The organism is Sphingosinicella soli (genome assembly GCF_014199685.1).
Taxonomy (GTDB): Bacteria; Pseudomonadota; Alphaproteobacteria; order Sphingomonadales; family Sphingomonadaceae; genus Sphingosinicella; species Sphingosinicella soli.
Map to the genome: position 1 here is coordinate 1 of NZ_JACHNZ010000006.1, position 101,555 is coordinate 101,555.

General features: G+C 65.7%; 87 protein-coding genes. 39 read left to right on the plus strand and 48 right to left on the minus strand.

Features of this window, described 5'->3' with window-relative positions; all coding sequences use genetic code 11:
- Positions 1-128 precede the first annotated feature (128 nt).
- Positions 129-782, minus strand: a complete 654-nt coding sequence (locus tag GGQ98_RS03635) for a UTRA domain-containing protein (RefSeq protein ID WP_184065264.1) — start codon at positions 780-782, stop codon at positions 129-131.
- Positions 779-2,128 (minus strand): formimidoylglutamate deiminase, encoded by a 1,350-nt coding sequence (locus GGQ98_RS03640; RefSeq protein WP_184065477.1) that lies wholly within the window; start codon positions 2,126-2,128, stop codon positions 779-781. The genes GGQ98_RS03635 and GGQ98_RS03640 overlap by 4 nt, the downstream gene beginning before the upstream one ends.
- Positions 2,129-2,184: 56 nt before the next feature.
- On the opposite strand from GGQ98_RS03640, the gene hutI reads away from it, so the two are divergent.
- From hutI to GGQ98_RS03665, 5 genes are read left to right on the plus strand one after another with little or no spacing between them, the layout of a single operon-like run.
- Complete coding sequence (hutI, locus tag GGQ98_RS03645; RefSeq protein ID WP_424141344.1) at positions 2,185-3,366, plus strand: imidazolonepropionase; 1,182 nt, start codon at positions 2,185-2,187, stop codon at positions 3,364-3,366.
- Positions 3,363-4,868 carry a histidine ammonia-lyase gene (gene hutH / locus GGQ98_RS03650; RefSeq protein WP_184065270.1) on the plus strand — a complete coding sequence of 502 codons (1,506 nt, stop codon included), beginning with the start codon at positions 3,363-3,365 and terminating at the stop codon, positions 4,866-4,868. The genes hutI and hutH overlap by 4 nt, the downstream gene beginning before the upstream one ends.
- An 8-nt stretch (positions 4,869-4,876) precedes the next feature.
- Complete coding sequence (hutG, locus tag GGQ98_RS03655) at positions 4,877-5,680, plus strand: N-formylglutamate deformylase (RefSeq protein ID WP_184065480.1); 804 nt, start codon at positions 4,877-4,879, stop codon at positions 5,678-5,680.
- On the plus strand, positions 5,677-7,332 hold the full coding sequence (gene hutU, locus GGQ98_RS03660) for a urocanate hydratase (protein ID WP_184065273.1): 1,656 nt from the start codon (positions 5,677-5,679) through the stop codon (positions 7,330-7,332). The genes hutG and hutU overlap by 4 nt, the downstream gene beginning before the upstream one ends.
- A gap of 53 nt (positions 7,333-7,385) precedes the next feature.
- Positions 7,386-7,874, plus strand: coding sequence for a flavin reductase family protein (locus tag GGQ98_RS03665; RefSeq protein ID WP_184065277.1), 489 nt, complete (start codon positions 7,386-7,388; stop codon positions 7,872-7,874).
- Position 7,875: 1 nt separating this feature from the next.
- On the opposite strand, the gene fghA is transcribed toward GGQ98_RS03665, so the two are convergent.
- Positions 7,876-8,715, minus strand: a complete 840-nt coding sequence (fghA, locus tag GGQ98_RS03670) for an S-formylglutathione hydrolase (RefSeq protein WP_184065280.1) — start codon at positions 8,713-8,715, stop codon at positions 7,876-7,878.
- Positions 8,712-9,218 (minus strand): prolyl-tRNA synthetase associated domain-containing protein, encoded by a 507-nt coding sequence (locus GGQ98_RS03675; RefSeq protein ID WP_341534124.1) that lies wholly within the window; start codon positions 9,216-9,218, stop codon positions 8,712-8,714. The genes fghA and GGQ98_RS03675 overlap by 4 nt, the downstream gene beginning before the upstream one ends.
- Before the next feature lie 84 nt (positions 9,219-9,302).
- Here GGQ98_RS03675 and GGQ98_RS03680 point away from each other — a divergent pair, with 84 nt between their 5' ends.
- The 4 genes from GGQ98_RS03680 to GGQ98_RS03695 all read left to right on the plus strand — a co-directional run bounded on the left by GGQ98_RS03680 (position 9,303) and on the right by GGQ98_RS03695 (position 14,691).
- On the plus strand, positions 9,303-9,845 hold the full coding sequence (locus tag GGQ98_RS03680) for a PAS domain-containing protein (protein ID WP_184065283.1): 543 nt from the start codon (positions 9,303-9,305) through the stop codon (positions 9,843-9,845).
- 179 nt (positions 9,846-10,024) lie between these two features.
- On the plus strand, positions 10,025-10,237 hold the full coding sequence (locus GGQ98_RS03685; RefSeq protein WP_184065286.1) for a hypothetical protein: 213 nt from the start codon (positions 10,025-10,027) through the stop codon (positions 10,235-10,237).
- A 122-nt stretch (positions 10,238-10,359) separates the two neighbouring features.
- On the plus strand, positions 10,360-11,709 hold the full coding sequence (locus GGQ98_RS03690; RefSeq protein WP_184065289.1) for a serine hydrolase domain-containing protein: 1,350 nt from the start codon (positions 10,360-10,362) through the stop codon (positions 11,707-11,709).
- Between the two features lie 276 nt (positions 11,710-11,985).
- Positions 11,986-14,691, plus strand: a complete 2,706-nt coding sequence (locus GGQ98_RS03695; RefSeq protein WP_184065291.1) for a TonB-dependent receptor domain-containing protein — start codon at positions 11,986-11,988, stop codon at positions 14,689-14,691.
- A gap of 80 nt (positions 14,692-14,771) precedes the next feature.
- On the opposite strand, the gene typA is transcribed toward GGQ98_RS03695, so the two are convergent.
- Entirely contained in the window at positions 14,772-16,598 is a 1,827-nt protein-coding gene (gene typA, locus GGQ98_RS03700; RefSeq protein ID WP_184065293.1) for a translational GTPase TypA, read from the minus strand.
- Positions 16,599-16,735: 137 nt separating this feature from the next.
- On the opposite strand from typA, the gene GGQ98_RS03705 reads away from it, so the two are divergent.
- Complete coding sequence (locus GGQ98_RS03705; RefSeq protein WP_184065295.1) at positions 16,736-18,031, plus strand: PLP-dependent transferase; 1,296 nt, start codon at positions 16,736-16,738, stop codon at positions 18,029-18,031.
- A gap of 54 nt (positions 18,032-18,085) precedes the next feature.
- Here the strand turns inward: GGQ98_RS03705 and pgi are convergent, their stop codons facing one another.
- Entirely contained in the window at positions 18,086-19,618 is a 1,533-nt protein-coding gene (pgi, locus tag GGQ98_RS03710) for a glucose-6-phosphate isomerase (protein WP_184065297.1), read from the minus strand.
- 137 nt (positions 19,619-19,755) lie between these two features.
- On the opposite strand from pgi, the gene lepB reads away from it, so the two are divergent.
- From lepB to GGQ98_RS03730, 4 genes are all read left to right on the plus strand, one after another.
- A complete protein-coding gene (lepB, locus tag GGQ98_RS03715; protein WP_243451684.1) occupies positions 19,756-20,523 on the plus strand; it encodes a signal peptidase I in 768 nt (255 codons plus the stop codon).
- Complete coding sequence (rnc, locus tag GGQ98_RS03720; protein ID WP_184065299.1) at positions 20,523-21,185, plus strand: ribonuclease III; 663 nt, start codon at positions 20,523-20,525, stop codon at positions 21,183-21,185. The genes lepB and rnc overlap by 1 nt, the downstream gene beginning before the upstream one ends.
- Positions 21,182-22,081, plus strand: a complete 900-nt coding sequence (era, locus tag GGQ98_RS03725) for a GTPase Era (RefSeq protein ID WP_184065301.1) — start codon at positions 21,182-21,184, stop codon at positions 22,079-22,081. The genes rnc and era overlap by 4 nt, the downstream gene beginning before the upstream one ends.
- 106 nt (positions 22,082-22,187) lie before the next feature.
- Positions 22,188-23,393, plus strand: coding sequence for an alpha/beta hydrolase (locus GGQ98_RS03730; RefSeq protein ID WP_184065304.1), 1,206 nt, complete (start codon positions 22,188-22,190; stop codon positions 23,391-23,393).
- A 15-nt stretch (positions 23,394-23,408) separates the two neighbouring features.
- Here the strand turns inward: GGQ98_RS03730 and GGQ98_RS03735 are convergent, their stop codons facing one another.
- Positions 23,409-24,230: an arylamine N-acetyltransferase gene (locus tag GGQ98_RS03735; RefSeq protein WP_207791239.1), complete on the minus strand. Its 822-nt coding sequence runs from the start codon at positions 24,228-24,230 to the stop codon at positions 23,409-23,411.
- A gap of 59 nt (positions 24,231-24,289) precedes the next feature.
- Here GGQ98_RS03735 and recO point away from each other — a divergent pair, with 59 nt between their 5' ends.
- From recO to GGQ98_RS03750, 3 genes are all read left to right on the plus strand, one after another.
- Positions 24,290-25,015: a DNA repair protein RecO gene (gene recO / locus GGQ98_RS03740; protein WP_184065307.1), complete on the plus strand. Its 726-nt coding sequence runs from the start codon at positions 24,290-24,292 to the stop codon at positions 25,013-25,015.
- A 39-nt stretch (positions 25,016-25,054) separates the two neighbouring features.
- Entirely contained in the window at positions 25,055-27,340 is a 2,286-nt protein-coding gene (gene parC / locus GGQ98_RS03745; RefSeq protein ID WP_184065309.1) for a DNA topoisomerase IV subunit A, read from the plus strand.
- Positions 27,341-27,493: 153 nt separating this feature from the next.
- The gene (locus GGQ98_RS03750) at positions 27,494-29,323 is read left to right on the plus strand and encodes a putative bifunctional diguanylate cyclase/phosphodiesterase (protein ID WP_184065312.1); all 1,830 of its coding nucleotides are present in this window, start codon (positions 27,494-27,496) and stop codon (positions 29,321-29,323) included.
- On the opposite strand, the gene GGQ98_RS03755 is transcribed toward GGQ98_RS03750, so the two are convergent.
- The 3 genes from GGQ98_RS03755 to GGQ98_RS03765 are packed head-to-tail and all read right to left on the minus strand — an operon-like array spanning position 29,264 to position 31,607.
- Complete coding sequence (locus GGQ98_RS03755; protein ID WP_184065315.1) at positions 29,264-30,460, minus strand: CCA tRNA nucleotidyltransferase; 1,197 nt, start codon at positions 30,458-30,460, stop codon at positions 29,264-29,266. The two genes, GGQ98_RS03750 and GGQ98_RS03755, sit on opposite strands and share 60 nt — an antisense overlap.
- Positions 30,457-31,059 (minus strand): CoA pyrophosphatase, encoded by a 603-nt coding sequence (locus GGQ98_RS03760; RefSeq protein WP_184065317.1) that lies wholly within the window; start codon positions 31,057-31,059, stop codon positions 30,457-30,459. Before GGQ98_RS03760 ends, GGQ98_RS03755 begins: the two co-directional genes overlap by 4 nt.
- On the minus strand, positions 31,056-31,607 hold the full coding sequence (locus GGQ98_RS03765) for a DUF1285 domain-containing protein (protein ID WP_184065321.1): 552 nt from the start codon (positions 31,605-31,607) through the stop codon (positions 31,056-31,058). Before GGQ98_RS03765 ends, GGQ98_RS03760 begins: the two co-directional genes overlap by 4 nt.
- 65 nt (positions 31,608-31,672) lie before the next feature.
- Here GGQ98_RS03765 and GGQ98_RS18765 point away from each other — a divergent pair, with 65 nt between their 5' ends.
- Genes GGQ98_RS18765 through GGQ98_RS03785 form a run of 4 tightly spaced genes read left to right on the plus strand, consistent with a single transcriptional unit; the run spans position 31,673 to position 38,041 of the window.
- Complete coding sequence (locus GGQ98_RS18765) at positions 31,673-32,665, plus strand: AAA family ATPase (protein WP_341534126.1); 993 nt, start codon at positions 31,673-31,675, stop codon at positions 32,663-32,665.
- Positions 32,662-33,489 carry a DUF58 domain-containing protein gene (locus tag GGQ98_RS03775; protein WP_184065324.1) on the plus strand — a complete coding sequence of 276 codons (828 nt, stop codon included), beginning with the start codon at positions 32,662-32,664 and terminating at the stop codon, positions 33,487-33,489. The genes GGQ98_RS18765 and GGQ98_RS03775 overlap by 4 nt, the downstream gene beginning before the upstream one ends.
- Positions 33,489-36,017, plus strand: a complete 2,529-nt coding sequence (locus tag GGQ98_RS03780; RefSeq protein WP_184065327.1) for a DUF4159 domain-containing protein — start codon at positions 33,489-33,491, stop codon at positions 36,015-36,017. The genes GGQ98_RS03775 and GGQ98_RS03780 overlap by 1 nt, the downstream gene beginning before the upstream one ends.
- On the plus strand, positions 36,014-38,041 hold the full coding sequence (locus tag GGQ98_RS03785) for a hypothetical protein (RefSeq protein ID WP_184065330.1): 2,028 nt from the start codon (positions 36,014-36,016) through the stop codon (positions 38,039-38,041). Before GGQ98_RS03780 ends, GGQ98_RS03785 begins: the two co-directional genes overlap by 4 nt.
- On the opposite strand, the gene GGQ98_RS03790 is transcribed toward GGQ98_RS03785, so the two are convergent.
- On the minus strand, positions 37,971-38,540 hold the full coding sequence (locus tag GGQ98_RS03790) for a GNAT family N-acetyltransferase (RefSeq protein ID WP_184065333.1): 570 nt from the start codon (positions 38,538-38,540) through the stop codon (positions 37,971-37,973). The genes GGQ98_RS03785 and GGQ98_RS03790 overlap by 71 nt on opposite strands.
- Before the next feature lie 213 nt (positions 38,541-38,753).
- Here GGQ98_RS03790 and GGQ98_RS03795 point away from each other — a divergent pair, with 213 nt between their 5' ends.
- Positions 38,754-39,386: a glutathione S-transferase family protein gene (locus tag GGQ98_RS03795; RefSeq protein WP_184065336.1), complete on the plus strand. Its 633-nt coding sequence runs from the start codon at positions 38,754-38,756 to the stop codon at positions 39,384-39,386.
- On the opposite strand, the gene GGQ98_RS03800 is transcribed toward GGQ98_RS03795, so the two are convergent.
- The 5 genes from GGQ98_RS03800 to hisI form a co-directional block, all read right to left on the minus strand.
- Entirely contained in the window at positions 39,374-41,557 is a 2,184-nt protein-coding gene (locus GGQ98_RS03800; RefSeq protein ID WP_184065497.1) for a 3-hydroxyacyl-CoA dehydrogenase NAD-binding domain-containing protein, read from the minus strand. The two genes, GGQ98_RS03795 and GGQ98_RS03800, sit on opposite strands and share 13 nt — an antisense overlap.
- A 178-nt stretch (positions 41,558-41,735) precedes the next feature.
- Positions 41,736-42,947: an acetyl-CoA C-acetyltransferase gene (locus GGQ98_RS03805; protein WP_184065339.1), complete on the minus strand. Its 1,212-nt coding sequence runs from the start codon at positions 42,945-42,947 to the stop codon at positions 41,736-41,738.
- 116 nt (positions 42,948-43,063) lie between these two features.
- Positions 43,064-44,866: an acyl-CoA dehydrogenase C-terminal domain-containing protein gene (locus GGQ98_RS03810; protein WP_184065342.1), complete on the minus strand. Its 1,803-nt coding sequence runs from the start codon at positions 44,864-44,866 to the stop codon at positions 43,064-43,066.
- A gap of 1 nt (position 44,867) precedes the next feature.
- The gene (locus GGQ98_RS03815) at positions 44,868-45,290 is read right to left on the minus strand and encodes a MerR family transcriptional regulator (RefSeq protein ID WP_184065345.1); all 423 of its coding nucleotides are present in this window, start codon (positions 45,288-45,290) and stop codon (positions 44,868-44,870) included.
- A gap of 32 nt (positions 45,291-45,322) precedes the next feature.
- The gene (gene hisI / locus GGQ98_RS03820; RefSeq protein ID WP_184065348.1) at positions 45,323-45,631 is read right to left on the minus strand and encodes a phosphoribosyl-AMP cyclohydrolase; all 309 of its coding nucleotides are present in this window, start codon (positions 45,629-45,631) and stop codon (positions 45,323-45,325) included.
- 81 nt (positions 45,632-45,712) lie between these two features.
- On the opposite strand from hisI, the gene GGQ98_RS03825 reads away from it, so the two are divergent.
- The 4 genes from GGQ98_RS03825 (at position 45,713) to GGQ98_RS03840 (ending at position 51,202) form a co-directional block, all read left to right on the plus strand.
- On the plus strand, positions 45,713-46,936 hold the full coding sequence (locus tag GGQ98_RS03825; protein ID WP_184065351.1) for a mechanosensitive ion channel family protein: 1,224 nt from the start codon (positions 45,713-45,715) through the stop codon (positions 46,934-46,936).
- Positions 46,937-47,037: 101 nt separating this feature from the next.
- Entirely contained in the window at positions 47,038-48,501 is a 1,464-nt protein-coding gene (purF, locus tag GGQ98_RS03830; protein ID WP_424141345.1) for an amidophosphoribosyltransferase, read from the plus strand.
- Position 48,502: 1 nt separating this feature from the next.
- Entirely contained in the window at positions 48,503-49,174 is a 672-nt protein-coding gene (locus GGQ98_RS03835; RefSeq protein WP_184065354.1) for an SDR family NAD(P)-dependent oxidoreductase, read from the plus strand.
- Between the two features lie 105 nt (positions 49,175-49,279).
- Entirely contained in the window at positions 49,280-51,202 is a 1,923-nt protein-coding gene (locus tag GGQ98_RS03840; protein WP_184065357.1) for a CocE/NonD family hydrolase, read from the plus strand.
- A 16-nt stretch (positions 51,203-51,218) separates the two neighbouring features.
- Here the strand turns inward: GGQ98_RS03840 and GGQ98_RS03845 are convergent, their stop codons facing one another.
- The 15 genes from GGQ98_RS03845 to GGQ98_RS03915 form a co-directional block, all read right to left on the minus strand.
- Positions 51,219-53,423 carry a putative bifunctional diguanylate cyclase/phosphodiesterase gene (locus GGQ98_RS03845; protein ID WP_184065360.1) on the minus strand — a complete coding sequence of 735 codons (2,205 nt, stop codon included), beginning with the start codon at positions 53,421-53,423 and terminating at the stop codon, positions 51,219-51,221.
- Between the two features lie 110 nt (positions 53,424-53,533).
- Positions 53,534-55,240, minus strand: a complete 1,707-nt coding sequence (locus GGQ98_RS18275) for a HupA family protein (RefSeq protein WP_279380212.1) — start codon at positions 55,238-55,240, stop codon at positions 53,534-53,536.
- A gap of 105 nt (positions 55,241-55,345) precedes the next feature.
- Positions 55,346-56,686 (minus strand): surface lipoprotein assembly modifier, encoded by a 1,341-nt coding sequence (locus GGQ98_RS03855; protein WP_184065363.1) that lies wholly within the window; start codon positions 56,684-56,686, stop codon positions 55,346-55,348.
- A gap of 159 nt (positions 56,687-56,845) precedes the next feature.
- Positions 56,846-57,241: a DUF983 domain-containing protein gene (locus GGQ98_RS03860; RefSeq protein ID WP_184065366.1), complete on the minus strand. Its 396-nt coding sequence runs from the start codon at positions 57,239-57,241 to the stop codon at positions 56,846-56,848.
- Complete coding sequence (def, locus tag GGQ98_RS03865) at positions 57,241-57,786, minus strand: peptide deformylase (RefSeq protein ID WP_184065369.1); 546 nt, start codon at positions 57,784-57,786, stop codon at positions 57,241-57,243. Before def ends, GGQ98_RS03860 begins: the two co-directional genes overlap by 1 nt.
- 120 nt (positions 57,787-57,906) lie before the next feature.
- A complete protein-coding gene (locus GGQ98_RS03870; RefSeq protein WP_184065372.1) occupies positions 57,907-58,893 on the minus strand; it encodes a patatin-like phospholipase family protein in 987 nt (328 codons plus the stop codon).
- A 43-nt stretch (positions 58,894-58,936) separates the two neighbouring features.
- On the minus strand, positions 58,937-60,151 hold the full coding sequence (gene hemA / locus GGQ98_RS03875) for a 5-aminolevulinate synthase (protein ID WP_184065375.1): 1,215 nt from the start codon (positions 60,149-60,151) through the stop codon (positions 58,937-58,939).
- Positions 60,152-60,277: 126 nt separating this feature from the next.
- Positions 60,278-61,420 (minus strand): prenyltransferase/squalene oxidase repeat-containing protein, encoded by a 1,143-nt coding sequence (locus GGQ98_RS03880; protein WP_184065378.1) that lies wholly within the window; start codon positions 61,418-61,420, stop codon positions 60,278-60,280.
- Between the two features lie 31 nt (positions 61,421-61,451).
- Positions 61,452-62,579, minus strand: coding sequence for a carboxylate--amine ligase (locus tag GGQ98_RS03885; protein ID WP_184065381.1), 1,128 nt, complete (start codon positions 62,577-62,579; stop codon positions 61,452-61,454).
- Positions 62,576-63,604 (minus strand): enoyl-CoA hydratase/isomerase family protein, encoded by a 1,029-nt coding sequence (locus GGQ98_RS03890; RefSeq protein WP_184065384.1) that lies wholly within the window; start codon positions 63,602-63,604, stop codon positions 62,576-62,578. The genes GGQ98_RS03885 and GGQ98_RS03890 overlap by 4 nt, the downstream gene beginning before the upstream one ends.
- Before the next feature lie 19 nt (positions 63,605-63,623).
- Positions 63,624-64,046 (minus strand): PaaI family thioesterase, encoded by a 423-nt coding sequence (locus GGQ98_RS03895; protein WP_243451681.1) that lies wholly within the window; start codon positions 64,044-64,046, stop codon positions 63,624-63,626.
- Positions 64,047-64,376 carry an endoribonuclease MazF gene (gene mazF, locus GGQ98_RS03900; RefSeq protein ID WP_341534127.1) on the minus strand — a complete coding sequence of 110 codons (330 nt, stop codon included), beginning with the start codon at positions 64,374-64,376 and terminating at the stop codon, positions 64,047-64,049.
- A gap of 2 nt (positions 64,377-64,378) precedes the next feature.
- Positions 64,379-64,660: an AbrB/MazE/SpoVT family DNA-binding domain-containing protein gene (locus GGQ98_RS03905; RefSeq protein ID WP_243451682.1), complete on the minus strand. Its 282-nt coding sequence runs from the start codon at positions 64,658-64,660 to the stop codon at positions 64,379-64,381.
- Positions 64,661-64,697: 37 nt separating this feature from the next.
- Entirely contained in the window at positions 64,698-65,489 is a 792-nt protein-coding gene (gene murI, locus GGQ98_RS03910) for a glutamate racemase (RefSeq protein ID WP_184065390.1), read from the minus strand.
- A complete protein-coding gene (locus GGQ98_RS03915; protein ID WP_184065393.1) occupies positions 65,486-66,133 on the minus strand; it encodes an MOSC domain-containing protein in 648 nt (215 codons plus the stop codon). Before GGQ98_RS03915 ends, murI begins: the two co-directional genes overlap by 4 nt.
- Positions 66,134-66,213: 80 nt before the next feature.
- On the opposite strand from GGQ98_RS03915, the gene hemB reads away from it, so the two are divergent.
- On the plus strand, positions 66,214-67,221 hold the full coding sequence (gene hemB, locus GGQ98_RS03920; RefSeq protein ID WP_184065396.1) for a porphobilinogen synthase: 1,008 nt from the start codon (positions 66,214-66,216) through the stop codon (positions 67,219-67,221).
- Positions 67,218-69,455 (plus strand): spermidine synthase, encoded by a 2,238-nt coding sequence (locus GGQ98_RS03925; RefSeq protein ID WP_184065401.1) that lies wholly within the window; start codon positions 67,218-67,220, stop codon positions 69,453-69,455. Before hemB ends, GGQ98_RS03925 begins: the two co-directional genes overlap by 4 nt.
- A 6-nt stretch (positions 69,456-69,461) precedes the next feature.
- Here GGQ98_RS03925 and GGQ98_RS03930 read toward each other — a convergent pair whose 3' ends face one another.
- Together GGQ98_RS03930 and GGQ98_RS03935 are read right to left on the minus strand one after the other, a co-directional pair.
- Positions 69,462-71,096, minus strand: coding sequence for an amidohydrolase (locus GGQ98_RS03930; protein ID WP_184065404.1), 1,635 nt, complete (start codon positions 71,094-71,096; stop codon positions 69,462-69,464).
- 4 nt (positions 71,097-71,100) lie between these two features.
- A complete protein-coding gene (locus tag GGQ98_RS03935; protein WP_184065406.1) occupies positions 71,101-71,967 on the minus strand; it encodes an NAD(P)-dependent oxidoreductase in 867 nt (288 codons plus the stop codon).
- Positions 71,968-72,074: 107 nt separating this feature from the next.
- Here GGQ98_RS03935 and GGQ98_RS03940 point away from each other — a divergent pair, with 107 nt between their 5' ends.
- The 5 genes from GGQ98_RS03940 (at position 72,075) to GGQ98_RS18135 (ending at position 76,160) form a co-directional block, all read left to right on the plus strand.
- Positions 72,075-73,313: a threonine ammonia-lyase gene (locus GGQ98_RS03940; RefSeq protein WP_184065408.1), complete on the plus strand. Its 1,239-nt coding sequence runs from the start codon at positions 72,075-72,077 to the stop codon at positions 73,311-73,313.
- A 5-nt stretch (positions 73,314-73,318) separates the two neighbouring features.
- Positions 73,319-74,164, plus strand: a complete 846-nt coding sequence (locus GGQ98_RS03945) for an ATP-grasp domain-containing protein (RefSeq protein ID WP_207791240.1) — start codon at positions 73,319-73,321, stop codon at positions 74,162-74,164.
- Between the two features lie 67 nt (positions 74,165-74,231).
- Positions 74,232-75,011: a flagellar motor protein MotB gene (locus tag GGQ98_RS03950; RefSeq protein ID WP_184065411.1), complete on the plus strand. Its 780-nt coding sequence runs from the start codon at positions 74,232-74,234 to the stop codon at positions 75,009-75,011.
- A gap of 9 nt (positions 75,012-75,020) precedes the next feature.
- Complete coding sequence (locus tag GGQ98_RS03955; protein ID WP_184065414.1) at positions 75,021-75,773, plus strand: arginyltransferase; 753 nt, start codon at positions 75,021-75,023, stop codon at positions 75,771-75,773.
- Between the two features lie 150 nt (positions 75,774-75,923).
- The gene (locus GGQ98_RS18135) at positions 75,924-76,160 is read left to right on the plus strand and encodes a hypothetical protein (RefSeq protein WP_207791246.1); all 237 of its coding nucleotides are present in this window, start codon (positions 75,924-75,926) and stop codon (positions 76,158-76,160) included.
- Positions 76,161-76,244: 84 nt separating this feature from the next.
- On the opposite strand, the gene metH is transcribed toward GGQ98_RS18135, so the two are convergent.
- From metH to GGQ98_RS03980, 4 genes are read right to left on the minus strand one after another with little or no spacing between them, the layout of a single operon-like run.
- Positions 76,245-78,854, minus strand: a complete 2,610-nt coding sequence (gene metH / locus GGQ98_RS03965; protein ID WP_184065417.1) for a methionine synthase — start codon at positions 78,852-78,854, stop codon at positions 76,245-76,247.
- Positions 78,855-78,864: 10 nt separating this feature from the next.
- The gene (locus GGQ98_RS03970) at positions 78,865-79,911 is read right to left on the minus strand and encodes a homocysteine S-methyltransferase family protein (RefSeq protein WP_184065420.1); all 1,047 of its coding nucleotides are present in this window, start codon (positions 79,909-79,911) and stop codon (positions 78,865-78,867) included.
- Positions 79,908-80,837: a methylenetetrahydrofolate reductase gene (metF, locus tag GGQ98_RS03975; protein WP_184065423.1), complete on the minus strand. Its 930-nt coding sequence runs from the start codon at positions 80,835-80,837 to the stop codon at positions 79,908-79,910. The genes GGQ98_RS03970 and metF overlap by 4 nt, the downstream gene beginning before the upstream one ends.
- Positions 80,834-81,781 carry an ArsR/SmtB family transcription factor gene (locus GGQ98_RS03980; RefSeq protein WP_184065426.1) on the minus strand — a complete coding sequence of 316 codons (948 nt, stop codon included), beginning with the start codon at positions 81,779-81,781 and terminating at the stop codon, positions 80,834-80,836. The genes metF and GGQ98_RS03980 overlap by 4 nt, the downstream gene beginning before the upstream one ends.
- A 117-nt stretch (positions 81,782-81,898) precedes the next feature.
- On the opposite strand from GGQ98_RS03980, the gene GGQ98_RS03985 reads away from it, so the two are divergent.
- Together GGQ98_RS03985 and GGQ98_RS03990 are read left to right on the plus strand one after the other, a co-directional pair.
- Positions 81,899-82,750 carry an MlaA family lipoprotein gene (locus GGQ98_RS03985; protein WP_184065429.1) on the plus strand — a complete coding sequence of 284 codons (852 nt, stop codon included), beginning with the start codon at positions 81,899-81,901 and terminating at the stop codon, positions 82,748-82,750.
- Positions 82,751-83,078: 328 nt separating this feature from the next.
- Complete coding sequence (locus tag GGQ98_RS03990; protein WP_184065432.1) at positions 83,079-83,384, plus strand: hypothetical protein; 306 nt, start codon at positions 83,079-83,081, stop codon at positions 83,382-83,384.
- A 161-nt stretch (positions 83,385-83,545) separates the two neighbouring features.
- On the opposite strand, the gene groL is transcribed toward GGQ98_RS03990, so the two are convergent.
- The gene (gene groL / locus GGQ98_RS03995) at positions 83,546-85,189 is read right to left on the minus strand and encodes a chaperonin GroEL (RefSeq protein ID WP_184065435.1); all 1,644 of its coding nucleotides are present in this window, start codon (positions 85,187-85,189) and stop codon (positions 83,546-83,548) included.
- Between the two features lie 46 nt (positions 85,190-85,235).
- Positions 85,236-85,523 (minus strand): co-chaperone GroES, encoded by a 288-nt coding sequence (gene groES / locus GGQ98_RS04000; protein ID WP_184065438.1) that lies wholly within the window; start codon positions 85,521-85,523, stop codon positions 85,236-85,238.
- A 192-nt stretch (positions 85,524-85,715) separates the two neighbouring features.
- Between groES and sppA the strand changes: the two genes are divergently transcribed.
- Together sppA and GGQ98_RS04010 are read left to right on the plus strand one after the other, a co-directional pair.
- Positions 85,716-87,593 carry a signal peptide peptidase SppA gene (gene sppA / locus GGQ98_RS04005; RefSeq protein ID WP_184065441.1) on the plus strand — a complete coding sequence of 626 codons (1,878 nt, stop codon included), beginning with the start codon at positions 85,716-85,718 and terminating at the stop codon, positions 87,591-87,593.
- A gap of 192 nt (positions 87,594-87,785) precedes the next feature.
- Complete coding sequence (locus GGQ98_RS04010) at positions 87,786-88,076, plus strand: hypothetical protein (RefSeq protein ID WP_184065444.1); 291 nt, start codon at positions 87,786-87,788, stop codon at positions 88,074-88,076.
- 37 nt (positions 88,077-88,113) lie between these two features.
- Here GGQ98_RS04010 and lpdA read toward each other — a convergent pair whose 3' ends face one another.
- The gene (gene lpdA / locus GGQ98_RS04015; RefSeq protein WP_184065447.1) at positions 88,114-89,508 is read right to left on the minus strand and encodes a dihydrolipoyl dehydrogenase; all 1,395 of its coding nucleotides are present in this window, start codon (positions 89,506-89,508) and stop codon (positions 88,114-88,116) included.
- A gap of 141 nt (positions 89,509-89,649) precedes the next feature.
- Here lpdA and GGQ98_RS18770 point away from each other — a divergent pair, with 141 nt between their 5' ends.
- Positions 89,650-90,447 (plus strand): putative 2OG-Fe(II) oxygenase, encoded by a 798-nt coding sequence (locus tag GGQ98_RS18770; RefSeq protein ID WP_184065450.1) that lies wholly within the window; start codon positions 89,650-89,652, stop codon positions 90,445-90,447.
- Here GGQ98_RS18770 and odhB read toward each other — a convergent pair.
- From odhB to GGQ98_RS04060, 8 genes are all read right to left on the minus strand, one after another.
- Entirely contained in the window at positions 90,444-91,619 is a 1,176-nt protein-coding gene (gene odhB, locus GGQ98_RS04025; protein ID WP_184065451.1) for a 2-oxoglutarate dehydrogenase complex dihydrolipoyllysine-residue succinyltransferase, read from the minus strand. The two genes, GGQ98_RS18770 and odhB, sit on opposite strands and share 4 nt — an antisense overlap.
- 9 nt (positions 91,620-91,628) lie before the next feature.
- Positions 91,629-94,517: a 2-oxoglutarate dehydrogenase E1 component gene (locus GGQ98_RS04030; protein ID WP_184065454.1), complete on the minus strand. Its 2,889-nt coding sequence runs from the start codon at positions 94,515-94,517 to the stop codon at positions 91,629-91,631.
- Positions 94,518-94,613: 96 nt separating this feature from the next.
- The gene (gene sucD, locus GGQ98_RS04035) at positions 94,614-95,489 is read right to left on the minus strand and encodes a succinate--CoA ligase subunit alpha (RefSeq protein ID WP_184065457.1); all 876 of its coding nucleotides are present in this window, start codon (positions 95,487-95,489) and stop codon (positions 94,614-94,616) included.
- 4 nt (positions 95,490-95,493) lie between these two features.
- Positions 95,494-96,693: an ADP-forming succinate--CoA ligase subunit beta gene (gene sucC / locus GGQ98_RS04040; protein WP_184065460.1), complete on the minus strand. Its 1,200-nt coding sequence runs from the start codon at positions 96,691-96,693 to the stop codon at positions 95,494-95,496.
- A gap of 9 nt (positions 96,694-96,702) precedes the next feature.
- A complete protein-coding gene (gene mdh, locus GGQ98_RS04045) occupies positions 96,703-97,665 on the minus strand; it encodes a malate dehydrogenase (protein ID WP_184065463.1) in 963 nt (320 codons plus the stop codon).
- Between the two features lie 153 nt (positions 97,666-97,818).
- A complete protein-coding gene (gene zapE / locus GGQ98_RS04050) occupies positions 97,819-98,937 on the minus strand; it encodes a cell division protein ZapE (protein WP_184065466.1) in 1,119 nt (372 codons plus the stop codon).
- Positions 98,934-99,365 (minus strand): PaaI family thioesterase, encoded by a 432-nt coding sequence (locus tag GGQ98_RS04055; RefSeq protein WP_184065469.1) that lies wholly within the window; start codon positions 99,363-99,365, stop codon positions 98,934-98,936. Before GGQ98_RS04055 ends, zapE begins: the two co-directional genes overlap by 4 nt.
- 10 nt (positions 99,366-99,375) lie before the next feature.
- The gene (locus GGQ98_RS04060; RefSeq protein ID WP_184065472.1) at positions 99,376-100,125 is read right to left on the minus strand and encodes a ParA family protein; all 750 of its coding nucleotides are present in this window, start codon (positions 100,123-100,125) and stop codon (positions 99,376-99,378) included.
- An 84-nt stretch (positions 100,126-100,209) separates the two neighbouring features.
- On the opposite strand from GGQ98_RS04060, the gene GGQ98_RS04065 reads away from it, so the two are divergent.
- The gene (locus GGQ98_RS04065; protein WP_184065474.1) at positions 100,210-101,472 is read left to right on the plus strand and encodes a serine hydrolase domain-containing protein; all 1,263 of its coding nucleotides are present in this window, start codon (positions 100,210-100,212) and stop codon (positions 101,470-101,472) included.
- The last annotated feature ends 83 nt before the right edge of the window (positions 101,473-101,555 follow it).

Consider the following 101,555-nt stretch of genomic DNA (forward strand, 5'->3'; position numbering starts at 1 on the left):
TCACCCCATATGAATATGTCTGCAAAATATGGTCCGAGCAGCCAAAACGGTTTATCAGAGAACCGCACCATCAAAACGAGGGACTAAACACCTAGTGCATCCACCATTCTCCTCTCCCGAACCTGAATTCAAACGCTCGGCGCGAAATCCGCGATGAGGTCGTGGCGGTCGCCGGGGAAGAGTTGTGATACGCTCGTCACGGGGTCTCCGCCGCGCCATGTCCAGCGTTCGATGCGCAGGCAGGCGGTGCGCGGGATGCCGAGCAGGCGGGCTTCGGCGGCGGTGGGCATCACTGCGCTGATGCGGTGCCGCGCCTCGCTCCACGGCACCCGCTTCAACAGCCATGTGCCGGGCGCTTCTTCCGCGAACGTCTGGGTTTCGGCCTCGGGCACGGCGGCGAGCGAGATTTCGCGTTGCTCGATGCAATAGGGCTCATCACCCGCGTGGTGGAGCCCGGTGATGACGACGCTGCCGTCCTGCAACTCGCATTTCAGCCGCTGCCAGCGATAGGCAAGGCCGCGCTCGGCGACGACTTTCGCGAGGTCCGGCACTTCCAGAACCGCCGAATGCACGCGCGGGTGCGCGACGAACGATCCGGCCTTGCGCCGCCGCTCGATCAGCCCTGCCCGCGCCAGCATCTCCAGCGCCTTGCTCACCGTGGCGCGCGAGCAGCCGTGGGCGCGGACGAGTTCGTGCTCGAAGGGAATGCGGTGCCCCGGTTGCCATTCGCCCGAACGGATGCGTCCCTCGATCTCCGCGCGGATACGCTCGCCCGGTTTCACGCGATCAGACGCTCCAGCGCCGCAGCATAGCGCACCTCGGCCGCGTCCCGCGCGATATGGCGACCGTTTTGGACCTGCCGCACGCCGCCCGCCCACACCGTGTCGACACAGCCCGCCCCGCCCGCGAAAATCCAGCTGTCGAGAATCATGTCGCTTTTTCTTGCGGCGAGCGACGGATGGCAAGCGCTGAGCGCAACAATATCGGCGGGCATACCCGCAGTAAGTCCGCACTTCACGCCCAGCGCCTGCGCCCCGCCTGCAAGTGCGCCGCCGAACAGCCGCTCGCCGACCGACGCCTCGGCCTCGCTGCCGAGGATGTTGCGGCGGCGGCAGTGAAGCCGCTGACTGTATTCGATCATGCGCAGCTCGCCCGCCGCATCGACGAGAATGTTGGAGTCCGTGCCGGTGCCGATGCGTCCGTCGAGGCGGAGATAGGCCTCCGCCGGAAACACGCCGTCGCCCAGATTCGCTTCCGTCACCGGGCAAAGACCGGCGACGGCGCCCGACGCCGCGAGCCCCATCACTTCGGCGTCGTCAATGTGTGTCGCGTGGATCAGGCACCAGCGCTCATCCACGCCCGCATTGTCGAGCAGCCACTCGACAGGCCGCGCGCCGGACCATGCAAGGCAGGCGTCCACCTCTTTCGTCTGTTCGGCGGCATGGATATGGACAGGCCCGCCCGCCGCCAGCGGCAGGATCGCGGCGAGTTCTTCGGGTGTCACCGCCCGCAGCGAATGCGGCGCGATGCCGATCACGTCGCCGTCGCGCAGCTTCGCGCGGCTCGCCTCCATCAGCCGGGCAAAACCATCGATGTCGCTGATGAACCGTCGCTGCCCCGGCGCGGACGGCGCCCCGCCGAAATCGGCGTGCGCGTAGAACACGGGAAGCAGCGTCAGCCCGATGCCGGTTTCCGCCGCTGCCGAGACGATGCTGCCCGCGGTTTCCGCAGGGTCCGCGTAGCGATCGCCGCTCACATCGTTGTGCAGGTAGTGAAACTCGCCGACGCGCGTGTAGCCGCTTTCCAGCATCTCGGTATAGGCAAGCGCCGTGATCGCGGCGATGTCATCGGGCGTCATGCGGTCGAGGAAGCGGTACATCACCTCGCGCCATGACCAGAAATCGTCGTCCGGCCTGCCGCGCCGTTCCGAAAGTCCCGCCATGCCGCGCTGGAAACCGTGGCTGTGGACGTTGCAGAGCCCCGGGATCGCAATGTCGTGGCGTTCGTCCCCGGCCGCCGCCGCAACCCCCGTCTCGACGCCTTGGATCATCCCGCGCGACAGTGTGATCCGCACGTCCTTTGCCCAGCCGCCGTCCAGTCTTGCCTGCGTGAACCAGAGCCTTTGCATCGTCACCTCGATATTATGTCTAGACATAATAACCGATCGCGCGGAGAATGGCACGCATGAATCGCCTCTGGCACAACGCAAGACTCATGACGCTCGAAGGGCCTGATCTCGGCATCGTCGAGGACGGCGTCGTGGCGTGCGAAAACGGTGTCATCACGTATGCAGGTCCGCGCGCAGGCGCGCCGGAAGCGGCAGAGACGATCGATTGCGAAGGCCGTTGGATCTCGCCGGGCCTCGTCGATTGCCACACGCACCTCGTCTACGCCGGAAACCGGGCGCGCGAGTTCGAGCTTCGTCTGCAGGGCGCATCCTATGAAGAGATTGCCCGCGCGGGCGGCGGCATCGTGTCGACGATGAAGGCGACGCGCGCGGCGAGCGAGGACGACCTTGTTGCAGCCTCCCTGCCCCGCCTCGATGCACTCCTCGCCGAGGGCGTGACGACGATCGAAATCAAGTCCGGCTACGGCCTGTCGCTTGAGAGCGAGCGCAAGCAGCTCCGCGCCGCACGCCGCCTCGGCGAAGAACGCCGCGTGGCTGTCACCACCACCTTCCTTGGTGCGCACGCACTGCCGCCTGAATTCGCGGGCCAGGACGCCTATATCGCGCACGTCTGCGACGTGATGCTGCTCGCACTCGCCGCAGAAGGGCTCGTCGATGCGGTCGATGCGTTCTGCGAGGGCATCGGCTTCTCGCCCGATCAGGTCGCGCGTGTGTTCGAAGCTGCCCGCGCGCTCTGCCTTCCCGTGAAACTCCACGCCGAGCAGCTTTCCGATCTCGGCGGCGCGGCCCTTGCCGCCCGCCACGGCGCGCTCTCCGCCGATCACCTTGAATATCTGGACACGGCGGGCGTCGCCGCGATGGCGGCATCGGGCACCGTCGCCGTGCTGCTTCCCGGTGCTTTCTATTTCACGCGCGAGGAAAAGCGCCCGCCCGTCGCCGCGCTGCGCGCGAACGGCGTGCCGATCGCCCTCGCGACGGACTGCAACCCCGGCACCTCGCCGCTCACCTCGCCGCTGCTTGCGATGAACATGGCGGCGACACTGTTCCGCCTCACGGTCGAGGAATGCATCGCCGGCTTCACGCGCGAGGCGGCGCGCGCGCTCGGCCGCAGCGATATCGGCACGCTTGCGCCCGGAAAGGCTTGCGACCTCGCGATCTGGGACATCGGGCAGCCTGCCGAGCTTGTTTACCGCATGGGATTGAACCCTCTCCATGCGCGCATCTGGAGAGGACAGTGACGATCACGCTCATCCCCGGCGCAATCCGCTACACGGAGCTTCGCGCCATCTATCGCGGCGAAACAGCAGCGCTCGACGACGCCGCCTTCCCGGCGATCGAAGCAAGCGTAGAGTCTGTCGCGCGTATCGTCGCGCGCGGCAATCCCGTCTACGGCATCAACACCGGCTTCGGAAAACTCGCCTCGGTGCGCATCGGCGATGACGATCTCGCCACGCTCCAGCGCAACATCGTACTCAGCCATGCCGCCGGTGTCGGTGCACCGATGCCGCGCGCGGTCGTGCGCCTGATGATGACGCTGAAGCTGGCCAGCTTCGGCCACGGCGCCTCGGGCGTCTCCACCGCGACCGTGCGCCTGATCGAAGCCATGCTGGCGAAAGACCTGATGCCCACGATCCCGTCGCAGGGCTCCGTCGGCGCAAGCGGCGATCTTGCCCCGCTGGCGCACATGGCCGCCACGATGATCGGCGTCGGCGAAATTGATGAAGTTCCCGCCGCGACAGCGCTCGCCGAGGCGGGGCTTTCCCCGCTCACGCTCGGCGCCAAGGAAGGCCTCGCCCTCCTCAACGGCACGCAATTCTCCACTGCCTATGCGCTCGCGGGCCTGTTCGAAGCCGAAACCCTGCTGCGCACCGCGCTCGTCACCGGCGCGCTCTCCACGGAGGCCGCGAAAGGCTCCGATACGCCGTTCGATCCGCGTATCCACACGCTGCGCCGTCATCGCGGCCAGATCGATGTGGCGGACGCGCTGCGCACGCTCATGCAGGGCTCGGCGATCCGCGCCTCGCACCTAGAAGGCGACGCGCGCGTGCAGGATCCCTATTGCCTGCGCTGCCAGCCGCAGGTGATGGGCGCGGCGCTCGGCATTCTGCGACAGGCGGCCGAAACATTGGTCGACGAGGCAAACGGCGTCTCCGACAATCCGCTGATATTCGCGGATACCGACGAAGCGCTTTCAGGCGGCAACTTCCACGCCGAGCCGGTCGCCTTCGCGGCGGACATCATCGCGCTGGCGCTCTGCGAGATCGGCTCCATCGCCGAACGCCGCGTCGCCATGCTGGTCGATCCGGCGCTCTCCGGCCTCCCCGCCTTCCTCACGCCGCACCCCGGCATCAATTCGGGCTTCATGATCCCGCAGGTGACAGCCGCCGCGCTGGTCTCGGAAAACAAGCAGCGCGCCTATCCGGCCAGCGTCGACTCGATCCCCACGTCCGCCAATCAGGAAGACCACGTCTCGATGGCCGCGCACGGCGCGCGCCGCTTGCTGCCGATGGCGGAGAACCTCGCTTCGGTGCTCGCCATCGAATATCTCGCCGCCGCGCAGGGATGCGACTTCCACGCGCCGCTCGCCTCCAGTCCCGTGCTCGAACAGGCCCGCGCCGCGCTCAGGCGCGACGTGCCCACGCTGGAGGACGACCGCCATTTCCACCCGGACATCGTCGCGGCGACCCGCATCGTGAACGCCGGCACGCTGGCCGCCCTCACGGAGCTTGCCGTCCTGTGACCTGGCTGATGGTCCACCAGGGCGACGCGCCGCTCGTGATCGCCTTCCCGCACACGGGCACGACGATCCCGCTCGAAATCGAACAGACGCTGCGCTCGCCCTGGCTCGCGCTCAAGGACACCGACTGGTGGGTAGATGCGCTCTATGCCTTCGCGCGCGATCTCGGCGCCACGACGATCCGCACCGGCATGTCGCGCACCGTCATCGACGTGAACCGCGACCCGGCGGGCGTCTCACTTTATCCGGGCCAGATCACCACCAGCCTTTGTCCCACCGAAACCTTCGACGGCGAGCCCTTCTACCGTCCCGGCCAGGAGCCGGACGCCACCGAGACCGCGCGCCGACGCACCGCATGGTTCGATCCCTATCATGGCGCACTCGCCGGGGAGATCGCGCGCCTACGAAGCCGTCATGCCCGCGTCATCGTCTACGACGCCCACGCCATTCGCGGCCACGTCCCCCGCCTGTTCCCCGGCGACCTCCCCGATCTCAATGTCGGCACCAACGGCGGCACGACCTGCGCGCCCGCGCTCGCCGAAGCGGTGATGGCCGCCTGCCAGCGCTCGCCCTGCACGCATGTCCTCGACGGGCGCTTCAAGGGCGGCTGGACGACGCGCCACTACGGCGATCCCGGCGCGGGCATCCATGCGATCCAGATGGAACTCGCGATGCGCACCTATCTCGCGGAGCCGCCCGTCACCGCATGGGGAAACTGGCCCGCCGACTACGACCCCGCGCGCGCCGCGCCGCTTCAATCCACGCTTCGCGAGGTGCTGGAAGCCGCCCTCGCTTTCGCCAAAGGCCACTCATGACCCGCACCGACCCCACCCGCGTCATCCGCCCCGCCACCGGCACCGTGCTCAGCGCCAAGAGCTGGCTCACCGAGGCCCCCTTGCGCATGCTGATGAACAACCTGCACCCGGACGTCGCCGAGCGCCCCGAGGAGCTGGTCGTCTACGGCGGCATCGGCCGCGCTGCGCGCGACTGGGAAAGCTACGACAAGATCGTCGAGACTCTGCGCCGCCTTGAAGGCGACGAAACGCTGCTCGTCCAGTCCGGCAAGCCCGTCGGCGTGTTCCGCACGCACGCCGATGCGCCGCGCGTGCTCATCGCCAACTCGAACCTCGTGCCGCACTGGGCGACGTGGGAGCATTTCAACGAACTCGACCGCAAGGGTCTCGCCATGTACGGCCAGATGACGGCGGGCTCGTGGATCTACATCGGCACGCAGGGCATCGTGCAGGGCACCTACGAGACGTTCGTGGAGATGGGCCGCCAGCATTATGGCGGCGATCTTTCGGGCCGCTGGCTGCTCACGGCGGGGCTCGGCGGCATGGGCGGCGCGCAGCCGCTCGCCGCCACGATGGCGGGCGCCTCCTGCCTGGCCATCGAATGCCAGCCGAGCCGCATCGAGATGCGCCTGCGCACCGGCTACCTCGATCACAGCACCGAAAGCCTCGACGAAGCCCTCAAGATCGTCACCACCGCCACCAAGCCCGTGTCGGTCGGCCTGCTCGGCAACGCCGCAGAGCTGCTGCCTGAACTCTACCGGCGCGGCGTGCGCCCCGACCTCCTCACCGATCAGACCTCCGCGCACGATCCGGTGAACGGATACCTGCCCGCAGGCTGGAGCCTCGAACGCTGGCTGGGCATGCGCGAACAGAACCCCGAAATCGTCGCCGAGGCCGCGAAGGCCTCGATGGCCGAACACGTCCGCGCCATGCTCGATTTCCAGAAAGCGGGCGTTCCCACGGTCGATTACGGCAACAACATCCGGCAGGTCGCCAAGGACGCGGGCGTCGAGGATGCCTTCGCCTTGCCCGGCTTCGTCCCCGCCTACATCCGCCCCCTGTTCTGCCGCGGCATCGGCCCGTTCCGCTGGGTCGCGCTCTCGGGCGACCCGGAGGATATCTACAAGACCGACGCGAAGGTGAAGGAACTCATCCCCGACAACCCGCACCTCCACAACTGGTTGGACATGGCGCGCGCGCGCATCCGTTTTCAGGGCCTGCCCGCGCGCATCTGCTGGGTCGGGCTCGGCGATCGCCACCGCCTCGGCCTCGCCTTCAACGAAATGGTCGCCTCGGGTGAACTCAAGGCCCCCGTCGTCATCGGCCGCGATCATCTAGATTCCGGTTCGGTCGCCAGCCCCAACCGCGAGACCGAAGCCATGCGCGACGGCTCCGATGCGGTCTCCGATTGGCCGCTGCTCAACGCCCTCCTCAATACCGCATCGGGTGCCACCTGGGTGTCGCTCCACCACGGCGGCGGCGTCGGCATGGGCTATTCGCAGCATTCGGGCATGGTCATCGTTTGCGACGGCACCGAAGACGCCGCGCGCCGCATCGAGCGCGTGCTCTGGAACGATCCCGCCACCGGCGTCATGCGCCACGCCGACGCGGGCTACGACATCGCGCTGGATTGCGCGCGCGAACACGGCCTCGATCTTCCCGCCATCGGCTAGACGCAGCGTTTCTTCCTGTGCCATAGGCACCCGGCAAAAGCGGGAGAAGCGCATTGGGTGAAATCGATCTGGTCGGCGCGACCAAGCAGGCGCTGCGCCGCCTCGCCACCACGGTCTGCGTCATCAGCAGCCGCCACGAGGGCGAGCGCTTCCTGATGGCCGCGACAGCGGTGGAGGCGATGTCGATGGACCCGCCCTCGATGCTCGTCTGCGTCAACCGTTCCGCCTCGATCCACGCCCCGCTCGCGGCGGGTGCGGACTTCGCGATCAATGTGCTTTCCGCCGATCAGGAAGACATCTCGCGCCTCTGCGGCGGCGGCGCCAAGGGCGAGGAACGCTTCGCCTGCGGCGACTGGCAGGACGGACCCGGCGGCATCCCGCTCCTCGGCGGCGCGCAGGCGAACGTCGTCTGCAAGCAGGACGGCCTGTTCGCTTATGGCACGCACACCATCGTCATCGGCCGCGTGGAGTCCGCGATCGTCGGCGATGTCGTCGATCCGCTGGTTTACGTGGACGGCCGCTACACGCGCGTTCCGGCCTGACCTATCGCGTCAGCCGTTCATGGTGCCAGCGCAGGTGCGGCTCCATGAAGGTCGAGATGAAATAATAGCTGTGGTCATAGCCCTCGCGCATCCCCAGCGTCAGCGGGATGCCGGCTTTCGCGCAGGCAGCCTCAAGCAGTTCGGGCTTCAACTGGTCCTTCAGGAAATTGTCCGCCCCGCCCTGATCCACCAGCAGGTCCGGCACGCGCGCGCCGTCCTCGATCAGCGCGCAGGCATCGTACTGCCGCCACGCCGAGCGGTCCGCGCCCAGATAACCGCCGAGCGCCTTCTCGCCCCACGGGCAATTGAGCGGGCTGACGATCGGCGCAAACGCTGACGTCGCGCGGAACCGGCCGGGATTGCGAAGGCTGATGGTCAGCGCGCCGTGCCCGCCCATCGAATGGCCCATGATGCCCTGCCGCGCCATGTCCGCCGGGAAATTCGCCGCCACGATCTCCGGCAGTTCGGTTTCGATGTAGCTGCGCATCCGGAAGTTCGCCGCCCACGGCGCCTCGGTCGCATCGACATAGAAGCCCGCGCCCTTGCCGAAGTCATACGCCTCATCGTCGGGCACCTCGTCGCCGCGCGGGCTCGTGTCCGGCGCTACGAAGATCAGGCCGAGTTCCGCGCACGCGCGCCGGAATTCGCCCTTCTCGGTCACATTGGCGTGCGTGCAGGTCAGGCCCGAGAGATACCACACCACCGGCAGCTTCGCGCCCGGCGCATGGTCGGGCACGAACACGCTGAACACCATCGGCGTGCCGGTTTGCGCGGATGCGTGCCGGTAAACGCCCTGCGTGCCGCCGAAGCTGCGGTTCGTCGAAACGGTCTCGATGGTCATTTGTCCTCCAGAACGGGAATGCGGGCGATGATCGGCGCGTGGCCCCACGCGATGAGCGCACGCACCAGGTCGGGACCGGACATGCCGACCGTGGCGGTGTTGCGCAAGGGGTGGACGTTCACCGCCTCCGCCCCCGCCAGCCCCGCGTCGAGCGCCACCGTCACCGCGCGCGCCGTATCGTTGAAAGCCGCGAGAGGCGTCACCGATCCGGGCGTGATGCCGAGCAGGCGCTCCATGTCGTCCGCCTTGCCGAAGCTGAGCCGCCGCGAACCGAGCACGGCGGGCAGCGCCTTCAGGTTCGCCCGCGCTTCGGCCGGAATGGTGACGAGGAAGAACACCCCCGCTTCGTCCTTCAGGAACAGGTTCTTCGTGTGCGCCCCCGCGATCCGGCGGTGCAGGTCGTCGCTCTCGGCGACGGTGAACACCGCTTCGTGCTCATGCACCGTGAAGGATATGCCCAGCCCGGCGAGCGCCCCGTGCAGATCCAGTTCCCTTGATGCCACACCAATCCCCTTTCGTCTGGCGCATACAACGCATTAACCCTCTCGTGCCAGAATGTTCGCGCAGAATGATGCGAGGACAGGCACGTGGACCGCGAAACCGATTTCTCCAGGAACACGTCGTCCGGCGTCGAGGAGCCGGACTTCGCGCTCAGCGCGCTGGACCACATTCGCGTCCGCTCCGAAGCCGCGCTTGCGCGCAAGGATATCGAACTGCGCCGCCTGCGCGCCGAAATCGAATGCCTGCAGATCATCAAGCAGCGCTTCGAATCGATCGTCGATACGGTTCCCTGCGTTATCTTCGCGTGCAATGCGAAGGGGGAAGTCACCTATATCAACGGCAGTTTCACGCGCCTTACCGGCTGTCCGCCTGAAGATGCGCTCGAAGGCGGATGGCAGACATTCACGCACCCGGACGATGTCGCGCAGGTGAAAGACGCCCTTGCATTGGCGGTTCAGACCGGCGTGGCACGCGGCGCCACGATGCGGATCCGCGCGCCGGGCAAGGCATATGTGACCTTCGGCGCAACAGGCGCGGCCGTGCGAGACAGCCAGGGCAAGTTTCTGGAATGGTACGGCGTGCTTATCCCGCAGCCGGACGACATCCACCTTCTGACCGTGGAACCTTGACGGGTAATCGGTGTCCGCGCCTGTCTCGTTACGGCACAGCCGGGTCGAAAATCCGGGCCATGTAGCGGCTTTGAATCCACGCAACGGCTAATTTCCGCGATAGAGGGAACTGGCATTCTGCTTGCGTGTTGCTTCGGCGAGGCGCCCTTGTTCGGCGCCGGGCTGAAAGGACGAGAACCATGCTCGACACGCGCGCCTATGACGGCACGAAGCAGGGCTACCGGCTTGTGTATCGCCCGTCGAAGGTCAATTGCTGCCCCGGCTGCGGGCACACCAACTGGTATGTCGGCCGCAGCTCCGCCGAATGCGCCTTCTGCGCGACCGCCCTGCCGCTTCAGCAGACCGGCGGCGCCGATTATCTCACGGATTTCACCGCGCGCGCTGCCGCGTAAGCGTCGGCATAACCGCAGGTTATAGCGCACAGTGCAGATTTTCTATTGTGAACACAGCCTGATCGGCCTTCCCTAGCAAGGTCTGTCGCCCCGCCGCGACAGCGCTCTGGAGGGGGCCGCCCATGAAACTGCCGATTGCCATTCTCAGCCTTGCCATTGTTTCATCGCCTGCTCAGGCGGTCGACGTTGAAGCCGTTCGAAAGCTGATCGCCGATCCGCGCGCGGCGAGCGCGCCGGGCTGCGTTGCGGGCGCATTCAAAGCGGGGAAAACCCTCTTCGTCACCGCCGCCGGCATGGCGGATGTCGAAAACGCGCGGCCGCTCGACGGCGACACGCTCATCTATGCGGCTTCGGTTTCCAAGCAGTTCACCGTGCTCGCCGCCGCCACGCTTGCCGTGCAAGGCAAGATGGGCCTTCAGGACGATATCCGGAAATATCTGCCCGAACTGCCGCAATATGAAGTGCCCGTCACCGCGGAGATGCTGATCCACCACACGTCAGGCATCCGGGATTGGCTCGCGCTTTCAAGCTGGGCAGGCGCTTCGGATTTCTCGCAGGCCAAAAAGGCCGATGTCCTCAGTCTGTTGTTTCGTCAACAGGGCACCAATTTCACGCCGGGCACCGATTTCACGTACTCGAACGGCGGTTATCTGCTGCTCGCGGAGATCATCGAACGCGTATCGGGGATGCCGTTCAGCACATATGTCACGAAAACCGTGCTCGAACCGCTCGGCATGAAGAACAGCATGTTCATGAACGGCGCAGGTCCGACGAAGGGCAAGATCGCGCATGGATACAAGCCGAAGGGCGATACCTTCGAAATTCGCGATACCTATCCCACGATCAGCGGATCGGGCGGGTTGATGGTCACGATCAACGATCTTGCGAAGTTCGATCACGATCTGGAGGTCGGCCACAAGGTCTGGACCCCGCAGGTCAAGGCCATCATGCTGGCGCCCGGCACGTTCACCAACGGTGAGCCCGCGCTTCGCAAGCCGAGCAAGCAGGCCTACGCGGGCGGTCTCATGGTCGGAGAGCGGCGCGGGCAATATTTCGTGCAGCACGGCGGCGGCGCAGAAGCGTTCAGGAACCAGTACGCCCGATTGCCGGAGCGCCGACTCGGCGTCGCCGTCTTCTGCAACCGCAGCGACTGGGATCCCTCCGAACGCGCCGACGCCGTTATAGAACTCGTCGAGGGCGCCATACTGACGGATGAAAACAAGCCTCTCAACGGCCGTTATTATTCCGATGAGCTTCAGGCCACCTATGACGTGTCGATCGACGGGAAGGAACTGACCGCAGCAGTCACCTCCCCCTACGCAAAAGCCGGAAAATCCGAGACGTTCGAGCGTTCGTCCGACGGCACGTTCCGCGCGAACGGCACCATTCTCACGTTCTTGCCCGACGGCGGGTTCACGCTCGGCACAGAACGGGTCCGTGCCATTCCCTTCAAGAAAGTCACCGGCAACTAAAACCTGCCTGTTGCCGGGAATAGATAGGCCGGCGCCTTCGAACACTTCGTTCGGGGGCGTCGTCGTGCCCGCGCGCATCAAGCATAAATGCAGGAAAGCATAACTACGGGTTATGACCATGCCACGTCTTGATACATGGCAGGCTTCATTTTCACTGCAATTATACTGCAACGCAAAATTCAAAAAGGGGCAATCATGTTTACCAATTCACTTGAACACCGCCATAATTTGAAAAGCGCGCGCCGCCACAAGGCTGTTTGTTTCGCAGGCGCAGCAATGACTTTGTGCGCAATCTCGCCTGCGTTTGCCCAGTCTTCCGGCACGCCTCCCGCCAGAACGATCGACGAGGAGATCGTCGTCACCGGCTCGCTCCTTGCACGCAGCGGATTTGATGCCCCTACGCCGGTCACGGCCATCGGCACGGAAGATTTGCTGCGCGTCAACGCGCCGGACATCTCCAACGTCGTCAACCAGATGCCCGCCGTCCGCGCCTCGCTGACCCCCGCGAGCACCGGCAATCTCAGCAGTCTCGCCGCAGGCAACTACATCGATCTGCGCGGCCTCGGCTATCTCCGCACGCAGGTTCTGATCGACGGCCGCCGCTATTCACCCAACACGCCGAGCGGCGGTGTCAACGTAAGCTCCATTCCCCAGACGCTGGTGCGCGGCATCGACATCGTGACCGGCGGCGCGTCGGCGGCTTACGGCTCCGACGCCGTGGCCGGCGTCGTCAATTTCCTCATCGACGACGAATTTCAGGGCCTGAAGGGCAAGGTGCAGGGCGGCATCACCGATCATAACGACTACCGCAACTATCTCGCCTCGGTCGCCTACGGCACGAACTTCGCCGACAACCGTATCCGGCTTACCGTTGCCGTCGAGGCCGCGCAGAACAGCGGCATCGATTTCATCGGAGACCGCGATTGGGGGAACAACCCGTCCCGCATCGCAAACCCGGCATGGACCGCAACGAATGATGAGCCGCGCAATCTGGTCGTCATGGGCGCCAAGGCCGCAAACGTCGCCTACGGCGGCGTCATCAACTCGCCGGGCGCACTGCGCGGGCTGCAGTTCGCACCGGACGGGTCGGCGATTCCGTTCAACTACGGGTCGCTCGTGACGACGTCCTCGATGGTCGGCGGCGACGGCGTCAACGCCACAGCCGACAATGTCGGTTCCGTCCCTTCCGAGCGTTATGCGGCATTCGGACGCCTCACCTTCGACGCAACCGACTCGCTGAAAATCTTCGCGGAAATCAATTATTCGAAGATCCAGTCGCGCTTCCCCACGCTGTCTCGCACCGAACAGCTCACGATCCGCGCCGACAACCCCTTCATTCCCGAGTCCGTCCGTGATGTGATGATTTCGGAGGGGATCCCGAGCTTCGTCATGGGCCGCAGTCTCAACGACTATGCCCGCGGCGACATCGATATGGATATCGACACGCTGCAAGCCGTGTTCGGCGCGGAAGGCAGCTTCGGCGATTCGTGGAAGTGGGACGCCTATTACAGCCACGGACGCACCAAGAACGTCCTCCATCTGGAACAGCGCGTCACATCGCGGTTCGCCCTTGCGCTCGATGCCGTCACCGATCCGAACACCGGAGCGGCCGCGTGTCGGTCCACGCTCACGAATCCCGGCAACGGCTGCGTTCCGATCAACCTGATCGGTGAAGGCAACGTCACGGATGCGGCGCTCAACTACATCAACGGCATGTCGCGCCGCGAATGGGACATCAAGCAGAACATCGTCGCCGGCACCGTTCGCGGCGAGCCCTTCTCCACATGGGCAGGTCCGGTCGGCGTCGCCGTCGGTGCGGAATACCGGAGCTGGAAGGTCGATACGACGTCCGATCCGATTTCCCAGGTCCAGGGCTATCTCGGCGGCGGCACCATTCCCTACTCCGGCAAGATCGAGGTCAAGGAAGTCTTCGGCGAGATTCTCGTGCCGCTGGCAAGCGGGGAAAGCTGGGCACGCGATCTCAGCCTCAACCTCGCGGGCCGCATCACGGATTACAGCACGTCGGGCACGGTCGAAACCTGGAAGGCGGGCGTCAATTATGCGATCAACGACTCCATCCGGCTGCGCGCAACCCGCTCACGCGACATCCGCGCGCCGGGATTGGAGGAATTGTTCGCTGCAGGCTCGACCAGCACGCTCAGCGTGCAGGATCCGGAATTCGGCGGCGAGAGCTATTCGGTCCAGGCCGCCAACACCGGCAACCCGACGCTGACCCCCGAAAAGGCCGATACGCTCACGGCAGGTATCGTGCTGACGCCGGACTTCCTTCCGGGCTTCAAGTTCTCGGTCGATTACTATGATATCAAAATGAAGAACGCGATCATCGCGCTTACCCCGGCCACGATTGTCGATCAGTGCTACACGACCGCGCCGCAGCTTTGCTCGCTCATCACGCGCGGCGGCGACGGCAGGATCACCCGCGTTCTGAACGGGCCGGTGAACCTTCAGCGCGTCCAGGTCCGCGGCATCGATTTCGAATCCTCGTACCGCTTCCCGCTCGGCGCAGGGGACATCAATCTCCGCGCGCTCGCGACCTACATCGACAAGGCGGTCATCGACGACGGCATCACGGCGAGCGAACTTCATGACGCGGTCAACCAGCCGACCATTGCGGCGCTCGGCGGAAACCCGCGCTGGCGCTTCAACACAAGCGCGAGCTACATCACCGATCAGGCGCGCCTAAGCGTCACCGGGCGGTATGTCGGCGGCGGCAGGATCGACCCGAGCTTCACGTCGAAGGATCTCGATGTTCTCCGCGTGAAGGGGCGTCTGTATTTCGACATCTCCGGCGAATACGCGATCATCGAGCGCGGCGAGAGCACGGTCGCCCTGTTCGGCAGTATCCAGAACCTGCTCGATCAGAATCCGCCGATCACGGGCGTAGGCGGCTACGGCACGACGCGCTCGCTCTACGACACGATCGGCCGCATCTATAACGTCGGCGTCAGGTTCCAGTTCTGAGCTGACCAGTTCTGAGCTGAATCGAAAAGGGCAGGCGAATTGATCGCCTGCCCTTTTTCTTTGCGTTTGCCGGGAAACCCTCAGGCGGCGGCTTTGCGCGACTCGCGCTTGCGCTCGTGCGGGTCGAGGTAGCGCTTGCGGATGCGGATGGACTTCGGCGTCACTTCCACCAGTTCGTCGTCGTCGATGTAGGCGATGGCCTGTTCCAGCGTCATGCGCTTGGGCGGCGTCAGGCGGATGGCGTCGTCTTTGCCCGAAGCGCGGAAGTTGGTCAGCTGCTTGGATTTCAGCGGGTTGACCTCCAGATCCTGCGGCTTGGCGTTCTCGCCGATCACCATGCCCTGATACAGCGGCTCGCCCGGCGAGATGAACAGGATGCCCCGGTCTTCCAGCGCGTTCAGCGCGTAGGCGACCGCTTCGCCCTGCTCCATCGAGATCAGCACGCCGTTCTGGCGGCCGGTGATCTGGCCCTTGTGCGGCCCGTAGCTGTCGAACAGGCGGTTCATGATGCCGGTGCCGCGCGTGTCGGACAGGAACTCGCCGTGATAGCCGATGAGCCCGCGCGACGGCGCGATGAAAGTCAGCCGCGTCTTGCCGCCGCCCGACGGGCGCATGTCGGTCATCTCGCCCTTGCGCAGCGCCATCTTCTCGACGACCGTACCCGAATGCTCGCCGTCGACGTCGATAACGACGGTTTCGTACGGCTCCTCACGCCCCTTCGCGCCTTCCTTGAAGAGAACGCGCGGACGGGAGATGCCGAGTTCGAAACCTTCGCGGCGCATCGTTTCGATGAGCACGCCAAGCTGAAGCTCGCCGCGTCCGGCGACTTCGAAACTGTCCTTGTCGGCGCTTTCGGTGACGCGGATGGCGACATTGCCTTCCGATTCGCGAAACAACCGCTCGCGGATCATACGGCTCGTCACCTTGCTGCCCTCGCGGCCCGCGAACGGGCTGTCGTTGACGGCGAAGGTCATGGCGAGCGTCGGCGGATCGATCGGCTGCGCGGGAAGCGCCGTCGTCACCGAAGGCTCGGCGATGGTGTTGGCCACGGTCGCGGTCGAAAGTCCCGCGATGGCGACGATGTCGCCCGCCTCGGCGCTTTCCACCGGCACGCGCTCAAGGCCGCGGAACGCGAACACCTTGCTGGCGCGGCCTTCCTCGACGACCTTGCCTTCGGGGTCGAGCGCGCGGATCGGCATGTTGGCGGAAAGTTTGCCGCTGGTGATGCGGCCGGTGAGGATACGGCCGAGGAAGTTGTCGCGGTCGAGCAGCGTCGCCAGCATGGCGAACGGCCCCGCCGGATCGGCGTCCGGCGACGGCACATGCTCGACGATCTTCTCGAACAGCGGCGTCAGGTCGCCCGAGCGTACATCCGCCGAAAGTCCCGCATAGCCGCCGCGTCCGCTGGCGAACAGCGCCGGAAAATCGAGCTGCTCGTCGGAGGCGTCAAGCGCCATGAACAGCTCGAACACTTCATCGAGCACCTCGTCGGCGCGCGCGTCCGAACGGTCGACCTTGTTCACCACGACGATGGGACGCAGGCCGAGCGCCAGCGCCTTGCCGGTCACGAACTTGGTCTGCGGCATCGGCCCCTCGGCGGCGTCGACGAGCAGGATGACGCCGTCGACCATCGAGAGGATTCGCTCCACCTCGCCGCCGAAGTCGGCGTGGCCCGGCGTATCGACGATGTTGATGCGTGTCGTCTCGCCGCCGTGAATCCATTCGACAGAGGTGCACTTCGCGAGAATCGTGATGCCGCGCTCTTTTTCGAGGTCGTTCGAGTCCATCGCGCGCTCTTCGACGCGCTGGTTGTCGCGGAACGTGCCGGACTGGCGGAACAGCTGATCCACAAGCGTTGTCTTGCCGTGGTCGACGTGGGCGATGATTGCCACGTTGCGAAGGCCCATGGGGGTCTCTTTCAGATTCGAGGAAACGGATTTGGCGCGCGCATACATCACCTGCTGCATCGCAGCAAGGCGTGTCACCTCTTGGCGAAGGCCCCGTCACCCGATTAGAGCTTCAAAACCAACAAGGAGGATAAGCCGTGACCAACAGCCTGCACCCCGAAACGCTGGCGCTTCACGCCGGCTGGCGCGCGGACCCGACGACGGGCGTGGTCGCTCCTCCGATCTACCAGACGACCTCGTACCAGTTCAAAAATACCGAGCACGCCGCGAACCTGTTCGCGCTGTCCGAGCTGGGCAACATCTACACGCGCATCATGAACCCCACGACCGACATCCTCGAACAGCGCATCGCCGCGATCGAGGGCGGCGTGGCGGCGCTCGCGGTCGCGTCGGGTCAGGCGGCCTCGGCGCTGGCGATCCAGAACCTCGCCCGCGCCGGCGAGAATATCGTCAGTTCTACAGACCTTTACGGCGGAACCTGGAACCTGTTCGCGAACACCCTGAAGGATCAGGGCATCGAGGTCCGCTTCGTCGATCCCGCCGATCCGCAGGCCTTCGTGCGTGCCAGCGACGATCGCACCCGCGCCTGGTACGCCGAGACGCTACCAAACCCGAAGCTGCGCGTGTTTCCGATCGGCGAGGTCGCCGCGCTCGGCCGCGCGCTCGGCATCCCGCTCATCGTGGACAACACCGCCGCGCCGCTGCTCGCGCGCCCGTTCGATCACGGTGCCACCATCGTCGTCTATTCGGCGACCAAGTACATCGGCGGCCACGGCACCTCGATCGGCGGCCTGATCGTCGACGGCGGCAATTTCGACTGGGAAGCAAAGCCGGAACGCAGCCCGACGCTCAACACGGCGGACCCGAGCTACCACGGCGCTGTCTGGACGCAGGCGGTGAAGCCGCTCGGCCCCATCGCCTACATCCTGCGCGCCCGCACCGTGCTGCTGCGCGATCTCGGCGCGGCGCTATCGCCGATGAACGCCTTCCAGCTGCTGCAGGGCCTCGAAACCCTGCCGCTCCGGATGCCCCGGCACTGCAGCAACGCGCAGGCGGTCGCGGATTATCTGAAGAACCGCAAGGGGATCACCAAGGTCGTTCACCCGTCCGCGCAGGATAGCGAAGCCCGCGCCCGCGCCGACAAGTATCTCTCGGGCGGGTACGGCGGTCTGCTCGGCTTCGAGCTTGAAGGCGGCCGCGAGGCAGGCCGCGCCTTCATCGACAACCTGAAATTGCTTTACCACGTCGCCAACATCGGCGACGCGCGCAGCCTCGCGATCCACCCGGCCTCGACGACGCACTCGCAGCTCTCCGAAGCCGACCAGATCGCCACCGGCGTCTCCCCCGGCTACGTCCGCCTGTCGATCGGCCTCGAACACATCGACGACATCATCGCCGACATCGAACAGGCGCTCGCCGCCGCAGGCGCCTGACCCACCCTATCCTCTCCCGCTCGCGGGAGAGGATACGAAGCCTTGGCCAAAGGCCTAGGCGAAGTTGGTGAGGGCCCGCGCCAGAAGCGCCCGGCTCGACGCATCGAACCCCGCCCCCGCGCCGTCACCCAGCGCCGCGTGCGCCATCTCCTTGCCCAGTTCCACCCCCCACTGGTCGAACGGATTGATGCCGAGCATCACCGCCGCCGTGAACGTGCGGTGCTCATAGAAGGCGACAAGCGCACCAAGCGTATGCGGATCGAGCCGTTCCAGCACGATCGCGCTCGAAGGCCGGTTCCCCGGAAACGTCTTCGCCGCTGCGAGCGCTGCGTCACCGCCGGAGAGCGCCAGCGCCTCCTCCATCGTCCGCCCGCGCATAAGCGCCGCACCCTGCGCGATCGCATTCACCAGAAGCTGGCGATGATGCGCCGCGCCGAGCCCGTGCCCCGGCGTCTTCACCATCACGAACTCGGCCGGCACCAGATGCGTGCCCTGATGCAGCAGCTGGAACACCGCGTGCTGCGCGTCCGTACCGGTGCCGCCCCAGGTGATCGCCGCGCTGGGATGCGTGAGCGCTCCGCCCTCGCGGTCCACGCGCTTGCCGTTGCTCTCCATTTCAAGCTGCTGGAGGAACGACGGCAGCAGCCTAAGCCGTTCGTCATAAGCAAATACCGCGCGCGTTTCAGCGCCGAGGAACGCCGCGTAGAGCACATCCACCATCGCCGCCAGCACCGGCGCATTCGCCTCCATGGGCGCGGTCTCGAAGTGCCGGTCCATGGCGCGCGCGCCCGCCAGCAGCGCCTCGAACGCCGGCCAGCCGAGCGTCAGCGCCGCCGTCACGCCGACCGCCGACCAGAGCGAATACCGCCCGCCGACGCTTTCGGCGAAACCGAGCACGTTTTCCTTGAGGATGCCCCACGCCACCGCTTTCTCCGGCGCCGCCGTCACCGCCACGAATCGCGCCGTGCCGCCGATCCAGTCGCGCGCGCTCTCGGCGTTCGTCATCGTCTCGATCGTCGTGAATGTCTTCGATACGACCACCACCAGCGTCCGCGCAGGGTCGCAGGCGCGCATCGCGCGCTCCAGCGCGACGCCGTCGATGTTGGAGATGATGTGCGTATCGTATCGCCCCTCGCCGAGCGCATCGACGAGCAGCGCGGGCCCGAGCGCGGATCCGCCGATGCCGATGTGGAGGATGTGCCGGATCTCGCCGAACGCTCCGGCCGCGACGCGCTCCACCAGCCGCTGCGTCATCGCGCGCGCGGTGTCAGCCCCCGCAACCGCCTGCCCGCTCCCCGAGCCCCGCTCCGCCGCATGTGTCGCCGCACGCCCTTCGCTGGGGTTCACGGCCGCGCCCGAAAACAGCGCGGCGCGAACCGATTCGAAGCCCGATGCGCCCAGCAGTCCCGCAAGTCCGGCCTCCGCGCCCGGAGAGAGATGCGTCTTCGAAACGTCGAGATGCAGTCCCGCAACGTCCACCGACAGCCGCCCCGCCCGTCCCGTGTCCGCACCGAACAGGCCCGCCAGCGTGGGAACCTCGCGCGCTGCCTCTGCAACCGCCGCCCAGGCCGTGCTTCGCTCGTCCATCCGCACTCCGCTCCTTGCTTGACACCCCGGACCGGGGCCAATAGTGCCGCCCTGTGACCGATCCCGAAACCGCAGACCCTTCTAACGATGCCTCCCGCGCAGTCCATCAGGCGCGCGGTGAGCAGATGCTCGGCTCGATGAAGGAAGGCCTCAGAACCATCGTCGGGGCGGTGCTGATCGCGCTGTTCCTGCGCTCGTTCGGCTACGAACCGTTCAACATTCCGTCCGAATCGATGCTCCCGCGTCTGTACGTCGGCGATTATCTGTTCGTCGCGAAATGGCCGTATGGCTACAGCCGCTACTCTTTCCCGATGGGCCCGCCGATCTTCGAAGGCCGTATCGCGGGCAGCGCGCCGGAGCGCGGCGACGTCGCGGTCTTCAAGACGCCGAGCGACAACCGCACGGATTTCATCAAGCGCGTGATCGGCCTTCCCGGCGACATCGTTCAGATGCGCGGCGGCGCGCTTTACCTCAACGGCGATGCCGTGCCGAAGCGCCGCGTTGCCGATTTCGTCGTGCCGCAGAGCCCGAACATGGCCTGCCTGAAGGGTGAAGTGTTCGTCGATGAAAGTGGCGAACGCATGTGCCGCTACCTGCGCTATGAAGAGACGCTGCCCGGCGGCCGCACCTATTTCGTGCTCGACAGCGACCCCGCGAGCCCCGGCGACGATACGGCGCCGTTCGTCGTGCCCGAGGGCCACTACTTCATGATGGGCGACAATCGCGACAACAGCTCCGACAGCCGCTTCAGCATCGCCGAGGGCGGCGTCAGCTTCGTGCCTGCGGAAAACTTCGTCGGCCGCGCCGAGATCATGTTCTTCTCGACCGACGGTTCGGCCAGCTGGCTGTTGCCTTGGACCTGGGTATCGGCCGCGCGTTGGGAGCGTATCGGGCGCCTCTTCTGATGGAGAGCGCCGCATGGGCACTGAAGGCGCTCGGCCACGAATTCGCCGATCCGAAGCTGCTTGAAAGCGCGCTCACGCACGGCGGCGGGCGCAAGCGCAACTACGAACGTCTGGAATTTCTCGGCGACCGCGTGCTCGGCTGCGTCGTCGCGGCCTGGCTCTATCATCGCTTCGACGAGACGGAGGGCGAACTTGCCCGCCGTTTTGCCGCGCTTGTCGACAAGGGCACCTGCGCAGAGGTCGCGCGCGCCATCGGCGTACCCGCGATCATCCGCATGGAGCCCGCCGCGCGCCAGGCGGGCGTTCACCGGTCCGACAACGTCCTCGGCGATATCTGCGAGGCGCTGATCGGCGCGCTCTATGTCGATGGCGGGCTTCCCGTCGCCGAAGCCTTTATCCGCGCCCAGTGGGCAGCGCACGTCGATCGGCGCAGCACCGCGCCGCGCGATCCCAAGTCCGCGCTGCAGGAATGGGCGCAGGGTCAGCGCCTGCCGATCCCCGTTTACGAGGTCGTCGAGCGCTCCGGCCCGGATCATGCGCCGAGCTTCCGCGTTCGTGTCACGGTGCGCGGCTATGCGCCGGCAGATGCGGACGGTTCGAGCAAACAGGAAGCGGAGAAACAGGCGGCAATCGCACTGCTCGCGCGGGAGACGGGTGAATGAGCGAAAAAACCTTTTGCGGCGTGGTTGCCGTTGTCGGCGCGCCCAATGCAGGCAAGTCGAGCCTCGTCAACGCGCTCGTCGGCCAGAAGGTCGCGATCGTCAGCCCCAAGGTGCAGACGACGCGCACGCGCCTGATGGGCCTTGCGATCGAAGGCCAGACGCAGATCCTCCTCGTCGACACGCCGGGCATCTTTCAGCCCAAACGCCGCCTTGACCGCGCGATGGTGCATGCCGCGTGGGAAGGGACGGCGGGCGCGGATATCGTGCTCCTCGTCATCGACGGCAAGCGCGCGATTTCGGATGAGGCGGACGCGATCCTCGAAGTGCTCGCGAACCGGCCCGAACCCAAGATGCTCGCCATCACCAAGATCGACATCGCCGCGAAGGAGCGCCTGCTGCCCATCGCGGCGGAATCGAACCGCCGCGTCGACTTCGCCGAAACGCTGATGGTCTCCGCCGTCACCAACGATGGTATCGACGACCTTCGCCGCACGCTCTCCGCCGCGCTTCCCGAAGGCCCCTGGCACTTCCCGGAGGACCAGGTCTCCAACATCACGACGCGGCTTCTCGCCGCCGAAATCACGCGCGAACAGCTCTATCGCCAGCTCCACGAGGAACTTCCCTACGCCTCCACCGTGGAGACCGAGCTGTGGGAGGAGCAGAAAAACGGCTCCGTGAAAATCCACCAGCAGATCCTCGTCCAGCGCGATACGCAGAAAGCCATCGTGCTCGGCAAGGGCGGCACCCGCATCCGCGCCATCGGCTCCGCCTCCCGCGCCGAACTGGAAACGGTTCTCGATCGTCGCGTGCACCTGTTCCTGAACGTGAAGGTGAAACCGGACTGGGCGGACGACCGGGAGACATACCGTGACATGGGGCTGGGCTGGGTAGATTGACGCCGCGACACGCGCCATTACCCGTTTAGACGAAGAATTGCCCGCATCGAGCGTTGCTCCCCGGCGTGCGCCTGCCACGATCGGCAGGCTTACAAGGGAGGCCAAGTTGTTCCGCAAACACCTGTGCACCATTTCAGTTTTCGCCCTCGCGGTTTCGGCATGCGACGGGCATACGCCTTCGCCCGACCCGGCAAGTGCGCCGCACCCTGAAGATCAGGAAATCGCCGATCTTGCCGCCAAGCCCGACAGCTGGGTGCTGGAACAGGTCGGCGGCAAGCGCATCGTGCTCGACGGCCAGACACTCGATCTTCGAATGCAGTATCTTTTCCATCAAGGGCAGATCGCAGCCGAAAAAGAGGCCGAAGCCGCAAAAACGCTGCCCGAAAAGCCGGAGTCGGACCCGTTCGATGCGCCGCAAAGTGCTCTCGAAACCCGGGAGGACGCAAACCAGCGCTGGATCCGCCGCACCAAACCGGGGCCCGAACTCGCGACAACGGACGAAACGGTCACGGCAAGGGACGGCAAGCCCATTCCTGTCCGCATCTACCGACCGAAAGCGGAAGGGCCGCTTCCGGTTCTGGTCTATTACCACGGCGGCGGCTGGCTGTTCGGCAATATCGAGGCGGTCGACCGCGCCATGCGGCGGCTGGCGGACGAAGCAAAGGTCATGATCATCTCGACCGACTATCGCCTTGCGCCGGAAAGCCCCTACCCCGGATCGTGGAACGACGCCGAGGACGCCTATTACTGGGCACTGGAGAACGCGGCCCGGCTGAACGCCGATGCGTCCCGCATTTGCGTCGGCGGAGACAGCGCGGGCGGCAATATGTCGGTCGTTGTCACCGCCCGCGTTCACAAGGCCGGAAAACCGAAGCCCGCGTGTCAGTTGCTCTACTACGCAGCCGTGGACAATCGCAGCGTGCCCGTCATGCGCGAGCATTATGACTCCGCACGCTTGTTCTGGAACGGTTTCGGCCTCGACGAACCTTTCACGAACTACGTCCACCAGCGCGTGTTTCCGGGCATGGATCTGGCGCAGCCCGAAATTTCGCCGATTCTGGCCGACAATTTCACGATCATGCCGCCTACGCTCGTGGCTGCGGCCGGTTTCGACCCGCTGAGGGATTCAGACCGCGCGTACGCAGAGGCCTTGAAAAAGGCGGGCGTCCACACCGTCTATCTCGAATATTCGGCCCTCCCGCACGGCTTCCTCCAGCAAACCGCCGTCACGCAGGAGGCCGACCGCGCCGCCGGAGAATCGGCACGGGAATTCGGGAAACTCGTTGCCGGTCTTCAAGCGAAAAAGCCCTGACCTTGTCGTGGGCGGTTACTCGAACTCGCCCTTCGGCAGCGTCTCCACCTTCGCCCAAACCGCCGCCACGTCCGGTATTTCCAGCCCGAACACGCCGCCGAGCGCGGCGGCGAGGTCGTCCGCGTTCTTCATCGCCTCCGTCGTCATGCCGTCTGCCGTCACCGTGCGGCGCGTGCGGTTGACGATGGATTCGATGCGTCCGTCGAAGTGACGCATCACCACGAGGTTGTTTCGAAACGGCGATCCGTCGTCCGCCATCAGCCAGGCCTGCTGGGCAGCGAGCCGGGGCTCGTCGGTGTAATCAGCCTTGAAATCGAAATTCGGCGCCGCGCCGAAGCGGTGATTGCGGAAACGCAGCCAGTCGGCATCCGCCGCTTCGATGCCGAAATCGTGGAATTCGTGGCGATGGTCGCCGACGGCGAGCGGGATCGGCCGCGCGGGTGCATCGCCAAGGCCGCCGTCCACCAGCCACGGCTGTTCAAGATCCACGCGCAGCGTCAGGTGGTTCCCCACCACGCCGTCGCCCAGATCGGCCCGGCGCACGCCGCCGCACAGGCGCGTGACCTGAAATCCCGCCGCAGACAGCGCCGCGCCCAGCAGCCCGTTCATTTCATAACACCAGCCGCCGCGCGCGCCGCCGATCATCTTGTCGAACGCCGCCGCCGGGTCGATCGCGTTCGGCCAGCCCATGAAGGCGTCGAGCACTTCCCATGTGAAGGCGCGCACATGCCCGCGCTGGAACGCGGCGAGACGGTCAAGATCGGGGGCGCCCGCGCGCGGCACGCCGATACGCGCGCAGTAGCGGTCCATGTGTGCCGGAGTCAGTTCGGTCAGCACGGTTCACCTCCCCCGTATATCGTTTGACGCGCCTCTAGCGCCTCGGCGATGATCCGCCAATGCATCTGGATGCCGAAGCCCTCGTCTGCGCTGCCATTGCCCACGGCGAGAACGGCGCGGTCGTGCGTTTCCTCACGGCGGAGTCCGGCCTCGTGGCGGCCTATGTGCCCGGCGGGCGTTCGCAGCGCCTGCGTCCCGCGCTTGCGCCCGGCACGCGCGTACGCGTCCGCATCGACGGACGCAGCGACACGCAGCTGGCGCGCGCGAGCGTGGAAATCGTGCGCTCGCGCGCCGCGCTCGCCTTCGATCCGCTGGCGCTCGCGCTCGTCGAGTGGCTGGCCGGGCTTGCCGCGACGCTGCTTCCGGAAGGCCACCCCTACCCGCGCGTTCATGCGACGCTGGAATCGGTGCTCGACCTCGCAGAGCTTCAGGATGATCCGCTCGTCACGCTCGCCGCGCTCGCGCGTTTCGAGATGCTGCTGCTTGCCGAACTTGGCTTCGGCCTCGATCTTTCCGCCTGCGCCGCCACGGGGCAGACGCACGACCTCGCCTTCGTCTCCCCGAAAACCGGCCGCGCCGTCAGCGCGGGAGCGGGCGCGCCCTATGCGGACCGCCTCTTTCGGCTGCCTGCATTCATCACGGGCGGCGGCAAGGCGAGCGCGGATGACGTCGCGGAGGCGCTTCTCATCGCCCGCCATTTCATCGAACGCGACCTCCTCACCGGACGCCGCGCCGCCACCCTCACCGCCGCACGGGACAGGATCGAGGCACGCCTGCGTCGATAGGCTCGCATCCCCCTTCCGGGCCTGCTATCGCCCTTCCCCATGACTGATCTTCTCGACCCTGAATCGAACATCATCGAAGCCCCGTTCGGCGACGCGCTGGCGGATCGCTATCTCGTTTACGCGCTCTCCACGATCACCGCGCGCTCGCTGCCGGATGTGCGCGACGGGCTGAAGCCGGTTCACCGCCGGCTGCTTTGGGCGATGCGGCTTCTGAAGCTCGATCCGGGTCAGGGCTACAAGAAGTGCGCGCGCGTCGTCGGCGACGTCATCGGTAAATACCATCCGCACGGCGATGTCGCCGTTTACGACGCGATGGTCCGCCTCGCGCAAAGTTTCTCCCTCCGCTACCCACTTGTCGACGGCCAGGGTAACTTCGGAAACATCGACGGCGATAACGCCGCCGCCTACCGCTATACCGAGGCGCGACTGACGCAGGTCGCCATCGACCTGATGGCGGGCCTCGACGAAGACGCCACCGACCTCCGCCCAACCTACAACGGCGAGGATGAAGAGCCGGAGGTGATGCCCGGCCTGTTCCCCAATCTGCTCGCCAACGGCGCCAGCGGCATCGCCGTCGGCATGGCAACGTCGATCCCCCCGCACAACGCCGCCGAACTCATCGACGCCGCCGTGCTCCTGATCGATCAGCCCGGCGCTGAACTCGATCAGCTTCTCGAACACGTGAAAGGTCCGGACTTCCCGACCGGCGCGCTCATCGTCGATGGTCCGGCCAGCATCCGCGAAGCCTACGCCACCGGGCGCGGCAGCTTCCGCGTTCGCGCCCGTTTCGCCGGACGTGAAGACCCGGCCACCGGCAAGTGGATGGTGGAGCCGGAAAAGCTCTCAAGCGGCATGTGGCAGCTCGTCATCACGGAAATCCCTTACGGCGTGCAGAAGGGCAAGCTGATCGAGCAGATCGCGCAGCTCATCGCCGACAGGAAGCTCCCCATCCTCGAAGACGTTCGCGACGAGAGCGACGAGGCCGTCCGCATCGTCATCGTGCCGAAAAGCCGCAACGTCGAACCGGATGTGCTGATCGAGAGCCTTTACCGCCTCACCGAGCTGGAAACCCGCTTTTCGCTCAACCTCAACGTGCTCGATGCCGAGCGCACGCCCCGGGTGATGAGCCTGAAAGAGGTGCTCACCCAGTGGCTCAGCCACCAGATCACCGTTCTGCTGCGCCGCTCCCGCCACCGGCTGGCGAAGATCGACGACCGCATGGAGCTTCTCGAAGGCTACCTGATCGCCTATCTCAATCTCGACCGCGTCATCGAGATCATCCGTACCGAGGATGAACCCAAAGTGGTGATGATCGCGGAGTTCGGGCTCAACGACCGGCAGGCCGAAGCCATTCTGAACATGCGCCTCAGGAGTCTCCGCCGACTTGAGGAAATGGAGATCCGCAAGGAACGCGACAATCTCGCAAAGGAACGCGAAGGCCTCGTCGCGCTGATCGACAGCCCCGCGCGCCAGCGCACGCGCCTGAAACGCGACCTCGCCGTGCTCCGCGATCGCTACGGCTTCGAGACCGCGCTCGGTGCCCGCCGCACACGAATCGAGGAAGCTTCGGCGACGCGCGAGATCCCGCTCGAAGCGATGATCGAAAAAGAACCGATCACCGTCGTCGTATCGGCCAAGGGCTGGGCGCGCGCGATGAAAGGCCACCTCGACCTCAGCGATCCCGAAGCGTTCAAGTTCAAGGAGGGGGACGGCCCCGCCTTCGCCTTCCACGCGCAAACCACCGACAAGATCCTCATCGCCGCCGACAACGGCCGTTTCTACACCGTAGGCGCCGACAAGCTCCCCGGCGGGCGCGGCTTCGGCGAGCCGCTACGGCTGCTCGTCGATATCGAGGGTGATGCCGCCATTGCCGCGGTCCTTACCGCGCGGGCGGAAATGCGTGTGCTGCTCGTGGCGAACGACGGGCGCGGCTTCATTGCCGCCAACGAAGACCTTCTCGGGGAAACCCGCAAGGGCCGTCAGGTAATGACGTTCAAGAAGGGGGTGCGGCTGCACAGTATCAGGGCCATTGATGCGGCCCACGATCATCTTGCGCTTATCGGCGAGAACCGGAAGCTGCTGATCGTGCCCATCGCGGAAATCCCGGTCATGGTACGCGGCCAGGGTGTCGCGCTTCAGAAATACCGCGACGGCGGGCTCTCGGACGCCCTGCCGTTCCGCCTTGCGGACGGGCTTTCCTGGACGATGGGCGGCAAGGAAGGCCGCACCCGCACCGAGACCGATCTTGCGAACTGGATGGGCGCGCGCGCACAGGTCGGCCGCCTGCCGCCGATGGGTTTCCCGCGGAGCAACCGCTTCGACTGAGATATCCCCGACCAGGGTTAACTTTATTTCGAAAGTATAACTGCGCTTTACGGGTCCTTAATTTCGTGCGTGCCATTCCCTTCAGAACCGGTGCCGGCTTCGCGTGATTTGAAGCCGGAGACTCAGCCGGCCGAGTTGCAAGTGAAGGGAATGATGCAGTCGAAACGCGCGATCGAAGCGGCAGGTTCGGCGGCAAACCGCATCGGCAGGGTTGAACCTGCCGCCGCCGCCGCAGCCGAAGAAGCCATGCTTCAGGGTGTCATCGATACGCTCCCCGTCGGTGTACTTATATTCCAGAGCGGGCCGGACGGCGTTCCCTTGTGCCTGTCTTCCAACGCCACCTTTGAAAACTGGGCGTGCTATCCGCACAACCAGCTCATCGGGCTCAGCCTGCCGCGTATCCGGCTGCTGAACGAGAACCCGCGTATCGGGGTCGCCGTGGAATCGCTGCTGCAGGACGCGCGCGGCGCCAAGCGCGAGATCGACTGGTCGGTTTCCGAAAGTCCGCGTCAGCGCCACCTCTCGGCACACATCTCACCGCTCCCGCTCGTGGGAGACAGTCCGGCGCGCGTTGTCATCGCGGTTCGCGACCGCACTCCCGAAATCCAGGCAGAGCGCAATCTCAAGCAAACCATGCTGAACGATGCGCTCACAGGCCTTCCGAATCGCGTACTGTTTATCGAGCAGCTGGAAGAAGCCCTTGAAGGTCGCATGAAATCGCACCTCGCGGTCGCAATCATCAACATCGACCGGTTCAAGCGCATCAACGAAAATCTCGGTCACATCGTCGGCGACGAGCTGCTTGCGGCGATGGCGCGGCGCCTGCTGCCCTGCATCCGTGCCAACGATTGCCTCGCACGCCTCGCGGGCGACGAGTTCGCGATACTCGTGAAGAACATCGATGCGCCCGAAGACACGATCCGCGTCGTCGAGCGCATTCAGAGTGCGCTCAAGTCGCCGTTCGTCATCTCGGGCGGCGAGTGTTTCGTTTCGTCGAGCATCGGCATCGCAACGACCTTCTCGTCGCGGCGGTATTCCGAAGACATGATCCGCGATGCGGATTTCGCGCTGCACACCGCCAAGTCGCGCGGGCGCGGCGGAATCGCCATTTACCAGTCGAGCGCGCACAGCGTCGCGCGCGACATGTTCCGCATGGAGGCCGACCTCCGGAAGGCGATCGAACGACAGGAGCTGGAACTCGCCTTCCAGCCCTACGTGAATCTCGAGCAGGGCACCCTTGCCGGCTTCGAAGCCCTCGCGCGCTGGAATCATCCGGAACGCGGCATGATCTCACCGGCCGACTTCATACCCATTGCCGAGGATTCCGGGCTCATCGTGCCGCTGGGCCGCTGGGCGATCGAAACCGCCTGCATGCAGATCGCCGACTGGCGCAAGCGCTGCCCCAATGCAGCCGACCTCATTGTCGGCGTCAACGTGTCGGGGCTACAGCTTGCACAGGACGATATCGTCGGCGCCGTGGAAGCCGCGCTGGCGAACTCCGGGATCCCCGGCAGCGCGCTCAAGGTCGAACTTACCGAAAGCGCCATCGTCGAAAATCCCGAGCTGGCACGCCAGATCTTCACAAAGCTAAAGCAGCTTGATCTCAGCATCGCGATGGATGATTTCGGCACAGGCTATTCGTCGCTCAGCTATCTGCAGCAGCTGCCGATTGATGTGCTGAAGATCGATCAGTCGTTCGTCGCGGGCATGTTGAAATCCGACGACAGCTACAAGATCGTCACCACGATCATCGCGCTCGCGCGCAACCTCGGCATGAGAACCGTAGCGGAGGGCGTCGAGGAGGAGGGCCAGGCGGATCGGCTTCGCGCACTCGGCTGCGACATGGCTCAGGGGTTTTACTTCGCGCGCCCGATGGCGGCGAGGGGCGCCGAAAAGTTGCTCGAAACCGGGCTCTACAGCCCGTCACGCAAGCGCGGCGGCAAGCAGATCATCGATGCGCGCAGCATCGAGAGGACATCCTGAAGCCACCCAGTCACGTTCGAAACGCTGCAGACGCCGGCTGACCTCCGGGCCGGCCGAAATGCCGCGCGCGATGATATCCTTGCCGCTCACCGGCATCGCCGGCTTTCGCCAGTCCGCCAGCGCTTCCCACGCGGCGCGGGCGTCCTCGCCCAGCAACAGGAGCCGATCGCGCGCCACATCGACGCCCCTGAAATAGGCCGCAGTAAACGGATCCCCGGGCAACGCCGGATCGGCGACACCCAGCGCGTCCAGTCGCGCCGTATCGCGCCGAGACAGTCTCAGCCGCGCGCCGAATTCCGCTCCCAGCCCCTCGCGCTGCGGCAACAGCGCGGCAAAGCGCCGGATCGGGTCGGGATCAACACCCCAGGCCGCCTCGCGTCCGGCGAGTGCCGCGAGATGCGGAACACACTCAGGCACGATTTCGGGCAGAACCGGCTTCAGAATGCCCAGCGCCAGCATCAGCGCGAGCGTCTCCGCCGCGCGCGGCAGCACAAGGATGCGGAACAGTTCGTCACGAATGCGTTCGCGAGACAGCGCCATCAGATCGTTGGCGCGCGCCGCGCACGCCGCCAGCCCCTCCGCGTCCGGCGCGCCGCGTCCGAAACGGCTGTGGAAGCGGAAGAAGCGCAGGATGCGCAGATGATCCTCGGCAATCCGCTGGAGCGGCTCCCCGATAAAACGGACGCGGCCCTCATGTAGATCAAGTAGTCCGCCGAACCAGTCGTCGATGTCGCCGCCGGGCAGCCGCGCATAGAGCGCGTTGATCGTGAAGTCGCGCCGCGCTGCGTCTTCGCGCCAGTCAGCCGTATACTTTACGGTTGCGCGTCGCCCGTCGGTGGAGACGTCGCGCCGCAATGTCGTCACTTCGATGATGAGATCGGGTGTCACCGCAGTGACCGTGCCGTGCGCGATGCCCGTCGGCACGACCTGAATACCGGCCGCCTCCAGCCGTTTCGTCACCTCCGCCGGGGAGAGCGCGGTCGCAAGGTCCACGTCCGTCACGGGCAGATCGAGCAGCGCATCGCGCACCGCGCCGCCCACCAGCCGCGTCGTACCGTTTTCGGCATCGAGCGCGCGGAGGACGGCGGCCCCGCCTGCCGTCGTCGACCATGCCGGTGGGGGCAGCTTTCGGGTCATCGCGTCAGAATCCGCGCGAGGTTCACCACCATGCCCGCCGTCGCGCCCCAGATGTCGCCGTCTCTCCAGGGAATCACGTAGAAGGTGCGCTCGCGCCCCTTGAATTCCGCGGTGCGGCGCTCGTGCCTCGAAGCGTCGAGCACATAGGCGAGCGGCACCTCGAACAGGCTTTCGACCTCCGCTTCGTGCGGGGTGAGCGCGAGGTCCGGCGGGATGATCCCCACCACCGGCGTAACGCGAAACCCGGTGCCGGTCGCGTAGTCGTCGATGGGCGCGATCACCTCCACATCGCCCGGCGGCAGCGCGGTTTCCTCTTCGGCTTCGCGCAAGGCGGCGCGCACGGCGTCCTCGCCGGGGTCGAGCCGACCGCCGGGAAATGCCACCTGACCGGCATGCCGCCGCATTTTGGCGTTGCGCTTGGTGAGCAGCAGCGTCGGCTCGCGCCTCGCGATCACGGGGACGAGTACGGCAGCGGGGGTCAGCGCGCCGAGCAGGTCGGTGTCGAAATTGTCGATGTCATCGCCGAACTGCGGAAGATGGCCGGGGATGCGTTCATAGGCGCGCAGGCGGGTGCGCAGCCAGTCGAGGTCGGCGCTCATGCGTCTATCAACGGGAAGTAGGCGCCTTCGCTCCACACGCCCGCCGGATCCCTGCCCTCGGCGATGGCGATGTCGGCGAGTTCGTAATAGACCGGCCGCGCGATGCGCGCCTCCAGCCCGGCGCGGACGTGGAGGTACGGCGCCTCGTCGCGCAGGAATATCGCATGCCCCGGCCCGGCGATCACAGGATCGCCCGTGTTGAGCGTGAAGCCGAGACGGCGCGCCTCGCCTTCCCCCTCGCTCGCCACGGCGACCGCGATGAATGCCGCGTCCTCCACGAGAATGGTCAGCTTTTCGGCGGGCGTCACCAGCACATGCGCGCCGTCGGGCTCGCGGCGCAGGATGGTCGAAAACAGCCGCACCATCTCGGGACGCGGGATCGGCGCGTCCTGATGGAACCACGTGCCTTCCCGCGCGATCCGCATTTCGCTGTCGCCGGTGCGCTCGGGATGCCAGCTTTCGACCGGCGGAAGCGTTCGCTCCGCCGCTGCCTGCGCGATCTCGGCGAGCGTTGCCGGTATGTCCAGGGTGGCGCGTGTGTCGATCATGGCTTGCCACCCTTATCGCGCGCAGCGATGATTGTAACCCTGATCCCCCTTTGTATTAGAGCGCTGTGAACACCGAACCCAAGCCTCCCCTCGACATCAAGCAGGCCGAAGCGCGCTTCGATGCGCTTGCCGCTTCGTTTGCCGACGCCCGCACCGAGATTGCCCGCACCATCATCGGGCAGGATCGCGTCGTCGAACTTGCGCTCGTCGCCTTGCTCGCGGGCGGTCATGCGCTCGTCGTCGGCCTGCCCGGCCTCGCCAAAACACGCCTCGTGAAGACGCTCGGCACGGTGCTCGGGCTCGATACGCGCCGCGTTCAGTTCACGCCCGATCTCGTGCCTTCGGACATTCTCGGGGCCGAAGTGCTCGAACAGTCGCAGGGCAGCGACCGCGCCTTCCGCTTCATCGAAGGGCCGGTTTTCACGCAGCTTCTGATGGCCGACGAGATCAACCGGGCGAGCCCGCGGACCCAGTCCGCGCTGCTGGAGGCGATGCAGGAGCGGCAGGTGAGCGTCGCGGGCACGGCGCGGCCCCTGCCCCGTCCGTTCCACGTGCTCGCCACGCAGAACCCGATCGAGCAGGAAGGCACGTATCCGCTCCCCGAAGCGCAGCTCGATCGTTTCCTGCTGCAGATCGATATCGATTTCCCGTCGCTCACCGACGAGCGCGCCATTCTTGTCGCCACCACGGGTGCCCAAGACCCCGCACCCGAGCCGGTTCTCGGCGCCGCCGATCTGATCGAGGCGCAGACGCTTCTGACGCACATGCCCGTGCCCGAAGGCGTGGTCGATGCCATCCTTCGCGCCGTACGCAGCCTGCGGCCGGGCGCGGAAAACCCCGGCCTGCTGTGGGGGCCGGGGCCGCGCGGCGGACAGGCGCTCATCACGGCGGCGCGCGCCCGCGCGTTCCTGCAAGGACGATCGGTGCCGCTGCTGGAAGATGTCGCCGCGCTGCTCCAGCCTGCCCTTGGCCACCGCGTCCAGCTCGGCTTCGGCGCGCGCAGCGAAGGGCGCAGCACGGCCGATCTCATCCGGGCGGTCGAATCCGGGCTGGAGTGAGTACGCCGCAGGACGCCGAACGCATCGCGGCCATGATCGGCCCGCTGCGTCTAGCGCGTGCCCGCGCGCGCGCCGCGCGTCAGGCGGGCGCGCATCCCCGCCGCGTGGCCGGGCCGGGCGCCGAATTCTGGCAGTACCGGATGCTGAACCCCGGCGAGGCTGCCGACAAGGTGGATTGGCGGCGATCGGGCCGCAGCGACGAGCTGTATGTGCGCGAACGCGAGCGCGAAGACCCTGTGCGGCTGTGGCTCTGGTCCGACGCCAGCGCCTCGATGGACTACGCTTCGGATGAAGCGCTGCCGCGCAAGAAGGCCCTCGCGGACACGGTGATCGCCGCGCTCGGGCTCGCGGCGCACGAAGCCGGAGAGACGTGCTGCTTCCCGCCCGATCCCCGTCCGCTGCGGGGCGACACGCTGCTTGCCCCGCAAGGCCCGGGCGACGCGCCCCGGCTTGATGCCCCCGGCCCCGCCGACATCGTGCTCGCGGCAGGCGATTTCCTGGGGCCGCGCGCGCTCGACTGGATCGCGCCTGCCGCCGCCGCCGGTGCGCAGGGTGTCGTTATCGCCGTCGCCGATCCCGCCGAGATCGCCTTTCCCTTCACCGGGCGCGTGCATTTTGACGCGGTCGAGCCCGGCGACCGTCCGTTCGAAGCGGGCCGCGCCGAAGCGCTCGGCGAAACCTATGCCGCCGCGTGGACCGCGCACCGCGCCCGGCTCGCCGACGCCTGCAACCGTCCCGGCTGGTTCCTCGTCGAGGTGGTAACAGGCGAGGATGCAGCGGCTCATGCCGCGCAGATCGCCCGCTGGCTGCGGGAAACCGCCTGATGGGCGGCGCGTTCAGCTTCGCCTTGCCGTGGCTTCTCGCCGCCGGGCTGGCGCTGCCGTTCCTCTGGTTCCTGCTGCGCCGCCTGCCCCCCGCCGTGCGGCGTGTGCGCCTGCCTTCGATCGTGCTGCTCGACAATGCCGAAATTCCGCCGCCGCCTGCCGCGACGCCGCCCTGGTGGCTGGTTCTGCTGAGAATCGGCATCGTCGCACTGCTGATCGCCGGGCTTGCCGGGCCGATCTGGAAGCAGACCCCCGCAACAGCGCCGCCCGCCCGTCTCGCAATCGTGATCGACAACGGCTGGTCCGCCGCCTCGCAGTGGGATCGGCTCGTCACCGCCGCGTCCGAGCGTATCGAAACGCTGCCGGACACGACGCGATTCACGGTTTTGCCGACCGCATTCGACGGCCCCGTTCCGGCGGCGCACTGGGTCGACGCCCCCACCGCGAAGGCGCAGCTCGCCGCGCTCAGTCCCTTGCCGTGGCCCGCCGAGCGCGCGCGCCGCGCGGCCGCGCTTCCCGAAGACGCCGCGTTCCTGTGGGTTTCCGACGGCGTCGAGGATGCAGACGCCCCCGCCCTGCGCCGCGCGCTGGCAGGGGCAGAGCTTCTCGCACTGCCCCCCACGGAGCCCGCGATTCGCGCCGCCGGACGCACCAACGAGGGTTGGAGCGGCCAGATCGTCGCGCCGCCGGGGCTTGCGTCGGCATCGCTGCGCTTCCGCAGCCGCCGGGGCGAAACCCTTTTCAGCGAGCCGCTGGTCTTCGACGGCGACGTCGCGACGTTCCGCATCCGGCTCGACGCGTCCGAGCGGGCAGACGTGAGCCGCCTCACCGCCGGAAGCAGCGCGCAGGCGATCTGGCTGGCGGATGGCAGCGCGGCCCGCCCGCGCGTCGTCGTCGTGGAAGGCCCGTCGAACGCGCCGCCGCTCGAATCCGGCGGTTACTACGTGCGCCGCGCGCTGGAGCCACACGCCGATGTCAGGGCGGGCACGATCGCTGACGCCGCCGATGATCCCGCAACACTCTTCGTGCTCACCGATGTCGCCGCTGAACCCGAACAGGCCAAGCCCCTGCTCGATCGTGTCGAGAAGGGCGCCGTCGTCATCCTTTTCGCCGGGCCGCGCATCGCCGAAAACGGCAGCGCGCTCTCGCCCGTGCCGCTGCGTGCGGGGGCGCGGGCGCTCGGCGGCGTGCTGTCGTGGCAGCAGCCGCAGGCGATCGGCGGTTTTGAAGAGACGGGTCCGCTCGCGGGCCTCGCCATTCCAGAGGAAGCGCGCATCTCGCGCCAGCTTCTCGCCGCATCCGACAATGATGCGATGCGCTGGGCGTGGCTTGCCGACGGCACGCCAATGGTGAGCGCGGCGCGGCGGGGCGCGGGGCTGCTCATCCTCGTCCACACCGCCGCCGATCCGTCGTGGTCTACCCTGCCGCTCAGCGGACTGTTCGAGGCGATGCTGCGGCGTCTGCTGCCGCTGGGGGCGAATCCGGCATCCATCGACATCGCGGGCGCGAAACCCTGGGTGCTCGAACGCATGCTCGGCGCGCGCGGGCAATGGCAGGAACCGGAACGGCCCGTCACCATTCCGGCCTCGCGTATCGATGCGGCGACGGCGAGCGCAGCGACTCCGCCCGGCCTCTACCGCAGCGGCGACGCCCGGCGCATCGTCAACCTCGCGGGCGCGCTCGGCCCGCGCTTCAGCTTCGCGCCGCTGGCGACCGACGGCCTCAGGCCTGCGGTCGAAGCCGCGCCGCCGCTCGATATCGGCGCATGGCTGATCTTCGCCGCCGTGCTGCTCGCGCTTGTCGATATTCTCGTCGCGCTGCGTCTGCGCGGTGTACTGGTGCCCTTCGGCGCCGCCTTGCTCGTCATGCTCGCGCCGGGGGCTGCACACGCCGCTGATCTCCAGCTCGCCTACGTCCGCACGGGCAGCGCCGCGACCGACGCGGGCGTTGCGCGCGGCCTCGAATCGCTTGGCCAAACGCTTACGCGCCGCACCTCCGTCTCGCCCGGCAAGCCCGCCGCCGTCGATCCGGCGCGCGATCCGCTCGGCGCGTATCCGGTGCTGTACTGGCCCGCCGCGACCGTCCGCAGCATGTCTCCGGCCGCCGCGCTCCGCCTGCGCGCCTACATCGCCGCCGGGGGCCTCGTTCTCTTCGATTTCGGGCGGCCGCTCGGTGCGGGAAGCGGCGCGCGGGATTTGCTGGAACCGCTCGGCCTCCCGGCGCTCAGCGAGGTGGGCAGCGAACACGTGCTCTCGCGCAGCTTCTACCTGCTCAGCACCCATGCGGGCGGCGCGGTGTGGGCGGAGGCGGGCAGCGAGGGGGAAGACAGCCACGTCTCCGGCGTCGTCATCGGCGGCGGCGACTGGGCCTCGCTCTGGTCGGGCGACCGTGTCGTCAGCCAAGCGCAGCGTGAACAGGCGCTGCGGTTCGGCGTCAATCTGGTGATGTACGCGCTCACCGGAACCTACAAGGCCGATCAGGTTCACACCCGTGCGCTGCTCGATCGCATGGGCGGGCCGCAGCGATGACGCAGCACGCGATCAGCTTCGCGCCGCTCCTGCCGTGGTGGGGCGTCATCGTCATCGGCGTGCTGTTCGCCGCCGGGCTCGCGCTCGTGCTGTGGCGCGCGCCGCGGCTGTTCTGGCCGCGCGCGCTGATCGCCGCCGTGCTGCTCCTGCTGCTCGCGAACCCGGTGCGGTTTCAGGAACGGCGTGCCGTGAAGCCCGATGTGGCCGTCGCCGTCATCGATCGCTCCGCAAGCATGGGGATCGGGAACCGCACGCGCGAGGCGGACGCCGCGCTCGCCGCGCTTCGCCGCGCTTCGCCGGGGGTCGAATGGCGCGTCGTTCCCGTTCCGCAGGCGCCCGGCGAACCGACACGCCTTGCCGCCGCCATCGAGCGCGCCGCATCGGACGCGCCCGCCGGGCGGCTCGCGGGCGTCGTCGTCGTCAGCGACGGCATCTCGGCGGATGCGCCCGATCCGCGCCTTCTGCCCGCCGATGTGCCGCTGCATCACCTCATCGCGGGCGATCCCGATACGCCCGACCGCCGCCTGATCGTCGAGCGCGTGCCGAGCTACAGCGTCGTCGGCCAGCCCGCCGAGGTCATCATCCGCATCGACGACGGCAACGCGCCGCCGGGCACCGCGACGCTTACGGAGTCGATCGCGGGCGGGCGCACCACCGAGCGCACCGTGCGAACCGGCGAGCCGGTGCGCCTCTCCGTTCCCGTCACGCGGCGCGGCACGATCGAAATGGCGCTGTCGGTCGCGCCGCTTACGGGCGGCGAGGCGACGCTTGTGAACAATCGCGCGCTGGTGCGCCTGAACGGCGTGACGGACCGGCTGCGCGTGCTGCTCGTTTCGGGTGTCCCCTACCCCGGCGGGCGGGTGTGGCGCGACATTCTGAAGAGCGATTCCAACATCGATCTCGTGCATTTCACGATCCTGCGCCTGCCGACGAGCTTCGACACGACACCGCCCGACGAGATGTCGCTGATCCCCTTCCCGGTCGAGGAGCTGTTCGAGCAGCATCTGGGCGATTTCGATCTCATCATCTTCGATCGGTTCAGCCTCTCGGAGCTGCTGTCGCCCGTCTATTTCCAGGATCTCGGCGAGCGCGTGAAGGCGGGCGGCGGCTTGCTCGTCGTCACCGGCGAGGAGTTCGCGGGCGAAGGCGGACTTGCCGCGACCGAGCTTGCGCCGGTGCTCCCCGCGCGCACCGCAGGGCCGGGGATCGAGGCGCCGTTCCGTCCGGTACTGACGCCCACGGGCCGCCGCCATCCCGTCACGTCCGAGCTGCCGAAGATATGGGGCACCGATGCGTGGGGCCGCTGGGCCTCGCAGAGCGACATGACCCCGACGGGCGAGGTGCTGATGTCGGGCGCGCAGGACAAGCCGCTCGTCATTCTGGACCGTGTCGGGCGCGGGCGCGTGGGGCTCATCGCGTCCACCAATGTCTGGTGGTGGTCGCGCGGGGTCGACGGCGCCGGGCCGCATGCCGAACTGCTGCGCCGCATCGCGCACTGGCTGATGCAGGAGCCTGATCTGGACGAGAACCGCCTGGATGTCAGCGCCGCCGGGCGCCGCATCGATATCACCGCGCGCGGCATCGCCCCGCCGGAAGCCGCGATCCTTACCGATCCATCAGACCGCGATCGCGGCATCCCGCTCGCGCCGCGCGGCGAGGGCGTGACGGGCGCCGCCGTCACGGTCGGCGCGGACGGGCTCTACCGCGTGGCGGCGGGCGAGCGCATCCGTTACGTGCTGGCCGGCGACAGCGCCGAGTTCGCCGAGGTCCGCCCCCGCGAAGCCCCGCTTTCCGGGCCCGTCAAGGCGTCGGGCGGCGGCAGCTACCTGCTTCAGGACGGACAGCCCGGCGTTCGCCGCATCACGCCGGGCGATGCCGCCGCCGGACCCGGTTGGCTCGGCCTTGTGGAAAACCGCGCCGGAGCGATCGTCGCGGTGGATGAAAAGCCGCTGCTTATGCCGCTGCCGGCGTTGTTGCTGGCGGCGGGCCTTTTCGTGCTGGCGTGGTGGCGCGAACGGCGCTGAGCGCCTTTGCAGGCCCCAGCGTTCCGGCCGTGTGCAGCGCATGGCCTTCAGGCAGCCGCGCGAGCAGCCGGTGCCGCTCGACCGGGCCGGGCACGGTCCACGCGCCTGTCGGCTCCGCCGTGAAGCCGAAGCGTCCGTAATAGTCCGGGTCGCCGATCAGCACGATCGCGCCGCGCCCCATCGCGTCGGCGCGGGCAATCGCGGTTTCGATCAGCGCCACCCCTATGCCTGTGCCCTGCAGGCGCTTCGTCACCGCGACGGGCCCGAGCAGGGTGAGTGCATGCACGCCGCTTTCCGCCGCAAGCGCGACCGGCCAGAGCTGGATCGAGCCGATGAGCGTGCCGTCCGTCGCCAGCGCGACGAAGCTGAGCCCTTCCAGCGGGCGCACGCCGTCGCGTAGGCGATAGGCGGTGCGGCCATGCCGGTCGGAACCGAAAACCTCGTCGAGAAGGACTTCAATGGCAGCGCCGTGCCGGGCGCTGGCGGGCACGATGTTCATGTGCGGAACTTTCAAGCATTCAAGTGACAGGAGGATGAAGAACGGCCATGCGCCGTCCGCGCCGCATCGTTCGCGCGGCGTCTACCCTCGTCGTAGTCCTCGAACCTCGAATGTCATGCGCCGGAATACCTGTTTTTTACTGCGGGTTGCGCGCATAAACGAGAATGTGGCCTCGTGCAATCACGTTTCAAACCAGGACAGGGAAAATCCTTCATGAAGCTCTATGGCATGCCCCGCGCACCCAATCCGCGCCGCGTCACCATCTTTCTGGCGGAAAAGGGCATCCCTATCGAGATCCAGGAGGTGAACGTCGCAGAGGGCGGCAACCGCACACCCGAATATCTCGCCGTCAATCCGCGCGGCGTGATTCCGGCGCTGGTGCTCGATGACGGCACGGTGATCGACGAATCGATCGCCATCTGCCGTTATTTCGAGGCGCTGCATCCCGAGCCCAATCTGATGGGCCGCGATGCTAAGGAAATCGCCGTCATCGAATCCTGGCAGCGCCGCATCGAGTTCGACGGGATGCTTGCAATCGCGTCAGTCTACCGCAACACGCAGCCGCTGTTCGCGAACCGCGCGCAGCCCGGCGGCGGGCCGGACACCGCGCAGATCCCCGCGCTTGCCGAACGCGGGCACCTGCTGCTCCCCGGCTTCTTCGCCATGCTCAACCAGCGCCTCGGCGAAAGCCCCTACGTCGCGGGCGACCGCTATACGGTCGCCGACATCAGCGCGATCGTCGCGATCGACTTCGCGCGCTGGATCAAGGTGCGCATCCCCGAAAACCACGCGAACACGCTGCGCTGGCACGCCGAGGTGACGGATCGCCCGAGCTACGCGGCCTGATTCAGCCGCGCATTGCCGTAGAAGGTTTCGCCCTTCGCGGCCATGTCGCGCAGCAGCTGCGGCGGCGCGAAGCGTTCGCCGTACTGCTGCGTCAGCCGGTCGAGCGTGCGCACGACCTCCGCGAGGCCCACGGTATCCATCATGCTGAACGGCCCGCCGGTGTGCGGCATGAAGCCCCAGCCGAAGATCGCGCCGAGATCGCCGTCCTCGGGCGTCTCCAGCACGCCCTCGGCAAAGCAGCGCGCGCATTCGACAAGCTGGCGATAGACAAGTCGCGTCTTCACTTCGCCCGACGCGGGCTGCTCTGCATCCGGCTTCTGGCCGAAGGTCGCGCCCAGATCGGCCCAAAGCGCCTTCTTGCCGCCTTCGGGATAGTCGTAATAGCCCTTGCCCGCCTTGCGCCCGATGCGGCCCAGCGCGACCATCTTCTCGATCACGTCATCGGCCGCCGTCGCCTTGTAGGCATCGCCGAGATCTTTCTTCGCCTGCAGCATGACCTTGTGGCCAAGCTCGATCGAAACCTCGTCGAACACAGCGAGCGGACCCACCGGCATGCCCATCTGCTTGCCGATGTTCTCGACAAGCGCCGGGTTCACGCCCTCGCCGACCATCACTGAACCCTCGGCGGTGTAGGTGCCGAAGCAGCGCGAGGTGTAGAAGCCGCGGCTGTCGTTGACGACGATGGGTGTCTTGCGGATCTGCGCGACATAATCCAGCGCCTTTGCAATGGCATCCGACCCGGTCTTCTCACCGACGATGATCTCGACGAGCGGCATTTTTTCCACCGGCGAGAAGAAGTGCACGCCGATGAAGTTTTCCGGTTTCGTCCAGGCCTTCGCGAGACTGGTGATCGGCAGCGTCGAGGTGTTGGAGCCGAAGATCGTGTCCGCGCCCAAAACGGCTTCGGTCTTCTGCGTCGTTTCCGCCTTGATGGCGCGGTCCTCGAACACCGCTTCGATGATGAAGTCGCAGCCCTTGAGGTCCGCGAAATCGGTCGTCGGGTGGATGCGTGCGAGGATTTCGTCCAGCTTCTCCTTGGGCATTTTCTTGCCGAGCTTGTCGGCGGTATAGGCCTTGCCCTTTTCCGCCGCCTCGATGCTGCGATCCAGCAGCACGACCTCGATCCCGGCGCGCGCGGAAACGAGCGCGATGCCCGCCCCCATCATGCCCGCGCCGAGCATGCCGAGCTTCTTCGTCGGCGCCTTGGCGGCATCCTTGGGGCGACGCGCGCCCTTCTCGGCGGCCTGTTTGTTGACGAACAGGCTGCGCACCATGTTGCCCGCCTGCGGATCGGCAACGACCCTGGCGAAATACTTGCTCTCCACGCGGATCGCCGTGTCCATCGGCAGCTGCGCGCCTTCATAAACGGCGGACATGATCGCGTGCGGCGCGTTCATGTTGCCGTTCGTGGTTTTCAGCGCAATGGCGTTGCCGGCCACGAAGGTCTGGATGAATGCCGGGTTGAACTGGCCCGCGCCGCCCGGGAACTTGAAGCCCTTCTGGTCCCAAGGCTGCACGCCTTTGGTCGGGTTCGCCTTCACCCACGCTTTGGCTTTCGCCACCACCTCGTCCGCCGGCGCGATCTCGTTCGCGACGCCGAAGCCCAGCGCTTCCTGCGGCGACATGGATTTGCCCTGCAGCAGGTACATGGAGGCCGCCTGAATGCCGATCAGGCGTGGCAGGCGCTGCGTGCCGCCTGCACCGGGAAACAGGCCGACCAGCACTTCGGGCAGGCCAAGCTGAACCTTCGGATTGTCCGCAACCACGCGGTAGTGGCAGGCGAGGCAGAGTTCGAGCCCGCCGCCGAGCGCGAGGCCGTTGATCGCCGCCGCCACCGGCTTGCCGCTCGTCTCCAGCCGCCGGAACAGGACGTTCAGCGTGAACACGCTGTCGAACAGCCGCGCCATCTTCGATTTCTCGCCGCCGCCCGAAATGCCGCCCGACGAGAAAATCTCGCCCATGCCTTTCAGGTCCGCCCCGGCCATGAATCCGCTGGCCTTGCCGCTGGTGATGACGGCGCCCTTGATGGCCTCGTCCTTCTCGATCATCGCGATCATCGTATCGAAATCGCGCGTCAATTCGGCGGTGATGACGTTCATCGACTGGCCGGGCACGTCGATGGTGAACAGTGCGATGCCGTCGGCGTCGAGGTCGTATTTGATGGTTTCCATGGTCATATTCTGTCCCTTCCCAACCGATCGGCCGGTGATGAAATCGTGAAAGCCCCTCCCTCTTCAGGGGAGGGGTTGGGGTGGGGCGGTTCCGCCCGGCGCTGCGTTTGAGGAGAGGCCCCACCCCCGGCCCCTCCCCTGAAGAGGGAGGGGAGATTTAATGCGGCAAGCGTCATGCCTAGATACGCTCGATGATCGTGCCGGTGCCCATGCCCGCGCCGACGCACAGGTTGATGAGCGCAGTGCCCTTGCCCGTGCGTTCCAGCTCGTCGAGCACGGTGCCGAGGATCATGGCGCCGGTGGCGCCCAGCGGATGCCCCATCGCGATGGCGCCGCCGTTCACGTTGATCTTGTCGTGCGGAATGTTCAGCGCCTGCATGTAGCGCAGCACGACGCTGGCGAAGGCCTCGTTCAGTTCGAAGAGGTCGATGTCGGACGTGTCCATGCCCGCGCGTTTCAGCACCTTCTGCGCAACGAACTCGGGGCCGGTCAGCATGATCGTCGGCTCGGAGCCGACCGAACCCATGGCGCGGATGCGCGCACGCGGCTTCAGCCCGTATTTCTCGCCCATTTCCCTGGTGCCGACAAGGATCGCCGCCGCGCCGTCCACGATACCCGAACTGTTGCCCGCGTGGTGAACGTGGTTGATCCGCTCGACCTCGGGATAGCGCAGCAGCGCGATCGCATCGAAGCCCGGCATCGTTTCGCCCATGTCGGTGAAGCTGGCTTTCAGGCTGCCCAGCGACTGCATGTCGGCTTCGGGCCGCATGTGTTCGTCGCGGTCGAGGACGACTTCGCCGATCACGTCGCGCACCGGCACGATGGAGCGCGCGAAGCGGCCCTCGTCCCACGAACGCTTGGCGCGCTTCTGGCTCTCCACCGCGTAGGCATCCACGTCGTCGCGCGAAAAGCCGTACTTGGTGGCGATCAGGTCGGCGCCGATGCCCTGCGGGGCGAAATACAGCTTGTGCGCGACAGCCGGGTCCATCGCCCACGAGCCGCCGTCGGCGCCCATCGGAATGCGCGACATGGATTCAACGCCGCCGCCGATCGCGAACTCGGCCTCACCCGCCATCACCTTGGCGGCTGCCATGTTGGTCGCTTCCAGGCCCGAGGCGCAGAAACGGTTGATCTGCACGCCTGCCGTGGTCTGCGCATAGTCGGCGTTCAGCACCGCGAGGCGCGCGATGTCCGATCCCTGCTCGCCGATCGGGGCGACGCAGCCGAGCACCACGTCGTCGACGTCGGCGGTGTCGATGCCGGTGCGGTCGCGCACGGCGGCGAGCACCTGCGTCGCAAGCTGGATCGGGGTGATCTCGTGCAGGCTGCCGTTCGATTTGCCGCGCCCGCGCGGGGTTCTGACGGCATCGTAGATATAGGCTTCGGCCATTTCGCACCTTTCAATTTCTGCCGTCACCCTGAACTCGTTTCAGGGTCCATAGGCCGTTTCCTCAAGCACCGCCGTATGGATGCTGAAACACGTTCAGCATGACGACGGGGCCTTGGTCATCCTCTCGCAAATGCCTCGGGAGGCAGTGCCATCAGTGTTTCGGCGCCGGTTTCGATCTTGCGGCGCAGCGCGCCCGCATCCGGCAGGTAGCGAGCACTATAGTATCGGGCGGTCGTCAGTTTAGCCTCGTAGAAAGGGGAGTCTTCCGTGCCCGCCGCCAGCGCGGCCTGCGCGGCGCGCGCCATCTTCAGCCACATCCAGCCGAGCACGACCGTGCCCATCAGGTGCATGTAGGGCACCGCGCCCGCTCCGGCGTTGTTCGGGTTCGCCATGCCGTTCTGCATCAGCCACATGGTGGCCGTCTGCAGCTCGTTTCCGGCCTTCTCCAGCGCTTCGGCCATCGGCGCCAGCGCGGCGTCGGCCTTTGCGGCGGCGACCTCCTCGCCGATCGTGGATGCCAGAAGCATCAGACCCTTGCCGCCGTGGCGGCCGAGCTTGCGGCCCACCAGGTCCATCGCCTGAATGCCGTTGGTGCCTTCATAGATCTGGGCGATGCGGGCATCGCGGACGAACTGCTCCATGCCCCATTCGCCGACATAGCCGTGGCCGCCGTAAACCTGCTGCGCGTTCACCGCCGTCTCGAAGCCCTTGTCGGTCGTGTAGCCCTTGATGACGGGCGTCAGGAGGCTGATCAGTTCGTCGGCGTTGGTGCGCTCCTCCTCGGTCTGCGCCTTCTTCGACAGGTCGACCTGAAGCGCGCCCCACAGCAGCAGCGCGCGGGCGCCCTCGGTGAAGGCCTTGCCGTCCATCAGCATGCGCCGCACGTCGGGGTGGACGATGATCGGATCCGCCTTGTCGCCCGGGTCGGCGGGTCCGGTCAGCGCGCGGCCTTGCTGGCGCTCCAGCGCATAGGTCACGGCGTTCTGATAGGCGACCTCACCCTGCGAAAGCCCCTGCAGCCCGACGCCGAGCCGCGCCACGTTCATCATGATGAACATCGCCTCAAGGCCCCGCTCCGGCTCGCCGACCAGATAGCCGGTCGCCTCGTCGTAGTTCAGCACGCACGTCGCGTTGCCGTGGATGCCCATCTTGTGTTCGATCGCGCCGCAGGAAACGCCGTTGCGTTCGCCGAGGCTGCCGTCGTCGTTCACCATGAACTTCGGCACGATGAACAGCGAAATGCCCTTCACGGTGTCGGGCGCGCCCTCGCGCTTCGCCAGCACGAGGTGGATGATGTTCTCCGCAAGGTCGTGCTCGCCCGCCGAGATGAAGATCTTGGTGCCGGTGATCCTGTAGCTGCCGTCCCCCGCGTCAACCGCCTTGGTGCGAATGAGGCCGAGATCGGTGCCGCAGTGCGGTTCGGTGAGGTTCATGGTGCCGGTCCATTTGCCCGAGACCATGTTGGGCAGGTATTTCTGCTTCTGTTCGTCGGAGCCCTTCACCTCGATGGAGGCGATCGCGCCTGCCGTGAGGCCGGGATACATCCCGAACGCCATACCGGCGGAACTCAGATACTCCTCGAACGCCATGCTGATCGTGTAGGGAAGCCCCTGCCCGCCGAACTCCGGGCTCATGTGCAGCGTGCCCCAGCCGCCTTCGCAGAAAGCCTGATAGGCCTCTTTATAGCCCTTGGGCGTCGTCACCGATCCGTCGTCGTGGCGCTTGCAGCCTTCGCGGTCGCCGGAGAAGTTGATCGGCTGCACGACGCCTTCCACGAACTTGGCGCCTTCCTCCAGGATCGCCGCGACCATGTCGGGCGTCGCTTCGGAGAAGGTCGGCAGGTTCGAATAGCGGTCGAGGCCGATCACCTCGTCGAGGATGAACTTTGTGTCGCGAACGGGCGCGCGGTACGTGGGCATATCAGAACTCCCCGGATCTGGCGTTGGAGGGCAACAGCCCCTGTACGACCCCGACGAACTCTTCGAGTTCCGCGATCGTTGCATCGATATCGTTACGCTGATTGGTCAAAAGCGCGATCTGGCGGCGGCAAAGCTCCAGAGTCCGTTCGCGCTGCCGCACGCGGCCGTCGTCCACGTCGTAAAGGTCGAGGATTTCCCTGATCTCGGCCAGGCTGAAACCGACGTTCTTGCCGCGCAGGATCCACGCCAGCCGGGCGCGGTCGCGCCGCGAATAGACGCGGCTTTGCCCCTGCCTAGCCGGTACGATCAGCCCCTGATCCTCATAGAAACGGATCGCGCGCGGGGTGACGCCGAACTCTGCGGCGAGATCGGTGATGGTGAAGGTTTCGTCCTCGAGAACGGCTTCCATCGGGCGCTGTGGCATGCGCCCTCTTTTAGTTGACGTTTACGTAAACGTCAATCTACCTGCGTGAAGAAACAGCTCTGGGCCCCGGTGTGGCAGGCAGGCCCGGCGGGCTCCACTTTCAGCCACACGGCGTCCTTGTCGCAATCGACATGGACTTCGATGACCTTCATCGTGTTCCCGCTTGTCGCGCCCTTGTGCCAAAGTTCCTGCCGCGAGCGCGACCAGAAGTGCGCCTCGCGCGTCTCCAGCGTCTTCGCGTAGGCCTGCGCGTTCATGTGCGCGACCATCAGCAGCGCGCCGCTCGCGCTGTCGGTCACGATGGCTGTCACCAGCCCCTTGTCGTCGAATTTCAGGTCCATGCGCCCCGCTTAGCGCGGGACACGGCGGGTGGCCATAGCCGCGTCACTATGAAATAATCGCCGTTCAACCGACAGGAGGACATGATTTTCGCGTTCGTTTCCGCATTCGCCGACCAGCCCTGGCTTCAGACCCTCGTTGCACTCGCGATCCTCGCGACCGTCGCTGCATTCGCCAACTGGCTTGCCAAGGTCATTGTTCTTCAGGGTCTCAACCGCGCGCTTGCGCTCACCCGGTTCGGTGAGGAAACGCACACGCTCTCGCGGATCGCGTGGCGGCTTTCCTACCTCATCCCGGCGATCATCGTGCAGATGGGGATAAGCGCTGTTCCGCATCTCACCGATACGGCGATCACGCTGACCCGCAACGTCGCGGTCGCCTTTTCGATCGTTACGGTCGCGATGACGATCAGCGCCGCGCTCAGCCTGCTGAACGACGTCTATCAGCGCCGCGAGGATGCCGGCGAGCGCCCCATCAAGGGCTATGTGCAGGTCGGCAAGATCCTCGTCTACTGCGCCGCCGCCGTGCTCGTCGTATCGGCGCTGATGGATCGCTCGCCGCTCATCCTGCTCTCGGGACTCGGCGCGCTCGCGGCGGTGCTGATGCTGGTGTTTCAGGATACGATCCTGTCGCTCGTCGCCTCCATCCAGATCACCTCGAACGATATGCTGCGCGTCGGCGACTGGATCGAGATGCCGGGCCAGAGTGCGGACGGCGACGTTATCGATATCGCGCTCCATACCGTGAAGGTCCGCAACTGGGACAAGACGATCACCACGATCCCGACCAGCCGCCTTATCAAGGAATCGTTCAAGAACTGGCGCGGCATGTCCGATTCCGGGGTCCGCCGCATCAAGCGCGCGCTGCTGATCGATCAGACCAGCGTGCGCTTCGTGGACGACGACAAGGTCGGCGCGCTCCGCCGGTTCGCGCTGATCGCCCCCTACCTCGCCGAAAAGCAGACCGAGATCGAGCGCTGGAACCGGCAGCGCAAGGCATCGGATGCCGTGAACAGCCGGCGTCTCACCAACCTCGGCACGTTCCGGCACTATGTGGAGGCGTATCTACATGCGCATCAAGACATTGCGGAGGGGCAGACGACGATGGTCCGCCAACTCGCCCCGGCGTCCATGGGGCTGCCGCTCGAAATCTACTGCTTCACCAGCACCACGGCGTGGACGGAATATGAAGCGATCCAGTCCGATATCTTCGATCACATGATCGCGATCATGCCGGAGTTCGGCCTGCGTCTGTTCCAGGAGCCGGCAGGGCACGATCTGGCGGAAATCACGCGCCGTGCCGCATAGCTCTGCAACATGGCAGCCATGCATGTGTGACAACCCCGCGACAAACCGGGGAAGGCACCCTATATGAACGGTCGAATCGCCCGCCCGGCACGGAGCGCCCAATGTTTGACATGATCTCGCACCCCTTCGACGACGACAAGCTGAAGGAAGAATGCGGCGTTTTCGGCGTCTGGGGCGCCGAAGGTGCCGCAGCGCTCACCGCGCTCGGCCTGCATGCGCTGCAGCACCGGGGCCAGGAGGCCGCAGGCATCACCAGCTACGACGGCAAGACCTTCTACAATCACCGCGCAATGGGTCATGTCGCCGGGAATTTCGACCGCGACGAGGTGATCCGCGAACTGCCCGGAGAGGCCGCCATCGGCCATGTCCGCTATTCCACCACCGGGGCTTCGGCGATCCGAAACGTGCAGCCGCTGTTCGCCGAACTGTCCACGGGCGGATTCGCGGTGGCGCACAACGGCAACATCTCGAACGCCGCGCACGTCCGCCGCGAACTCAACCGTCGCGGCTCGATCTTCCAGTCGACAAGCGACACCGAGGTCATCATCCACCTCGTCGCCACCTCCACCTACCGGCCGCTTCTGGACCGCGTCATCGACGCGCTGAAACAGGTGGAAGGCGCCTACAGCCTGGTGATGCTGACGGACGAGGGCCTCATCGTTTGCCGCGATCCGCTCGGCATCCGCCCGCTGGTGCTCGGCCGCCGCGAGGATTCGTACATCGTCGCCTCCGAAACCGTCGCGCTCGACGTTTGCGGCGCCACGTATCTGCGCCAGATCGAGCCCGGCGAGATGGTCGTCATCAACGACAAGGGTTTGCGCTCGCTGCGCCCCTTCCAGACGATGCGCCCCCGCCCCTGCATCTTCGAGCATGTCTATTTTTCGCGTCCCGATTCGCTGCTCGACGGTCTTTCCGTCTATCAGGTCCGCAAGAACATCGGCGCGCAGCTCGCCATGGAAAGCCCGGTCGATGCCGACGTGGTGATCCCGGTGCCCGACAGCGGCAACCCCGCCGCCATCGGCTATGCCCAGCAATCGGGCCTTCCGTTCGAGCTCGGCATCATCCGATCGCACTATGTGGGGCGCACCTTCATCCAGCCCGGCGACGCCATCCGCAATCTCGGCGTCAAGCTGAAGCACAACGCAAACCGCCCGGTCATCCAGGGCAAGCGCATCGTTCTGATCGACGATTCGATCGTGCGCGGCACCACGTCGGTGAAGATCGTGCAGATGATGCGCGAAGCGGGCGCTGCGGAGGTCCACATGCGCGTCGCCTCCCCGCCCACGCGGCACAGCTGCTTCTACGGCGTCGATACGCCTGAGCGCGCCAAGCTGCTCGCCGCGCAGATGGATGTTCAGCGCATGCGCGACTACATCAAGGTGGACAGCCTCGCCTTCCTGTCGATCGACGGCCTTTACCGCGCGCTCGGCGAAGATATGCGCGTCGAGGAAACGCCGCAGTATTGCGATGCGTGCTTCACGGGCGAATACCCGACCCGCCTGACCGACTATGAAGAGGCCGGCGCCGACGATCAGCTCGTCATGCTGACGGAGCGCGCGGGCTGACATGACCGATATCGAAAAACCCGTCGCGCTCGTCACGGGCGCCAGCCGCGGCATCGGCGCCGCCACGGCGAAGGCGCTTGCCGCCGCCGGCTATCATCTCCTGCTCACCGGACGCACCGAAGGCGGGCTGGAAGCGACCGAAACGGCAATCCACGATGCGGGCGGCTCCGCCACGATCGCACCGTTCGACATCACCGACGGCGACGCCGTGGACCGTCTCGCGCAGGCGATCGGCGGACGCTGGGCGCGGCTCGACGCGCTGGTGCTGAACGCGGCGATGCTCGGCGATCTCATGCCCGTCAGCCACATGGAGCCGAAAGACTTCGAAAAGTTGTTCAAAACCAACGTCACCGCGAACTACCGCCTGATCCGGGCCTTCGATCCGCTGCTGCGCGCCAGCAAGGATGCGCACGTGGTCGCGATCACCTCCGGCGTGGCGGCAACCCCGCGCGCCTATTGGGGCGCCTACGCCGCCAGCAAGGCCGCGCTTGCGAACCTCGTTGAAACCTACGGCCTCGAAGTCGCTGCGATCAGCAAGATCAGAACGCACATCTACAACCCCGGCGGCACGGCCACCGCGATGCGCGCGAAGGCGTTCCCCGGCGAAGACCCCGCCACGCTGAAAACCGCCGAAACTGCGGCGGCAGAGATCGTCGGCCTCATCACGGCCTGAAGCCGGACCCGGATTTTCAGGCTCGTTTTCTCCAAACAGAGAATAACTTGCCCGAAGAGTAATCGGCTTTATGATTGCGGCAAGATCACATCCGGGGGAATTCACATGTTCGCACGCCGCTGTCTCGCCGCCCTGCTCGCGTCCACGCTTGCTGCGGCCGCCCTGCCTGCGACCGCCGAGCCGCTGCCCATCAGCGACATCCCCGCCGATTTCAAACCGTCCGACGCCCGCAAGGATTTCACGATCCGCGAGGTGATGATCCCGATGCGCGACGGCGTGAAACTGCACGTCAACCTCGTGATCCCGAACGGCGTGAAGAACGCCCCGATCATCTTTTCGCGCACGCCCTATTCGGCGGACAGGGCGATCACCCGCCTTGCCTCCAACACCTACAAGCTCGCGCTTCCCGTCACCTATGCGGAGCTTGCGGAGGCGGGCTACATCATCGCGGTGCAGGACGTGCGCGGGCGTTATCGCTCCGAAGGCGACTATGTCGTCGCCCGGCCGCTCGTCGGCTCGCTCAACCCCGCGAACACCGATCATTCGACGGACACGTGGGACAGCATCGACTGGCTGGTGAAGAACGTCCCCGAAACCAACGGCAAGGTCGGCACCATCGGCGTCAGCTACGGCGGCTTCACGACGCTGATGAGCCTGGTGAACCCGCACCCCGCGCTCGGCGCGGCGGTTCCGATCAATCCGCTGGTGGACGGCTGGGTCGGCGACGACTGGTTCCACAACGGCGCCTACCGCCAGAGCTTCCTCGATTGGGTCTACCGGATGACCGCCGACAAGTCCTCGAAGTACGCCCTCCAGTTCGATCGCTACGACACCTATGAAAGCTGGCTGCGCGCCGGTTCGGCGAGCGACATGGCGAAACAGCTCGGCATCGAGGAGTTCCCGATCTTCAAGAAGGCCGCCGCGCACCCGGCCTACGACGCATACTGGCAGGGCCAGGCGCTCGACAAGATCCTCGCCAAGGAGCCTCTCAAGGTTCCCACGCTCCACGTCCACAGCCTGTGGGACCAGGAAGACATCTACGGAGCACCCGCCGTCTACAAGGCGATGGAGCCCAAGGACACCGCCAACGCCGCCAACTACATGATCATCGGCCCGTGGCAGCACGGCCAGAGCAACATGCCGAGCGGCACGAAGCTCGGTGCCATCGATTTCGGCAGCAACACCTCCGCCTGGTATCGCAGCGAGGTGCTGATCCCCTTCTTCGACGCGCACCTGAAAAACGACGCGCCCAAGGCCGATCTCGCGCCGGTCACGGCGTTCGAAACCGGCGCCAACGTCTGGCACCGCTACGATCGCTGGCCGATGTCGTGCGCGAGCGGCTGCCCGTCGCAGTCCAAACCCATCTACCTGCAGACGCAGGGCGGGCTCGGCTGGAACGCGCCCACCGTGCGCGCCGCTTTCGCCGAATATGTCGCCGACCCCGCGCGCCCAGTCACGTACCGCGAGCGGCCGATCCTCTCCACGTACAACCCCGACACGTCATGGGGCCGCTGGCTGGTGGACGACCAGCGTTTCGCCGAGGCGCGGCCCGACGTCGTCACCTTCGTCAGCGAGGTGCTCACCGAAGACGTGCGCCTCGCGGGCCAGCCGATCGCGAAGTTCTTCGCCTCCACGAGCGGTACGGACAGCGACTGGGTGGTGAAGCTGATCGACGTCTACCCGGCGGAGTACGCCCCCGCCCCGGAACTCGCGGGCTACGAACTCGCGATCTCGATGGACATCCTGCGCGGCCGCTACCGCGAAGACCCCTCGAAGCCGAGCGCGATCCCCGCGAACAAGGTCGTGCCCTACGAGATCAAGCTGCCCGACGTCAGCCACCGGTTCCTGAAGGGCCACCGCATCATGGTGCAGATCCAGTCCAGCTGGTTCCCGCTCTACGACCGCAACCCGCAGACCTACGTGCCCAACATCTTCTTCGCGAAGCCGGAGGATTACAAAAAGGCCACGCAGCGCATCCACACCTCGGCGCAGTACCCCAGCCGCATCGAACTGCCGGTCGTGGAATAGATACCCGCAGCGCTCGTTAAAGCCCTCTGGCCCGGGATTCGCCGGTCTCGCTGTCCTGGGAAGCCATGAATTCCGCAGCAAAGCTCTCGGGGGGTGTCGGTCTGCCGGTCAGATCGCCCTGGACGATGTTGCACCCGGCGATGCGAAGGAGATCCCGCTGCTCGGCGGTTTCGACGCCTTCGCCGATGACGTCCAGCCCGAAGCCGCGCGCCAGGTCCATTATCGCGGCGACGATCGCGCGGTCGCTCCCCGATGTCACCATCCCCCGCACGAAGCTCTTGTCGATCTTGATGTGGGTCAGGGGATAGCTCTTCAGCAGGCTGAGCGAGGCATAGCCGGTGCCGTAATCGTCGAAAGCGAGCCCCACGCCCATCGCCTTCAACGCGAACAGCGGCGGCAGCGTCTGGTCCTGCTGATTGAGGATGGTGCTTTCGGTAATCTCGAGTTCGAGCGCGTCGGGTGGCAGGGCATAGCGCTCCAGCGTCGCAGCGACCGTCTCGACGAGGTTTCCGTCGCGAATCTGCGAAGCGAACAGATTGACCGCGACACGGAAGTCGGGCGCGCCCCGGGTTCGCCACAGCGCGGCCTGAGAGCAGGCATCGTCGAGCATTCTGAAGCCCACACTCGCGCTCAGCGGCGAGAATTCGAGCGCGGACAGGAACTCCGCCGGCTGGAGCAGCCCAAGCTCCGGATGCTGCCACCGCATAAGCGCCTCCGCGCCGACGAGGGCGTTGTCGGAAAGCCGGAACTGCGGCTGATAGTGCAGCAGGAACTCGTTCCGCTCCGCAGCGCGGTGCAGGGCGACATTGCCGTCCCGGCGTGCGGCGGCGGCCATGCGGAGCGCCGGTTCGAACACGACGACGTTCCCGCCCCCCTCCAGCTTGGCCTCGAACAACGCAAGGTCCGCATTCGCGACCAGCACGCGCACCTCGCCGGCATGCAACGGGCTCATGGCGATGCCGGCACTGCACTGAATGCGGATTTCCTCGCCGCCCAGCCGGATCGGCACGGAAAGGTCGGCCATCGCGCCTTCCACCACTTCGGTAACGGCCTGCAGATCGCTGGTGCTGACCAGCATCATGGCGAATTCGTCGCCCCCGACGCGGGCGATCAGGTCTTTTTCGGTGATCCGGTCCGTCAGCCGCTCGGCGACCACCCGCAGCAGTTCGTCCCCCGCTTCATGGCCCAGCGTGTTGTTGACCGCGTTGAAACCGTCGAGATCGATGATCGCCAAGGCTGCCGGATTGCCGCTGTCGATCGCGTCGGCAAGCCTGCGATAGAGCAGGTTGCGGTTGGCAAGGCCCGTCAGCGTGTCGAAGTTGCCGAGGTGGCGTAGCCGCGCTTCCTGCTGCTTGTTCCTCGTCACGTCGCGCACGATGGCGGCGAAGTGCCGGTCGTCGTCGTCGACCCAGCTCGACCATGCGAACTCCATCGGGAACGGGCTCCCGTCGCGGTGCCTGCCCGCATACTCCACGCATTCGGCGCCGACGGTGTTCCGCGCATTGGCCAGAATATCGTTGGCCGCGTCGCGAATTCTGGCCTCCTCCTCGGCCGGCATCAGGATATCGAGCGAGCGGCCCGTGGCCTCTTGCGAGGAATAGCCGAACATGGTCTCCGCGCCGCTGTTCCATGCCGTGATATCAAGGTTCCGGTCGAAGCAGATGACGGCGTTCGGCGATGTCGCCGCGCTGTTTTCAAACAGCGTGCGGCTGTTGCTCGCCGCCACCTCCATCCGCCGCAGCTCCAGCTTCTCGGATGCGACGAGGCCGAGGTCGCGCAGGCTCTCCCGGTCGGCGGGCGTGAAGACCCGGTGCGGTTTGCTGTCGATCACGCACAGAACGCCAAGCGCGTGGCCGGAAGGCGAGCGGAGCGGCACCCCTGCATAAAACCGTGTCGGCGTCGCGCCGGTCGTCAGCGGGTTGTCGAAAAAGCGCGGATCCTCCAGCGCGTCGGGCACGACCAGCACATCGTCCTGGGTAATCACGTGCGCGCAGAAGGAGACTTCGCGCCGCATGTCGGCCTCGCGGATGCCCCGGCTTGCGGCGAAGAACACATGCTCGCTGCCGACCAGATTCACCGCCGAAACCGGCATATCGAACAGCCGGGCCGCGATTTCCACCACCGGATCGAGGCTCGGCAGCGGGCCCTTGTCTTCCAGATCATACTCGCGAAGGCTGACGAGCCGGTCGTCTTCACCCAAAATGGCCGATGGATAGCGCATTCTTTCCCCCCGGTTGAGAAGCCCCTCCACTCGCCATGCCGTTATGTCAGAGAATATCCCACCCGACCAGCCGCGCGCGCCACCGCGCCTCCCTCTCAAACGATCAGGCTTCAGTCCCGAACGGCGGCGGTTGCCCCCGTGACCAGGTGTCCGCCGGTGATGAGACCGAAGGATCCAGCCATTTCATCACCGTTCGGTCCGAAAAATCGCATATAAATGTCGCCGACAGAACTTCCGGCCTGCGTAAGACCGGTGAGAAAAGCGCTATCGGCCAGACCAGTGCCTGCCACGAGATCGAACTGACCGAAATCGACGGTCGAGCCGCCCACACGGTCAGCACCCTGCAGCCTCAGCCAACCGCCGTACGCCTGCGCGGCGAAATCGATCTGGAATTGCGAGGTGCCGGTCACGGCGAGTTGCTGCTGCGCGCCGCCGCTGCCTGCCGCGCCGATGGCGATACCGTTGTATGTCGCCGTGCCGGTCCGACCCAGAAGCACCCCCGGCGCGGTCTCCAGCCCATAGCTGAGGAACGTCCGGGTGATCTCGTTCGCGTCTGCGGTTTCCCGGAATCGCGAATATTCGCCGAAACTGGCGTAGGTCAGTTCGATCTCACCGGGGCCATCGGGCTTGTAGAGCGCCATCTCGAACGTCTCGCCGCCCTCCGTTTTCCGGTAAACCGTGAACGCGTCGGCGCTGGTGTCCACGCGGTCCGTTGCGGCGAATTCCACTTCGGGGCCATCTGCGCCGGAAATCGCGTAGCGGCCGTCGGTATAATAAAACAGGCTCTTCGTCAGCAGCGTGGCTTCGGACGTGCCGTCGTCCGTACCGTCCTTGAGTTGCAGGCCGCTGTATTCGCCGCCCAGCGCGAAAAGACCCATATTGTGACTGAGATCCGTCAGCGTGATATTCCGGTCCGGCGCGCTCGGGTTGGCAGCGGTGAAACCACCCACGACCGTGCCGCCGCTGCCGTTGTCGCCGCTGAACACGCCGCCTGCCTCCTGCGCTTCGGGGCCGTAGAAGCCGCCGTTCAGCTGACCCGCGACGGGATCGAGGGATCCGTCGTAGCGGAACGTGCCTGAAAAGCCGCCGTCACCGGAATCGAGCGTGCCCGCAGCGCGGAAAGACAAGGCTCCGGTCACTCCGGCGCCGGTCACGAAATAATATTCCTGAAGGTTCGTATCGATCGTGAACGTGCTGCGGTCGAAGTCGAACATGGTTTGCCCGGTGCCCGCGAATGTCAGCGGATCGCTGCCCACCTGCGTGGTGAGCCCGAACACATCCGTTGTGTACTGGGCCGAACCCAGTCTCGGGACTGCGGCGGTTTCTGTCGGAAAGCCGTAAACGAAGACGTCGAATGCCGTGTCCTGCAGGCTGCCGCTGCCCGTGTTCGACTGCCAGAAGCCGAGACCGACATGGCGTGTTCGGAGATCGGATGTGTACGACGTGTCGATGAGCGTAAGCGCCTCGGAAGACTCGGCCGTCGTTACGACATACCGGCGATCCGCATCGCTGCTCGTCGCCACGCGGTCGGCGGGCGCGAAGCTCTGGGTGATACCGTCGCGGTTCATCGTGTAGATGCCGGTCGATGCGTTGTAGGAGATGCTGATCTCTCCCAGGTTCACGGACGTGTTTTCAACGATCCCTCCGGGCATCCGAAGCGAAACCGTATTCCGGCTCGAAGGCCCGGTGAAGGTCTGGCTGTCGACGAGATCAGCGACATCGGGATCAGGTGCCGGGGTCGGGGTCGGAGTGGGTGTAGGGGTCGGTGTCGGCGTTGGTGTGGGCGTTGGTGTGGGCGCCGGCGGCGTCGTGGTCACGCCTCCCCCCGAACCGCCTCCACACGCCGCAAGCAGGAGGGCCATTGCGCCAAGCGGCGCCCATTTGATCCGTCCGATAGACTTCATTACGCTACTCCCAGCCTACTAGAACGCTGCCGTGACCCCGACTTCCCCTGAAACGCGCGTGTAATCATAAAGTTCTATGGTCGACACGTTCCGTTCACGAGACAGTTTCAATATGGGCGCGAATGAACCTACCCTGAACTTTCTTAACGTCGCTGAAAGGCCGATCTCATAGCGGTCATCCACGCGGCGCTTCGGATAGAGAAACAGCCTGCGGTCGGCTTCAAGATGCTCGTATTTCGCGCTCAGCACCGAAGTCACCTTGCCCATTTCCAGAAACAGGTAGGCGCCGATGCCGCCGCTCGCTGTGGAATAGCCGGGATCGCGCGCGGTCTGCCGAAGCCCTGAAACCTGCACGCCGCCGCCGAAGCGGGATGTAAAGGCCCGGTCGATCCCGACCGAAAGGCTATAGCGATCCGCATCGCGCAGAGACGAACGCCGATCCTCACTCCGGGTTGCGGCGCCGTCCACCCGCATCTGCCCGCGACGGCCCAGCGGATGCTGGACGTTGGCGGACAGGCCGTATGAAAACTCATAGGGCTTGCGCCCGTACCATCGCCAGGCCACCAACCCCGCAAGACTGATCTTGTCCGTTCCGGAAAGAACCTGCGGCCCGGCCTGAAGAGACGCAGCATAATCGTCGAACTCGCCGTCGCGGTACACCCGCGCCGCGCCTGAAGCCCGCAGCAGGATGTCGACATGCGGATCGATCGGGGCGCGCGCGTACGCCTGCCCGCGCAGCGACACGCCGAGCCCCGATGTTTCCCGCGCATCCCTGCTGAGGTCAAAGTCCCCGATCACCGTGCCCAGCGTTTCGGAGCGCGTGGCGCGATTGATGTTGCTGTCGGGCGCAAACGCGACCTCCAGACTGCCGCCGAAGGGCTTCCGCGCGCCGAGGGCCTGAGCATAGAAACGAACAAGCGGCTCGATTTCAGGCGGTAGCCCGGCAGCCTGCGCCGCCCGCAATTCGCGCTCCGCGGCGCCGATGTTTCCCATCAACGCCTGTATCCGGGCCAGTTCCACCCGCACCCTTGCCGCGTTGGGCTTTTCATCAAGAATTTCCCGAAGCAGCACGGCCGCCTCGCGATGCTGCTTCCCGGTCTCTGACAGCATCATCGCGAGACGAAAACGGGCCTCGGTCCGGATTTCGATATCGGGGTTTTTGGCCAAGGCGAGATAGGCCGTCCGCGCCGCCTCAATATCGTCTGCGGCCTGCGCCTGCTTGGCGAAATCGAACAGCTGCGCTGCCGAAAGCTCCATCGCTTGCGCCGATCGAGGCTCGGCATCGCGGGACTGTGCAGAGACGTGAACGGGACATGCCAGGGCAAGCAGCGCACCAAGCCGGAGCAGGGCCTTAAACATGCCGGGCTGCGGCTGAAGCAAATACTGGAAAATCACGCCACACGTCACCGGCCTTTTCGTATTCCGACGAAACCAGACCGATGGCCTAATGTCAAAACCTGAGCGTTTTATTGATGTGTCCGGCAGCCTGGCGGCGGATCAACTTGGGCACAGCGCGCCCTACTCCACCACCTCTTCACCGAACCCGTGCAGGCGCCTCGCCCACTGATACCCGATCACTGCGCCCTTCACGGGTTGCAGCATCGCCAGCGCCAGCACGGCGGTAAGCGTGATCCAGATCGGGATCTGCCATTCGTAGGGCACGTCGAACGCCGTATTCACCTCGTACATCGTCGGCACCAGAATGTGGCCGAGCAGCAGGATGACGATGTAGGGCGGGAAATCGTCGGCCTGATGGTGGTGCCAGGCCTCGCCGCATTTCGGGCAGTGATCGACCGGTTTCAGGAAGCTGCGGAACAGCTTCGCCTCGCCGCAGGCGGGGCATTTTCCCGCCAGCGCGCGCGGCAGGAAGCTCCGGAAGCTCCGGTTCGTCTCTTCTGCGGTTTCAAGGGTCATCAGGCGGCCTTCGCACCCTTGCGGATCTTCGCCAGCTTTTTCAGCAGCATGTCGCGCTTCAGCTTCGAAAGATGGTCCACGAAGAGGATGCCTTCCAGATGGTCCATCTCGTGCTGCAGGCAGGTGGCGAGCAGGCCGTCGATTTCCTCATCATGCGCCTTGCCATCGTAATCGAGCCATGTCGCGCGGATGCGCGCGGGCCGGTCCACGTCGGCATATTGCTCGGGCACGGAGAGGCAGCCCTCGTTGTAGGTCACCAGTTCCTCGGATTCCCAGGTGATTTCAGGGTTCACGAAATAGAGCGGATTCTTAACGCGGTTCGCGGGCGTGTCTTCCGCGCCCTCGGCGGGTTCCTGCAGGTCGATCACCAGCACGCGCTTCGCCACGCCCACCTGAATGGCGGCAAGGCCGATGCCGGGCGCGTCGTACATCGTTTCCAGCATATCGTCCATCAGGCGGCGCAGGTCGTCATCGACGCGCTCCACGGGTTCGGAGAGCTGCCGCAGCCGGGCGTCCGGCGCCTCGAGAATGGGTAGAATAGCCATGCCGGATAGCTAGGTATGCGCGCGCGTCCGGTCAAGATGCCGGAGTGTCACACGGTGATGCATGCCTCGACCCTCGCCTGTCCGGCCGTGTCTGCAAGGTACAAAGGCCCAACCTCAGCGCTAGGTAAAAATCCCCCGAAGATCGAGCGTCGCCTTCTTCCCCACCGCCCCGTAGTTCGCCTTCAGCCACTGATCCGCCTTCACGCGGCCGAGATCGCGCAGTGCGGTGAGGAACGGCCAGTCGGCGTTCACCTTTGTGGCGGGGGGATAGGCGGCAAGCTCCTCGCCGCCGTCGACGCGGTGCATCAGGATCTTGCGATACCGCTTCCCCGCGACGATCTGCCCCTCCTCGATCAGCCGGTCGACGAACTCGACGGCGCGCAGTTCGCGCAGCAGCGAACCGTTGAAGGCGATTTCATCGATGCGATTGTCGATATCCTCGACGCTTGTGGGCGTCTGGCGCCGCTCGATCGGGCTGACCTGCACGAGCAGTATGTCTTCCGGCCCCGGATGGTAGAACAACGGGAACAGTGCCGGATTGCCCATATAGCCGCCGTCCCAATACGGCTCGCCGTCGATCTCCACGGCTTGAAACAGTTGCGGCAGGCAGGCCGACGCGGCGAGCACGTCCGCCGTCACCTCCGGGCCGGTGAACACGCGCACCTTGCCGGTAAACACATTGGTCGCCGCGATGAACAGCGTCAGCGCCTTGCAGCTTCCGATCTTTTCGAAATCGAAGGACTCCGCGACGATGTCGCGCAGCGGGTTGAAACCGGCCGGGTTGAATTGATACGGGCTCATCGCGCGCATCACGTTACTCGTCCACGCGTTCCACCACGTCTCCCACGGCGTATCGCGCACGGGAACGAACATCGCCGCATCGGACACGCGCTTCCAGAACTGATCGAGACACTCGCGCGCGCCCTCGCGCCCGCCGCTCACCCAGCCCTGCGCAAGCGCGGCAGCATTCATCGCCCCCGCACTGGTGCCCGATATGGCGGAAAGTTCGATGCGCTTGTCTTCAAGCAGCCGATCGAGCACGCCCCACGTAAAAGCGCCGTGGCTACCGCCGCCCTGAAGCGCAAGATTGATTGTTTTCGTCGCCATGACGGGAGCTTAGCGTGCGCCCCGGCCCTTGCCTATGCGCCGTTCAGGCTGCGAGGCGCATTTCCAGACGGTCCCAGATTTCCGCGAGCGCGCGGACGAGGTCGTCCATCATCGCCTCGCTGTGGGTGGGACCGGGGGTGAAGCGCAGCCGCTCCGTGCCGCGCGGCACGGTGGGGTAGTTGATCGGCTGCACGTAGACGCCGTATTCGATCAGCAGGATGTCGCTGATCTTCTTGCACTTCGCGGGGTCGCCGATGAGCAGCGGCACGATGTGCGTGGTCGACGGCATCACGGGCAGGCCTGCGTCGCCCATTTTCGTCTTCAGCATTTCGGCGGCGGCCTGCTGGCCTTCGCGCTCGACGGAGGACGATTTCAGGTGCCGCACGCTTGCGAGCGCGCCTGCGACGAGGACCGGCGCAAGGCTGGTCGTGAAGATGAAGCCGGGCGCGTAGCTGCGGATCACGTCGGTCAGCGTTTTCGATGCGGCGATGTAGCCGCCCATGATGCCGAATGCCTTGGCGAGCGTGCCTTCGATGATGGTGAGGCGGTGCGCGACGCCGTCGCGTTCTGAAATGCCGCCGCCGTGGTCGCCGTACATGCCGACCGCGTGGACTTCATCGAGGTAGGTGAGCGCGTTGTACTTGTCGGCGAGGTCGCAGATTTCCGCGATCGGGGCGACGTCGCCGTCCATCGAGTAGACGCTTTCGAACGCGATCAGCTTCGCAGCGTCGGCGGGCGCCTCGGCAAGCAGTTCTTCGAGGTGTTCGAGGTCGTTGTGGCGGAACACGCGCTTTTCGCAGCCCGCGCCGCGAATGCCCGCGATCATAGAGGCGTGGTTCAGCTCGTCTGAAAACACGATGCAGCCGGGCAGCAGCTTGCCGAGCGTGGAGAGCGTCGCCTCGTTCGAGATATAGCCCGAGGTGAAGAGCAGCGCGGCTTCCTTGTCGTGAAGCTCCGCCAGCTCGTTCTCGAGTTCCAGGTGATAGTGCGTGTTGCCGCCGATGTTGCGCGTGCCGCCGGAGCCCGCGCCGACATCACGCAGCGTTTCTTCCATCGCGGCGATAACGCTCGGGTTCTGGCCCATGCCCAGATAATCGTTGGAGCACCACACGGTGATCGGGCGTGCGCCGTTGTGACCGGCGAAGCAGCGCGCGTTCGGGTAGTTGCCGCGATTGCGCAGAATGTCGATGAAAACGCGGTAGCGGCCCTCGGCATGAAGCCGATCGATCGCGTCCTGAAAAATACGGTTATAGTCCACGCGCTCTAACCCGTTCTGCCCGCCGTTTTGACCGCTTTACATCGGAGGTGGCGTGTCCGTCACCCCACTTTATGTCGCAGGCATCTCTTGCGATTTATTCGCAACTTTGTGAGGGGCTGGAATGACTTAGAGCGACTTCTCGACACGAAAACTGTCAATGGCGAATTTCGCCGCCCAGTTGAGGTACGCCCACTGGCCGTACTCGCCGTCGATGGGGAACGAACCGCGCACGCCGCCGACGAGATCAGGGTCGCCTTCAAGCGCGATGGTGCGGCGCACGAAGGCGTTGAGCCCCCTCCCCGCCGTCACGAAGGCTTCGCCGCCGCCGAGCGGAGCCAGATAGAACAGGCTTTCGGCGATCTGCACATTGCCGGTGAGACACGACCAATCGACCGCCGCCGACCAGTCCGACCGCAAACGCCCCGGAAGCGCGCCGTCGCCGCGCAGCGCGCCGAGAAGGCCGTGCGCCATCTTCAGCGCCGCGTCCAGATAGCGCGGCTCGCCCGAAAGCCGGTGCGCCTCGACGACGCCGCGCAGGTAGTAGCCGAGCGTGTGCGTGAGCGGCTTGTCCTTGTGCTGCAGGCAGCAATCATCGACCCAGCCGTTTGCCTGCATCTTGCCGAGCGCCCAATCGACCTGCCGCAGCCCCGCCGCGCCGTAGCCTTCGCCCGGCGCGGTGCGCTCAGCTTCGAACAGGCCCCACGACACATGCGTTTCATAGGCCTTCTCGCCCGCGTGCGTGAACGGCGACGGGTGCGAGCGCCAGCAGCCGTCCGGGTCGAGCGAATCCCGCAGGAAACGCGCGGCGCCGTGCATGGCTTCAAGGTATTTCGCATCGCCGAGCACGCGCGCGCCGATGGCGAGGCCGATCAGAATCTGGCCGGTGTTGAAGGTCACGGCCTGCACCGGCACGGCGTCGATCTTGCCGCCCTGGAAGCCGCCGTCTTCAAGCTGGATCGCGCAGAGCCAGTCGAGCATGCGCCGCGCGCGGGCTTCCTCGCCCAGCGTCAGCAGCGTCGGGATGATGTAGCCGGTCGTTTCGGGGTAGCTCGTCGCCCACCCTTTCGCGACGTGATAGTCCCGCGCGACGCCGCCGTCGGCGGTCGCCGAAAAGTCCTGCGCGCGGCCGAGCCACGCCGTGCAGGCTGCGACAGCCGCATCGATGCCGGGATCGGCGAACGGCAGGCCCGCCGCGTCGCGCTTCTTCGCCGCGCGCTCGGCGGGGGCAAGCTGGAAGTCGTTGTAGAGCGATTTCAAGGTATTGAGCATGGCCACTGCCTAAAGCGAGTCGGTTAAGGTTTCATCGCCGCCCGGCGAGGCCGAGCTTGCGCGCGATACGGCTGCGGCCGAGCGCGAGCCATGGGCCGGGATCGTCGCTACGCCAGATCGCATCGACAGCGCGCCAGCCGGCCCCGGATCGGGGCACAACCGCGCCGGAGGCAACCGCGCCCGGATCGCGCCAGCCGTGGCGGTGAACCGGCTGCGCGGCAGGCAGCGGACGCCGCATCTGGTCCGCGTACTGGACGGCGGGAAGGTTGATGCCGTTCAGCGTCGCCAGCTCGGACTGGTAATCCGTGCGGCACGCGGTGGGCTCGATCATGGAGAATGCGCCCGTCTGCGCATGACGTTTGAACTCCAGGCTGCCCATGCCCTGAAACCGCGCCGCCGCGAAAAACGCCTGCGTATCCGCGGCAAGGCGCGCGTGCGCTTCGGGCGCGGGCGCGCAGCCTGCAGTGCCGCCGACACGCGGCGGCCAACTCGCGGTCTTGTAGCCGGTGTAAGCGGCAAGCATGTCGCCGTTCGCGCCGAAATAGGCGAGGCAGAAGAAAACGCTGCCGTCGTCACCCGGCACGTATTCCTGCGCCACGAGTTCCCCCGCCGCGGCGAGCATGTCGGGGATCATAGGCGCTGCGGCGTCCGCGCTTTCGAACACATAGGCCTTCTTGAAGCGCGCCTGATACGCTGCGACATGTTCGCTCGGCTTCACGATCAGCGGCGGCGTCAGCGTTTGCAGAAGCGGCAGGTCATCGGCGCTGCGCAGCGTCACCGTGCGGGGAACCGCAAGCCCGGCCTGCAGCGCGATCGGCATGAACCGATCCTTGTTGACCATCGCCTCGACGATATCGCGGTCCGGCATGGCGATCCGGTAGCCGGGAATCCGGTCCCGGTTCACCGCAACGGTCGCAACGCTGTCCTCGCGGGTGAGGAACAGCACGGGATCGTGATCGCGCGTGGCGCGGTAAGCCGCAAGCGCGTCGACCAGCCCTTCGCCGGCAAGCGGGGCCTTTGTCTTCGTCGCGTGCCGCGTCGCTGAAAACGGCCCCATCGCGTCGTCGAAGGCATGCACGCGGATGCCCGCCGCCGCCAGCGACCGCACGACGCCGAGGCCGTTCAGGCCAAGGCCGACGACAAGCGCGCTGCCGCTCAAAAGCTGAGGTCTCCCCAGGGCGGGGGCACGAAATAGCCGTCCACCATTTCATCCGTCACATCGCGCAGCGCGGCCGGGCGCCAGCGCGGCGACTTGTCCTTGTCGATCAGCTGCGCGCGAATGCCTTCGAAGAAATCGTGGCCGGACTTGATCGCGGAAACCACGCGGTATTCGCGGCGCAGACACCCGGCGAGGTCGTCGCGCTTCGCCTCGCGAAGCGCGCGGAGGCTGATCTTCATGCTCGTCGGCGACATCTTCATCAACGTGTCGCGCTGCGCAACGGCCCAGTCGCCGCCGAGCGAAAGCGATTCCATCATCGCCTCGACGGTATCGAACGCGAAATGCCGGTCGATCTCGTCGCGAACCTCGGCAAGCGGCGCAGGCCCCGCGTCTGAATGGAAGGCGTTCAGTGTCGCCGCCACGTCGCCGCCCTCGGCGAGCGCGTCGGTAAGCGCCTCGATCCGTTCGCTTGCAGTGTGGTGCGTGCCGTAGCCTGCGTACATGCAATCCGCCGCTTTCAGCCGCGCGCCGGTAAGGCCCAGATAGGTGCCGATTTCACCCGGCATCTGCGCAAGAGCGTGCGTTCCGCCGACATCGGGAATAAGGCCGATGCCGGTTTCGGGCATGGCGAACAGCGTCTTTTCGGTAACGACGCGGTACGGCGCGTGGACGGAGACGCCGACGCCGCCGCCCATGCTGAACCCGTCGACGAGCGCCACATAGGGCTTGGGAAACGTGCCGATGGCGAGGTTCATGCGGTATTCGTCCGCGAAGAAGCCTTCCCAGTCGGGCGTGCCTTCCTTGCCCGCATGGTAGAGGCCCACGACATCGCCGCCCGCGCAGAACGCCTTCTCGCCCGCGCCGCGAATGATCACCACCGAAACGTCGTCGTCCTTGGCCCACGCATCGAGCTGGCCGTGCAGCGCGAGGCACATCTCGCGGTTGAGCGCATTCAGCGCCTGCGGGCGATTCAGTGTCATCAGCCCGGCGCGACCGCGCTTTTCGAACACGATGTCGTCAGTCATCCGGATCCCTTCACGTCGTTCAGAATGCGCGCGGTGCGGCGGTGGAGGTCATACGCGCAAGGAGCGCGCCTTCGCCATCGAAAAGGTCGGCCTCCAGGAAAGCGATCATGCGCCCCCGCTTGATGACGCGCCCCTCCGCATAGAGTTTTCCGGCCTTTGCGGGCAGCAGGAAGCTCACCTTCATTTCGATCGTCGCGACGAAGATGCGTTTGCCCGCCTGCGCCACGCAGGCCATTTCCGCCGCATCGTCGAGCATCGCGGCAACGATGCCGCCCTGCACGGTGCCGTTCGGGTTGCAGAAGGCGGGCGTCGCCACAAACGACATACGCACCCGGCCCACCGGATCCAGCTCCAGAATCTCCGCCCCGAGCAGAATGCCTGTCGGCGGCAGATCGGCGTTGAGGCGGGCGAGCAGATCGGCGTTCGGCAGGACTGCAGACATCTAAAGCTCCAACAATGCCCGGATTTTCGCCTGAACATGCGCCAGCGTCTCGGCTGACACGGCGCCCTTTTTGGTGGCGCGGCGCGCTTTCCAGTCCAGACTTTTGACCTGATCGGCAAGCACGACACTCGGCGGGTCAACGCTGTCCACGACCTCGAAGGGATAGTCCTTGATCCGCGATGTCATGGGGCAGCAGATCATCATGCCCCGCACGCCATTGTAGCGCGACGGGGACAACACGAGCGCGGGCCGGTGACCAGCCTGCTCGTGCCCCGCCTGCGGATCGAAATGGAGCCAGACGACATCGCCCGCCTCCGGCACGTACCGCACCACTACCAGATCTCCTTGCCGACCGGCTCCCCGAAGTCCACGTCTTCCGGAAACGTCTCCGGCTTCATGTTTTCAAGAAGCGAATCAAGGTCGTAGGCGGGCGCGCGGAGGGGCTCGATAATGATGCACCCGTCCTGTTCACGGACGTCCACAGGCTGATCGATACGCAGGTTCACGGCTGTCATGACCGACACCGGAATCCGCACGGAGGCACTGTTGCCCCATTTTTTCACCTGAACGCGCATGGCAGCACCCCGATCTTCACATTCCGGTACATAGGGCATCCATGCTGTTTATACAATGTAGATACAGGCGTGGCAGTCAAAGATAGGCGCTATCCAATCCGCGCGCCGCGAGCGCTGGCGCGAGCGCGGCGGATTTTTCGTCTCTAGCCGTGAAAACAGCAAGGCCCGTCGGTTCGCAGCCCGTCCAGTCGGCACCCTGCAGCAGGTGCGCGACGCGGCGCGCGATCCCCTGCCCGCCGTGAACGAACCGCATCGGGCGGCGCGCAGCGGCGGCAAGCTCCTCCTCCACCAGCGGGAAGTGCGTGCAGGCAAGCACGACAGTGTCCATATCCGCGCCGTGCGGCTGGTCCGTGAGGCCCGCCATTACGGCCGCATAGTCCTCCGCCGGAACCGTTTCCCCGCGCAGCTTTGCCTCCGCCGTCGCCGCGAGGTCCGGCGTACCGTGGCGAAGTACGACGCAGTCCGACGCGAACTCGGCGGCGAGATTGTCGACATAGGCCTGCCGCACCGTGGCGGGCGTGCCCAGCACGCCGATCACCTTCGTCTGCGTTGCCTCGGCGGCCGGCTTGATCGCGGGCACGGTGCCGACCACCGGCACATCGAGCGCTGCGCGCACATGCGCCAGCGCGATCGTGGAGGCGGTGTTGCAGGCGATGACGATCAGCCGGGGCCGGTAGCGTTCCGTCAGGCGACCGAGCAGCGCGGGCACGCGCGCGGCGATCTCCGCCTCGCTCTTGCTGCCGTAGGGGAAACCGGCGTTGTCGGCCACGTAAACGATCGGACTCTGCGGCAGCGCGGCGCGGATGGGGCCGAGCACGGAGAGCCCGCCCATGCCCGAATCGAACACCAGAACGGGCGCGCAGGTCATGCCGCCAGCCTGCGCGCACGCTCCCGCCATTCGGCGGAGAGTGGCGTCAGCCCTGCAACAGCCTTGAGCCCGGCCGGATCGGTTTTTCGGGCGGTGCCGACGATCAGGCCGAAAACCCGCGCGACCGTCCACGCGGGCAACGGGCGATCCTCCAGCCGCAGCGTGTCGCCCGCCGCGACCACCCCCGGCTCGATCACGCGGTAGTACCAGCCTGAACGGCCGGTCTTGACGATTTCGGCGACGAGCAGCGGCCGCCCGAGCCGATGCGCGGGTTTCCAGCACGGCTGGCGCCCCTGCGAGATTTCAACAAGCGCGATGCCGAGCCGGTAGCGGTCGCCGATGCAGGCCGCGTTCTCATCAAGGCCCGTGGTCGAGATATTCTCGCCGAAGGCGCCCGCCGCGCGGAGCAGCGGCTGGTCCGGCATCAGGCTCGCCCAGAACGCATAATGATCGCGCGGATAATGGTGGATCGCCATGTCGATGCCGCCGTGGCTTTCGGTATCCGCCTGCGCATCGCCCTCAAGGCCGAGCGGCGTCACCGCCACCGGGCCATCGACGGGTTTTTTTGCAATGGCACTCATCTCGTCGCCGCGCAGAAGGCGCGGCGTGCCGGTGAGCACGGCTTCGATGGCGAGTCCCGTCATGATCCGCGCTTAGCGCCCGCGACGCACCCTGGTAAAGCCCGCGCTTCTCAACGCATCCGTTTTCGACCATAGATGCCGCCATGCCGTCCGTTCCAAAGCCTGCCGCTGCTTACCCCGCCACCCGCCTGAGACGCCCCCGTGCGCATGCATGGTCGCGTGCGCTGTTCGCCGAAGTGGCGCTGTCTCCGGCCGATTTCATCTGGCCGCTGTTCGTTACCGAGGGCGCGGGCGAGCGCACGCCGGTGCCGACGATGCCGGGCGTCGATCGCCTGTCGGTCGATCTGATCGCGCAGGCCGCGAAGGAAGCCGAAAGCCTCGGCATCCCCTGCATCGCGCTGTTCCCGAGCACGCCGCCCGAACGCCGCACCGCCGACGGTCGCGAGGCGCTGAACCCCGACAACCTCACCTGCCGCGCGATCAAGGCCATCAAAGCTGCCGCGCCCGGCATCGGCGTGCTGACCGATGTGGCGCTCGACCCCTACACGACGCACGGCCACGACGGCCTGCTTTCCGAAGACGGCCGCATCCTCAACGACGAGACCATCGAGATGCTGCAGGGCCAGGCGCTCGTGCAGGCCCGCGCCGGGGCGGACATCATCGCCCCGTCGGACATGATGGACGGCCGCGTCGCCGCGATCCGCAAGGTGCTGGAGGCGGGCAACTTCCACGACGTGCAGATCATGAGCTACGCCGCCAAATACGCCTCCGCCTTCTACGGCCCGTTCCGCGACGCGGTCGGTTCCGGCGGGTATCTGAAGGGCGACAAGAAGACCTACCAGATGGACCCGGCAAACGCCGACGAGGCGCTGCGCGAAGTCGCGCTCGACATCGCGGAGGGCGCCGACAGCGTGATGGTGAAGCCGGGAATGCCCTATCTCGACGTGATCGCGCGGGTGAAGGACGCCTTCAACATCCCCGTGTTCGCCTATCAGGTCTCCGGCGAGTACGCGATGCTGGAAACCGCCGCGCGCGCCGGGCTGATCGAGCGCGACCGCATGATCATCGAGGCGCTGACGGCGTTTCGCCGGGCGGGCTGCTCGGGCGTTCTCACCTATTACGCGCGCGACGCGGCGCGGCTGCTCGGATGACCGCCGCCGGGGGCGTCAAGACGCGGGGGTTTGCGGCGCGGCCGCTGTTCATCGCGACGATCTTCCTCGGCTCGTTCCTGCTGTTCCTCATCCAGCCGATGCTCGGCCGCATGGCGCTGCCGACCCTGGGCGGCGCGCCTGCGGTGTGGAACGTCGCCATGCTGTTCTACCAGGCGATGCTGCTTGCGGGGTACGTGTATGCCCACGCGATCAGCCGTTTTACGCAGCAGCGTCAGATGCTGGGGCATCTCGCCGTCTTCGCGATCGCCGCGCTGACGCTTCCGATCGGCCTCGCCGACATCGCAGGCCGCGAGACGCTGCCGCCGATGCTGTGGCTGCTGGTGCTGCTCGGTGCTTCGATCGGCCCGGTGTTCTTCGTCGTCGCCGCGCAGGCGCCGCTGATGCAGTCGTGGTACGCGCGCGTCGACGATCCGGCGGCGGCGGACCCGTATTTCCTCTACGCGGCGAGCAACGCGGGCAGCCTGCTCGCCCTCCTCGCCTATCCGTTCGCGGTGGAGCCGTATCTGCGGCTGAAGGAGCAGGCATGGCTGTGGTCTGCCGGGTTCGTGGTCCTCGCGCTGCTCGTCGCGTTCTGTGCCCGGCGCCCGGCGCGCGATCCGGCGCCCGCCGCCGAAGCCGCCCCGCCCGCGTCATGGCGCGAGCGCGCGATCTGGACAGCGCTTGCCGCTGTCCCCTCCGGCCTGCTGCTCTCGACGACGACGCACCTCACCACCGACATCGTGGCCGTGCCCATGCTCTGGGTGGTGCCGCTGGCGCTCTATCTCGTAACCTTCATCGTCGCCTTCTCGATGGGCGGGGCGATCTTCGTCAAGCATGCGAAGCTGGCGGCGCCCCTCGTGCTGTTGCTGCTGGGCGGCTACACGTTCCTCGCGCAGGGCGCCTTCGCGCTGCTGATGGCGCTCACCAACCTCGTGCTGCTGTTTGTCGTGGCGCTGGCACTGCACGGCCATCTCGCCGCGCGGCGCCCGCCGCCGTCGCAGCTTACGGACTTTTACCTCTGGATTTCCGCGGGCGGCGTGCTCGGCGGGCTGTTCGCCGCGATCTTTGCGCCGCTGGTGTTCGATTGGGTGTACGAGCATCCGATCCTGCTCGTCTGCGCGGCGGCGCTGATCCCCGCGAAGCCTCTTACGAAACGCATCGGCATGCTGTGGAAAGGCCGGCGGGGCCTCGTTCTCGGCATCGCCTTGCCGGTTGCTGCGCTTGTCGCGTCGTGGTGGGTGCATAGCGAGCTGATCCTGGCCGACCGCGCCGAGACGGCCGCGCCTGCGCTGGCATTCATCGCGCTTGCCGCCGTGCTGTCGATCGGGCGGCGGCTTACCTTCGCGGCCTGCTTCGCTGCCCTTATGCTCGGCCTCGGCGGTTGGCAGGCGCTCGCGATCAGCCGCATAGAGCTTGCCCGCGAGCGCAGTTTCTTCGGCATTTACACCGTGAAGGCGGATAACACGCGGCTGATCCGCCAGCTCGAGCACGGCACCACGCTGCACGGCGTGCAGAGCCTGATCCCGGAACTTCAGACCGAACCGCAATCCTATTATGCGAAGGGCAGCGGCGTCGCGGAGTCCTTCGAAGCGCTGCCGAAAATCGCCGGACGTTTTGCCAAGGTCGGCTATGTCGGGCTCGGCACCGGCTCCCTCTCGTGCTTCGCCGTTCCCGGACAGGGCTGGACGGCATTCGAGATTGATCCGCTGGTGGTCCGGCTGGCAAAGGACGAGCGGCTGTTCACCTATGTTTCGCGCTGTACGCCCGACATGCGCATCGTCATGGGCGACGCGCGCCTGTCGCTGGAGCAGGAGCCCGCGCGCACATACGATCTGCTCGCCATCGATGCCTTCACGTCAGACGCCATCCCCATGCACCTGATGACCACCGAGGCGTTCGAGGTCTATGCGAGGGCGCTGAGGCCGGACGGTGTGCTGATGGTCCACATCTCGAACCGCCATATCGATCTGCAGCCGGTGATCGCCGCGATCGCGGCCGACATGGGCTGGACCGCCCGCGTGCGCGACCATTCCCCCTATGATCCCGGCCTTCCCGGCCTCGATTATTCGCGCTCGATCTGGGTGGCGCTCACCCCCACCGAAACACGGATGCAGGATCTGATGTACGGCGGCGGCGCAGGGCCCGCAGGCTGGGCGATGCTGCGCGAAAAGCCCGGCCTGAAGCCTTGGACCGACGATTTCGCGAGCATCATTCCGGTTTTGAAGCAGCAGTAAGCTCCGTCAATCCCGCGTATAAACGCGCTCCCCCGCAAGCCAGGTCTCCAGCACCTTCACCTTCCAGATGTCCCCGGCGGGCATCTTGAAGATATCGCCGTCGATCAGAATGAAATCCGCCCACTTGCCGGGGGTGAGCGTGCCGACGGCGCTCTCGTGCTGGCCCGCAAACGCCGCGCCGGTGGTGAAGGCCGCAAGCGCCTGCTGCAAGGTCAGCGCCTCGTTCGCGTACCAGCCCTTGGGCGGCGCGCCGTCGCGGTCCTGCCGCGTGACGGCGGCGTGAAGGCCGTAGAAGGGGTTTGCCGGTTCAACCGGGAAGTCCGATCCCCCCGCGATGCGCGCGCCGCTGTTCACAAGCGTTTTCCACGCATAGCCGCCCTTGATCCGCTCCGGTCCGACGCGCTCTTCGGCCATGGCCTTGTCGGACGTGGCGTGTGTCGGCTGGATGGAGGCGATGACGCCCAGCTTGGCAAAGCGGGGGATGTCTTCGGCCGCGATGATCTGCGCATGCTCGATGCCCGGCCGTACGAGCGGCTGGCCCATCTTCTGAATGTCCGCGAACGCGTTCAGCGCCTCGCGGTTCGCCTTGTCGCCGATGGCGTGGATGTTCACCTGAAAGCCGCGCATCGAGGCGGAGGCGATCGTGTTGCGCAGCTTGGCGCCGTCGAGCATCGTCAGCCCGCTGTTCTCGGGATCGTCGCTGTAAGGTTCGATCATCGCCGCGCCGCGCGAGCCAAGCGCGCCGTCCACCATCAGCTTCACGGCGTTTGCCGCAAGCCGATCCTCATAGAGCCAGCCCGTCGGACCTTTCGGGGCGATCGCCCGCAGCGCATCCATGCCCGCCGCCATCGCCGAGATGCGCGCGCTGAGCTTGCCGTCTTTCGCGAACTGTTCGTAAAGCGCCCATGTCGCCGCGTCGATGCCCGCGTCGCGAACGCCGGTCAGCCCCACGGACGCCATGATCCGCAGCGCGGTTTCAAGCGCGGCGGTGTTTTCGGCGACGGTCGGCGGCGGCAGTTTCTTTTCAACGAGCGCCATCGCCGTGTCGATCAGCACGCCGGTCGGCTTCCCGTCGGCATCGCGCTCGATGCGCCCGCCTGCGGGATCGGTGGTCTTTGCGGTGATGCCGCTCGCCTTCAAGGCCGCCGCATTCGCCCAGCCCGCATGGCCATCGACGCGGGACAGCCAGACGGGCCTGTCCGCGACAGCAAGATCGAGCTCTTCCGCCGTCGGGAACCGGTCGAGCCCCCAGCTCACCTGATTCCAGCCGCCGCCGACGATCCATTCCCTCTCAGGGTTCGCCGCAGCGTAGGAGGCGATCTTCGCCAGCGCCTGATCGATGCTCGTCGTATCCGAAAGGTCGATCTGCAGCGCCAGAAAGCCGAGGCCCATGACATGGCCGTGCGCATCGATCAGACCGGGCAGCAGCGTCCTGCCGCCCGCATCGACGACATTTCCATCGGCCGTCTCACCCGGTTTCAGCAAGCGTTCGACACGCCCGTCGTCGCCCACGATGAGCCCGCCGAACCGCTCCAGACGGCCGATATCATCAAGCGTGTAGCCGTTGGCGTTGATGATGACGGTTCGCGCTTCCGCCACGCCCGCCGCCAGAAAAACCGCAAGCGCGAGCGCAATCCGCATCTACCTATCCCCTGAACCGTCTGAGCAGCGAGGACGTGTCCTGCCGCCCTCCGCCCATGTTCTGGACGTCGGCGTAGAACTGGTCAACCAGCGCGGTGAGCGGCATCGAAAGCCCGATGCGACGCGCCTCGTCGAGCACCAGCGACAGATCCTTGCGCATCCAGTCCACTGCAAAGCCGAAGTCATATTCGCCGCGGATCATTGTCGGCGCGCGGTTTTCCATCTGCCAGCTCTGCGCGGCGCCCTTCGAGATCACGTCCACCACGGCGCCCGCATCGAGCCCGGCTTCCATCGCGAAGTTCATCGCTTCCGAGAGGCCCTGGAGCACGCCCGCGATGCAGATCTGATTGACCATTTTCGTAAGCTGCCCCGCCCCTGCCGCGCCCATCAGGCCGATGCGCTGCGCATAGGCCTGCATCACCGGCTCGCCGCGCGCGAAGCTCTCCGCGTCGCCGCCGACCATGATCGTCAGGCGGCCGTTCTCCGCGCCCGCCTGCCCGCCCGAAACCGGCGCGTCGAGCACGCCGATGCCGCGCGCAGCACCCGCGTCGGCAAGCTCGCGCGCGATGGCGGCGGAAACCGTCGTGTGATCGATGTAAAGGCTGCCGGGCGCCATCGCGCCGATTGCGCCGCCCGCGCCCAGCGTCACGGCGCGCAGATCATCGTCATTGCCCACACATGTGAAGACGATTTCCGCGCCCTTCACCGCATCGGCAGGCGTGGCGGCCATCGCGCCGCCGTTCGCGGCGACCCACGCCTCCGCCTTTGCAGCCGTGCGGTTGTAAACGGTAACCTCATGGCCCGCCGTCTTCAGGTGCCGCGCCATCGGCGCGCCCATCACACCCATACCGAGAAATGCGACCCTGGACATCGGCTGCCTCCTGAATGATCCGTACGCGCGGCTTGGTAGCCGCTGTTTGCCTCGGCATCCAGATCGGCTATGGCGCCCGAGGAAATTTCTTAGGTCAGGACAGTCAGATGGGCGATTCTCAGGGTGTTGCGGCTTTGCCGGTGACGTTTGCCGATATCCAGGCAGCGCACGCGGCGATCATGCCGCACATCATCCACACGCCCTGCCTGAAATCGCGCACGCTGTCCGATATCCTCGGCGCAGAGGTATGGCTGAAGTTCGAAAACCTTCAGTTCACCGCCGCCTACAAGGAACGCGGCGCGCTCAACACGTTGCTGTCGCTCACCCAGGCGCAGCGGACCAAGGGCGTGATCGCCGCGTCGGCGGGCAATCACGCGCAGGGCATCGCCTACCACGGCACCCGTCTCGGCATCCCCACGACGATCGTGATGCCGCGCTACACGCCCGTGGTGAAGGTGCAGCAGACCGAAAGCCACGGTGCGACGATCGTGCTTCACGGCGACAATTTCGACGAGGCCTATGCGCGCGCCCGCGAACTTGAGATCGAGCGCGGCCTCACCTTCGTGCATCCCTTCGACAATCCGCTCGTGATCGCGGGGCAAGGCACCGTTGCGGTCGAAATGCTCAATGACGCGCCGAAGATCGACACGCTGATCGTGCCGATCGGCGGCGGCGGGCTGATTTCGGGCATGTCGATCGCGGCGCGCGCGATGCGCCCCGATGTGGAGGTCGTGGGGGTGCAGGCGGCGCTCTATCCCTCGATGGCCGCGAAGATGACGGGCGAGGCCCTTCCCTGCGGCGGCGACAGCATCGCCGAAGGCATCTCGGTCAAGGAACCCGGCACCATCACGCAGGGCATCGTTCGCCAGCTTGTGAAAGACATCCTGCTCGTCGACGAGTCCAAGCTCGAACAGGCCACCGCGATGCTGCTCAATATCGAGAAGACCGTGGTCGAGGGTGCGGGCGCGGCGGGCCTCGCCGCCCTCCTCGCCTATCCCGAGCGTTTCAAGGGCCGCGTCGTCGGCCTGCCGCTGACGGGCGGCAATATCGACACGCGGCTGCTCGCGAACGTGCTGCTGCGCGATCTCGCCCGCGCCGGCCGCCTCGCGCGGCTGCGCATCCGGCTCAACGACCGGCCGGGGCAGCTGTTCGGCGTCGCGCGCATCTTCGACGACATGCAGGTCAACATCGTCGAGGTGTATCACCAGCGCGTGTTCACCAACCTGTCGGCCAAGGGCATCTATGCCGACATCGAGTGCGAAACACGCGACCGCGACCATCTCGACCGACTGATCGAGACGCTGAAGGAAAACGGGTACGAGGTCTCTTCGGTCGAAATCGCCTGAAATCCATGCTGCAGATCTGCATCCTGACGCCCGCCGCGGGTTTCGAAGCCTTTGTGCCGCGTGCCGAAGACGAATTTCGCGCGCTGCTCGGAGAAGCCGTTTGCTTTCGGCCGTGGACCGCACCGCTCGAAACCGGCGACACGATCGTGCTGCCGCTTCTCGCCTGGGGCTATCAGGAGCGCAGCGGCGACTGGTCGGCAGCGCTCGACGCATGGGAATCCGCCGATATCCGTATGGCGAATGCCGTGCCGCTGATGCGCTGGAACACCGACAAGCGCTATTTGTTCGACCTTGAAGCCAAGGGCGTGCCGGTGATCCCGACCGCCTTCACCCCCGCGCTCTCCGACACGGATATCACAGATGCCCGCGCCCGGTTCGGTGACACTGTGATCGTGAAACCGCCGGTTTCCGGCGGCGCGGATGGAACCTACCGCCTCGCGCCCGGCGATCCTCTTCCCCGCGACGTGCGCGGCAAGCCGATGCTGATCCAGCCGATGATGTCCGCGATCGCCACGGAGGGCGAATATTCGCTGTTCTACTTCGGCGGCGTGTTCAGCCACGCGATCCTGAAGGTGCCCTCCGCCGGTGATTTCCGCGTGCAGGAGCAGTTCGGCGGTCGCGAGATCACCGTCGACGCCTCCGAAGACGCCCGCGCGCTTGCGAAGCAGGCGCTGCGCGCCGCACCCGGCGACGCGCTTTATGCGCGCATCGACATGGTGCGCGGCGCCGACGGCGGCTTTCGGCTGATGGAGCTTGAACTGATCGAACCGGCGCTTTTCCTCTCGCATGCGGCGGATCGCGGGCAACTTTTCGCCGACACGCTTAGCGCCCGCTTAACCTCCGCCCGCTAAATTCGGCCTCACCATGGCCATCCCTCACCGTTCCGCTCCAAACGCGCGCCCCGTCATCCGGCGCCGCATGCGTCAAACGCCGCGCGGCGCGCGGTCGGTGAACGTGCAGTGGAAAATCGCCTACGCCGATTTCGCCACGGCCATGATGGCGTTCTTCATGCTGCTCTGGCTGATCTCCACCTCCGAGAAGGTTTCGGTGCAGGGCCTCGCCGACTATTTCACGCCCTCGATCGCCACCCCCGCCGCCGGTGCCGCCGCCGAGGGCGACGTGGCACTCGCAAGCGGCGGCCCCGAAGCGATCGCCCTTGCCGACAGCGGACGCGACCGCGCGCGCGAGGCCGCCCTGCTCCGCGATCTGCGCTCCGCCTTCGCAGCGGACCCGAACCTCGCGCCGCTCGCCGACAACGTGGTGCTCGAATCCGCCCGCGACGGTATCCACATCCAGATCACCGACACGTCCATGCGCCCGATGTTCGCGCGGGGCGACGCTGTGCCGCTCGCTCCGGCAGCGCAAGCCTTTCGCGCCGTAGCCGCGCGCGTAGGTCAAATGCCAAACCGTATCGCCATCGAGGGCCATACCGCCGGCGAAGGCGACGATTGGCAGCTTTCCGCCGCCCGCGCCGTCTCCGTGCGCGCTATCCTGCAGCAGAGCGGCGTGTCCGCAGACCGTTTCGCCGCCGTGACAGGCCGCGCCGCAAGTGAGCCGCTGCTGCCCGATGCACCCCTGCGGGCCGAGAACCGCCGCATCACCATCATCCTGCTGAACGAGCCGCCGGCGCTCGCGCCGCGCGCCGGGCGACGAACCGCGCAGGCGATGCCTTCCCAAACCGGCAACATCGCACCATAGTTCGCAGCTGTGACCGATCAGACGTTCCGATTCCCGCGCTTCTTCGTAACAGCGCCCAGCCCGTGCCCTTATCTGCCGGGCAAGATGGAGCGTAAGGTTTTTACAGAACTGCGCGGCGACGATGCCGTTGAGCTTAACGAAGCGCTGTCGCGCATCGGCTTCCGGCGCAGTCAGAACGTCGTCTATCGGCCGAGCTGCGAGGGGTGCAACGCCTGCGTTTCCGTGCGGGTGCTCGCGCAGCGGTTCACGCCGAGCCAGACCCAGCGCCGTATCCTGCGCCGCAACGACGACATCGAGGTCAGCATCTGCGAACCGTGGACGACGCCCGAGCAGTTCGACCTGCTGCGCGCCTACCTCGGCCAGCGTCATCCCGAAGGCGGCATGACGCGCATGGATGCCTATGATTACGCCGAGATGGTGGAGCAGACCCCGGTCAACACGCTCGTTATCGAATATCGCGAGCCTTCGGTTGACGGACGGCAGGGGCGCCTGATCGGCTGCTGCCTCACCGACAGGCAGGCCGACGGCCTGTCGATGGTGTACAGCTTCTTCGACCCCGCGCATCCCACGCGCTCCGGCCTCGGCACCTTCATCATCATGGATCATATCCGGCAGGCGACGGCCGCCGCGCTCGACTTCGTCTATCTGGGCTACTGGATCGAAGGCTGCGAACGCATGAGCTACAAGGCGCGTTTCCGTCCGATCGAGCGACTCACGACACGCGGGTGGAAGCCCGTGGAGATTGCCGAAACCGCCGCCTGAACGAAATGTGCCGAAAATGCGGCGGGCTGAACGGAACCTCGTTCCCGTCGGTTTGACGGGGCCGTTCGTCGCTCCGGCGGTTGTTCGCAGGGCTCATACTGCCGACCTTGGGTCTACCGGGGGCAAACCGGACAGATGAAGGTGATTGAAATGAAAATCGAAAAGCTTCTTGGGGCGGCACTCGGCGCCGTCATCGTTGCCGGCGCCCCTGCTGCGGCCCTCGCGCAGAACGCTGACGCCCCGCCGACGATCGATACAAACGGCGACGGCACGCCTGACGCATGGGATACCAACGGCGACGGAAAACCCGATGCGTGGGATACGAACGGCGACGGAAAGCCCGATGCCGTTGATGCGGATGGCGACGGAAAGCCTGACGCCCAGTAACGAGGTCGGGTTTTTACTCCCCCCTTTTCCCGACCAACCCTCCGAAACGCCGGCGGATCGAAAGACCCGTCGGCGTTTTTCGTTTTACAGGTTCGGCCGCAGCCAGCGTTCAGCGTCTTCGACCGGGATACCGCGCCTCGCGGCATAATCCTCCAGCTGATCGCGGCCGATGCGCGCGACACCGAAGTACGACGAGTCCGGATGCGCGAAATAGAAGCCCGACACGCTCGCGGTCGGAAGCATCGCCAGCCCCTCGGTAAGCACGATGCCGGTCGCGTCGGTCGCACCCAGCAACCGGAAGAGTTCCGGCTTCAGCGTATGATCGGGACAGGCCGGATAGCCCGGCGCCGGGCGGATGCCCTTGTAGCGTTCCTTGACAAGCTCTTCGTTCGTCAGCTTTTCATCGGGCGCATAGCCCCAGAGTTCGCGGCGCACGCGCTCGTGCAGATATTCGGCGAACGCTTCGGCGAGGCGATCGGCGAGCGCCTTCAGCATGATGTCGGAATAATCATCATGCCCGCGGCGGAAACGCTCCGAATGCAGGTCGATCCCCTCCCCGCCCGTCACCGCAAAGCCGCCGATCCAGTCGGCCTCCGGCGAGATGAAATCGGCAAGGCACATGTTGGGCCGCCCCGCACGCTTGTCGATCTGCTGGCGTAGCATCGCGAACCGGCCGATTTCCGAAGTGCGGCTTTCGTCGGCGAAGACCGCGACATCATCGCCCTCGCGCCGCACCGGCCAGAAGCCGACGACGCCGCGCGCCGTCAGCCAGCGCTCGCCCGCGATCTGGTCGAGCATCTTCTGCGCATCGGCAAAAAGCGAGCGCGCGCTTTCGCCGACGACATCGTCGTCGAGAATGGCCGGATAATTGCCCGCGAGTTCCCACGCGCGGAAAAACGGAGTCCAGTCGATGTAGGGGATCAGCGTGTCGACCGTGACATCATCGATCACCTTCACTCCCGATGTTGCGGGCTTCACCGGCGGATGCGCGGCGAAATCCGCCGGAAAGCCGTTCGCGCGCGCATCGGCGATGCTCACGAGCTTGCTTTCGCCCCGGCTTGCGCGCTCCTCGCGGATCATCGCATATTCGGCGCGCGTCTCCTCGACGAGCTTGGCTTTCAGAGTGTCAGACGTCAGCGCGCTCGCGACGCCCACCGCGCGGCTTGCATCGAGAACATACAGCGTCGGGCCGGAATACATCGGTTCGATCTTCAGCGCGGTATGCACGCGGCTCGTCGTCGCGCCGCCGATCAGCAGCGGCATGGTGAAACCCTCGCGTTCCATCTCGCTCGCCACCGTCACCATTTCGTCGAGCGACGGCGTGATGAGGCCCGAAAGCCCGATCATGTCGGCGTTCTGTTCGCGCGCGGTTTTCAGGATCGTCTGGAACGGCACCATCACGCCGAGGTCGATGACCTCGAAATTGTTGCACTGGAGCACGACGCCCACGATGTTTTTGCCGATATCGTGAACGTCGCCCTTCACCGTCGCCATCACGATGCGGCCCTTGGCGCGCGAGCCTTCATCCTTTTCCGCTTCGATGAACGGAATGAGGTGTGCGACAGCCTTCTTCATCACGCGCGCGGACTTCACCACCTGCGGCAGGAACATCTTGCCCGAACCGAACAGGTCGCCGACGACGGACATGCCCGCCATCAGCGGCCCCTCGATAACCTCGATGGGCCGCGCGAACTGCTGCCGCGCCTCTTCGGTGTCGTCGACGACATGCGCATCGAGGCCCTTCACCAGCGCATATTCCAGGCGCTTCTGCACGGGCAGCAGGCGCCATTCCTCGGTCGCCTTTTCGGCAACCTGACCGTCGCCGCGGAATCGCTCTGCGATATCGAGCAGGCGTTCGGTGGCATCCGGGCGGCGGTTGAGCACCACGTCCTCGCACGCATCGCGGAGTTCGGGATCGATCGTGTCGTAAACGTCGAGCTGACCGGCATTCACGATCGCCATGTCCATGCCCGCCGGAATGGCGTGGTACAGGAACACGCTGTGCATCGCACGGCGCACGGGCTCATTGCCCCGGAAACTGAACGACAGGTTGGAAAGCCCGCCGGAAATATGAACGTACGGGCAGCGCTTGCGGATTTCGCGCGTCGCCTCGATGAAATCGACGCCGTAGTTGTTGTGCTCCTCGATCCCGGTCGCGACCGCGAAGACGTTGGGATCGAAGATGATGTCCTCCGGCGGGAAACCATTGGCGGTGAGGAGCTTGTAGGCGCGCTCGCAGATCTCGACCTTGCGCGCCGCCGTATCTGCCTGCCCGATCTCGTCGAACGCCATGACGACGGCGGCGGCGCCGTAGGCGCGGACCTTGCGCGCGGCCTCGAGGAAGGCCTCTTCGCCTTCCTTCATGCTGATCGAATTGACGATCGGTTTGCCCGTCACGCACTTCAGGCCCGCTTCGATCACGCTCCATTTGGAACTGTCGATCATCACCGGCACGCGGCTGATATCCGGCTCCGCCGCGAGCAGCTTCAGATAGGTTTCCATCGCCTGTTCTGAATCGAGCAGGCCCTCGTCCATGTTGACGTCGATGATCTGCGCGCCGTTTTCCACCTGATCGCGCGCGACCTCGATGGCGGCGGTGTAATCCCCCGCCATGATGAGCTTCTTGAACTTCGCCGATCCGGTGACGTTGGTGCGCTCGCCGATGTTCACGAAGCGCGCGGTGTTCTCTGTCATGATGTTCAGTTCAGGCGAGGGTGAAGGCGTCGAGCCCGGCAAGATGCATCGCCGGTTCGGGGTGCGGAACGGCGCGGGGCGGCAGACCCTCCACGGCTTTCGCCATCGCGGCGATGTGCGCGGCCGTCGTGCCGCAGCAGCCGCCGACGATGTTGATGAGCCCGGACTGCGCCCATTCGTGGATCATGCCGCCCGTGGTTTCCGGCAATTCGTCATACTGGCCGAGTTCGTTGGGCAGGCCCGCATTCGGATAGACCATCACCAGCGCGTCCGCGATACGCGAGAGCGCCTGCACATGCGGGCGCAGTTCCTTCGCGCCGAACGAACAGTTGAGCCCGATCGTAAGCGGCTCGGCGTGCCGCACCGCATACCAGAACGCCTCGACCGAATGGCCCGAAAGGTTGCGGCCCGACATGTCCGTGATCGTCATCGAGATCATCATCGGGATGCGCGCGCCGCGCGCCTCGCCGAGTTCGATGATGCCCATGATCGCGGCCTTGGCGTTCAGCGTATCGAAGATCGTCTCGATCAGGATGAAATCCGATCCTGCATCGAGCAGCGCTTCGGCCTGTTCCTTGTAAACGTCCTTCACCTCGTCGAACGACACGGCGCGAAAGCCCGGATCGTTGACGTCGGGCGACAGCGACAGCGTCTTGTTCGTCGGCCCGATCGCGCCCGCGACGAAGCGGGGCTTCCCGTCGCGCGCAGTGGCGGCATCGCCCTCCTCCCGCGCGATGCGGGCGGCGGCGTGGTTCATCTCTGCGACCAGATGCTCGGCGCCGTAATCCGCCTGGCTGATCCGGTTGGCGTTGAAGGTGTTGGTCGCGAGGATATCCGCGCCCGCATCGGCATAGCCTCGCGTGATGGCGCGCACGATGTCGGGCCGGGTGAGGACCAGAAGGTCGTTGTTGCCCTTCTGATCGTGGCCGAGATCGTAATCGCCGCGATAGGCGGCTTCATCCAGCCCATAGGTCTGGATCGCGGTGCCGAAGGCGCCGTCGTTGATGAGAATGCGCTTCGCGGCTTCCGCGCGCAGGCGCTCTGCTGCGTTCGTCATGCCCGGTCTCCGTTCGCGCGCTTCCCGAGCATATGGCAGATCGCATAGCTCAGATCGGCGCGGTTCAATGTGTAGAAATGGAATTCGCGAACCCCGCCCGCATACAGGCGGCGGCAGAATTCGGCGGCGACGGTGGCAGCGACGAGACCCCGCGCGGCGGGTCTCTCTTCAAGGCCTTCGAACAATCGCTCCATCCAGCCGGGAATCGCCGTGCCGCACATCTCTGCCATGCGCTTCGTCTGCGCGAAGTTGCTGACCGGCAGGATACCGGGCACGATCTCGGCATCAAGACCCGCCGCCGCCGCATTGTCGCGGAAACGGAAATAGGTTTCGGGCTCGAAGAAGAACTGCGTGATCGCGCGGCGCGCGCCGCCATCCAGCTTGCGTTTCAGGTTGTCGAGATCCTGCCCGATGCTCGCGGCCTCCGGGTGCATTTCCGGGTAGGCGGCAACGCTGATCTCGAAATCCGCGACACGTCGAAGTCCCGCGACGAGCGCGGCGGCGTTCTCATATCCGTCCGCGCGCGGTACGAAGCGCTCGCCCGCGCGCGGCGGATCCCCGCGCAGCGCCACGATATGGCGAACGCCCGCGTCCCAGTATGCGCGCGCAACGTCATCGATCTCGCCGCGCGAGGCATCGACACAGGTGAGGTGTGCGGCGGGCGTAAGCGTCGTTTCACGAACAAGGCGCGAAACCGTGGCATGCGTGCGCTCGCGCGTCGATCCGCCCGCGCCGTAGGTGACGGAGACGAAGCGCGGTGCCAGCGGCTCCAGCGTCTTGATCGATTCCCAAAGCGTCTCCTCCATCTTCTCCGTTTTCGGCGGGAAGAATTCGAACGACACGGCGATATCGCCCTTCAGGTCGGCGAACAAAGGCTGGCGGACGGCGTTTTGCGCCTCCGTCATCTGGTCGAGCGTCAGGATCATGCCGCTTTCCTTTTCGCGAGCGGGGTCTTTTCCCCAAGCCAGATGCTGACGGTCAACGTGCCCCCTTTCAGATGATCCACCACGCGGCCTTCAAGGCCGCTTTCGCGCATCCAGCCGAGCACGGCGTCGTCGGCGAAGCCGAGGCGCGTGTGCGCGTGGTTCGCGCGCAGTTCCTCAAGCGTGTGCGGCGCGAAATCAACCACGAGGAGGCGCCCGCCCGGCGCGAGCACGCGCCCGGCTTCGGCAATCGCCGCCGAAGGATTGTCGGCATAGTGCAGCACCTGGTGCAGCAACACGGTGTCGATGCTGCTATCCGCCTGCGGCAGCGCATACATGTCGGCCTGCCGCACTTCGCAGTGCCCGAGCCGCGCCGCCTCCAGCTTGCCGCGCGCGACGCGAAGCATGTCCGCGCTGCGATCGACGCCGATCGCGCCGCTTGACCCCGGCGCGAGCAGTTCGAGCATCCGCCCCGTGCCCGTGCCGATATCGAGCAGATAGCCGACCGGCCGCGCCTCCAGCGCGCGCAGGATCGCCGCCTCGACCTCGCCGTCCGAGACGTGCATCGAACGAATCCCGTCCCAGCCTTCGGCATGGGCGTCGAAATAGCTGTGCATCTCGGCGACGCGGCGCGTGCGAATCTCGTCGAGCCGCCGGGTGTCGGCGGCGACCGCCGCGCTGCCGTCCAGCATCCGGTCCAGAAGCCCGCCGACCTCGCCCGCGAGCCCTGCGCCATCGATTCTCAGGAAAACCCAGGCGCCTTCCTTATGCCGCACGAGAAGCCCCGCCTCGGCAAGAATGCGCACATGCCGCGACACGCGCGGCTGCGATTGACCCAGCACTTCGGCAAGTTCACCGATCGACAACTCCATCGAGCGCACAAGCGCCATGATCCGAAGCCTTGACGGATCGGCGAGAGCGCGGAAAAGGTCGAGCGCGGGCTGCATGAAAAGAGGACATAAAGATATCTTTATATGAGGTCAATGAACGAAATACATTGTCATCGCCCACCGCACAACTCTACGTTCCGCGCCTTGTCGCCCAGCGTTATCCGGGAAGCCTTCATGTCCGTACGCACCGTATCACTCGTCGCCCTCATCACCGCGCCGCTTCTCGCCGGCTGCGTGACCACACCGGGCGGCGTCTCCGAAGCCGAGCTCGACCGCTTCGAAAAAACCAACCGCGCGATCTACAAGTTCAACAAGGGCGTCGACACGGCCGTTCTGAAGCCGGCGGCACAGGGCTACCGCGCGGTCGTCCCCGGCATGGCGCGGCGCGGCGTCTCGAACGCGCTCGACAACGTCGACGAGCCGCTGTCGTTCATCAACGCCGTTCTGCAGGGCAAGTTCAAGGTCGCCTTCCGCGCTGTCGATCGTTTCATGATCAACTCGACGTTCGGCCTCGCCGGCCTCTTCGACCACGCGACCGAGTTGGGCCTGACAAAACAGGAAGAGGATTTCGGCCAAACACTCGCAGCATGGGGCGTCGGCTCGGGGCCCTATATCATGCTGCCGCTGCTTGGCCCCTCGACGCTACGCGACACCGTCGGTTTCGGCGTGGATTCAGTGACCAACCCGTGGCCCAAGTTCCAGAAGCACGTCGCCGGTCTCGACGGCACCGAGCGGATCGCCGTCACCGCCGGCGAAGCGATCGACCTTCGTTCCCGGCTCGTCGATACGGCTGACCCTCTGCTCGCCACCGCGCTTGACGAATATGCGACGATCCGCGCCGCGTTCCTCCAGCAGCGCCTCCACGACATTTATGACGGCGACCCGCCCGAAGACGATTTCGTACCGACGTTCGAAGACGAGGCCGCCACTGCCGCGCACTCCGAAATCACCCCGGACGCAGAGGCCGTCGCGCCTGCCGGAGAAGTCGAAACGGATGATCCGAAGGCTGAAGTCGATCCGTATTGAAGCGCCCGCGAATCGCGTCGCGACGTGTTCGCTCGCGGAATTTATCCAGCCGAATCTGATACCTGCGCTGTTTCGGGAAACTGAGCGCCTCTGAAGAGCCGACCCCGGTGCAAACCCCGGCGCGGCGCAGCAGCAAGGATATCTATGGTTTTACAAGACATTAACGCCCCGGTGGCGCCCGGTTCGCCGGATAGTGAGGATTTTCCACAAAAATATTTTGCTCCGGATCATCAAATCTCTTTCCATAGACAAGGTTTTCCGTGACAATCCGCGCCGCTCCCACTATTGGGCGCAGGGTCAATACAAACTGTTCTAGGGGAACAAGTCGATGCGCAATGTTACCAAGGGTTTCGCAGCTCTCGCGCTCGTCGCCGGCCTCGGCCTCGCCGCTTGCAGCGAGAAGACCGAAGAAGCCGCTGACGCGACCGCAGATGCTGCCGCTGAAGATGCTGCTGCTGCAGCTGATGCCGCTGTAGCCGAAACCGATGCCGCTATGGATGCCGTTGCTGACGCGACGGTTGATACCGCTGCTGACGCCGCTGCTGGCGCTGCTGATGCCGCCGCTACGGCTGCTGACGCCGCTGCCGGTGCTGCCGACGCCGCTGCGGACGCCGCGACGGAAGCTGCTCAGTAAATTTTACTGAACAGTTCGGAAAAAGAACGGGTCGCATCTTCGGATGCGGCCCGTTTTTTTGTGCCCGTTTTTGTACCCGCCGCCGTTCTTCATTGATGAGAGAAATAAAAAAGGCCGCCGGGTTTTCCCGACGGCCTTTCGTTTGACTGTGGTTGGCTGGACTAGAAGTCCATGCCGCCCATGCCGCCCATACCACCCGGCATTCCGCCCGGTGCCGGCTTATCGTCCGGCATCTCGGCAATTGCCGCTTCGGTGGTGATGAGCAGACCTGCCACGGACGCAGCATCCTGCAGTGCGGTGCGGACGACCTTGGTCGGATCGACCACACCAGCCTTGACCAGGTCTTCGTAGGCGTCGGTCTGAGCATTGAAGCCCAGCTTCTCATCCTTCGCGTCGATCAGCTTGCCCGCAACGACAGCGCCGTCATGGCCGGCGTTCTGAGCGATCTGACGGACCGGAGCCTGCAGCGCGCGACGGATGATGTCGATGCCGCGTGTCTGGTCTTCATTCGCTCCGCTAAGGCCGTCGAGCGCCTTGATCGCGTAGAGAAGCGCAGTACCACCGCCGGGGACGATGCCCTCTTCAACGGCTGCGCGCGTGGCGTGCAGCGCGTCATCGACGCGATCCTTCTTTTCCTTCACCTCGACCTCGGTGGCACCGCCGACCTTGATCACGGCAACGCCGCCGGCGAGCTTGGCGAGACGCTCCTGGAGCTTCTCGCGGTCGTAATCGCTGGTCGTCGTCTCGATCTGAGCACGGATCTGTTCGACGCGGCCCTTGATCTGCTCGCTGTCACCACCGCCATCGACGATCGTGGTGTTGTCCTTGTCGATCGTGACCTTCTTGGCCTGACCAAGCATGCCGAGCGTGACGGTCTCGAGCTTGATGCCGAGGTCTTCGCTGATCATCTGACCGTTGGTCAGGATCGCGATGTCCTCGAGCATCGCCTTGCGGCGATCGCCGAAGCCCGGTGCCTTCACGGCCGCAACCTTGAGGCCGCCGCGCAGCTTGTTGACGACGAGCGTGGCCAGAGCCTCGCCCTCGATATCCTCGGCGATGATGAGCAGCGGACGGCCCGACTGCACAACAGCCTCGAGGATCGGCAGCATCGCCTGAAGGTTCGAGAGCTTCTTCTCGTGGATCAGGATGTGCGGGTTTTCGAGCTCGACCTGCATCTTCTCCGGGTTCGTGATGAAGTACGGAGACAGATAGCCGCGGTCGAACTGCATGCCCTCGACCGTCTCCAGCTCGCTGGTGAGGCCCTTGGCTTCCTCGACGGTGATGACGCCTTCCTTGCCGACCTTGTCCATCGCCTCGGCGATCATCTTGCCGACATCGGAATCGCCATTGGCCGAGATGGTGCCGACCTGAGCGATCTCGTCAGAACCGGCAACCGCCTTCGAACGGGCGGCGAGATTCTCGATGACCTTGACGACAGCGAGGTCGATGCCGCGCTTGAGGTCCATCGGGTTCATGCCGGCCGCGACCGACTTCATGCCTTCGCGGACGATCGACTGCGCGAGCACCGTGGCGGTGGTCGTGCCGTCGCCGGCGATGTCGTTGGTCTTCGAAGCCACTTCGCGCAGCATCTGCGCGCCCATGTTTTCGAACTTGTCCTTGAGCTCGATTTCCTTGGCGACCGTCACACCGTCCTTGGTGATGCGCGGCGCGCCGAAGCTCTTGTCGATGACGACGTTGCGGCCCTTGGGGCCCAGCGTCACCTTCACCGCGTCGGCGAGGATGTCTACGCCGCGAAGGATGCGCTCACGCGCGTCGCGGCCGAATTTTACGTCTTTGGCTGCCATGTCTGACTACCCTTTCCCTGGGATCTGAAACGAAAAAAGCGACGGCTCAGGCAACGATGCCGAGAATGTCGCTTTCTTTCATGATAAGGAGGTCTTCACCGCCGATTTTGACTTCGGTGCCCGACCACTTGCCGAACAGAATGCGGTCGCCCGCTTTCACGTCGAGCGGCGTGACCTTGCCGTCTTCGGCCTTGGAACCTGCGCCGACGGCGACAACTTCGCCTTCCTGCGGCTTTTCCTTGGCGGTGTCCGGGATGATAATACCCCCGGCGGTCTTTTCGTCAGCCTCAATGCGGCGGACCAGCACGCGATCGTGCAGAGGACGGAAGCCCATTCGTATCCCTCTCTTCAAGTTTTCTGAATTCCGATATTGGCACTCACACGCGGCGAGTGCCAACACCACGGGATATGTGCCCCGCCCCTTCCGGTGTCAACGGCAGACATGTGAATTTTTTTGCAGCGCGGAGCCGTCCTTGGCGTTCAGGGTTTGAACCGCTAAACGGGACAGTCCCATTGAGGTAGTATTATGGCGATCGTTCGCGGCTTCTGGCGTTTTCTGGTGGGCATCAAGGATGCGCTCGCCCTGCTCTTCCTGCTCTTTCTCCTGTTCGGCTTCCTGGCGCTGCGACAAGGAACCGCCCAGATAAACGTGCCGCAGAACGGCGCGCTTGTGCTCAACATCAACGGCTATCTCGTCGATCAGGCGACCGACCCGGATCCGCTCACCATGCTGACCGGCGGCCAGAGGCTGCCCGGAGAGACCGAGGCGGGAGACGTGATTCACGCCATCAATGCGGCCGCAACGGACAAACGCATAACGTCGCTGGTGCTCGATCTTGACGGCTTCTGGGGCGGCGGTCTCGCCAACCTGCAATCGATCGGCTCCGCGCTGAATGCCTTCAAGACGAGCGGCAAGAAGGTCTACGCCTTTTCCTCGGCCTACCTCGATGACGGCTATTACCTCGCCGCACATGCCAACGAGGTTTGGCTCGCGCCGCTCGGCGCCGTGCTGCTCACCGGCCCCGGCGGATCGGGGCTTTATTTCAAGGACGCGCTCGACAAGCTCAAGGTCGATGTCAACGTGTTCCGGGTCGGCACCTTCAAATCGGCGGTGGAACCGTTCACACGCGCGGAAAGCTCACCCGAAGCGAAATCGGCCGATCAGGCGCTCGTCGACAGCCTCTGGGAAACGTGGATGACCGACGTCTCCACCCGCCGCAAAGGCGCACCCGTGCGGACCTACATGCAGGATCTGCCGCGCCTCCTCTCCGCCTCGGACGGCGGCTTCGCGCAGGCGGCGCTCAAGGGCGGCATGGTCGATCACATCGGCACGCGCGTGGCGTTCGGCGAGATGCTCGCCAAAACGGTCGGCACCGGCGATGCGGAAACGCCGGGCGGCTTCAACGGCATCGGGCTTGCGGACTATCATTATGCGCACAGCGGCGCGGGCCCGATCAGCAGCGGCGATGCCGTCGGCATCGTCTATGTTTCAGGCGAGATCGTCGATGGGGAGGCGCCCGCAGGCACGGCGGGCGGCGAAACCATCTCCGGTCTCGTCAATGAGGCGCTCGCGGACGACAGCATCAAGGCACTCGTCGTGCGCATCGACTCGCCCGGCGGGTCTGTGACCGCCTCGGAGCAGATCCGCGAGGCGCTGATGACGGCCAAAGCGCAGGGCCTGCCGGTCGTTGCCTCGTTCGGCCCGGTCGCTGCAAGCGGCGGCTACTGGATCGCGACGGCCGCCGACGAAATTTACGCGCAGCCTTCCACGATAACCGGGTCCATCGGCGTTTTCGCGATCATCCCGACCTTCCAGCGCACGCTTGCCGAACTCGGCGTTCATGCCGACGGGGTAAAGAGCACGCCCTTCTCCGGCGCGCCGGATGTGCTCGACGGTATCACCCCGGAAGTCGGCGCGCTGCTGCAAGCGTCGGTCGAGGACATGTACGGCCGCTTCCTGCGGATCGTGGGCACGGCCCGCAAGCTCCCCGTCGAACGCGTCGACGAGATCGGCCAGGGCCGCGTGTGGGACGGCGGCACGGCTCGGCAACTGAAACTGGTCGATCATTTCGGCGGTCTCGATGCCGCCGTTGCCGCCGCCGCCAAGCGCGCCGGACTGCCGAAAGAGGTCCGCACCGTGGAGATGGAAATCGCCCCGCCGATACCGCTGCAGATCCTGAACAGCCTGTTTTCGGCTGACGAAGGCGAATCAGCCCCGCCCGACGCGCTCACCAGGCTCGCGCGCACCCAGCAGCTCAGGAACCTTTCCACGCTCAAAGAAACGAGCATGATCGCCTCCGGCCCCTCAATGCAGGCGCGCTGCATCGCCTGTGCCGGGCTGCGGCCATCGCCCGCCGCAACGAAAACGCCGCCGCCCGCATGGCTGAAGTGGCTGCTTCGCTAAGCGGACAATCGGGTGACGGAGTACGCGCGACGTTCAAGACTGTGTGATCCGCGCAACAGCGTGATTATTTTGTCGATGTTAGCGCCCTGTTTGTCGAATCCGTACAATATGGGAACGCAGGGCCACTATATCTGAGGACGCAGCGGTGATGCCGCCGCGAGGGGCTGGGCAAAATGGACGAGGATGAAGGCCGTGAGCCAGTCTCTACGCATAACCGTCGGCGCGCTGATGTTGCTGCCCGTCGTCGTCGCTTTCCTGCTCAGCGGTTTCCCGGCGGCGGCCGCCAAGGACAAGGCCACGCCGCTCGCCGATCCGGGCGTTCACACACGTATTGACGAGAATGTCAGGCAGAGCTGCCGCAGCAAAACGCGCGGCAGTGTCGAGCATTCGATTTGCCTTGCGGAAGCGCGCAAGAATGCGTGGCGCGAGGCTGCTCAGGCACGGACGGACGACCGCAAGCAGCCCTCGCTTTCGCTGCGCTGAGCGAATATCGCTGTCTTTAACGGTCGGTTTCCACGGATCAGACGTGGATGGCCTTGCCTTCCACCGCCATGGCCGCTTCCTTGAGCGCTTCGGAATGCGTCGGGTGCGCGTGACAGGTGAGCGCGATATCCTCGCTTGAGGCGCCGAATTCCATCGCCTGCGCGGCCTGCGCAATCATCGTGCCCGCCAGGCTGCCGACGATGTGAACGCCCAGAACCCGGTCAGTCTTAGCGTCGGCGATCACCTTCACAAACCCGTCGGTGTCGCGGTTGGTCTTGGCGCGGCTGTTGCCGACGAAGGGAAACTTGCCGACCTTGACCTCCACGCCGGCGCTCTTCAGTTCGTCCTCGGTCTTTCCGACGCTTGCCGCCTCGGGCATCGTATAGACCACCGCCGGAATCACCTCGTGGTTCACATAGCCGACGCGGCCCGAGAGGAAGTCCGCAACCGCAACGCCTTCGTCTTCCGCCTTGTGTGCGAGCATGGGCCCGGGCGTGACATCGCCGATGGCGTAGATACCGTCCACGCCCGTCTCGAACTTGTGGCTGACCTCGATCTGGCCGCGCGCATTCAGTTTCACGCCCGCCTTTTCGAGATCGAGGCCATCGGTGTTCGGGCGGCGGCCGATCGAAACGAGTACGGCGTCCGCGTCCAGCGTTTCCGCCGTGCCGCCCGCAGCGGGCTCCACCGTCACGGCGGCCTTGCCCTTGACGACCTTTACGCCTGTGACCTTCGTTTCGGTGCGGAATGTCATGCCCTGCTTCTTCAGGAGGCGCGCCATTTCCTTGCGGACGTCGCCGTCCATACCGGGAAGAATCTGGTCCAGATACTCCACGACCGTGACCTTCGCGCCAAGGCGCAGCCATACCGAGCCAAGCTCCAGTCCGATGACGCCGCCGCCGATGACGACGAGATGGTCCGGCACCTTCGCGAAAGACAGCGCGCCCGTGGAATCGACGACGACCTTCTGGTCGATTTCGACACCCGGCAGCGGCGTTACCGACGAGCCCGTCGCGACGACGAACGCCTTCGCCGTGTAGGACGTGCCGTCGACGTCGATGCTCACCTTGCCCGTAAAGCGCGCATGGCCCTTCAGCCACGTCACCTTGTTCTTCTTGAAGAGGAACGCGATGCCGTCGGTGAGCCCCTTCACGGCCGTGAGCTTTTCTTCAAGCATCGCCTTCAGGTTCAGCTTCACGCCGGAGGTTTCGACCCCGAATTTCGCGAGGCTGCCGTCCGCGGCATGCGCATAAAGTTCGGATGCGTGGAGAAGCGCCTTCGACGGGATGCAGCCGACGTTCAGGCAGGTGCCGCCAAGCGTTTCGCGGCTTTCGACACAGGCCACCTTGAGCCCGTTCTGCGCAGCCCGAATCGCGGCGACATATCCGCCCGGGCCCGCGCCGATAACGATTACGTCGAACTCTTCAGCCATCGTCAACCTTGCCTGTTCTATGTGGGAGATCACGGATTCGTGCCGCTCTTACCGCAGTGGCTGGCGATTTAGAAGCGAACATGAAATGATAATGGAGGCGAAACGAATTTCATCGATTCGCGAGGGGGGTGTTCATCCGGCGTGACACGTATCGAGTTCATCAATCGCAGTTCGGCCTCGAACGTCGCGAGCCAGGTCAATCTGTTCGCGGCTCCGCTCCTGATTTTTCGTTGGGAAGAGGCCGAATACTGGCAGGCAGAGATCCTTGCAGCGATCGAAACGCGCCGCCGTGCCTCCAAAGGGATGCAGCGTACGAACATCGGCGGTTGGCACTCCAAGCGCGATCTTCCCGGCTGGCAGGACCGCGCGACGCGGATGCTGACGCACTGGGCCGCAGAGCGCGTCACCGACGCTACGGCAGCGTGGCGACAGGGCGAATCGCAACCCGCGCCGCGCCAATGGCGCATGGATGGCTGGGCCAACATCAATCCGCCCGGCGGCGCCTATAACAGGGCGCACGATCATGTGATGCTCAACTGGAACTGGTCGGCTTGCTACTACGTGTCCGGCGCGCCATCGACCGCGGATCAAGGCGGTGCGATCGTTTTCGAAGACCGGTGGAGCGGCGTGCAGACGCTGGAATCGGCGACGCGGCGCAGTTTCCGCTATGCGCCTTCCGACGGCGAGTTGCTGATGTGGCCCTCCTGGGTTTCGCACAGCGTCGAGCCGCACGAGGGGAGCGCGGACCGCGTTTCGATCGCCATGAATTTCCATAGCCCGTGGCTGGAACGCTCACGTTACTGGACGCACCGCCCCGGCTTCATGTGGCGCAACATGCCCTGGCTGATGCGCCCGCTTGCCCGCCTGCGCGGCAGCTGGGACCAGAGCCCGGAAGGCGCGCCGCCGGGCTTCGATATCAATATCGACGAGACCTTTTAGAGGTCCAGCACCAAGCGGGTCGGGTCTTCCAGCGCTTCCTTGACGCGCACGAGGAAGGTCACCGCCTCGCGGCCGTCGATCAGACGGTGATCGTAGCTGAGCGCGAGATACATCATCGGGCGCACGACGATCTGGCCGTCGCGCACAACGGGACGCTCTTCGATGCGGTGCATGCCGAGCACGCCGGACTGCGGCGGGTTGAGGATCGGCGTCGAGAGCAGCGAACCGAAGACGCCGCCGTTCGAGATGGTGAAGGTGCCGCCCTGCAGTTCATCGATCTTGAGCTGCCCGTCGCGCGCGCGGCGGCCGAAGTCCCCGATCGCCTTCTCGGTCTCCGCGAACGACAGCGCATCGGCATTGCGCAGGATCGGCACGACGAGGCCGCCGGGCGAGCTGACCGCGACGCCGATGTCGGCGTAGTTGCGATAGACGATCTCGTCGCCCTCGATCGCGGCGTTCACAGACGGCACGTCCTTCAGTGCAAGGCAGCAGGCCTTGGTGAAGAAGCTCATGAAGCCGAGGCGGACGCCGTGCTTCTTCTCGAACATGTCCTTGTAGCGGTCGCGCGCTTCCATCACCGCCGTCATGTCGACGTCGTTGAAGGTGGTGAGCATCGCGGCGGTGTTCTGCGCTTCCTTGAGGCGGCGCGCGATCGTCTGGCGCAGGCGCGTCATGCGCACGCGCTCTTCCTGGCGCGTACCGGCGGCAGGCGCCGAAGCGGCGGCCGCAGGCGCCGTTGCGGCGCTGCGCACGTCGCCCTTGGTCAGGCGTCCATCCTTGCCGGTGCCCTGAACGCTGGCAGCATCAACGCCCGTCTCGGCGAGCGCGACGGTGACCGCCGGCGACTGCTTCGCGCCGGACGGTGCCGGAGCGGCGGCCTTTGCGGGCGCGGGTTCGGCGGACTTTGCCGCAGCCTTGGCGGGAGCGGCGCCTTTGCCAGCTTCGAGGCGCGCGATCACGGCGCCGACGTTCACGGTATCGCCCACGGCGGCGAGCTGCTCCGAGAGCACGCCTGCCGAGGGCGCCGGAACCTCGACCGCGACCTTGTCGGTTTCGAGACTGACGATCGGCTCATCCGCGTTCACGGCCTCGCCCGGCTTTTTCAGCCATTCGCCGACAGTGGCTTCGGTGATCGATTCACCAAGCGCGGGGATAACGACGTCGATAGCCATGATGTCTCCTTAACCTTCGATATCGTGGCCGAGCGCCTGCGCCACGAGCTTTTTCTGTTCGGCGGCATGACGCTTGGCAAGGCCTGTCGCAGTCGCAGCGGCGGCGGCGCGGCCCGCGTACACGGGTTCCGCCTTCACACCGGCTTCCTTGAGCGCGCATTCCAGATAGGACCGCACGAAGCTCCAGCTGCCCGCGTTCTTCGGCTCTTCCTGCGCCCATACGACCGTTTTCAGCGCCTTCATGCGCTTCAGACGAATGACCAGCGCTTCGAGCGGGAACGGGTAGATCTGTTCGATGCGGACGATCGATGTCGCCTTGTCACCCGCAGCGTCGCGCGCGTCGGCGAGATCGTAGTAGACCTTGCCCGAGCAGAGCACGAGCCGCTCGATCTTCCCGTCGGCGGGCGGATTCGTGTCCGACTTGATCCGCATGAAGTGCGAATCATCGGTGAACTCCTCGATCCGCGAAACCGCCGATTTGTGCCGGAGCAGCGACTTGGGCGTCATGATGATGAGCGGTTTGCGGAACGGGCGCAGCATCTGGCGGCGGAGCACGTGATAATAGTTCGCCGGCGTCGTGATGTTGCAGACCTGCATATTGTCTTCGGCGCAGAGCTGAAGGTAACGCTCCAGCCGTGCAGAGGAGTGCTCCGGCCCCTGCCCTTCGTATCCGTGCGGCAGCAACAGCACGAGGCCGTTGGCGCGCAGCCACTTGATCTCGCCGCTGGCGATGAACTGGTCGATGATGACCTGCGCGCCGTTGGCGAAATCGCCGAACTGCGCTTCCCACAGCACCAGAGTCTTGGGATCGGTGAGCGAATAGCCGTATTCGAAACCAAGCACGCCGAACTCGCTGAGCGGCGAATCGAATACCTTGAAGCGCGGGTTCATCTCGTGGAGCGGGATATATTTGCTGCCGGTCTTCTGATCGAGCCACGCGGCGTGGCGCTGGCTGAACGTGCCGCGCGCGGAATCCTGCCCGGATAGCCGAATGCCGAAACCGTCCTGAAGCAGCGTGCCGAAGGCGAGCGCTTCCGCGGTCGCCCAATCGATCCCCTCTCCTTTTCCGATCGTCTCGCCGCGCGCGGCGATGACGCGCTTGAGCGTGGGATGGATCGAGAACCCCGGCGGAACCGTGGTCAGCACCTTGGCGATCTCTTCAATGCGATCGGACGGCACGCCGGTATCCGCCGAGCGGCGCGCGGTCTCCGGATCGGCGGGACGGCCAAGGCCTTCCCAGCGGCCCTCGAACCAATCCGCTTTATTGGGCTTGTAGCCCGGCGCCGCTTCGAAATCGCTTTCGAGCCGATCGACGTACGTTTTCATCGCGTCGTCGACCCAGGCCTGGTCGATCACACCCTCGGCGACGAGGCGCTGCGCGTAAACCTCGCTGACCTTGGGCTTGCTCTTGATGACTGTGTACATCAGCGGCTGCGTGAAGCTCGGCTCGTCACCCTCGTTGTGGCCGAAACGGCGGTAGCACCACATGTCGATCACAACGTCGCGGTTGAACTTCTGCCGGAACTCGGTGGCCACCTTGGTGGCGAAGGTGACGGCTTCGGGATCGTCGCCGTTCACGTGGAAGATCGGCGCCTGCACGGTGCGCGCCACGTCTGACGGATAGGGCGAGGAGCGCGCGAACTGCGGGCTCGTGGTGAAGCCGATCTGGTTGTTGATGATGAAGTGGACGGTTCCGCCCGTGTTGTAGCCGTCGAGGCCCGAGAAGCCGAGACATTCGGCGATAATACCCTGCCCCGCGAACGCTGCGTCGCCGTGCAGCAGCAGCGGCAGCACCTCGTCCCGCTCCACGTCGCCGCGAAGGTGCTGGGCTGCGCGCACCTTGCCGAGCACGACCGGGTTCACCGCTTCGAGGTGCGAAGGGTTCGGCGTCAGTGACAAATGGACGGGATTGCCGTCGAAGTCGCGGTCCGTCGAGGTGCCGAGGTGGTACTTCACATCGCCCGAACCGCCGACGTCGTCGGGGTTCGACGAGCCGCCCGCGAATTCGTGGAAGATCGCCTGGAACGGCTTCTGCATGACGTTCGCGAGCACGTTGAGGCGCCCGCGATGCGCCATACCGATGACGATTTCCTTCACGCCGCCCGCGCCCGCATACTTGATGACGCTTTCAAGCGCAGGCGCCATCGCCTCGCCGCCATCGAGGCCGAACCGCTTCGTGCCGACGTACTTGCGGCCGAGGAAGTTTTCGAACTGCTCGGCTTCGATGATCTTGTTGAGGATCGCCTTCTTGCCCTGCGGCGTGAAGTGGATCTCGGCGTTGCGGCCTTCGATCCGCTCCTGGATGAAGCGGCGTTCTTCCAGATCGTTGATGTGCATGTACTCGACGCCGACATGCTCGCAGTAATTGTGCTTCAGCACTTCGACGAGCGCAGCGATCGTCGTTTCTTCGAAGCCCATCACGCCACCGAGATAGACGGTGCGGTTCTGCGCTTCGCCGACGAAACCGTGATATTCGGGCGTCAGTTCCTCGGGGAACGGGCGCTCGGCAAGGCCGAGCGGGTCGAGCTGCGCCGCAAGGTGCCCGCGCACGCGGTAGGTGCGGATCAGCGTCATCGCGCGGATCGCATCGTCCGCCGCCTGCTTGATCTCTTCGGCGGAGGGCGCGGCAGCCGCAGCGACACCCTTCTTCGCCGGTATTTTCGCGTCCGGCGTCATCTGCGTCGGATCGAGCGCCGCCGTCAGATCGTCGGTGGTGGTGTCAGGCCAGCCCTTGCGCTGCCAGGATGGCCCGGAAGCAGCGCTTTCCAGCCCAGCGAAATGGCGCTGCCACTCCGCATCGACGGACGCCGGATTGGCTGAATACTGGCGATAAAGGTTTTCAACGAACGAGGCGCTGACGCCTTCGAGAGTGGAGGGAGGCTGTCCTTCGAAACCCATGATTCCTGTCATTCCTGGTGTGCGGAGGATCCTGCGCGCCTCCCTACGCAGGACATCCCTAAAAAGCACCTAAAAACTTGACAATTCGATCAGCCCTTATTGACCGAGCACCCGCGCAAGCGTGGTGCCGAGTTCGGACGGGCTCGGAGAGACGACGATGCCCGCCGCTTCCATCGCCTTGATCTTGTCTTCAGCGCCGCCCTTGCCGCCCGAAACGATGGCGCCTGCATGGCCCATGGTGCGTCCCTTCGGGGCGGTGCGGCCCGCGATGAAGCCCACCATCGGCTTCTTGATCGGGTGCGATTTCAGGAACTCGGCCGCGTCTTCCTCGGCCGAGCCGCCGATTTCACCGATCATGATGATGGATTTGGTGTCGGGGTCGTTCAGGAACAAGTCCAGCACGTCGATGAAGTTGGTGCCGTTCACCGGATCGCCGCCGATGCCGACCGCGCTCGTCTGGCCGAGGCCGACCGCCGTCGTCTGGTGCACCGCTTCATAGGTGAGCGTGCCGGAGCGGGAGACGACGCCGACAGAGCCCTTCTTGAAGATGGAGCCCGGCATGATGCCGATCTTGCATTCGTCGGGCGTCAGCACGCCGGGGCAGTTCGGGCCGATGAGCCGCGACTTCGAGCCCGAGAGCGCGCGCTTCACCGGCACCATGTCGAGCACCGGAATGCCTTCGGTGATGCAGATGATGAGCGGCACTTCCGCCTCGATGGCCTCCAGGATCGAATCCGCCGCGAACGCGGGCGGCACGTAGACGACGCTGGCGTCGGCCTTCGTTACGTCCATCGCCTCGCGCATCGTGCCGAACACGGGAAGGCCGAGATGCTGCTGGCCGCCCTTGCCCGGAACCACGCCGCCGACCATCTTCGTGCCGTAGGCGATGGCGGCTTCGGTGTGAAACGTCGCGGTCGCGCCGGTGAGGCCCTGACAGAGAACCTTGGTGTTCTTGTTGATGAGAATGCTCATGGGGTCAGGCTGCCTTCTTCACTTGCGCCACGATCTTCTTCGCCGCGTCGCCGAGGTTGTCGGCGCTGACGATCGGCAGGCCGCTGTCGGCGAGGATCTGCTTGCCGAGTTCGACGTTCGTGCCTTCGAGGCGAACGACGAGCGGAACCGAGAGGTTCACCTCGCGCGCCGCCGCCACGATGCCTTCCGCGATGATGTCGCAGCGCATGATGCCGCCGAAGATGTTGACGAGGATGCCCTCGACTGCCGGATCATTGAGGATGATCTTGAACGCCGCCGTCACCTTCTCCTTGGTGGCGCCGCCGCCGACGTCGAGGAAGTTGGCGGGCTCGGCGCCGTTCAGCTTGATGATGTCCATCGTCGCCATGGCGAGGCCTGCGCCGTTCACCATGCAGCCGATGTTGCCGTCGAGCTTCACGTAGGCGAGGTCGTACTTCGACGCCTCGATCTCCATTGCGTCCTCTTCGCTGAGGTCGCGCAGTTCCATGATGTCCGGGTGGCGGAACAGCGCGTTGCCGTCGAAGCCCATCTTGGCGTCGAGCACGATGAGCTTGCCGTCCGTCGTCTCGACGAGCGGGTTCACTTCAAGGAGCGCGGCGTCGGTGGTCTTGAATGCCGTGTAGAGCTGCTGCGCGATCTTGGCGGCCTGCTTGGCGAGGTCGCCTTCCAGCTTCAGCGCCGCCGCGATGCCGCGGCCATGGTGGGGCATGAAGCCCGAGGCCGGGTCGATGCTGATCGTGTGGATCTTCTCGGGCGTGTGCTCGGCGACTTCCTCGATGTCCATGCCACCTTCGGTGGAGACCACGAAAGCGATGCGGCCGACAGCGCGGTCCACGAGCAGCGAGAGGTAGTATTCCTTTGCGATCGGTGCGCCCGCTTCGATGTAGAGGCGGTTCACCTGCTTGCCGGCATCACCCGTCTGGTGTGTCACGAGCACGCGGCCCAGCATCTCGGCGGCGTTCGTCTTCACCTCTTCAACCGACTTGACGACGCGGACGCCGCCCTTGGCGTCTGCACCGAGGCCGTTGAAGCGGCCCTTGCCGCGTCCGCCCGCATGGATCTGCGACTTCACGACATAGACGGGTCCGGGAAGCTGCTTCGCCGCCGCCTCGGCCTCTTCAGCTGTGAAGGCCGGAAAACCGGCAGAAATCGGCGCACCGAACTTCGCCAGCAGCTGCTTGGCTTGATACTCGTGGATATTCATCAGCGATCCTTATTTCAGCGAGCTGTCGAGGTTGCGGCAGGCGTCCATCAGTTCCTTCACCGCGTTCACCGACACGTCGAAGTTGGCCTTGGCCTCACCCTTCAGCTCGATCTCCACGATCTTCTCGACGCCGTTCGCGCCGATGACGATCGGCACGCCGACGTACATGTCCTTGATGCCGTATTCGCCCGAAAGGAACGCCGCGCACGGCAGCAGCCGGCGCTTGTCCTTCAGGTAGGAGTCGGCCATCGCGATCGCCGACGACGCCGGGGCGTAGTAGGCGGAGCCGTTGCCGAGCAGGCCGACGATCTCGCCGCCGCCAGAGCGCGTGCGCGCTACGATCGCGTCGATCTTTTCCTGCGTGGACCAGCCCATCTTGATGAGATCCGGCACCGGGATGCCCGCGACGGTCGAGTATTCGACCACCGGCACCATCGTGTCGCCGTGGCCGCCGAGCACGAAGGCGGTGACGTCCTCGACCGAGACGTTGAACTCTTCGGCGAGGAAGTGGCGGAAGCGCGCCGAGTCGAGCACGCCGGCCATGCCGACGACCTTGTTCGCGGGAAGGCCCGAGAACTCGCGCAGCGCCCAGACCATCGCATCCAGAGGATTGGTGATGCAGATCACGAAAGCGTCCGGCGCGTGCGCCTTGATGCCCTCGCCCACCGCCTTCATCACTTTCAGGTTGATGCCGAGCAGGTCGTCGCGGCTCATGCCGGGCTTGCGCGGCACGCCCGCGGTGACGATGCAGACGTCCGCGCCTGCGATGTCGGCGTAGTCGCTGGTGCCCTTCAGGCGCGCGTCGAAGCCCTCGACCGGAGCGGACTGCGCGAGATCGAGCGCCTTGCCCTTGGGCATGCCGTCGGCGATATCGAACAGGACGACGTCGCCCAGTTCCTTCATGCCGACGAGGTGTGCGAGCGTGCCGCCGATCATTCCGGCGCCGATCAGAGCAATTTTATTGCGTGCCATGGGTCTCTCTCACTGAGGGCGATGCGTGGAACGCCGACCGGACGACCGGCGAATGCGCGCAACCCGATAGACGCTGAATCGCGGCGCTGCAACCGTTCGTGACGGCATTTCCCGGCAAATTTCTCATCGCTGTGTGCGACGCAGCAAATCAGGCTATTCGGCGCGAACGCCGTGACCTTCCGCCAGATAGTCCGCCGACTGCATTTCCATCAGGCGTGAAACCGTCCGCTCGAACTCGAATGCGCTGTCCCCGGCGGGATAAAGTTCGGTCGGCGGCGCGTCCGCCCCCATCAGCAGCTTTACCCGGTAATCGTAAAGCGCATCGACGAGCGCGATGAAGCGCGTCGCCTCGTTGCGCTTCTCCGGCCCCATCTTGGGCACGCCGACGACGATCACCGTGTGATAGTGCCGCGCCACCGCCAGATAGTCGGCGGCGCCCCGCGCCTCCCCGCACAGCCGCTTGAACGAAAAGACAGCGACGCCTTTCAGCGATTTCGGCACGTGCAATGTGCGCCCGCCGCCGACGTCGAGCGTTTCGGTGGGCACATGCGCGCGGTCCTCGGGCGGATAGTCGGTCAAGCGGAAGAACGCCTCGGCAAGCGCCGCCGTCGTCTCCGGGCCGTTTGGAACATGGTACGTGGGCATGCCGGCGAGGCGGTCCATACGGTAATCGGTCGGGCCGTTGAGGCTGACGACATCCAGTTCACGCTCGATGAGCGCGATGAACGGCAGGAACAGATCGCGGCTGAGCCCGTCCTTGTAGAGGTCGCGCGGCGGCCGGTTCGAGGTGGCGACCACCGTAACACCGGCGCCGAGAATCGCCGTGAACAGCCGCGACAGGATCATCGCATCGGCGACGTTCGTCACCTGCAACTCGTCGAAGGCGAGCAGGCGCACGTCCCTCGCGATATCGTCGGCGACGCGCGCGATGGGGTCGTCGACGTTGCTTTCGCGCCATTTGTGCAGCGCGGCGTGAACCTCGATCATGAAGGCGTGGAAATGCACGCGCCGCTTCGGGATCGACGGCGCCGCTGTGTAGAACAGATCCATCAGCATGGACTTGCCGCGCCCCACCGCACCCCACATGTAGATGCCGCGCGGAGACGTTTCATCGCCTTTGCCGAAAAGCCGCGACAGCAGCCCGCCGCGGGGCCGGACCTTGCGAAGCTCCGCTTCCAGCCGGCCGAGCCGCGCCGCCGCCGCCGCCTGATCGGGATCCGGCTTCAATTCGTTCGCCGCGACCAGCGCGCGGTACGCCTGCACGACACTCAACGCGGCGCCACCTTCCTCAGCACGCCGGAAAACGATGCGATGGGGCCGTTCTGTTCGACCATCCCGCGCAGGAACAGCAGCTTTCCAGTCTCGCGCGTCACCTCGCCGTGTGCGAAGATCTCTTCGCCCGGCACGCCGCCGCCCAGGAATTCCGTGTTGCAGGTCAAGGTGACGGCGCGGTGCGTGACAAGGCGCGGTGACGCGATGGCGAACAGCGCCTGATCGATGAACGCCATGACATAACCCCCGTGCAGCCGGTCCTGCATATTGGTGTGCCGGCGTCCGGTTTCGGTGCGAACCTCGGTCGATCCGTCATCGCGCTGACGAAAGCAGATCGCCCCGATCAGGTCCGAGAACCGCCCCTCATCGGTCTGGCGCCAGCGCGTCCAGCCGGCGAGCGGCCCTTCGGCAATCTCTATTGTGGGCATCGGGCGTGCGTCAGCCCTTTCGCGGCTGCCCCGGGCGGGTCAGCTTGCGCTCGATCGCCGTCACCAGCCTGCCGAACTCCGCCGTCTCGGGCGAATCAGGTGCGATCTCGGCGAGCGGCAGACAGTAGACCGCCATCTCCTCGACCTTGCTGGAATAGGGAATGGCGTGAACATCGGGGCAGGCTTCCAGCGTCTCGCGGTGCAGCGCGCGGCGTTTATCGACCATCGTGAATACCGGAAGCACCGGCGGCTGGCCCTTGTGATGCCGCGCCAGATGCTCGGCAAGCTGTTCGTTGGTGCGCGCCGAAAGCGGCGACATCGTCATCGGCTCGACGATGAGATCGGCAGCGCGGAACACCTGTTCGGCAAGCAGGCCGAAGCCCGGCGGGCAATCCAGCACGACACGATCATATTCACCCGCAATCGCCGCGAGACGCCTGGCGAGCAGCTTCGCACGCTGCGATTCAACGAGTTGAACATCGAGCTTTCGGAGCGATTCGTCCGCCGCCAGCACATCGAGACCCGGCCACTTGCTCGGTACGATGTAGGCCTCGATGTCGCCGCCGCCGGTTCCGGCGAACAGCTTGCGGGCCTTCTTGCTGGGTTCGACCTGCAAGAGATCCGAGGCCGCGCCCTGCGCGTCGAGATCCCACAGCAGCGTGCGCCGCTTGGCGCGGGTTGCAAGAAGATGCGCGACGTTGACGGCCACCGAGGTTTTGCCGACACCGCCCTTGAGGCTGAAGACTGCTATGATTTTCATGCTGCTCCGCCGTTGACGTGCTGTTTTTCCATGCCACTCATGTGGCATTTGTAAGCCACCTAGCCAACAGGGGAATCGCCGCCGATGTCAATGCAGCCCAGCTTCGACCGTCGCAGCCTCATCGGCGGAATCGCCGCTTTCGGCGGTCTCGCCTTGCTTCCGGGCTGCACGGCCACGCCCGCTCGCGTTGAAACCGCTGCAGCGCCCGTGCGCTCCTGGACGGCACTGAAGGCGCTCGCCGACCGCTATGTGGCGCAGCGCAAGGTGGCAGGCATGATCATCGGCGTCGGCACGGGCGATGCGCCCGCCGTCTATACGGGCGCGGGCGCGCTCGGCTTGTTGCGCGACACACCGGTCGATGCCAAAAGCATCTGGCGCATTTATTCCATGACAAAGCCGGTTACCGGCGTGCTTGCCGCGCAGTTGATCAGCGAGGGCAAACTGGGCCTCGATCAGCCGATCGCCGAAATCATTCCCGCATTCAGGGCCATGAAAGTGGCAACCGATCCCGCACGCAGCCTGGAAGTGCGCGCCGCCAGCGGCCCTATCACGGTGCGCCATCTGCTGACACATACCGCCGGACTTACCTACCACTTCCAGCCGGGCGCCGTGGGCAAGGCCTATCGCCGGTTCGGCCTGATGCCGGGCACCCGCACAGTGGGCCGCGAGGCGGGCGACGGCGAATCGCCGGGCAGCCTGCAGGCGTTCGCAAACGCGGTCGCAGAGCTGCCCCTCGTCGCGGATCCCGGCACGACGTGGCATTATTCCATCGCGCTCGACGTGCTCGGCGCCGTTATCGAGAAGGCGGCGGGAAAGCCGTTCGAAACCGTGATGCAGGAACGCCTGCTGACGCCGCTCGCCATGCACGACACCGGCTTCGCGGTGCCCGCCGCCGCGATGAACCGCTTTGCCACCAATTATCTGCTGCAAAGCAACAATCTGGTGCCCATCGATACGCCGCCGAGAACCGAATATGCGGTCCCCGCGAGCTTTCCGGCGGGCGGTGGCGGGCTCGTTTCAACGGCGGCCGATTACATGCGCTTCATGCGCATGGTCGCCAACGGCGGCCGGGACGGCACCGCGCAGATCATTTCCCCCGAAGCGGCGAAGCTCACGGTTTCGAACCTGCTTCCCGCGGGGGTCTTTTATGAAGGCAATCAAGGCTATGGAGCGGGCGGGCGCGTGGTGATAGCGCCCGGACCGGGGCTCATCCCCGGCAGCTACGGCTGGGGCGGCGCGGCGGGAACGCTCGCTTCGGCGCTGCCCGCGCAGAAACTCAGCATCGTGCTGATGACGCAGTACATGCCGCAACAGGCGTATCCGCTCGCCCAGGATCTAGGTGTTTAGTCCCTCGTTTTGATGGTGCGGTTCTCTGATAAACCGTTTTGGCTGCTCGGACCATATTTTGCAGACATATTCATATGGGGTGA

Excerpts from the sequence above, each read along its gene's own strand:
- GGQ98_RS03640 (WP_184065477.1), bottom strand. The coding sequence starts at position 2,128 with ATGCAAAGGCTCTGGTTCACGCAGGCAAGACTGGACGGCGGCTGGGCA.
- hutI (WP_424141344.1), top strand. The coding sequence starts at position 2,185 with ATGAATCGCCTCTGGCACAACGCAAGACTCATGACGCTCGAAGGGCCT.
- hutG (WP_184065480.1), top strand. The coding sequence starts at position 4,877 with ATGGTCCACCAGGGCGACGCGCCGCTCGTGATCGCCTTCCCGCACACG.
- hutU (WP_184065273.1), top strand. The coding sequence starts at position 5,677 with ATGACCCGCACCGACCCCACCCGCGTCATCCGCCCCGCCACCGGCACC.
- fghA (WP_184065280.1), bottom strand. The coding sequence starts at position 8,715 with ATGACCATCGAGACCGTTTCGACGAACCGCAGCTTCGGCGGCACGCAG.
- GGQ98_RS03685 (WP_184065286.1), top strand. The coding sequence starts at position 10,025 with ATGCTCGACACGCGCGCCTATGACGGCACGAAGCAGGGCTACCGGCTT.
- GGQ98_RS03690 (WP_184065289.1), top strand. The coding sequence starts at position 10,360 with ATGAAACTGCCGATTGCCATTCTCAGCCTTGCCATTGTTTCATCGCCT.
- GGQ98_RS03695 (WP_184065291.1), top strand. The coding sequence starts at position 11,986 with ATGACTTTGTGCGCAATCTCGCCTGCGTTTGCCCAGTCTTCCGGCACG.
- typA (WP_184065293.1), bottom strand. The coding sequence starts at position 16,598 with ATGGGCCTTCGCAACGTGGCAATCATCGCCCACGTCGACCACGGCAAG.
- pgi (WP_184065297.1), bottom strand. The coding sequence starts at position 19,618 with ATGGACGAGCGAAGCACGGCCTGGGCGGCGGTTGCAGAGGCAGCGCGC.
- lepB (WP_243451684.1), top strand. The coding sequence starts at position 19,756 with ATGAAGGAAGGCCTCAGAACCATCGTCGGGGCGGTGCTGATCGCGCTG.
- rnc (WP_184065299.1), top strand. The coding sequence starts at position 20,523 with ATGGAGAGCGCCGCATGGGCACTGAAGGCGCTCGGCCACGAATTCGCC.
- era (WP_184065301.1), top strand. The coding sequence starts at position 21,182 with ATGAGCGAAAAAACCTTTTGCGGCGTGGTTGCCGTTGTCGGCGCGCCC.
- recO (WP_184065307.1), top strand. The coding sequence starts at position 24,290 with ATGCATCTGGATGCCGAAGCCCTCGTCTGCGCTGCCATTGCCCACGGC.
- parC (WP_184065309.1), top strand. The coding sequence starts at position 25,055 with ATGACTGATCTTCTCGACCCTGAATCGAACATCATCGAAGCCCCGTTC.
- GGQ98_RS03750 (WP_184065312.1), top strand. The coding sequence starts at position 27,494 with ATGCAGTCGAAACGCGCGATCGAAGCGGCAGGTTCGGCGGCAAACCGC.
- GGQ98_RS03755 (WP_184065315.1), bottom strand. The coding sequence starts at position 30,460 with ATGACCCGAAAGCTGCCCCCACCGGCATGGTCGACGACGGCAGGCGGG.
- GGQ98_RS03760 (WP_184065317.1), bottom strand. The coding sequence starts at position 31,059 with ATGAGCGCCGACCTCGACTGGCTGCGCACCCGCCTGCGCGCCTATGAA.
- GGQ98_RS03765 (WP_184065321.1), bottom strand. The coding sequence starts at position 31,607 with ATGATCGACACACGCGCCACCCTGGACATACCGGCAACGCTCGCCGAG.
- GGQ98_RS03780 (WP_184065327.1), top strand. The coding sequence starts at position 33,489 with ATGGGCGGCGCGTTCAGCTTCGCCTTGCCGTGGCTTCTCGCCGCCGGG.
- GGQ98_RS03785 (WP_184065330.1), top strand. The coding sequence starts at position 36,014 with ATGACGCAGCACGCGATCAGCTTCGCGCCGCTCCTGCCGTGGTGGGGC.
- GGQ98_RS03790 (WP_184065333.1), bottom strand. The coding sequence starts at position 38,540 with ATGAACATCGTGCCCGCCAGCGCCCGGCACGGCGCTGCCATTGAAGTC.
- GGQ98_RS03795 (WP_184065336.1), top strand. The coding sequence starts at position 38,754 with ATGAAGCTCTATGGCATGCCCCGCGCACCCAATCCGCGCCGCGTCACC.
- GGQ98_RS03800 (WP_184065497.1), bottom strand. The coding sequence starts at position 41,557 with ATGGAAACCATCAAATACGACCTCGACGCCGACGGCATCGCACTGTTC.
- GGQ98_RS03805 (WP_184065339.1), bottom strand. The coding sequence starts at position 42,947 with ATGGCCGAAGCCTATATCTACGATGCCGTCAGAACCCCGCGCGGGCGC.
- GGQ98_RS03810 (WP_184065342.1), bottom strand. The coding sequence starts at position 44,866 with ATGCCCACGTACCGCGCGCCCGTTCGCGACACAAAGTTCATCCTCGAC.
- GGQ98_RS03815 (WP_184065345.1), bottom strand. The coding sequence starts at position 45,290 with ATGCCACAGCGCCCGATGGAAGCCGTTCTCGAGGACGAAACCTTCACC.
- hisI (WP_184065348.1), bottom strand. The coding sequence starts at position 45,631 with ATGGACCTGAAATTCGACGACAAGGGGCTGGTGACAGCCATCGTGACC.
- GGQ98_RS03825 (WP_184065351.1), top strand. The coding sequence starts at position 45,713 with ATGATTTTCGCGTTCGTTTCCGCATTCGCCGACCAGCCCTGGCTTCAG.
- purF (WP_424141345.1), top strand. The coding sequence starts at position 47,038 with ATGTTTGACATGATCTCGCACCCCTTCGACGACGACAAGCTGAAGGAA.
- GGQ98_RS03835 (WP_184065354.1), top strand. The coding sequence starts at position 48,503 with ATGACCGATATCGAAAAACCCGTCGCGCTCGTCACGGGCGCCAGCCGC.
- GGQ98_RS03840 (WP_184065357.1), top strand. The coding sequence starts at position 49,280 with ATGTTCGCACGCCGCTGTCTCGCCGCCCTGCTCGCGTCCACGCTTGCT.
- GGQ98_RS03845 (WP_184065360.1), bottom strand. The coding sequence starts at position 53,423 with ATGCGCTATCCATCGGCCATTTTGGGTGAAGACGACCGGCTCGTCAGC.
- GGQ98_RS03855 (WP_184065363.1), bottom strand. The coding sequence starts at position 56,686 with ATGTTTAAGGCCCTGCTCCGGCTTGGTGCGCTGCTTGCCCTGGCATGT.
- GGQ98_RS03860 (WP_184065366.1), bottom strand. The coding sequence starts at position 57,241 with ATGACCCTTGAAACCGCAGAAGAGACGAACCGGAGCTTCCGGAGCTTC.
- def (WP_184065369.1), bottom strand. The coding sequence starts at position 57,786 with ATGGCTATTCTACCCATTCTCGAGGCGCCGGACGCCCGGCTGCGGCAG.
- GGQ98_RS03870 (WP_184065372.1), bottom strand. The coding sequence starts at position 58,893 with ATGGCGACGAAAACAATCAATCTTGCGCTTCAGGGCGGCGGTAGCCAC.
- GGQ98_RS03880 (WP_184065378.1), bottom strand. The coding sequence starts at position 61,420 with ATGCTCAATACCTTGAAATCGCTCTACAACGACTTCCAGCTTGCCCCC.
- GGQ98_RS03890 (WP_184065384.1), bottom strand. The coding sequence starts at position 63,604 with ATGACTGACGACATCGTGTTCGAAAAGCGCGGTCGCGCCGGGCTGATG.
- GGQ98_RS03895 (WP_243451681.1), bottom strand. The coding sequence starts at position 64,046 with ATGTCTGCAGTCCTGCCGAACGCCGATCTGCTCGCCCGCCTCAACGCC.
- GGQ98_RS03905 (WP_243451682.1), bottom strand. The coding sequence starts at position 64,660 with ATGCCCTATGTACCGGAATGTGAAGATCGGGGTGCTGCCATGCGCGTT.
- murI (WP_184065390.1), bottom strand. The coding sequence starts at position 65,489 with ATGACCTGCGCGCCCGTTCTGGTGTTCGATTCGGGCATGGGCGGGCTC.
- GGQ98_RS03915 (WP_184065393.1), bottom strand. The coding sequence starts at position 66,133 with ATGACGGGACTCGCCATCGAAGCCGTGCTCACCGGCACGCCGCGCCTT.
- hemB (WP_184065396.1), top strand. The coding sequence starts at position 66,214 with ATGCCGTCCGTTCCAAAGCCTGCCGCTGCTTACCCCGCCACCCGCCTG.
- GGQ98_RS03925 (WP_184065401.1), top strand. The coding sequence starts at position 67,218 with ATGACCGCCGCCGGGGGCGTCAAGACGCGGGGGTTTGCGGCGCGGCCG.
- GGQ98_RS03930 (WP_184065404.1), bottom strand. The coding sequence starts at position 71,096 with ATGCGGATTGCGCTCGCGCTTGCGGTTTTTCTGGCGGCGGGCGTGGCG.
- GGQ98_RS03935 (WP_184065406.1), bottom strand. The coding sequence starts at position 71,967 with ATGTCCAGGGTCGCATTTCTCGGTATGGGTGTGATGGGCGCGCCGATG.
- GGQ98_RS03940 (WP_184065408.1), top strand. The coding sequence starts at position 72,075 with ATGGGCGATTCTCAGGGTGTTGCGGCTTTGCCGGTGACGTTTGCCGAT.
- GGQ98_RS03945 (WP_207791240.1), top strand. The coding sequence starts at position 73,319 with ATGCTGCAGATCTGCATCCTGACGCCCGCCGCGGGTTTCGAAGCCTTT.
- GGQ98_RS03950 (WP_184065411.1), top strand. The coding sequence starts at position 74,232 with ATGCGTCAAACGCCGCGCGGCGCGCGGTCGGTGAACGTGCAGTGGAAA.
- GGQ98_RS18135 (WP_207791246.1), top strand. The coding sequence starts at position 75,924 with ATGAAAATCGAAAAGCTTCTTGGGGCGGCACTCGGCGCCGTCATCGTT.
- metH (WP_184065417.1), bottom strand. The coding sequence starts at position 78,854 with ATGACAGAGAACACCGCGCGCTTCGTGAACATCGGCGAGCGCACCAAC.
- GGQ98_RS03970 (WP_184065420.1), bottom strand. The coding sequence starts at position 79,911 with ATGACGAACGCAGCAGAGCGCCTGCGCGCGGAAGCCGCGAAGCGCATT.
- metF (WP_184065423.1), bottom strand. The coding sequence starts at position 80,837 with ATGATCCTGACGCTCGACCAGATGACGGAGGCGCAAAACGCCGTCCGC.
- GGQ98_RS03980 (WP_184065426.1), bottom strand. The coding sequence starts at position 81,781 with ATGCAGCCCGCGCTCGACCTTTTCCGCGCTCTCGCCGATCCGTCAAGG.
- GGQ98_RS03985 (WP_184065429.1), top strand. The coding sequence starts at position 81,899 with ATGTCCGTACGCACCGTATCACTCGTCGCCCTCATCACCGCGCCGCTT.
- GGQ98_RS03990 (WP_184065432.1), top strand. The coding sequence starts at position 83,079 with ATGCGCAATGTTACCAAGGGTTTCGCAGCTCTCGCGCTCGTCGCCGGC.
- groL (WP_184065435.1), bottom strand. The coding sequence starts at position 85,189 with ATGGCAGCCAAAGACGTAAAATTCGGCCGCGACGCGCGTGAGCGCATC.
- groES (WP_184065438.1), bottom strand. The coding sequence starts at position 85,523 with ATGGGCTTCCGTCCTCTGCACGATCGCGTGCTGGTCCGCCGCATTGAG.
- sppA (WP_184065441.1), top strand. The coding sequence starts at position 85,716 with ATGGCGATCGTTCGCGGCTTCTGGCGTTTTCTGGTGGGCATCAAGGAT.
- lpdA (WP_184065447.1), bottom strand. The coding sequence starts at position 89,508 with ATGGCTGAAGAGTTCGACGTAATCGTTATCGGCGCGGGCCCGGGCGGA.
- odhB (WP_184065451.1), bottom strand. The coding sequence starts at position 91,619 with ATGGCTATCGACGTCGTTATCCCCGCGCTTGGTGAATCGATCACCGAA.
- GGQ98_RS04030 (WP_184065454.1), bottom strand. The coding sequence starts at position 94,517 with ATGGGTTTCGAAGGACAGCCTCCCTCCACTCTCGAAGGCGTCAGCGCC.
- sucD (WP_184065457.1), bottom strand. The coding sequence starts at position 95,489 with ATGAGCATTCTCATCAACAAGAACACCAAGGTTCTCTGTCAGGGCCTC.
- sucC (WP_184065460.1), bottom strand. The coding sequence starts at position 96,693 with ATGAATATCCACGAGTATCAAGCCAAGCAGCTGCTGGCGAAGTTCGGT.
- mdh (WP_184065463.1), bottom strand. The coding sequence starts at position 97,665 with ATGGCACGCAATAAAATTGCTCTGATCGGCGCCGGAATGATCGGCGGC.
- GGQ98_RS04055 (WP_184065469.1), bottom strand. The coding sequence starts at position 99,365 with ATGCCCACAATAGAGATTGCCGAAGGGCCGCTCGCCGGCTGGACGCGC.
- GGQ98_RS04060 (WP_184065472.1), bottom strand. The coding sequence starts at position 100,125 with ATGAAAATCATAGCAGTCTTCAGCCTCAAGGGCGGTGTCGGCAAAACC.
- GGQ98_RS04065 (WP_184065474.1), top strand. The coding sequence starts at position 100,210 with ATGTCAATGCAGCCCAGCTTCGACCGTCGCAGCCTCATCGGCGGAATC.